Below are 108135 nucleotides of genomic sequence, written 5' to 3' on the forward strand. Positions count from 1 at the left end.
GCTCGGCGTGCAGTCTGCCGTGGCCACCCCACACCCAAGTCGAACTGCGCTTTAAGTTATGAGGGTTTGAGGGAGGAGCGTCCGGAAGGCAGACGCGGCCGGGATTGGGCGAATAATCCTATACCGCCCGGATCCCGGAAGTCCAGCCTCAGCCGCGGTCGCCGAAGCCCTTGGGGTGAGCCGAGTGCCAGGCCCAGGCGGTGCGGACGATGTCGTCCAGCGCGCCGAAATGAGGGTTCCAGCCGGTCTCCTCGCGCAGCCGGGCGGAGGAGGCGACCAGCACCGCCGGGTCGCCAGGCCGGCGCGGGCCGAGGCTGTGGGGCACCGGCTTGCCGCTGATGCGCTCCACGGACTCCATCACCTGCTTCACTGAATAACCGGTGCCGTTGCCGACATTGAAGCGGCAGCTGCCGCGCTCGAGCCGGTCGAGGACGCGGAGATGGGCGTCGGCCAGGTCCGTCACATGGACGTAGTCGCGGATGCAGGTGCCGTCCGGCGTCGGGTAGTCGGTGCCGAACACCGTCAGCGGCGGGCGGGTGCCCATGGCGGCGCCGATGGCGAGCGGGATGAGATGGGTCTCCGGCTCATGATCCTCGCCGATGGCGCCGGAAGGGTCGGCGCCGGCAGCGTTGAAGTAGCGCAGCGCGGCGGAGCGGAGGCCATGCACCTTGTCGGCCCAGTCGAGGCCGCGCTCGACCATCAGCTTGCTCTCGCCATAGGCGGAGACGGGGGCGACCTCGGCCTCCTCGTCGATCGGGATCCGTTTGGGGAAGCCGAAGAGGGCCGCCGTCGAGGACAGGACGAAGCGGAGGCAGCCGGCCTTCACCGCCGCATCGGCGACGATCAGGCTGTTGGAGAGGTTGTCGATGCAGTAGCGCAGCGGGTCGCGCATCGACTCGCCGACCAGGGAGAGGGCGGCGAAGTGGAAGACGGCGTCGAACTTCCAGCCGGCAAAGACCTCCGCGACGCGGCGGCGATCCGACAGGTCGACGGAGACGAGTTCGACCGAGGGCGGCACCGCGGCCCGGTGGCCCTGGCGGAGGTCGTCGATGACGACGACCTCATCCCCGCGGTCCACCAGGGCCTTCACAATGTGGCTGCCGACATAACCGGCGCCACCCGTCACCAGATACCGACCCATCGAGGGGCTACTCCCGGAAATAGCCGCCGTAACGGGGGTGGTACACCTCGGCATCCGCATAGCCGGAGCGGCCATGCACCTTGGCATCCACCTGCGTCAGCGCGGCGCCGATGACCCGGGCATGCGCATCCTCGAGCAGGCCGAGGGAGTTGCGCACGACCGAGCGCGGTGTATCGCGCCATCTTACGCAGAGCAATGTGGCATCGGCGAGGCGGGCGACGACGCGGGCATCGGCCATCGCCAGCGCCGGCGGCGCGTCGAGGATGATGAGGTCGTAGTCGCGCCGCACCCGGTCCAGCAGCCCCGCCATCGCCTCCGACATGAACAGGCCGAGGGAGTGGATCTCGGCCGCGCCGGCGGGGATGTAATCGAGCGAGGATAGATGGTCGCGGCGAATGATCCGCTCCAGCAAGGCCTGGCCGAGCAGCAGGTCGGTCACGCCCGGCGCGCCCTCGCAACGGAAGACCCGGCCGAGGGCGGGCTGGCGCACGTCGCAGTCGATCAACAGCACGCGCTCGCCATTCATCGCCGCCGAGCGGGCCAGGGCCACCGAGGTGGTGGTCTTGCCCTCGCCCGGCCGGGCGGCGGTGATGACGACGACGCGCGGCGGCTCCGAGCCCAGCCAGAGGGCGGCGCGCAGCGTGCGCATGCTCTCCGAGAAGGGGCTCAACGGCTTGCGGACGACATAGTCCTCGACCTTGTGGCGGCCGAGCAGGCCGCGCTTCAGCATCGGCACCAGCGCCAGGCAGGGCAGGCCGAGGGCCGAGCGGACCTCGTCGCCGGAGCGGATGGTGCTGTCCGCCTGCTCGAGGAACCAGATCACCAGCAGGCCGAAGAGGATGCCGAGGATCGTGGCCGCCGCGACGAAGAGCGGGATCTTCGGGAAGCTCGGCCGGCCGGGCACCGTCGCGGGCGACAGCACGCGGGCATCCGGCTTCTCGATCGCCGTCTGGGAGACGGTCTGCTGCGAGCGCTCGAGCACCGCCTTCAGCAGGCTGCGGGAGGCGTCGGCGTCACGCTCGAGGGCGGCGACCTGGATCTCGGCGCCGGAGCTCTGGTTCAGCAGGCTCTCCTGCGTCTTCAGCGCCTCCTCGAGGCTGGAGACGCGGGCGCGGGCGGCACGCGCCTCCGCATCCAGCGCCTGGACCACGCGGCCGGTCTCGCCGCCGACATTGCGCTCGGCCTCGGCGAGGCGGGAGCGGGCGGCGCGCACGTCCGGGTGGTTGACGCCGAGGGTTGCCTGCAGCCGCTCCACCTCGCGCCTCGCGTCGTCGCGGGCGGCGCGGGCGCCGGTGAGGTTGGAGGCGCCAAGCGCGGTGAGGTCGGCGCCGCCGCCGCGCCTGGCGGCGGCGAGCCGGGCCTCGGCGGTGGCGAGCTGGTTGCGGGCGTCGATCAGGTCGGTGTTGATCTTGCTGACCTGCTCGGTGCCGAGGCCGGCGCTCACGCCGCGCGTCAGGCCGGAGCGGCTGCGCAGGTCGGCGATGCGGCTCTCGGTCGTCTGCAGCTCGCGGCGGAGCTGCGCGACGCGGCCGTCGAGCCACTCGCTCGCGCGGCGCACCGCGTTGAACTTCGACTCGAGCTGGTCGGAGATGTAGAGATCGGACGCCATGTTGGCGATGTCGGTCGAGAGCTGCGCATCCTCGGTTGTGACGGCGATCGTCAGCACACGCGAGTTGCGGACGACGGTGACGAGGATCTTGTCGCGCAGCTTCTCGGCCGCGGAGATTTCGGCGCGCTCGGCACTCGGCCTCGGCACCGGCGCCTCGGGGGCGATCAGGTCGGCGAGGTCGGGCGAGAGGGTCGCGATGCGGCGCGCGATGCCGTCCTGGATGCGATAGAGCAGCTCTTCCGGACGCTTCGCCTCGCTGACCCACCAGGCAAACTCCTCACGGTCGGTGAGGTCGAACTGGCGCACGATGCGGCGGGCGACGGAGAGGCTGCGGATGACGTCGACCTGGCTGGCGAGCACGGCATCCGTCGTCGTCTCGTCGCGCAGGATGCTCTGCAGCTCGGAGGCCTGGTAGTCGGTCGGCTCGAACATCACCGTGGAGGTCGCCGTGTAGCGCGGCGTCAGCTCCTTGGCGGCGATGTAGGCGGCGATCGGGAAGAGCAGGGCGCAAAGGACGAGCACGAAGCGCCGGCGCCGCAAGGCTGCGAGCAGTGCGGTGACGGTCAGGCCTTCCGGCTCGATCGGCGTGGCGACGGGCGCCGGCGTGCGGAGCTGCGGCTTCCGCTCATTCGAGGGAGGCCGCGATTCTACCGGTCTGTCGAGCATAGGGGGTGTGTCTTCCCTTCGCGGCAATGGCTGCGGAGGCTTGGGCAATACGCGTTGGCGGAGAGAGGGGTCAATCAACGGGCGAGCGAACAAGGCCGCATCGCGCAAACATCAGCGTGATGAACCATTAACGCAAGGAAACGCGAATGTGCCCTTCGCGCGATGTCTGGCAGAGACTAGTCGCGTGATGCGGATGCTGCCGCATGACGGCCATCTTCACATGCATCCCTGACCCGGTCGATGATGGACCTGGTACACGAAAGGAAAGCCAGACGATGCAATCCCGCCGCGTGTTCTCCCTGATGCTGGCAGGCGCCGTTGCCGCCTGCGCCTCGCAGGGCTCCAATTTGCCGCCGCTGCCGGAGACCACGATCTCCGCCTACCGCATCGGGCCGGAGGACCAGCTGCGCGTCACCGTCTTCAACGATCCGCGCCTCACCGGCGATTTCCGCGTGGGCGACGCGGGGACGATCGCGCTGCCGCTGATCGGCACGGTGCGCGCGGCCGGCCTCACCACCACCGAGATCGAGCGCGCCGTCGAGAAGGAGATGCGCGACAAGAACCTGTTCCGCGATCCGTCGGCCGCGGTGCAGGTCCTGACCTACCGGCCGGTCTTCGTGCTCGGCATGGTGGAGAAGGGCGGGCAGTTCCCGTACCAGCCGGGCATGACGGTGCTGACGGCGGTCGCCGTCGCCGGCGGCTTCAACTACCGCGCCATCCAGGATTACGTTTCTGTCACCCGCATCGGGCCGGATGGCAAGGCGATGGAATACAAGGCGAAGCGCGACAGCGTCGTGCAGCCGGGCGACACGCTCACCGTCTTCGAGCGGCGGTTCTGATCCCCGGCGGCGGCGCTGCGCGTCGCCGCCCGCTTCGGCATACTGCCCGGATCGACCGGGGAGCAGGCGATGCGGGGCTGGGGTTGGGGCATGGTGCTGCTGCTGGCGGGGTTGATGCCGGCGGCGGCACAAGGGATCGACCAGCCGAGGCCTTGGGCGGCGGTGAAGGCGCCGGCGCCGGGGCCCGCCAGGATCATCGGCGGGACAAGCCTCGGCTGCATCGCCGGCGCCGTGGCGCTGCCGGCCGAAGGGCCCGGCTGGCAGGCCGTGCGGGTCTCGCGCAACCGGCATTGGGGGCATCCGGCGCTGGTGCGCTTCGTCGAGCGCTTCACGGCGGAGGCCTCGGCCCAGGGTTTCCCGGCGCTCTGGATCGGCGATATGGGGCAGCCGCGGGGCGGGCCCCTGCCCTATGGGCATGCGAGCCATCAGTCGGGGCTGGATGTCGACATCTGGCTGGAACTCTCGCCGAAGCCCGCGGTGCCGGCCGCGGCGCGGGAGGATGTCGTCGTGCCCTCGCTGGTTCTGCCGGACGAGAGCGGGGTCGACCCGCGCCTCTGGCGGCCGCGGCATGCGGCGCTGATCCGGCTGGCGGCGGAGCAGCCCGGGGTGGACCGGGTGCTGGTCAACCACGCGATCAAGCGGGAGCTCTGCCGGACCGATGCGGGGGCGGCCTGGCTGCACCGCGTCAGGCCATGGCGGGGGCATGACAGCCACATGCATGTCCGGCTGCGCTGCCCGGCCGGGCAGGCCGAATGCCGGGAGCAGGCACCGCCGCCGCCGGGCGATGGGTGCGATGCGAGCCTCGCCTGGTGGCTCACGCCCGAGGCAAGGCGGCCGGCACCACGGCCGCCCGGGCCGGCGCCGCAGATGCCGCAGGCCTGCGCGGGGGTGCTGGGCGCCCCCTGAGCCTCACCAGCGGCGGATCGGGCCGCAATCGAGATGGACGAAGCCGTCGCGGCGGTAGAGGCCGACGCCGCCGAGCTGCATCTCGGCCGCGAGGCGGGCCATGCCAAGGCTCTCGCGGCCGACCAGACGGACATCGGCCGCCATACCCGACATGTGCAGGCTGGCGCGGGAGACGCGGCGGGATTCGCGGGCGCGGGCGGCATTCGTCTCCGGCGCGCGGTAGCCGCTGATGACCTCGTAGCCCTCGGTCGCCTCCATCTGCCGGGCGACGGCGGCGAGGACGTCGAAGAGGCGCGGGTCCATCGGCGTCGCCTCCTCCATGGAGGGGTCGCGGAGGAGCCAGTCGAGCTGCTGCAGCGCCTCGCGGTCGTAGCGGCCGTCGCGCCAGTAGGCGCCCTCGAAGCTCTCGCCGGTCTGGACGCGCTGGATGGCGAGGTTGCGCGGGCCGCCGCCCAGCACCTGGGCCGGGGAGACGGCGATTCCGGTGCAGGCGAGGCCGAGCCCGAGCGCGCCGCGGAGCAGGCCGCGGCGGGAGCAGCAGGGGCAGTCCATCACCGCAGGCTCGTGCTGGCGACCCTGGTGCGCCCGGCATCGAGGGCGCGGGCATAGGCCTCGTCGAGGCCGTAGATGTCGGGGCGGAGGCGGACATCGCCGCCCTCCACCCGCGCCGTCGTGTAGTGCAGGCGGACGGGGATGCTGCGCGACAGCGTGAGGCCGGTGGTCACGCGGCTGGCGAGCACGCGGTCGGCGCGGGCGCGGTCCCAGCCGGGCGTGCCCTGCAGCACCGCCTCCAGCAGCTCCATCGGCTTCTCGAGGCGGATGCAGCCCGAGGAGAAGGCCCGGTCGGGGCGGCGGAAGAGGTGCCGTTCGGGCGTGTCGTGCATGTAGATGTCCTCGGTATTCGGCATGACGAATTTGATGCGGCCGAGGGCGTTGATATCGCCGGCGTCCTGCCGGATGACATAGGGAAAACGTTGCGGATTGATCGCTGCCCAGTTGATGGCGGTCGGGTCGACCTCCACCCGCTGGCCGTCGACGTAGCTGTAGACGCGGAAGCCCTTCTCCATCATCGCGCGCGGGTCGCGGCGGAAGCGGGGCAGCAGGTCCTCCCGCGCGTTGCGCTCGGGCACGCCCCATTGCGGGTTGAACTGCACCGCGGCCAGCCGGACCTGGAGCATGGGCGTGGCGCGGGCGGGCTTGCCGACGATCACCGCCATCTCGAGCAGGGTGCGGCCGGCCTCCGACAGGATGAAGTGCTGGAAGGGGATGTTGACCTCGATATGCCGCTCGGCCGGGGCGGGCGCGGCGGCGCGGCGCATGTCGAGGGCGACGCGGAGCTGGCGGGCCGTGGCCTCGGCCGGGCGGTTGAGGGCGGCGAAGCTGAGGCGGCCGATGCGGCCATCGGCCTCCAGCCCCTCCGCGGCCTGGAAGCGGCGGGCGGCGGCGACCAGCGCCTCGTCATAGGTGTCGCCCGAGCCGGGGGCGGCGGCCAGGACCGGGTCGGTCAGGACGAGGCGGGCGCGGAGGGCGGGGACGCGAAGCGGGTCCACGGCGCCGGGCTCCAGGGCGTCGGCGCCGCTGGCGGGCGGCACCGGGGGGAAGCCGCCGGCGGCGACCCGGGCGCGGGCGGCGGCGAGCGCCCGCTTCAGCGCCGCGGCCTCGGGGGGCAGGAGGGCGGCGCGGTCGATCAGCGCGGCGGGGTCGGGCGAGGCTTGCAGCTCGGCCAGCCAGGGGCCGAGCGGGAGGGCAGCGGTGTCGCGGCGGAGGTCGGGGCGGTTCGGCATGTCCTGGACGCGGCCATGCAGCAGGTCGGTCAGGGCGGCGATGGTGGCGCGGAGCAGGGCGGCCTGCCATGCAGCGGGGTCGCGCCCGGCCTCCGCATCGGCGGGGATGGCATAGGCGCGGGGGTCGAGCCCGTCCTCGTCCAGGCGGCGGAGGCGGTCCGCCAGGCGGAACAGCGCCGGGCTGGGCGCCAGCTGGGCAAGGGCCACGCGCCCGCTGGGGGGGCCTGACGGACGGCTGGCGAGGGCTGGGGCGGCGAGGGTCAGGCTGCCGAGGCAGGCCAGGATGATGGTTGCGCGCACGGTGCCTGGATACACGCGGCCGCGGCAGCCCGCCAAGGCTTCCGCATGCCGCGCGATCGATCGGCCGGAGGCGCCGTTCAACCGTGGCGCGGGGGCCTCACCCGAAGCCGGCGAGCACCGCCTTGCCGATGCTCCGGCCACTTTCGACCAGGGCGTGCAGGGCGCGCAGGCTGGCGGCGTCTATGCGGCCGCCGTGATGGGTCATGGTGCCGCGCAGGGTGCCGGCATCCACCAGGCGGGAGACCTCGGCCAGCAGCCGGTGCTGCTCCGCCATGTCCGGCGTGCCGAAGAGGGAGCGGGTGAACATCAGCTCCCAGTGCAGCGAGACGCTCTTCCGCTTGAAGGGGACGATGTCGAGCGTGGCGGGGTCGTCGATCACGGCGATCCGGCCCTGGGGGGCGATGGCGCGCTCGAGGGCGGGCAGGTGGCGGTCGGTCGCGGTCAGGCTGGCGACGTGGCTGACCATGGGCAGGCCGATCGCCGCCAGCCCCTCGTCCAGCGGCCGGCGGTGGTCGATGACGTGGTGGGCGCCCATCGCCTCGCACCAGGCGGTGCTCTCGGGGCGGGAGGCGGTGGCGATGACGGTGAGGCGGGTGAGGCGCCGGGCGAGCTGGGTCAGGATCGAGCCGACGCCGCCGGCGCCGTTGACGACCACCAGGCTGGCGCCCTCGCCGCCCTCGCGCGGGATGCCGAGCCGGTCGAAGAGCAGCTCCCAGGCGGTGATGGCGGTGAGCGGCAGGGCGGCGGCGGCGGCGAAGTCGAGGCTCCGCGGCTTGGGCCCGACGATGCGCTCGTCCACCAGCTGGTACTCGGCATTGCTGCCGGGGCGGTCGATGGCGCCGGCGTAGAAGACCTCGTCGCCGGGGCGGAAGAGCGTCACCTCGGCGCCGACCGCCTCGACGATGCCGGCGGCGTCGAAGCCGAGGATGCGGGCCTCGCCCGGGGGCGGGGCGGCGCCGCCGCGGCGCTTCACGTCGACCGGGTTCACCGAGACGGCGCGGACGGCGACGCGCAGGTCGCGCGGGCCGGGCTCCGGCTTCGGCAGGTCGAGCTCGACCAGGCAGTCGGGGTCGGTGACGGGCAGCGGGGTGCGGTAGCCGATGGCGAACATCGCGGAACCTCCATGGGGTGGCGGATGGCCGGAGGATGGGGCGTGGTGCCGGGCCGCGCGATACGGCATAATTCAGCACATAATACACCGCAGGATACCACCCCGATGAAGCGGAAGCGCTACGACTGCGCGCCCGGCTGCCCGATGGAGGCGGCGCTCGACCTGATCGACGGCAAGTGGAAGGGGGTGATCCTCTACCACCTGCTCGGCGGCACCTTGCGCTTCAACGCCCTGCGGCGGCGGCTGGGCGGCATCACGCAGCGGATGCTGGTGAAGCAACTGCGGGAGCTGGAGGAGGCGGGGCTGGTGGTGCGGACCGTCTATCCCGAGGTGCCGCCGCGGGTGGAATACGCCCTCTCTGCCGAGGGCCGCAGCCTGGAGCCGGTGCTGCTGGCGCTGCTGCGCTGGGGCGAGGGCTGGATGGCGGCGCGGCAGATGCCGCAGGCGGCCGAGTAGGCCCCGGCCTCACCGCGGCCGCGTCGGCCAGCCGATGCGGATGAGGGTGCCGTCCGGCCCGTTCAGCGCGAATTCGTACATGCCCCAGGGCTTGTCCGCCGGGCCGCCGCCGATCGCCTCCCCGGCGAAGGCGGAAGCGGCGGCATCGACATCCTCGCGGTAGAGGTAGAGGCCGAAGGGGCTGCGCTCCGGCATCATCCAGCTCGGGGCGGCCCGGCTGAGGTGGAGGGCGCCGCCGCGCCCGTCGGCGAGGATGCGGTAGTCGCCGGGCCCCGGGGAGACGCAGGCGAAGCCGAGGCGGGCGAAGAAGGCCTCGGCGGCATCGAGGTCGGTGCAGGGAAGGATGGCCGCGACGTGGTGGTTCATGGTCCCGCTCCTCGATTGACGCCCGGGCAGGGGCGGGCGAGCCTCCCCTGCCCTGCCGGGAGGATGCATCCATGAGCCCGCTCGACCATAGCCCCCTGCGGAACAGCGACCTCGACGCGGCGCTGGCCGAGGCGAAGGCGGCCTATGCCGCGGCACGGCCGCGAAGCGCCGAGATCCATGCGCGGGCGCGGGCGGTGATGCCGGGCGGCAACACGCGGACGGTGCTGTTCTACACCCCCTTCCCCACCGCCATGGTCCGCGGCGAGGGCTGCCGGCTCTGGGATGCGGACGGGCGCGAGTATCTCGACCTGCTGGGCGAGTATTCGGCGGGGCTGTTCGGGCATTCCGAGGGGCGGATCATCGCCGCGGTGAAGGCGGCGCTGGATGGGGGCATCAACCTCGCCTCGGTCGGGGAGGCGGAGGGTCGGCTGGCGGCGCTGCTGGCCGGGCGCTTCCCCTCGGTCGAGATGGTGCGCTTTACCAATAGCGGGACCGAGGCCAACCTGATGGCGCTGGCCGCGGCGCGGGCCTTCACCGGCCGGGTGAAGACGCTGGTAATGCGGGGCGGCTACCATGGCGGCGTTCTCACCTTCCCCGCCTTTGGCGCCAGCGAGCGGAATGCGGTGAACCTGCCGGTGCCGCTCGCCTTCAGCGACTACAACGATCCCGAGGCGGCGATGCGGGACATCCTCGCCGAGGGCGAGGGGCTGGCCGCGGTGCTGGTGGAGCCAATGCTGGGCTCGGGCGGCTGCATCCCGGCCTCGCCGGAATTCCTCGGCGCGCTCCGCGAGGCGACGCGGCGGACGGGGGCGGTGCTGATCTTCGACGAGGTGATGACGAGCCGCCACGCGCGGGGCGGGTTGCAGGAGCGCCTCGGCGTCATCCCGGACATGACAACGCTCGGGAAGTACATTGCGGGCGGGATGAGCTTCGGCGCCTTCGGCGGGCGGGCCGAGATCATGGCGGTGTTCGACGGGCACCGGCCGGGGGCACTGCCGCATGCCGGGACCTTCAACAACAATGTCTGGTCGATGGCGGCCGGTTGCGTCGCCATGGGGGAGATCTTCGACGGGGCGGCGGCGGAGGCGCTCTTCGCGCGGGGCGAGGCGCTGCGGGCGGCGCTGAACGGTGCCTGCGCGCGGGCCGGGGTGCCGATGCAGTTCACCGGGCTCGGCTCCATGCTGAACGTGCATTTCCGCGCCGGGCCGGTCGACCGGCCCTACCCGGCCGGTGCGGCGGAGGAGAAGCTCCGCGAGTTGTTCTTCTTCGACATGCTGGAGGCCGGGATCTACTTGGCGCGGCGGGGGATGGCGGCGCTCAGCCTGCCGGTCGGCGAGGCGGAGTGCGGGCGCTTCGTCGCGGCGGTGGAGGAGTTCGCCGCGCTGCGGCAAGCGCTGCTGGCCGAAGCGGGCCGGGCGGCGTAGCCTGCGCCTCCGGACCCGCAGAGAGAGTACGCCCAATGCCGACGCCAATTCCCGTGGTCCGCCATACGCCCAACCAGGGGCGTCGCGTCCTGCTGCTGACCGGCGCCTCGCGCGGGATCGGCCATGCGACGGTGAAGGTGTTCTCGGCCGCCGGGTGGCGCGTCGTCACCGTCTCGCGCCAGCCCTTCCCCGAGGAATGCCCCTGGGAGATGGGGCCGGAGGACCACATCCAGGCCGACCTCTCGGATGCCAACGACACGGTGCGGGCGATCGGGGAGATCCGCGAGCGGCTGATCCCGGATGGCGGGCGGCTGGATGCGCTGGTCAACAATGCCGGCATCTCACCGAAAGGGCCGGGCGGGGCCAGACTCGGGACGATCAACACGGCGATCGACGACTGGAAATGGGTGCTCCAGGTGAATTTCTTCTCCTCGATCATGCTGGCCCGCGGGCTGCTGGAGGAGTTGCAGAAGACCAAGGGGGCGGTGGTCAACGTCACCTCCATCGCCGGCAGCAAGGTGCATCCCTTCGCCGGCGCGGCCTATGCGACCTCGAAGGCGGCGCTGATGTCGCTGACGCGGGAGATGGCACACGACTTCGGGCCGCTCGGCATCCGGGTGAACGCGATCTCGCCGGGGGAGATCGACACCTCGATCCTCTCGCCGGGGACGGAGAAGATCGTCGAGGAGCAGATCCCGATGCGGCGGCTCGGCAAGCCGGCGGAGGTGGCGAAGGCGATCTACTTCCTCTGCTCGGATGCCTCGTCCTATGTGAACGGGGCGGAGATGCACATCAACGGCGGGCAGCACGTCTGATACTCCCTGCGACGCCGCTGCGCGGCGCCGCAAGAGCCCCGCTGGTCAGGCGTGCTTCACCACCACGCCGTCCTTCATGATCAGCGGCATGTGGCGGCCCTGGCCGGCCAGAAGGGAGAGGTCCCGGAGCGGGTCGCCCTCGACCGCAACGAGGTCGGCCTGGGCGCCGGGGGCGACGCAGCCGATCTCGCCCTCCATGCGGAGCAGCTGCGCGGCGACATGGGTGGCGGAGGCGATGACCGCCTGGGCCGGAAGGACGCGGCCGCGGATGACGAATTCCTCCGACTGGTGGCGCTGCATCGGGCCGAGCAGGTCCGTGCCATAGGCCATGGGCAGGCCGGCCCCGTGCATGATCGAGATGGACTCCATCCCCGAGAGGCGGACGTCGTCGATCTTGCCGATCGACTCGGCGCCGATGCCGAGCGCCGCGCCCTCCTCCGCCAGCTTGTCGTAGGTGACAAGGGTCGGCACGGCGATGGCGCCGCGGGAGGCGGCGAAGCGCGCCGTCTCCGCCGTGATCAGGTTGCAGTGCTCGAGCGAGCGGACGCCGCATTCGACGGCGCGGCGGATCGCCGCATCCGTGTAGAGATGGGCGGAGACGTAGGTGCCGGCATTCTCCGCCTCCTCGACGACGGCGAGGATCTCCTCGCGGGAGAAGCCGAGGAAGTGGATCGGGTCGGTCGGCGAGGCGACGCCGCCATTCGCCATGATCTTGATGAAGCGGGCGCCGGCCTTGATCTCCTCCCGCGCCGCCTGGCGCATGGCGGGGATGCCGTCGCAGAGCCGGCCGAGGGCGCCGAGGCGGCGCTCGTAATCCGTCGGCCGCGCGTCGTAGCGGCCACGGAAGTCGCAATGCCCGCCGGTCTGGCTCAGCGCCTTGCCGGCGATGACGAGGCGGGGCCCCTGCACCGTGCCCTCCTCGATCGCCACGACCTGGCCGTGGTCGGCGCCGCCGACATCGCGGACGGTGGTGAAGCCGCGCCGCAGCATCTCGCCCATCAGCCGGATGGAGCGGGCCATGACCAGGCTGTCCGGCATGGCGGCGCAGCGGGCGAGGCTGGCATCGACGGCGACGACATGGACATGCGCGTCGATCAGCCCCGGCATCAGGACACGGCCGGCGAGGTCGATGGTCTCGGCGCCGGCCGGGGCGCGGGCCGAGGCCGAGACCTCGCGGATGCGGCCGTCCTCGATCACCACGCCCTGGGGGTCGGTCGGCTCGGGCGCGGTGCCGTCGACGATGCGGGCCTGGGCGAGGAAGAGGCTGGGCATGGGCGGTCCTGTCCTGAATGGTGCCGAAGGACAGGGAGACCGCCCGTGGCCGAAGATGCAAGCCCAGGCCGGGGCGGCCGTCCCGGACATGGCATGCTGGCGCCGGTGGGGAGGCTGTGGAAGCATCCCGGCGGGCCGGCCGCCGAGGAGCGGCGAGGCCGAGGCGACGCGGGATCGCCTGGCTGGCGAGGGTCCAGGGGTCAAGCGGAAGGGGGTTCGACATGCCGACCATGGTGCTGGCCACGCTGGTGCACCCGACCGGGTCGCACCCGGCCTCCTGGCTGCATCCCGCGGCGCATCCGGGGGCATCCACCGACATCGGCTACTACCGGCGCCTGGCGCAGCTGGCCGAGCGCGGGATGTTCGACCTTTTCTTCATCGCCGACACGCCGGCGGCCAGGACCAGCAACCTCGAGGCCTATGCACGCTTCCCGCTCTTCATGAACGTGTTCGAGCCGGTGACCCTGCTCTCGGCGCTGGCCGGGGCGACGGAGCATATCGGCCTCGGCGGCACGGCGAGCACGAGCTTCTCCGAGCCCTACAACATCGCCCGGCAATTCGCCTCGCTCGACCATATCAGCGGCGGGCGGGCGGCGTGGAACGTCGTCACCTCGGCGAACGACTTCGCGGCCCGCAATTTCGGGCTCGACCGGCTGCCGCCGCATGGCGACCGCTACGACCGGGCGCGCGAGTTCGTCGACGTGGTCAGAAAGCTTTGGGACTCCTGGGAGGACGGCGCCTTCCCGCGCGACCGGGAGAGCGGGCTGTTCTTCGACCCTGCGAAGCAGCATCCGGTGGCGCATGAGGGGCGGCATTTCCGCGTCCACGGCGCGCTCAACATCGAGCGCGTGCCGCAGGGGCATCCGGTCATCATCCAGGCCGGCGCCTCGGATACGGGGCGGGAGCTGGCGGCGGAGACGGCGGAGCTGGTCTTCGCCTCGGACAGCACGCTGGAGGCGGGGCAGCGCTTCTATGCCGACCTCAAGGGGCGGATGGCGCGCCATGGGCGGCCGCCCGAGGCGTTGAAGGTGCTGGCCGGGCTGCCGGCCATCGTCGCCGACAGCGAGCAGGAGGCGGAGGACATGTACGGGACGCTGCAGGCGCTCATCCACCCGGAGGTCGGGCGCCTGCGGCTCGGGATGGACCTCGAGGCCGACCTCTCCGGCCTGCCGCTCGACGAGCCGATCCCGCCCGAGCGCATCCCCAAATCCGCCAACCTGCACAAGGCCTATTTCGAGCACATCCAGGGGCTGATCCGCGAGGGGCTCACCTTACGGCAGCTCTACCTGCGCTACGAGCGGGGCAACAAGACCATCCGCGGGACGCCGCGGCAGGTGGCGGACCATATGGAGGCGTGGTTCACCGGCGGGGCGGCGGACGGCTTCATGCTGACCTTCAGCCTGCTGCCGGTGGGGATGGAGGATTTCATCGCCAAGGTGGTGCCGGAGCTGCAGCGGCGCGGACTGGTGAAGCGGGACTGGGCGGGGCGGACGCTGCGCGAGAATGCCGGGCTGGCGCGGCCGGAGCATCGGCGCGGCGGGCGGGGCGCACCCGACCCTGCGCTGCGCGGGTGACGGCCGCGCCGGGCCATGGCGGGGAGCCTCGGCGGCCGCTCAGCGCAGATGGAAGCCGTCGCCCTCGGGCAGGCCGGTGAAGTCCTCCACGATGCGGTCGACGCGGGCGGCGGCGGGGCCGCGGCGGCAGGCGGTGAGCAGCGCCTGCACGGCGGGCTCGGGGCCGGCGACGACGGCCTCCACGCTGCCGTCCGGGCGGTTGCGGACCCAGCCGGAGAGGCCGAGGCGCCGGGCCTCGCGGACCATCCAGGCGCGGTAGCCGACGCCCTGGACGCGGCCCTCGATGCGGAGGCGGTGGGCGTTCATGATGGCCTCGCCAGGGCAAGCAGGCGCGCGACGACGGCGATCTCGCCGGCGATGCGGGCGCGGCGCTCGGCCGCCTCGCGGTCGAGGCCCCAGAACTCCTCCTGGAAGGTCTCGTCGAGGATGGCGAGGCGATGCGCCTCCGCCGCCTCCAGCCGGCCCTCGACCACGGCGAGGCCGAGCACCAGGCTGCCGAGGGCGGGGACCAGCACGCCGAGCGCGGCCAGCTCCACCGCATTGCGGGCGGCGATGGCGGCGCGCAGCGCGGCGACGGAGGAGGCCTCCTGCCGGACCGGCATGATGCCGGCGGTGACGCGCAGCGGCGCGTCGTGCTGGAGCGCGGCCCAGTCGAGCAGGGGCTGCCACTCGGCGGCCTGGCGGGCGGCGAGCTGCGGGTCCTCGGCGCGGTAGCAGAGCAGGTCGCTCTCGGCATAGCGGGCGAGGCCCTCCACCATCGCCTCCGGCTCGGGGGCGATGCGCTCCTGCGCGGTGCCGACCAGGCGGGTGAGCGGCATGTCGTGCATGCTCATCTCGCCGCCGCGGGCGCCGCCGCCGGCGGCCGACCACTCCTCGGCGATCGCCTCGGCGAGGGGGGCATGGCCCACCACCAGCGGGGCGCCGCCGGGGAGGCGGACGGGCTTGCCGTCGAGGCTCACGCCGAAGCCGCCGGGCTGGGGGGTGGTGGCGGCGCTGTCCCAGAAACGCTTCATGTCATCGTCCTCGGCCGAAGAGGCCGCGCAGCAGCTCCTGCGCCGGGGCGGGCAACGCCTGGGCGGGAGCGGAGGGTTGTATGGGAGGCGGCGGCGGCGCCGCGGCCGGGGCAGGGCCGGGCTGGCCGCCGCGGGCGATGGCGAGCTGCGCCTCGCAGTCCGGCAGGCCAGCGCCGCCGCCGAGCGCGCCGGCCAGCGCCTGCAGCCCGCGATCCGCCGAGTTCTGCAGCGAGAGGAAGGCGCCGAGCCCGCCGGCGATGGCAGCCTCCGGCGAGACGCCGATGCGGGGCGCCCGCATGGTGCCGGCGACATTGACCGGCGCCCGCAGCTCGATCCCGGCGACGCGGATGTCGGGAAGGAGGCGGAAGGCCAGCGCTTCGGTCTTGAGGTTGACGCCCCCCTCCCCGCCCAGCCGGCCGAGCGCGGTGTCGAGCAGCAGGGCGCGCGACTGGGCCATGCCGTCCTCCGCCTGGAAGCGGAGGGCGAGGCAGCGGAGGGGGATGTCGCGCCCGGCCGCGCCGCCGGGCAGCAGGCGGCGGAGATCGGCGGGGAGCTTCTCCAGTAGGCTGCCGGCGAGGGTGCCGCGCACCACGGAGAGGCCGAGATGGCCATGCGCGCTGCCGGCGACGGCGCGCAGGTCGGCGCCATGGCCGCGGAGGTCGGCATCGAGGCCGAGCGTGCCGGTCGCCAAGGGGGGAGATGGCGGCGGGGCCTGGCCGAAGGCCGCCAGCAGCGGGGCGAGGTCGAGGCCCGGCGATTGCGCGGCGAGCTGCACGGTGGGCGGGGTGGTGGTGAGGTCGGCGGCGGCGCGGAGCGTGACGGGGCCGCCCGGCATCTGCGCGGCGAAGGGGTCGAGCCGGGCCCGGCCGTCCTGGATCAGCAGATGCGCCTGGACCTGCTGCAGGGTGACGCCGTGGGCGTGGAGGCTGCCGATCCGCCAGCGGAGGTTGCCGTCGACGATGCGCAGCGCCTCGAGCGGCAGCTTCACATCGGGAATGACGCGGCGGTCGGGCGGCGGGGGCGGCGCGGCGGGCGTGCCGGCGGCGGGCGCGGCGGGGGGCGGACGGAGCGCGTCGAGATCGAGGCGGGTGGAGGTCAGCGCCCCTTCCACGCCCTGGCGCTGGCCGATGACATAGGTGAGGTCGCCCGCCGCATCGCCGGCCGAGGAGGCGATCCGCAGCCCGCGCAGGAAGGCGCCGCCGGCGAAGCCCGGGGTCCGCTCGGCGAGGTGGGTGTCGAGGGCGAGGTCGCGGACCGGCGGCAGCGGCGCGCCGGCCAGGGGCGCGAGCGGGGCGAGGTCGGGGGCGCGGAGCGAGAGGGCGAGGTCGACGCCGGCGAGGCGGCGGAGATCGGCGATGGCGCCCTGCGCCGTGCCGGTGGCGCTGGCGGCGGCAAGGCGGAGGTCGACCGGGAAGGGCTGTGGCGTGGCGCCGGGGAGCAGCAGGCTCGGGGCGCCCAGCGTGCCGGCGAGGCGGAGGGGGACGCCGTTCAGCGCCGCCTCGGCCTCGAGCGCGAGGGGCTGGTCCTGCCGCGGCAGGGTGGCGGTGAGGCTCGTCAGGCGGAGGCCGGGCAGCACCGTGTCCAGCACCGAGGCGCCGAGGGTGAGGCGAAGGTCGCTCAGCGCGTTCTCGGCGAGGTTCGCGGTGAAGGCGAGGTCGCGGAGCGGCGGCAGCGGGGCGTCGGGCAGCAGCGGGGCAAGCGTCTGCAGCTCCGGCACCTGGGCCTCGACCGCCATCTGCCAGCCGCGGAACTGCCGGGGCTGGGCGATGGCGCCCTGGGCTGCGAGGCGGGCACCGGCGGCCTCAAGCGCGAGGCGGAGGGGCCAGGGGGTGATGGCCGTCGGGTCGGTCAGGCGGTCGAGCGGGCCGGTCTCGCCGGAGAGGGCCACGGGGATGCCGTTGAGGGCGAGCTGCCCGTTCAGCCGCACGGCGCCGGCCATGTCGGCGCGGATCTCGAGCCGGGGAATGGCGAGGCTGCGGGTGGCGCCGGTGCGGCCGTCGCGCCAGGCGACCTGGCCGTCCATCAGCTCCACCCGGTCGACGGCGATGCCGAGGCGCTGCCCGGCCTCGCGGGCGGCGCCCGTGGGGGCGGCCGGGGGGGCCGCCGGGGGGGCATCTGGGCGGGTTTGCGGGGTGAAGGCCCAGTTCGGGCGGCCTTCTGCATCCGTCTCCAGCAGGATGTCGGGGGATTGCAGGACGAGGCGGCGCACCTCCACCCGGCGGGAAAGGAGGGGGAGCAGGGCGAGCTCCACCTCGACCCGGCGGATGGTCGCCATCTGCCGGCGGCTGCCGCCGGGGGCGTTGGCGAGGGCGACGTCCTCGACCGTCAGCGTCGGGGCGAGGGAGAGCTTCACGCCGACCTCGCCGAGGGCGAGGCTGCGGCCCGTCGCCGCCTCCACCGCCGCCTGGATGCGGGGCTTCTGGCTGTTCGGGTCGAAGGTCAGCAGCAGCGCCGCGAGGCCGGCGGCGGGCAGCAGCACCAGCACGGCCAGGGCGATGAGGAGCCAGCGGCGGCGGCGGGTCATGGGCATGCGGTGTTCCGGCTGGGGGTCAGCGCCGGGTGGCGGCGAGGCGACGCGGCTTCGGCGTCTTCTGGGTCTCGAAGCCGAAGAAGGCGAAGGTCTCCTTCATATGGGGCGGCAGGGCGGCGAAAGCTTCCAGCATCCCGCCCTCGGGATGGGGGAGGCGGAGGGCGCGGGCATGGAGATGGAGCTCGCCCGGCAGCCCGTCCAGATGGGCGGCGCCGCCGCCATACTTGCCGTCGCCGAGGATCGGGGCGCCGAGCCCCTCGGCGCAATGGACGCGGAGCTGGTGGGTCCGGCCGGTGAGCGGCTTCAGCTCCAGCCAGGCGGCGCGGTTGCGGACGGCGTCGAGGGTGCGGAAATCGGTGACGGCGCGGGCGCCCTCGGACGGGTCCTCCACCGCCTGCATGCGCTCGCCCCGCGGGCCGCCGAGCTTGGCCAGCGGGATGTCGATGCGGCCATCCTCGATCCCCGGCGGCGGGATGACGACGGCCCAGTAGGTCTTCTCGACGCCGCGGCCGCGGAATTCCTTGGCGAGGAAGGCGGCGGCGGCGGGCGTGCGGGCGAGCAGCAGCAGGCCGGAGGTATCGCGGTCTAGGCGGTGGACCAGGCGCGGGCGCTCCTCGAAGCCGAAGCGCAGCGCATCCAGCATGCCGTCCAGGTGCCGGGTGATGCCCGGGCCGCCCTGCACCGGCAGGCCATGCGGCTTGTCGAGGACGATGAGGCTGGAGTCCATGTGGAGGACGAGGCGCTGCAGCATCGCCGCGTCGTCTTCGGAGACGGGCTGCTGGTCGCGCTCGGGCGGCGGACCGTCCGGCAGGGGCGGGATGCGCACCTCCTGGCCGGGGGCGAGACGGGTATTGGCCTCGGCGCGGCGGCCGTCGATGCGGACCTGGCCGGTGCGCAGCATCTTCTGCAGCGCGCCCTGGGTGAGCTGGGGGAAGTGGCGGCGGAACCAGCGGTCGAGGCGGGTATCCGCCTCCGCCTCGGCCACGATCCGGGTTTCAATGGTCATGCGTTTTCCGTAGCCCAGCGAAGCCTGGGGCGCGAGCCGGGTGGGTTGAACTTTCCCGCCGGTCGGGCGTAACGGAGGGCATGAAACGGATAGCAGCGATGGCCGCAGCCGCGGCCCTCATGGTCCTGGGTGTCGGCACCCCGGATCATGTCCTCTCCGCTCAGGCCGCCGAACAGGCGCGAGCCCCGCAACACAATGCCCCGGCACATCTTCGCCCGCAACGGGGGACGGCGAGCTATTACGCCCAGCGCTTCAACGGCCGGCGGATGGCGAATGGAAGGCGCTTCGATGTCCACTCCAACAACGCGGCGCACCGGACGCTGCCGCTCGGCACCACGGCGCGGGTGACCAATCTCGAGAACGGCCGGAGGGCCGAGGTGAAGGTGGAGGACCGCGGCCCCTATGTGGCGAACCGGGTGATCGACCTGAGCCCGAAGACGGCGCAGGACCTCGGCATGCGGGAGCAGGGCACGGCGCCGGTGGTCGTGCAGCCGGTGCAGGTGCCGGACCGCGACCAGCGGGTGGCGCAGCGCTAGCTCAGCCGTCCTTCCGCCCGGCGCGGAGCGCGGACCAGCGCTCCAGCCGCTCGGCGATGGCGGCCTCGGCGCCGCGGTCGGTCGGGCGGTAGAAGCGCCGGCGGGGCATCCCCTCGGGGAAGTAGTCCTGGCCGGAGAAGGCATCCGCCTCGTCATGGTCATAGGCATAGCCCTGGCCGTAGCCGAGGTTCCGCATCAGCTTCGTCGGCGCGTTGAGGATGTGCGCCGGCGGCACCAGGCTGCCGGTCTCGCGCGCGGCGCGCTGCGCCTCGCCCCAGGCGACATAGGCGGCGTTCGACTTGGGCGCGGTGCTCAGGTGGAGGACGAGCTGGGCGAGCGCCAGCTCCCCCTCCGGCGAGCCGAGGCGCTCATAGGTCTCCCAGGCGGCAATCGCCAGCGGCAGGGCGCGCGGATCGGCGAGGCCGACATCCTCGGCGGCGACGCGCGTGAGGCGACGGGCGATGTAGCGCGGGTCCTCGCCGCCCTGGATCATGCGGGCGAGCCAGTAGAGCGCCGCATCGGGGTCGGAGCCGCGCAGCGACTTATGCAGCGCCGAGATGAGGTTGTAGTGCTCCTCCCGGTCCTTGTCGTAGAGCGCGGCGCGGCGGGCGAGCAGCTCGCCGAGCGCCGCGGCATCGAGCGGCGCCTGGCCGGGCGGCAGGGCGAGGAGCTGCTCGGCGAGGTTCAGCAGGTAGCGCCCGTCGCCATCAGCCATCGCCTTGAGGCTGGTGCGCGCCGCCGGGTCGAGCGGTAGGGCGCGGGCGGCCTCCGCCTCGGCGCGGGCGAGGAGGAGGTCGAGCGCGGCGTCGTCTAGGCGCTTCAGGACGAGGACCTGGCAGCGGGACAGCAGCGCGCCGTTGAGGGCGAAGCTCGGGTTCTCGGTCGTCGCGCCGACCAGCGTCACCGTGCCGTCCTCGACGACGGGCAGGAAGCCGTCCTGCTGGGCGCGGTTGAAGCGGTGGATCTCGTCGACGAAGAGCAGCGTCCCCTGCCCGGCCCGCCTGCGCTGCCGCGCCTCGTCGAAGGCGCGCTTGAGGTCGGCGACGCCGGAGAAGACGGCCGAGAGCTGGCTGAAGACGAGGCCGGCGCGCTCGGCGAGCAGCCGGGCGATGGTCGTCTTGCCGACGCCGGGCGGGCCCCAGAGGATCAGCGAGGCCAGCGCGCCGCGGGCCAGCATGCCGGTCAGCGCGCCGGCGGGGCCGACCAGGTGGTCCTGGCCGACCACCTCCTCCAGTTCCGCGGGGCGAAGGCGGTCGGCGAGCGGGCGGGGGCCGGTGGGCGCCTCCGTGCGGGGCGGCGGCGGGGCGCTGTCGCCGAAGAGGTCGCCAGCGGGTGCGGATGTCGGGTCGTCGGGGGGGCGGCGGGCCATGTGGTCAGGTGCCGCTGAGGGCGGCGCTGACCGCCGCGGGATTAGTCTCGATCAGGCGGAGCAGGGTGCGGCTGGCGGTGTCCGGCCGGCTGCGGCCCTGTTCCCAGTTGCGGAGCGTCGCCAGGTCGAGGCCGAAGCGCAGGGCGAATTCCTCCTGCGAGGCGCCGAGCCGGGCGCGGATGGCGCGGATGTCGATGGCCTCGGGCGGGGCGTGGCGGCGGGCCTCGATTCCGGCCTCGTGCAGCTCGGCCAGGAGGATGATCGGGTTCTCCACCTGCGGGACGGCGACGACCACCTCCCCGGCCTGCAGGAGCTGGGTCAGCGCATGGTGCGCGGCGCGCAGCGGCAGGTGGCGGCGGACCAGGGCGCGGGCGGCGGAGACCGTGTCAGTGGAGGCGCCCGGGCGGGGGCGGAGAAGCAGGCGCTCGGGTGAACCGGAGGCGGTCCGGTCGACGGCCCGGAGCTGCAACTGAGGTCCGAGCCGCGCCTTCAATGATGCATGCATCGCAGTCCAAGGCCTCCATGATCGCCTGCATCAGCCAGCGGATGCGGTGGGCGCCGAGCCCGCCGCGGCCGAGGGTGACGCCATGCGCGTGCAGCCCGGCCGCGACCATCACCCGGCCTTCGATGGTGACCTCGGCCATCACCCGGACCCGGCCCAGCGGGGTAAGGATGTCGGCGGTGACAAACGGGTCGTCGGTCAGGCTGTCATCGAGGATGATGGTGATGTCAGTGGCGGACCACATGCGTGGCGGCTTTCTTATACGCAAATTGCGTAGGAAATGGCAAGGGCGGTCATGAGCCGAGCCCTTCGCGCCCCAAACCCTCCCGCCAGGTGCTCGGCACTAAGTCCTTCACCTGGCGGGCACGCTTCTCCAGCCAGTAGGACTGGGCGGGCGGGACCAGGGCGAAGCGGGGGTCGGCGCCGAGCTTCTGCGCGGCATCCATCGGCCAGTGCGGGTTGTAGAGCAGCTCCCGGGCGAGGGCGATCAGGTCGGCCTCGCCGCGCTGGAGGATGCCCTCCGCCTGGTCGGCATGGACGATGAGACCGACGGCCATGGTGGCGATGCCGGCCTCGCGCCGCAGATGCGCGGCATAGGGCACCTGGTAGCCATAGGTGATCGGGCCGGTGCCGACCACGGGGGCGCCGCGCATGCCGCCCGAGGAGCAGTCCACCACATCGACGCCGAGCGGCCTCGCCAGCACGGCGAGGCGGGCGGATTGCGCCAGGTCCCAGCCCGCATCGTCCTCGACCGAGAGGCGGAGAAAGAGCGGCTTCTCCGCCGGCCAGACGGCGCGGACCGCCTCCACCACCTCGAGGCAGAAGCGCATGCGGCCCCCCTCGCTGCCGCCGTATTCGTCGTTGCGGAGGTTGCTGAAGGGGGAGAGGAATTGGTGGATCAGGTAGCCATGCGCGCCATGGATCTCCAGCACCTCGAAGCCGGCGGCATCGGCGCGGCGGGCGGCATCGGCCCAGCGCTGGACCAGGGCCTGGACCTCGGCGCGGGTGAGCGCCCGGGGCAGCGGGTCGCTCTCCGGGCTGGCGAGGGCGGAGGGGGCGACGAGTTCCCAGTCGTCCTCGGCGGTTTCGGGCGGCAGCGGGCCGCCGCCCTCCCAGGGGCGGAAGCGCCGGGCCTTGCGGCCGGAATGGCCGAGCTGCAGGCCGGGCACGGCATCCTGCGCCTCGATGAAGGCCGTGCAGCGGGCGAGGCCGGGGATCTGGCCGTCCTCCCAGAGGCCGAGGTCGCCATGGGTGCCGCAGCCGCGCCGCTCCACCTTGGTGCTCTCCATGATGACGAGGCCGGCGCCGCCGGCGGCGTAGCGACCGGCATTCATCAGGTGCCAGTCGGTCGCATAGCCCCGGTTGGCGGCATATTGATGCATCGGCGCGACCACGATGCGGTTCTTCAGCGTCACGCCGCGGATGGTCAGCGGCGTGAAGAGCAGCGGTGCGGCCATGGGTGGATCCTCCTGATTCGAGCAGGAGGATAGGGGGCGCGGCAGGAGGATGGCGATGGACGGGACGCGCGTGGCGCTGGTGACGGGCGGGGCCCGGGGGATCGGGCGCGCGGTGGCGGCGAGGCTCGGGCGGGATGGCTGGCGGGTGGTGGTCGCGGATCGCGCTGCGGCGGAGGGGGTGCCGGGGCGGTTCGTCGAGGCGGATGTGGCGGATGAGGCGGCGGTCGGGCGGCTCGTGGAAGGGATCGCCGGGGCAGAAGGGCGGCTCGACGTGCTCGTCTGCAATGCAGGCTTCATGATCCGGAAGCCGCTCGGGGCGCTCAGCCTCGGCGAGTGGAACGCGGTGCTCGGGACCAATCTTACCAGCGCCTTCCTGCTGGCCCGCGCGGCGGAGGGAATGCTGCGCCGGGCGCGCGGGGCGATCGTCACCATCGCCTCCACCCGGGCGCACCAGTCGGAGGCGGATACGGAGAGCTACAGCGCCTCGAAGGGCGGGCTCGTCGCGCTGACCCACGCGCTCGCGGTCAGCCTCGGGCCGGAGGTGCGGGCGAACTGCGTGAGCCCGGGCTGGATCGACACCAAGGGCGAGGCGCTGCGGCCCGAGGACCACGCGCAGCATCCGGCGGGGCGGGTCGGGCGGCCGGAGGATGTGGCGGCGCTGGTCGCCTGGCTGGTCGGGCCGGAGAGCGGCTTCGTCACCGGGGCCGAGTTCCTCACCGATGGGGGGATGACGCGGCGGATGATCTATGAGGAATGATGGCGCTCCACGCTGAGGAGGGCCGTCCATGCTCGACAATCCACCGCTGCTGACCATCCACCGGGGGCACCGGCGCCCCTCCCCTGCCCTGCTGGAGCGGTTCCGCGGGGCGCAGACCTCGCATCTGGTGGATGCGATGGCAGGGCGCGGGGCGATGCATTGGGCGGTGAAGCCGCTCGATGCGGCCAATGCAGCCTTCGTCGGGCCGGCGCTGACGGCCTTCGCCTATCCGGCCGACATCGTCGGCGTCTACGGGGCGCTGGGCGAGGCGCAGCCAGGCGACGTGATCGTCGTCTCCACCGACGGGTATCTGGGCGCGGCGGCGCTCGGCGACCTGGTCGCCGGGATGATGCGGAACAAGGGCGTCGCGGCCTTCGTCACCGAGGGGGCGGCGCGGGACCGGGCGGGGATCGTGGCGACGGGGCTGCCGGTCTTCGCCGCCGGCGTGGTGCCGACCTCGCCGGCGGCGAACGGGCCGGGCGTCATCGGGGCGCCCATCATCTGCGGCGGGCTCGCGGTGCGGAGCGGCGACATCGTCGTCGGCGATGCGGATGGCGTGGTCGTCATCCCCCTCGACCAGGCAGAGGCCGTGGCGGCGGCGCTCGATGCCGTGCGGGCGGCGGAGGCGACGGCGATCGCCGCCGTCGAGGCCGGGGCGGTCGATACCGAGCGGATGCGGCGGATCCTGGCCGAGGCGCGCATCATCGGCTGAGCAGGAAGAGCGCGCCCTCGACCGGCGCGCCGCGCTCCATCCTGAGGGTGGCGGCGCGCTGCGCGACGGGGGCGAGGCCCGCCGCCGCGGCGAGGGCCGCGACATGCGCCGGATCGTGGCGAAAGCGCATGGCCGCGGCGAGGGCGAAGGGTGCGCCCTCGCCCACCTCCACCGAGAAGGCGGCATGGCCGCCGGGCGCCAGCGCCGCGGCGATGGCGGCGAGCGCCGGTCCAAGGTCGCCGAGATAGTTCAGCACATCCGCGGCGGCGATGAGGTCGAAGGCCGCCGGGCGCGTCGGCAGCCAGTCGAGCAGGTCGGCCTCGTGCAGCGCGTCGTAGAGCGGGCGGCGGCGGGCCTCGGCCAGCATGCGGGGGGAGAGATCGAGGCCCTCGAGCCGGCGGGCGAAGGGGGCGAGCGCGACGCCCGAAAGGCCGGTCCCACAGCCGAGGTCGAGCACCCGCAGCGCGCGGCGGGGGGCGATGCCGGACTCCATCAGCAGATCGGCGAGCAGGCCAGGGGTGCGGTAGCCGAGGCGGCCGGTGAGCTCGGCCTCGAAGCGGGGGGCGAACTGGTCGAAGAGCTCGCGCACATAGGCGGCCGGCGCGCGGGCTGGGGCCTCGCCCTCGCCGAGGGCGGCAAGCAGGAAGCGGGCCTGCTCGGCCAGCCCCGGCTGGGAGGCGGCGGCGAGGGCGGCGCTCGCCGCAGCGGCGGCGCCCGGGCCGTCGCCGGCCTCGCGCCGGGCATGGGCCAGGGCGAGCAGCGGCTCCGGCGCGCCGGGCTGCAGCCGGGCGGCGGCCTCGAGCGGGGCGAGGGCGGCCTGCGGGTCGCCGAGGGCGCAGAGGGCCTGGCCGAGATTGCGCAGCGTCACCGGCTCCTCCGGCCGGCGGGCGAGGGCGGCGCGGAGGGCGATGACGGCCTCCGTCAGGCGGCCGGCCTCGGCCAGGGCGGCGCCGCGGTTGGCAAGGAAAACCGGCTCCTCCGGCTGCTGCGCCAGGGCGCGCTCGGTGTGGCGGAGGGCGCCGGCGGCGTCGCCCCGCTGCCGCGCCAGGACGCCGAGCAGGTTATGCGCATTGGCGTCCTGCGGGCGGCGCTTCAGCACCTGCCGGTAGAGTTGCTCGGCGCCGGCCAGGTCGCCCGCGGCATGGCGCGCGGCGCCCGCCTGGAGCAGGCCAATGGGGTCTGAGGGCATGGGCGCAGTCTGCGGGCGGCGGGACGGGCCGGCAATGTCGCTTCGATGTCACGCCCAGCTGCGACACTCGGGTCTTCACATTTCGGTGCTTGCGATAGCGCAATCTCGCTCATAGGTTGGGGGCCTCCCCGGCGGTCCGCCCGGGTCTCAACCGCGGTTTCCCGATGCCGAGCAAGCCACCCCCCGCCCATGGCCCGCAGGTGGAACCATCGGCGGCGAAAGACCTTAGCCCCCAGATGCAGACTGCGATGACGACGGCCCGTCCCCGCCCTGCTCCGGTCTCGCGGATGGACGATGGACAGCTCGACGACCTCCTGCGGCAGGGGCTTGGCCAGGCGCATGACTGGGTGCTGGAGGCGCCGGTGCCGCCGCGGCTGACCGAGGCCTTGCGCGGGAAGCGCACGGGCTAGGGCGGGCTCCGATCACCCGACCGGAGGTGTTTGCTCGACCAGGGAACAGGCCAGAGCGGGTTTGGTGAGCCGGCGCACACAGAAGCCGCGCCGGTCGGCTGTTGGGCGAGCAGGTCGCTCCCGCTCAGGTCGGTTCGCCTGACGGCCGTTTGCCCTAGCCCTCCCCATCCTCCGCGGCGAGGTCGGACGGGGCGCCGCCGATGCCTTCGCGCAAGGCCTCCCTGGCGCGGGACAGGCGGGAGCGCAGCGTGCCGGGCGGTACGTTCAGGATCCGTGCGGCCTCGGCATAGTCGAGCCCCTCCACCACCACCAGCCAGAGCGCCTCGCGGTGGATGGGGGCAAGCCTGCGGAAGGCGGCGGCGACGTCGCGCATCGCCTGCCGCTCCTCCTGCCCGCCGGAGACGGGGGATTCGGGCAGGCTCTCCGCTTCCATGATCGGGCTGCGCGAGGCGCGGCGGAGATTCGCCGCGCGCGCATGGCGCAGGATGGTGAAGAGCCAGGCGCGGAGATTGGTCCCCGGCTCGAACTGCGCGCGGGCGGCGATGGCGCGCACCAGCGTCTCCTGCACCAGGTCGTCCGCCGCGTCGCCGCCGCGCGCGAGCACGCGGGCGAAGCGGCGCAGGCGGGGAATCTCGGCGGCGATCGCAGTCGCGAAAGCCTCCGCCCCGTTCGCGCTATCCTCCTCCTGCATGCGGTCCCGTCATCCCCTGCGCGGCATCAGCCCCATCGATGGGGGCGGACACTAACCGAAGCCTGGACCGGGGTGGGAACGGGATGAGACACCCTTGCGTGTACCCGCGCCCCTTCGTCTGCACGCTTGCGTGGGTTGTCGATCAGAACAGGCCTTCGATGGAACCGTCTGCATTGAGGCCGATGGATTCCGCTGCGGGACGGCGCGGCAGTCCCGGCATCGTCATGATCTCGCCGCAGATCGCGACGACGAATCCGGCGCCGGCGGAGAGGCGCACGTCGCGCACCGGCAGCACATGGCCGCTCGGCGCGCCCATCAGCGACGGGTCGGCGCTGAAGCTGTACTGCGTCTTCGCCACGCAGACCGGGACATGGCCGAAGCCCATCTCCTCGAAGCGACGCAGTTTGGCGGCGACGCTGGCTGGGACTTGAACATCGGCGGCGCGGTAGATCTCCGAGGCGATGCGGCGCAGCTTCGACTCGAGCGGCAATTCAGGCGGGTAGAGCGGGGCGAAGCGCGATGCGCCGGCCTCGATCCGGCGCAGCACGGCGCGGGCGAGGTCGGCGGCGCCGGCCGCGCCATCGGCCCAATGCGTGCAGAGCACGGCCTCCGTGCCGAGTGCTGCCATCGCTTCCTGCACGGCGGCGACCTCGGCACTCGTGTCGGTTGTGAATGCGTTCAAGGCCACAACCACGCCCAGTCCGAATTTCTGCATGTTCTCGACATGGCGCGCGAGGTTGACGACGCCGCGCTTCAGTGCCGCCACATCCTCGCGGCCGAGATCGGCCTTGGCCACGCCGCCATGCATCTTCAGCGCGCGCACCGTGGCGACGATGACGGAGGCGGCGGGCGCGATGCCGGCGGCGGGGCATTTGATGTCGAGGAATTTCTCGGCGCCGAGATCGGCGCCGAAGCCCGCCTCCGTCACCACCACATCGGCGAGCGAGAGCCCAAGCTTCGTGGCCGCCACGCTGTTGCAGCCATGCGCGATGTTGGCGAAGGGCCCGCCATGGACGAGGGCGGGCGAGCCCGCGAGCGTCTGCACCAGGTTGGGGGCGAAGGCGTCGCGCAGCAGCGCGGCCATCGCGCCGTCGGCCTTGAGGTCGCGCGCCGTCACCGGCTGGCCGTCCCGCGTGCTGGCGACGATGATGCGGCCGAGGCGGGCCTGCAGGTCGTCGAGCGAGGTGGCGAGGCAGAAGATCGCCATCACCTCCGAGGCGACGGTGATGTCGAAGGCGTCCTCGCGCGGATAGCCGTTGGCGACGCCGCCGAGCGAGCCGACGATGCTGCGCAGCGCGCGGTCGTTCATGTCCATCGCGCGGCGCCAGGTGATGCGGCGCTCGTCGATGTTGAGCGCGTTGCCCCAGTAGATGTGGTTGTCGATCAGCGCGGCCAGCAGGTTGTTGGCCGAGGTGATGGCGTGGAAGTCGCCGGTGAAGTGGAGGTTGATCTCCTCCATCGGCGCCACCTGGGCATGGCCGCCGCCGGCAGCGCCCCCCTTCACGCCGAAGCAGGGGCCGAGCGAGGGCTCGCGCAGGCAGATCATCGTGCGGGTGCCGAGCGCGTTCAGCGCGTCGCCGAGGCCGATGGTGGTCGTCGTCTTGCCCTCGCCGGCGGGCGTCGGGCTGATGCCGGTGACGAGCACCAGCTTGCCGGGCGGCTTGGCCGCTTGGTCGCGCAGGAAGGGCAGGTCGACCTTCGCCTTGTAACGGCCGAAGGGAACTAGCGCCTCCTCCGGGATGCGGGCGCGGGCGGCGATCTCGGCGATCGGGCGGAGGGTCGCGGCACGCGCGATCTCGAGGTCGGTGGCCATGCGCGCTGTTCCTCCCGGTTGGAGCTTCGCGCTTATCGTCCCGGCCGCGCTCCTGCAAGCGGGATGGTGGGGGGCTATATGGCCGGGATGGCAAGCCCTTGCATCGACATCTGCAAATTCGATGAGGACACCGGCTGGTGCCTCGGCTGCGGCATGAGCCGCAAGGACAAGAAGCACTGGAAGAAGGAGAAGGAGCGGCGGCCGGCGATCCGGGCGGCGCTGCCCGGGCGGCTGGTGGCGCTCGCCGCGGCAGGGCACCGCATCGGGGCCGAGGCGAAGCGCAAGAAGGCCTGAGGCGGCGCCCGATCAGGCGCTGCGCTGGACGGTGCCGAAATCCACGCCGACCGTGTAGTAGTCGCGCCGGGCGACGTTGTAGAGGCGGCGGAAGGCGTTCTCGCAGAAGGGCTCGCTCCGGCCGGGATCGGCATAGGGGCCGAGGCCGATGGTCCGGGCCTCCTCCTCGGCGAGGCCGGAATCCTTGCTGAGGTCCATCTGCCGCGTCGGCGCCCGGGGGCAGTCGGCGGTCAGGAAGTGAAGCGCGTGGATCAGCTCATGCGCCAGGGCGATGAAGGCGGGGCGCCTCATCGTCGTGCCGGGGATGGTGTCGTTGAAGGCCCAGCGGACGATCGCGCTGCACCCGGCCTGGCCGCGCACGGTCAGCGGATAGGCCGGGTCGTTCAGGTTGCCGTTGCCCGGCTGGGTCAGCTGGGCGCGGAAGGCCGGGCTGACATCGAGGGAGGGGATGGCGGCCGCCATCTGGCCGAAGGGGCCGGCGGGCGGGTTCTCGATGACGACGCTCTTGCCGTTGGTGCAGGCGTTGCGGATCTTCTTCAGGAGGTCGAGGCCGAGGGCCGTCGAGCGCAGCACGTTCAGCGAGTAGCGCGCCTGGTTCGGGTAGGGCGAGAAGGCGTCGCCGCCGTCATCGATGTAAACGCCTGGGCCGTTGATGTCGTAGAGCGCCACCGCCATCGCCGTCTCTCCTTGGGGGCCGCGGCAACACGCCAAATGCGTGTGTCGGACCGCCCGATTTCGCGTCACGGGCGAGAGGTGTAACTATGGCGGAAGCTCACCGTCAAGGTTTCGAACAGGGGCTCAGGCCGCCTCGCGCTGGCGGACCCCGAGCTCGTCGAGCGCGCCGCCGATCGCGGCGACGGCGCGGCGCATGTCCTCCGGCGTGATGGCGCCGATGCAGCCGATCCGGAAGGTCGGTACACGGGTGTTGTGGAAATTGCTGATCAGCACGCCGCGGGCCTTCAGCGCATCGACGAAGGGCTGGAGGGCGAAGCGCGGGTCGGGCGGCTGGTGGGTGGTGACGATCACCGGGCCCTGATGCCGCGGCTCCAGATAGGGGGTCAGGCCGAGGGCGCGGATGCCGTCATAGAGGATGCGGCAGTTCTCGCGGTAGCGGGCGAGGCGCGCGGGCTGGCCGCCCTCGGCGTCGTAGAGGTCGAGCGCGGTGCGGAAGGCGGCCAGCGCCTGGACCGGCGGGGTGAAGCGGAAGCTGCCCCAGCCGGCGCGGAGCGCATGGGCATAGACATCCGAGAGGTCGAAGGACCAGGAGCCGGCATTGCCCGCGGCGGCCGTCACGCTGTCGACCCGCGCGACTGCGAAGCCGATGCCGGGCAGGCCCTCGAGGCACTTGCCGGAGGTGAAGAGAAGGGCATCGATCTCCGGATGGGCGGAGAGGTCGACCGGCAGGGCGCCGAAGGCGGAGACGCTGTCGAGGATCAGCCGGCGGCCATGCCGGCGCACCGCGGCGCCGATCGCCTCCGGGTCGTTCACCATGCCGCTGCCGGTCTCGTGGTGGACCACGGCGACATGGGAGATGGCGGGATCGGCGGCCAGCGCCGCATCCAGCTCCTCGGCGGTGACGGAGCGGGTGTCGGGGCCGGGGAGCGCCACGACCTGCCGGCCGCATTCGCTGGCGAGGCGCACGGCGCGGTCGGCATAGGCGCCGTTATGCGGGATCAGGACCTTGCCGCCGGCCGGGATGAAGGTGCGGATCGCCGCTTCCATGATGAAATGACCGCAGCCCTGCAGCGGCAGGGTGGCATGCACCCCCTCCTGGCCGCCGGCGATGGCGCGGACGCGCTCGCGAATCTCGGCATAGATCGGACGGAAGTCGTTGTCCCAGGGGGCGATGTCCTGGGCCATGGCGGCGCGGGTCTCGGGACGGGTCTGCACCGGGCCGGGGATCAGCAGCAACATGAACAAGCACCTTCAAGCTACGGTGAGGTATAGCCTATCCGCACGCGACAACAGAAGGCCGCCGATCTCGCGCCGAAGCTTTTCCCGCATCGCCGCGGCGAAGGCGGCGTAGTCCGGGCAGGCCATGGCGAAGCTTCCCGGCCCGCCGATCACCTCCGCCACGTAGTGCTCCAACAGGTCCGGCTCCTCGTTCAGCACGGCGAGGCCGTTGATGGTGACGCCGGCGGCGACGCCGATGTCGCGCACCGGGCCGGGGGCGCGGCCGCGGTTGTTGCGGCCGTCGCCGGAGACGTCGAGGGCGAGGCGGGTGGCCTCCGCCGGGCAGCGGGCGAGGAGGGCGAGGCCGGCGGCCATGCCCTCGCCGAGCGCGGTGGCGCCGGGGCCGGGGAGGCGGGGGGCGTTCTCCAGGGCATCGGCCAGGGCGGATGCGGCGGCGGGGCCGTCGGTGCGGGTCCAGGGCACGGCCAGGTCGTGGCCGACGGACCAGAAGAGGGCCGAGACGGCGATGGCGCGCCGCGGGCCCCCGGCGCAGGCGGCGGCGATGTCCGGCTCGCGGAAGGCGGCGGCGAGGCCGCCGATCATCAGGCCGAATTCGTCGTAGTCGATGCTGGCCGAGACATCGATGGCGAGGCAGAGGGCGAGGTCCACGGGGTCCATCCGGCAGGCATAGCGCGGGGCGGAACGACATACCTATAGTGTGCGCCGCACCATGACGGGTCTCCTGCCGATGCGACGCCGCGCGCTGCTGTCCCTGCCCCTGCCGGCGACGCCGGCTCAGGCCCAAGCCCCCTGGCCGAACCGGCCGATCCGCGCCGTCATTCCCTACACGCCGGGCGGGGCGACGGATGCGATGTCGCGGCTGGCGGCGCAGAAGCTCTCGGAGCGGCTTGGCGTCCCCGTGGTGCCGGAGAACCGGGCGGGGGCCAGCGGGACGGTGGGCGGGGCCGCCGTCGCGGGGGCGGCGCCGGATGGGCATACGATCCTGCTCACGGCCTCGGTCCATGTCATGGCGCGGCAGGTGCTGAGAGCCGTGCCCTACGACCCCGTCGCGGATTTCACCCCCATCGCCCGCACTGGGCAGGGGCCGCTGCTGCTGGTGACCAATCCCGGACGGCGGGAGGCGGATATCGCGGCGGTGGTGGAGGCGGCGCGGCGGGCGCCGGGCGGGTGGAGCTTCGGCGTCTCGGCGCTCGGGGCGGCGGGGCACCTCGCCTCCATCGAGTTCAACCGGCTGGCGGGGCTCGACATCCCGATGGTGCCCTATCGCGGCTCGGCGCCGGCGCTCGCCGACATCGCGGCGGGCAACGTGCAGCTGATGCTGGACCCGATCCTCGCCGCCCTGCCGCTGGCCCGCGGCGGGCAGGCGCGGGCGCTGGCCATCACCCGCAGGGCGCGGAGCCCGGTCGCGCCGGAGATCCCGACCGCGGCGGAGGCGGGGATGCCGGGGCTGGAATTCTTCTCCTGGTACGGCGTCTGGGGGCCGCGCGGCCTGCCGGCGGAGATCGTCGGGCGGCTGGCCGCGGCGCTGCGCGAGGGCATGGCGGAGCCGGCGGTGGCGCAGCGCCTGGCCGAGCTCGGCTTCGAGCCGGTGCGGGAGAGCCCGGCGGAATTCGCGGCCTATATCGAGGCGGACCTCCAGCGGAACACGGCGCTGCTGCGGGCCGCGAATTTCCAGCCGGAATAGGCATCCGGCGGGGCCCGGCGCCGTTCTGCACGCATGGCCCGGTCCCTCCTGCCCGATCCCGCGAAGCGTGCCCTGGCGCTGGAGGCGCATCGGCTGCTCTGCGCCGAATATGGCTGCCCGGTGAACTACTTCCACGCGCTCGACCCGGTCTCGGAGCTGGTTTCCTCCCTGCTGTCGCACCGGACCAAGAACCGCGACAGCGCGCGGGCTTATGAGAGCCTGCGCCGCGCCTTCCCCGAATGGGAGGGGGTGCGGGATGCGCCGGTCGCCGAGGTCGAGGCCGCCATCGCCGGCGTCACCTGGCCGGAGGCCAAGGCGCCCGCCCTGCAGAAGACCCTGCGCGCCCTGACCGAGCGGTGCGGCGGGCTCGACCTCTCGCATCTCGCCAGCATGAAGGACGAGGAGGCGGCGGCCTGGCTGGCGGCGCTGCCCGGCGTCGGGCCGAAGACGGCGGCGGCGGTGCTCTCCTTCAGCAACCTCCGGCGGCGGGCGCTGCCGGTGGACAGCCACCACCACCGCGTCGCGGCGCGGCTCGGGCTGATCCCGGCCTCGCTGCCGGTCGGGCCGGCGCATGCGGTGCTGGCGGCGCAGCTGCCGGCGGAGTGGGGCGCGCAGCAGTTCTACGACAACCACCAGATGCTGATGCGGCACGGGCAGCGCTGCTGCTTCTTCCGCGGGCCGGCCTGCGGGCGCTGCGTGCTGCTCGACCTCTGCCCGGAGGGGCAGGCGCGGCAGGCGCGGCCGCCCTCCCCTGCCCTGGCCCTTCCGCTGCCGCCGGCCTAGTCTCCCCCAAATCCGGGAGGATGCGCCGATGCCCGAAAGCCCGATCGACCCGACGCTGATGGCCGAGACCCGGCTGCCGCTGGCCGGCATCCGCGTGCTGGACCTGACGCTGGCGCGGGCCGGGCCGACCTGCGTGCGGCACCTGGCCGACTGGGGCGCGGATGTCATCCGCGTCGAGCCGCCGACCACGGCCGATACCCTGGCCGGCGCGCGGGACGGATTCGACAGCGTGAACCTCCACCGCAACAAGCGCGGCATCGCCCTCGACCTGAAGAACCCGGCGGGGCATGCGGCCTTCCTCAAGCTGGCGGCGACGGCCGATGTGGTCGTCGAGAACATGCGGATGCAGGTGAAGCACCGCCTCAGGATCGCCTATGAGGACCTGGCGCCGCTCAACCCGCGGCTGGTCTATGCCTCGATCTCCGGCTTCGGGCAGACCGGGCCCTACAGCACCCGCGGCGGCGTCGACCAGATCGCCCAGGGCATGGGCGGGCTGATGAGCATCACCGGCGAGCCGGGGCGCGGGCCGATGCGCGTCGGCATCCCCATCAACGACCTGACGGCGGGCAACCTGCTGGCCTTCGGCATCATGCTGAAGCTGTTCGACCGGGAGAAGACCGGGCGCGGCGGCTACGTCCATACCTCGCTGCTCGAGGCGCAGGTCTTCATGCTGGACTTCCAGGCCAGCCGCTACCTGATGGATGGCGAGGTGGCCGGCCAGGCGGGCAACGACCATCCCGTCAACATCCCGATGGGCGTCTTCCCGACCGCGGACAAGCCGATCAACATCGCTGCCTCCTCGCCCAAGCTCTGGGCCAATTTCTGCAAGGCGGCGGGGCATGAGGATTGGCTCGCCGAGCCCGAGTGGCAGACGGCGGCGGGGCGCAGCAAGGACCGGGCGCGGGTGAACGCGACCATCGCCGAGGTCACGCGGACGCAGCCGAGCGAGTGGTGGATCGCGCGGCTGGAGGAGGCGGGCATCCCCTGCGGCCCGGTCAACGACATCCGGGAGGTCTTCGCCGACCCGCAGGTGCAGCACTTGGAGATGGCGATGCCGATGCATCACCGCGGCCGGGGCGACATCAGCGTCGTCGCCAATCCGCTGAACATCGAGGGGCTGGAGACGGGCGTCTACCGCGACGTGCCGGCCTTGGGCGAGCATGGGGCGGAGATCCTGGCCGAGGCCGGGCTCTCCGAGGCCGAGATCGAGGAGCTTAGGGCCAAGGGGGCGCTCGGATGAGCCGGATGGAGTTCGCCGCGGGGAAGATCCTCGCCAGCAGCGAGGGGGGCGTCGGCCGGGTGGTGTTCAACCAGCCGGAGAAGCGCAACGCCATGTCGGTCGACATGTGGACCGGCATGGCGGAGGCGCTGGAACGCTTCGCCGGGGACGATGCCGTGCGCTGCGTCGTCCTTCAGGGCGCGGGGGACAAGGCCTTCGTCTCGGGGGCGGATATCAGCCAGTTCGAGAAGAACCGGGCCAATGCCGATGCCCAGGCCGAGTACGAGAAGCTGACCAGCACGGGGCGGGCGAAGCTCGCCGCCTACCGCAAGCCGGTGATCGCGCAGATCAGGGGCTTCTGCATGGGCGGGGGCTTGGGGATCGCCATGTCGACCGACATCCGCATCGCCTCGGAGGACAGCCAGTTCGGCATCCCGGCGGCGAAGCTCGGCATCGCCTATGGCTTCGACATGGTGCGCGCCCTGGTCGACCTGGTAGGTCCCGCCCATGCCCACATGATCCTGATGACCGGCGAGCGCTTCGACGCCCGCGAGGCGGAGCGGATGGGCTTGGTCAACAAGGTGGTGCCGGTGGCGGCGCTGGAGGAGACGGTGGCGAAGCTCGCCGCGACCATGGCGGCCAATGCGCCGCTCTCCCTCGGCACCAACAAGCAGACGGTGAAGGCGGTGCTGGCCGACCGGGCGGAGCGGGACATGGCGGCGCTGGGGGCCGCGATGGCCGCCTGCTTCGACAGCCAGGACTACCGCGAGGGCCGGCGGGCCTTCATGGAGAAGCGGAAGCCGGCCTTCACCGGGACTTAGAGGGGGGACGTAACCGATCCGGAAACGCCACGGTGTCCAGCCCAGCGCGAAAATCCCGGTGCATGATGCAGTTTCTTTCCCTAGGATGCGGCAGCCGCGACACACCCTTGATGAATGGGGTGGCAGGCTGGGCTTCGGATGACGTCTGGGATCGAAGGGACCGCTGACCGCACATGGATGGACACCTCGAGGCGCCGCCGGTCGGCCTGCCGACCAGTGAGAGTTGCGCCCATGGGGCCGGCGCCCCCATCTCCCGCATCGTGGCGGAGGTGGCGGCGCGCTTCCCGGACGAGCGCATCACTCTCGGCGAGATGTCCGAGGCCTTCGGGGACCGGGCCTTCGGCCTGCTGATCCTGCTGCTGCTGTTGCCCTCGCTGCTGCCGGGCATGGCCTCGGTCTTCGGCCTGCCGGTGCTGCTGCTCGGCATCCAGATGGGGCTCGGGCGGCGGACGCCGAAGCTGCCGGCCTTCCTCGCCCGGCAGAGCGTGAAGCGGACGGACCTGCTGCGGCTGGCCGGCGGCGGCTCCACATGGATGAAGCGGATCGAGACCTATGTGCGGCCGCGGCCGGGCTTCTTCACCTCGCCGGTCGGGGACCGCATCTTCGGCTGGCTCACCGCCTATGTGGCGCTGATGCTGATCCTGCCGGGGCCGGGGACCAACGGGCCGCCGGCCTTCGGCAACATCGTCATGGCGCTCGGCCTCGTCGAGCACGACAACCGGGTGATGGCCTGGGGCGTGGGGCTGACCGTCGCCGGCTGCGCCTTCGCCACCGCGGTGCTGGTCGTCGTCTGCTGGCTCGGCGTGCAGGCGCTCGGCTGGATCTTCTGACCCCACTCCCCGCCGGGCGGCAAGCCTGCTAGGGTCCGCGCATGCGCCGGTGGCCCGCAAGGGCTGAAACGGGAATGCGGCAGGCGGGGCGACCCCGCTGGTCCGCGGCTGCCCTCGCAACTGTGGGCGGTGAGGTCTTTCCAGATGCCATTGCATCCCCCGGGATGTGAGAAGGCGGGGAGGCCAAGGGGCTTCGGCTCCCCACCGCAAGCCAGGAGACCGGCCGGCGCAGAGTTGTCTCGCGCGTGCCGGGCGAGGTGCACCGGCGCACCGGAAGCATGGGGTCCCGCGGGGCCTCTCCGATTGCGGGTACGACGTCCGTCGCCCCGACCCGGCTCGCCGGGCCGAGGCCCTGTCGTCACGCGCAATCGGAGGATCCGATGCGACGCCTGTCCCTGTTCCTGGCGAGCGGCCTGGCCGTCCTCGCCACCCACGCCCAAGCCCAGCAAGCCATTCCCGACACCATCGTTACCGGCACCCGCGTGCCGACCCCGGCCGAGCGGGTGCCGGCCGCCGTCACCGTCATCACCCGCCAGGACATCGAGGAACGGGGCTACCAATCGCTCGCCGAGGCGCTGGTCTCGGTCCCTGGCGTCCGGCTGGCGCCGCTCGGCGGACTGGGCGCGCAGACCACGGCCTTCCTCCGCGGCAATTCCGGCCGCGCCGTGCTGGTGCTGCTGGACGGCGTGCCGCTGAACGACCCGGCCGAGGCCAGTGGCGCCTTCAATTTCGGCAACGAGCTGCTCTTCGACATCGAGCGGATCGAGGTGCTGCGGGGGCCGAGCTCGGCGCTCTACGGCTCCTCGGCGATCGGCGGCGTCATCAACTTGGTGACGCGGCGGGCGCCGGCGCACCGCGCGCTCCTGCCCTATGGCGAGCTGGCGGGCGGCACGCAGCGGACGCTGCGCGGCGGGCTCGGCGCCACGGGCACGGTCGGGGCCTTCGACTACCTGTTCTCCGGCCAGTCGATCTCGACCGAGGGGTCGAATGCGACCGCGCCGCGCTTCCAGTCCTCGCTCGGCGAGCGGGACGGGTTCCGCGGCGGCTTCGGCACGGCGCGGCTGGGCTGGACGCCGGCGGAGGGCAGCCGGGTGGAGGCGCTGCTGCGCTGGCGGCAGACCAATTTCGGCCTCGACAACGTGCCGCGCGACGACCCGAACTACTCGGGCGAGGACCGGCGCTATTACGGCCAGCTCCGGGGTGAGACCCGGCTCTTCGACGGCGCCTGGACCACGGGGCTGCGCATCGCGGCGACCGAGGACCGGCGGGTCTATTCCAATCTGCCGGACCAGCTCAGCAGCGCCAGCTCGCGGGACTTCTACCGTGGCACGCGGACCACGCTCGACTGGGGCAATACGGTGCGGCTGCCGGTCCTCGGCTTCCTCGACGAGGGGGTGCTGGGCTTCGGCCTCACCCACACGGGCGAGGAGGCGACGAGCCGCAGCGGGGGGCAAGGCTTCCAGACGCTGGTGGATGCCAGCCAGCACAGCACCGGCGGCTATGCGACGCTGCAGTACCGCGCCTTCGGCCGGCTCGACCTGACGGCGGGGCTGCGGCGGGATGCGACCACCGGCTTCACCGATGCCACCACATGGCGGGTCGGCGCGGTGCTGCAGGTGCCGGAGGTCGCCTCGCGGGTGCGGGTCTCGGCGGGGACGGGCTATGCGGCGCCCTCGCTCTACCAGCGCTTCGGCGTCATCACCGGCTTCTTCCGCGGCAATCCGGACCTCAGGCCGGAGCGGTCGCTGGGCTGGGAGGTCGGGACGGAGACGGACATCCCGGGCTTCGGGCGGCGCGACTTCGCCACGGCGGGCTTCACCTATTTTCAGAGCCGGGTCAGGGACCTCATCAACTTCAATGGCGGCTTCGACACGCTGGAGAATGTCGACCGCGCGCGCATCCATGGGGCGGAGCTTGGGCTGACCCTACGGCCGGTACGCTGGGCGGAGGCGACCGCGGCCTGGACCATCACCGAGGCCTTCGACGCCACCACCGACCAGCGGCTGCCGAGGCGGCCCGAGCACGTCGTCAGCATCACCGCGCGCGTCGCGCCGCTGCCGAAGGTGGTGATCGCGCCGACGGTGCTCTTCACCGGCCGCAGCCCGGAGGCGGCCTTCGCCTCCTACGACAACCAGGGCAACAGCTTCGCCTATGCGCGCAGCAACCCGGCGGGGACGGTGGTGAACCTCACCGCCTCCTGGCAGGCCCTGCCGCAGGCGGCGGTGTTCCTCGAGGCGCGCAACCTCGGCAACAGCCGGTGGGAGCCGGCGAACGGCTTCGTCACGCCGGGGCGCAGCGTGCTGGTGGGCACGCGCTTCGCGCTGTGACCCTTCTCCGCGGTGCTGCGGGGGCCCCGGATTTCGCTCCAGGCCCGAAGCTTCGGTATGAGGGAGGCATGATCGCCCCCCTCGCCTACCCTGCCGCGGCGCTGGCCGAGATCGGCGGCTGCTTCGCCGTCTGGTCCGTGCTGCGGCTCGGCGCCTCGCCCTGGTGGCTGGCGGTTGGGATGGGCTCGCTCGCCCTCTTCGCCTGGCTGCTGACGCTGGTGGAGGCGGCGGCGGCGGGGCGGGCCTTCGCCGCCTATGGCGGGGTCTACATCGCCGCCTCGCTCGGCTGGATGTGGGCGGTGGAGGGCGTGGCGCCGGATGGGCGGGACCTCGCCGGGGCGCTGCTCTGCCTCGCCGGGGCGGGCGTGATCCTGCTGCGGCCGGGCTGAGCCGGGCCGGAGGTTGCAAAGCGGCACAGGGTGCGTCCGCGGCGCTGCGCGAGCCGTAACGCCGGCAGCCAGGGATATTCAGCCCGGGCTGCGGACCGGCGGGCCGATGTCCCCGCCGCAAAGGATCGGAGCGCCGTGACAGCATCCGCTTTCCATCTCGCGGCCGCCTTCTCGGCTTCGCCCTGCTCGCGGCCGTGCCGATGGCATGCAGCCGATGGGCGGGACCATGGCCAGCCCAGCCCGCGTCGAGGTCGGCGGCGCGCCGATGCGCCCGGCGCGGGACGCCGTCGGCAATGCGGTGAACCCGAAGGACCACACCACCCTCGTCAGCGCCGTGCAGGCGGCCGGGCTGGCGGCGACGCTGACGAGCCCCGGCCCCTTTACCGTCCTCGCGCCGACCGGCGGCGCTGGCCGGCATGCTGACCTGCCATGTCGTGCCCGGGCGGCTCGACTACGAGGCGCTGGCCGAGAGGATCCGTGCGGGCGGCGACTGCACGACGCTCACCACCGCCAACGGCCAGGCGCTGACGGCGATGATGAACGGGCTGCGCAACATCGTCCTGCGCGACGTGGCGAGGACTGCGGCGTCAGCGAAGCCCCGGGCTGTCGCCGAGGGAGAGGGCCCCGAGCGCCTGCCGGCCGCTCAGCGGGCGCGGGCGATGCAGAAGGCGACGATGCCGGCCAGCGCGCGGCGGACCGGGCCGTCGGCGAAGGTCCCGAGCGCGGCGAGCGCCGCATCGCCATAGGCCTGGGCGCGGGCGACGGTGTCGCGCAACCCGCCATGGCGCTCGATCAGCGCCTGGGCGCGGCCGAGGTCGTCCGGCCCCTGCTCCTTCTCCTCGAGCGTGCGGCGCCAGAACTCGCGCTCCGCCGCATCGCCGCGCTCGAAGGCGAGCAGCACGGGGAGGGTGATCTTGCCCTCGCGGAAATCGTCGCCAACCGTCTTGCCGAGGCGCTCCTGCTCGGCGGCATAGTCGAGCGCGTCGTCGACCAGCTGGAAGGCGATGCCGAGGTTGCGGCCATAAGCCTCGAGGGCGGCTTCCTCCGCCTCCGGCCGGTCGGCGACGACGGCGCCGATGCGCGTCGCGGCGGCGAAGAGGGCGGCGGTCTTGCCCTCGACCACTTCGAGGTACTGCGCCTCGGTGGTCGTAGTGTCATTCTGGGTGACGAGCTGCAGTACTTCGCCCTCGGCGATGGTGGCGGCGGCCTCGGAGAGGATGGCCAGCACCTTCAGGCTGCCATCCGTCACCATGAGCTGGAAGGCGCGGGCGAAGAGGAAGTCGCCGACGAGGACGCTCGGCTTGTTGCCGAACAGCGCATTGGCGCTGGCCTGGCCGCGGCGGAGCGAGCTCTCGTCCACCACGTCGTCATGCAGCAGGGTCGCGGTGTGGATGAACTCGACGCAGGCGGCGAGCGCCACGTGCCGCTCCCCGTGATAGCCGCAGAGCTGCGCGGCGGCGAGAGTGAGCAGCGGGCGCAGGCGCTTGCCGCCGGCGGCGACGATATGCGCGGCGAGCTGCGGGATCAGCGCGACCGGGCTGTGCATGCGCTGCACGATCAGCCGGTTGCAGGCTTCGAGGTCGGACTGGACCAGCGTGGTGAGCGCAGTCAGCGCATCCTCGCCGCCTTGCGTCGCCGCATCGCTTGCCGGCATCGTCACAGAGGAATTGTCCGGCACAGCACGCGCAACCGCTGCCACTTCGCTTGACCCTGGCTCGGGGCGGGCAAGGCATCTCGGCGGAATCGCCTGGACGGCCCGTTTAGCCCGCCAATACAAAGGCCGTGGCGGGGCCGCCGCGGCGGCCGGCACCATAGCCATGCCGGCAGATGGCGGCAAGCGCAGGGAAAACAAGGATTTGACGGCAGCATGCGGCTGATTGCCCAAGGCGTGGATCCGGTTCGCCTGAGTTTCCTCATGGCCCTGCTGCGCGATGCGGGCATCGGCTGCGTGCTGCTCGACCAGCATATCAGCGCGCTGGAGGGCGGGATCGGCGCCTTCCCGCGGCGGCTCGCCGTCGCCGAGGAGGATTGGGAGCGGGCGCGACGCGTGCTGCAGGAGGCGGGCGAGGAACCGGGGTGAGCGAGGACTGCACGGAGGACCTGCTGCTCGGCGGGCGAGTCAGGCTACGCCAGCCGAGGCGGGGGCTGCGGGCCGGGCTCGATGCCGTGCTGCTCGCGGCCGGCATCCCGGCGCGGCCGGGCCAGGCGGTGCTGGAGGCCGGGTGCGGCAGCGGGGCGGCCTTCCTATGCCTTGCCGCGCGGGTACCGGGGCTCCGGATCGTCGCCCTCGAGCGGGATGCGGGGCTGGCGGCGCTGGCGCGGGAGAATGCGGCGGCGGCGGGACTCGCGGCGGAGGTGATCGAGGGGGATGTCAGGGATCGGGCGCTGGCCCGGCGGCTGCCGCCCTGCGACCACGCCTTCGCCAACCCGCCCTTTTGGCCGGGCGGCACGGCGCCGCCGGAGCCGGGACGCGGGGCGATGACCCATGCGGCGGGAGCGGAGGCGGCGAGCCTCGCCGACTGGGCACGGTTCCTCGCGGCACCGCTCGCACGACGGGGGACGCTCAGCCTGATCCTGCCGGCGGCGCGGCTGGATGCCGGAATGGCGGCGCTGGCAGGGGCGCGCTGCGCGGGGACGCTGCTGGTGCCCTTCTGGCCGCGCATGGGCGTCGCCGCCCGGCGGGTGCTGCTGCAGGCGCGGCGAGAGGGGCGCGGGCCGGCGCGGGTCGCCCCGGGGCTCGTGCTGCACGGGCCGAGCGAGGGTTTCAGCCCAGCGGCGGAGGCGGTGCTGCGGGATGCCGCTGCCCTCGATGTTGTCGAGGGCGCCTGAACGGCGTCTCCGGATGGCAGCCTGCGGTAATCGGCCCTGGGGCGAACCCCGATCGGGTGGCCTCATCCGAACGGCGTAATTCGCTCGGTCGACCAACAGCTTGGAGCGGCCTCCTAGAGCGGTTTCCGTTCGCTTAGGCTCACGGAACCCGCTCTGGCTTATTGTTTGATCGAGCAAATGCCTTCGATCAGGTGATGCCACCTGATCGAAGTTTGCTCTAGAGCCGGGGCGAGCGGGAGTCGCTCCTGTGTCCTGATCTCGAAATCCTGCGGATGTCGCCCCCTGGCCACCAGCCCTTGGTCGTCGGTGGCCTGGTTGTCCGCGAAGCGGTTAAGTGGACCCACGAACGTCCCGATCGGGACATCAGCCGAGGTTCGTGTCCGGGTGGCGCAGGTGCCAGAGCCGCTCATGCGCCGCGACCAGGCTTTCCATGTTGCGGCGGCGGTTGGTGTCGGGCGAGACGGGGCGGCGCGTCAGCATCATCTCGAGGATGCGCAGCAGCTGTTCCGCCACCTCGTAGTCGCCCTGGTCGCAGGCGTGGTGGAAGGCGATCAGGATCTTGTCGGACAGCCGCCGGCTGTGCCGCGGCGCCGCGCCCCGGCCTGCCTCCCTTGCGCTGTCCTGATCCTGATCGTCATCCGCCATCAGTCGTCTCCGTTTGCGGCCGGCGAGCCGGCCGCGAACTTCAGGTTAACAAGTTTTTCAAGGTTCGGGAATCGTGCTGTGGCTCATCCGGTGGGGCGGCTGATCTGCGCGGCGATGGCTGCGGCGATGGCCTCCGGGCTCTGCTCCGGGCGGAACAGGCTGCGGACCTTCGCATCCGGCCCGACCAGATAGATGAAGCTCGAATGGTCCATCAGGTAGTCGGTCATATCCGGCCGCTGGACGCGGGCGAAGTAGACGCGGTAGCGGCGTGCTGCCTCTGCCACCTGCTCCGGCGTGCCGGTCAGGCCCTGCAGGCGGGGGTGGAAGCGGCTGACATAGTCGGCCAGGTGTTCCGGCGTATCGCGCTGCGGGTCGACGGTGATGAGCACCGGCACGACCTTGGCCCCGGCCGGGCCGAGCTGGTCGAGCGCCGCCGCCATGGTGCCGAGCTCGGTCGGGCAGACATCGGGGCAGAAGCTGTAGCCGAAATAGACCAGCATCCAGCCGCCGGCGAAATCGCGCTCGGTGACCGGCTTGCCCTCCTGGTTGGTCAGGCTGAAGGGGCCGCCGAGGGCGAGGCCGGCGGGCAGTTGGACCCCGCCGGAGGAGACCGGGCCGGACTCGCCCCCGCCCGAGGCGCCGCCGAGCAGGGCGATGAAGGCCTCGCCCACGCTCTGCTCCGGCGCGCGGCTGACCCAGGCATAGGCCCAGGCGCCGCCGAGCAGCAGGACCAGGCCGAGGACGATGAGGCGGATGGCGCGCAGCATGCCGCCTCCATAGCCCTCGCCCGGCCGCCCCGCCAGGGGGCTGGTTGGCCCGCGGGGGCCCAGGGCGGGAACAGCCGGGCCTAGGCAGGACCGGAGCAAGCCCCGATCAGCTGGGCTCACCGGATAAGAGGTTATCCGCTCGACCGAATGCCAGGCCGGACCGGGTTCCGTCGGCCAGGTCGAACGAAATCCGACCTGCTGTCCTGCCCCCGCCGTCCGTGGGCTTTGTTTACGGACGGAAGGAACAAGCAAGCCACTGAAGACAAGGGCCGGTGAGCCAAGGGCGACGTCCGAAGGACGTCGAGATCAGGACACTAGTGCGTGGCGATCTCGCCCGTCGGCTGCGGCGAGCCGAAGGTGCTGTCGCTGAAGGCCTCCTCCCAGGTGCCAGAGGTGCTGGCCTTGGAATACTCGGTCGCGCGGTTCTCGAAGAAATTGGTGTGCTCCACCGCGTTCAGCATCTCGTCGAGCCAGGGCAGCGGGTTCTTCTCGATGTGGTAGAGCGGCTGCAGGCCGAGCTGCTGCAGGCGGCGGTCGGCGATGAAGCGGATATAGGTCTTGGTGTCCGCCGCATTCAGCCCCTCGACGCCGCCGAGCTCGAAGGCGAGGTCGATGAAGGCGTCCTCATGGTCCACGATGGTGGCGCAGATGAGGTAGAGGTCGCGCCGGAACTCCTCGGTCCAGATCTCCGGGTTCTCCTGCACGAAGGTGCGGAAGAGGCGGATGACGGAGAGGCAGTGCAGCGTCTCGTCCCGCACCGACCAGGAGACGATCTGGCCCATGCCCTTCATCTTCCCGAAGCGCGGGAAGTTCATCAGGATGGCGAAGGAGGCGAAGAGCTGCAGCCCTTCGGTGAAGGCGCCGAAGGCGGCCAGCGTCTTGGCGATCTCGGTCTTGTTGTCGACCGTAAAGCCCTGCATGTAGTCGAACTTGTCCTTCATCTCCTTGTACTTGAGGAAGGCGCTGTACTCGAGCTCCGGCATGCCGACCGTGTCCAGCAGGTGGCTGTAGGCGGCAATGTGGATGGTCTCGATGTTCGAGAAGGCGGAGAGCATCATCAGCACTTCGGTCGGCTTGAAGACCTGGCTGTAGTGCTTCATGTAACAGTTGTTCACCTCGACATCCGCCTGGGTGAAGAAGCGGAAGATCTGGGTGAGCAGGTTGCGCTCGCCGGTGGTGAGGTTGCGCTGCCAGTCCTTCACGTCGTCGGCGAGCGGCACCTCTTCCGGCAGCCAGTGGACGCGCTGCTGCGTCAGCCAGGCGTCATAGGCCCAGGGGTAGCGGAAGGGCTTGTAGACCGGGTTGGAGGTCAGCAGGTCGAAGCGCACGGGGTGCTCGTCGGGGGAGAAATTGCCGTCGGCCATGGTCACCGCCATTCAGGACTGTGGTGGGGTGGATGTGGTGCCGGCCTGCCCTATTGGCAGGCCAGGCACTCCTCGTAATCCGTCGTCGAGCTCTGCGCCCCGCGGGCGACTAGCGGCAGCGCGGCATCGGCCGCGGTCGGCACATGGGCTGCCATGATGTCCCCCTGGCCGACGATCTTCTCGCTGATCGTGTCGGCCCGCTGGATGGAGAGGCTGCGGCAGTAATACAGCGACTTCACCCCGCGCTTCCAGGCCATCATGTGGATCTGGTGCAGGTCCCGCTTGTGGATGTTGGCAGGCAGGAACAGGTTCACCGACTGGCTCTGGCAGATGAAGGGCGAGCGGTCGGCGGCATGCTCCACCACCCAGCGCTGGTCGAGCTCGAAGGCGGTCTTGAAGGTGGCGCGCTCCTGCTCGGTCAGGAAGTCGAGATGCTGCACGCTGCCCTTGCGGACGGTGATGCTGGTCCAGGTCTCGTCGTCGTCGCGGCCATGCTTCGCCAGCACCTTCTTCAAGTAGGGGTTGCGGACGATGTAGCTGCCCGAGAGCGTCTTGTGGTTGTAGACATTGGCCGCTACCGGCTCGATGCCCGGGGAGGCACCGCCGCAGATAATGGAGATCGAGGCCGTGGGCGCGATCGCCATCTTGTTCGAGAAGCGCTCCATGAAGCCGTACTCGGCGGCATCCGGGCAGGGCCCGCGCTCCTCGGCGAGCTGGCGGCTGGCGGCATCGGCCCCCTCGCGGATGTGCTTGAACATCCGCTTGTTCCACACCTTCGCCACCACGCTCTCGAAGGGCACGTTCTGCGCCTGGAGGAAGCTGTGGAAGCCCATCACGCCGAGGCCGACGGAGCGCTCGCGCATCGCGCTGTACTTGGCCTTCGCCATGCTGTCCGGCGCGGTGTCGATGAAATTCTGCAGCACGTTGTCAAGGAAGCGCATCACATCCGGGATGAAGCGCGGGTCGTCCTTCCACTCGAACCAGGTCTCGAGGTTGAGGGAGGAGAGGCAGCAGACGGCGGTGCGATCCTTGCCATGCTGGTCGCGGCCCGTGGGCAGGGTGATCTCGGAGCAGAGGTTGGAGGTCTTGACCTCGAGCCCGGCCAGCTTGTGGTGCGCCGGCATCGCCTTGTTCACATGGTCGGAGAAGACGAGGTAGGGCTCGCCGGTCTCGATCCGGGCCGTGAGGATGCGGATCCAGAGGGCGCGGGCGGAGATCTTCCGCATGATCGCGCCGTCCTTCGGGCTGGTCAGCGGCCACTCCTCGTCATTCTCGACGGCGCGCATGAAGGCGTCGGAGATGAGCAGGCCGTGGTGGAGGTTGAGCGCCTTGCGGTTCGGGTCGCCGCCGGTAGGCCGGCGGATCTCGATGAACTCCTCCACCTCCGGGTGGCTGACGGGGAGGTAGACGGCGGCCGAGCCGCGGCGGAGCGAGCCCTGGGAGATGGCGAGCGTCAAGCTATCCATGACGCGGATGAAGGGGACGACGCCCGAGGTCTTGCCGTTGCGCCCGACCTTCTCGCCGATGCCGCGCAGGTTGCCCCAGTAGCTGCCGATGCCGCCGCCCTTGGCGGCCAGCCAGACATTCTCGTTCCAGAGGCCGACGATGCCGTCCAGGCTGTCATCCGCCTCGTTCAGGAAGCAGGAGATGGGCAGGCCGCGCGTCGTGCCGCCATTGGACAGCACCGGGGTCGCCGGCATGAACCAGAGCTTCGAGATGTAGTCGTAGATGCGCTGGGCATGCGCCGCGTCGTCGCCATAGGCCGACGCGACCCGGGCAAACAGGTCCTGGTAGCTCTCGCCCGGCAGCAGGTAGCGGTCATCCAGCGTTGCCTTGCCGAAATCCGTCAGCCGCGCGTCGCGGCTGCGGTCGATCTGAACCTGGTGATGACCTTCGAGCTGAACCGTATCGAACACCGCCCTAATCCCCTTCCGATCCCCCGGTGGGGGAGAATGCATCCAGCAGCGACGCGACACAAGATATTGTCGTCTGGCTGCCACCATAACACCAGATGGGGTGTCCGGTTCCAGCCTTGGCCAATCAAGGCCAGACGCCATTGTTCATACTCCGTTCACGGATAAGCGGTCATTCCGGGTGAGTCGGTCAAGCCTCATCCGGCTTCCATCCCCGTGATCCCCGCTATCCACAGGCTTGCCGCGGCGAGTCTCCCTCCCGCGGGTTGCCGCGGGCGATCCGGCTGCGCATCCTTCCGCGGGCATCGAGGGAGGATGGCATGCGGAGAAGACGGGGGCTGGCGGCCCTGGCGCTGCTGGCGGCGGCGCCGGGCCTTGCCCTGGCCCAGGGGGCCGGAGTCAGCCTGTTCAAGGTGATCGGGCCGCGGGACGAGGTGACGATCGGGCTGACCGAGGCGGAGCTGGCGCGGCTCGGCAGCGGACCCGCGGTGGAGCGAATCGCCCGGGCGCTGGTCGCCGAGGGGCAGATCACCGCTTGGCGCTATGCGGTCGGGCGGGCGCCGGATGGAGGGACGCGATTCGCGGCGACCGGGCAGGTGGCGATCCTCCGCAGCGAGAGCCTCAGGATCGAGCCCTATGCGGCCTCGCTGCCGGTGGCGCCGCCGCCGAGTTAGGCGGTTGCCGTTCGCCCTGGCTCACGGAAGCCGCTCCAGCCTGGCGTTCGAACCGGCAACCTTCTATCAGGCGGGGCACCGACGCGAGTTTGCCCCAGTGCAATCCCCGGCCGGATGGGGCCACCCGACCAGGGTGGCCGCTCGCCCGGACAACAGGCTGCGGCGCGGTCCGCGAGCCGGGCGAACGGGAGGCGCCATATGGCCCGATCCTGGGGTCGTCCGGATCGTCGCCTGCTTGTGCGCGGAGCCTGCAGGTTAGCCAACGAGCCTCCCGGGCGGGACGCCCGGCTCAGCACGGATCTGGGTGGGGTGGCGGCCGGCGGGGCTGGCCGAGCCTGCCTTCTCGCAGGGCCGCAGGCCGGATCAGCCGGCGTCCTTCGCGGTGACGGCGCTGAACCAGCCGGCATAGGGCGTGTTCGCCACCATGCGCCTGTTGTAGTCCGGGGCGCCGTCCTCCCACCAGGGCGGCCCGCGCTCGCCGAGCGCCCGCTTCGCCGCATCGACGCTCGCCCGCGCGGCACGGAGCGCATCGGCATCGCCCTTCGCGTCGCGGACGGCCCGGCGCGCGGTCATCAGCTCATGCACGAGCCGCTCGCGCTCGCCTGGGTGGAGCGCCGGGTTGCTCAGCCGCCACAGCCGTCCGCGCATGACGAAGTAGCGCCCGTCTGGCGTGCGGAGGATGCCGGGGCCTGCTGCATCATGCGTCATCGCGGCAGGGCCCGATCGCGCGAAGGGGACTGCGGAGGTCGCGCATGCCATGGTTCTCCCCGGGCGCCCGCATCGCCCGCGGCATGGGGCGGGATGCGGCGGGCCGGGCCCGCTTCGCGCCGGCGGACCGTCGCCTCGGTTCCCACCATAGCCGCCATCCGCGCCCAGGCGCATCGCCCAGGGGGCGCTTCCCGGGCCTTGGCCGTTGCCTCGGCCTCGGCGCCCGACCTAGCATCGGCCATGCTCGACGTCCCGCTCCTCGCCGCGTTCTGGGCGGCATTTCTCCTCGCCCTCGTCAGCCCCGGCCCGAATTTCGCGCTGATCGCCGGGACGGCGCTGCGCGAAGGCAGGCGGCGCGCCCTCGGCACCGCCTTCGGGCTTGCCGCGGGCGAGGTGGCCTGGGCCGTCGCCGCGGTCCTCGGGGTGTCGGCGCTGGCTGCCCAGCATCCGATCTTCGCCGCCGCGCTGCGGCTCGGCGGGGGGGCGTTCCTGCTCTATCTCGGCGTCATGTCCCTGCGCGCCGCGCTGCGCGGCACGGCGGCCGGGCAGCCGCCGCCGGAGGCCGCGCCGGCCCGCACGGGCACCGGCTTCTGGCGGGGCGCGGGGCTCATGCTCCTCAACCCGAAGGCCGGCGTCTTCTGGGTGTCGCTGTCAGGCCTGTTCCTCGGCGCCGGGACGGCGCCCGGCACCGCGGCGGTTGCGGTCGCGGGCGCCGTGCTGCTCTCGATCCTCTGGCACGGCGCCCTGGCCTGGATGCTCTCGGCCGCCGCCATCGCCGCCGTGTTCCGGCGCACCCGCCGCCTGCTCGACGGCCTCTTCGGCGTGGTGCTGACGGCGCTCGGCCTCCGGATGATGGCGTCGAACTGAGCAATCCCGCGGCGGGGCCGGATCACGCCGGGCCGGCTCCTCCAGTCGGGGGGGATGGTCACGGCGGCGGCTCGGCGCCCACCTGGTCGACGATGCGGCGGTAATGCTCCGGCCGCCTATGGGCGGCGAAGTTGAACATCTTCTCCTTGCCCTGGCAGCAGAGGTCGAGGTCGCAATCGGCGACCAGCAGCTCGTCGCCCAGCGTCTTCGCCTGCGCCCGCAGCACCCCGTTCGGGTCGATGATGCAGGACCCGCCGATGAGGCCGGAGCCGTCCTCGTTGCCCGCCTTGGCCACGGAGACCGCCCAGGTCGCGTTCATATAGGCATTGGCCTGCACGGCGAGGGTGGAGTGGAAGGTGCGGATCTCCTCGTTCTCGGTCCGGCCGCCATTCGGGTCGTAGGCGGCGGAGTTGTAGCCCATCACCATCAGCTCCACGCCCTGCAGGCCGTAGACGCGCCAGGCCTCCGGCCAGCGGCGGTCGTTGCAGACCAGCATGCCCATCGCCGGCGCGCCCCAGCCGGCCGGGCCGCGGAAGGCGGGGAAGCCGAGGTCGCCATACTCGAAATAGCGCTTCTCGAGCTGCTGGAACCGGTCGCCCGCGCGCGGCTCCACCGAGCCCGGCAGGTGCACCTTGCGGTACTTGGCCAGCACCGCCCCGTCCGGCCCGGTGGTGACGGCGCTGTTGAAGCGCCGCCCCTCCGGCGTCAGCTCGGCATAGCCGAGATACATCCCCGTGCCGAGCGCCCGCGCCCGGTCGAAGAGCGGCTGCACCTGCGGGTTCGGCATGGCGCGCTCGAAATAGCCGTCGAGCTCCGCCCCCTCCAGCAGCCAGCGCGGGAAGAAGGTGGTGAAGGCGAGCTCGGGGAAGACGACGAGCTGCGCGCCCTCCCGCGCGGCGCCCTCCAGCAGCGCGATCATGCGGGCGAGGATGGCCTCGCGGCTGTCGGCCCGCTGGTTGGGGCCCATCTGCGCGGCGGCGAGGCGAAGGATGCGGGACATGGCTCAATCCACCCTGGCGCCGGTGGCGCGCACGATCGGCACCCACCGGTCGATTTCGGAGGCGATGAAGGCACGGGTCCGCTCCGGCGTCATCCCCTCCGGGATGGTGTTGCCGAGGCCGGTGAGGCGGTCCCGCACCGCGGGCTCGCGCAGCGCCTCGGCGATCTGCTCGTAGAGGAACTGGCGGATCGGGCCGGGGGTGCCGAGCGTCGCCGACCAGGGCGTCCAGGTCGTCGCCTGGTAGGCGGGCAGGCCGGCCTCGGCGCTGGTCGGCAGATCCGGCGCGAGCGGGGAGCGCCCGGGCGTGGCGATGACGAGGCCGCGCACCGTCGCCGCCTTGAGCGGCTCGGCGAGGAAGGAGATGGTGTCGGCCTGGAAGGCGGTGCGCCCGGCGGCGAGGTCGGCGAAGGCGGCCGCCGAGCCGCGATAGGGCACGTGCTGCGCCTCGACGCCGAGCAGCTGCACCAGCATGGCGCCGGCGATGTGCCCGGTGGTGCCGTTGCCGGAGGAGCCGTAGTCGTAGCGCCCGGGATTGGCCCGCAGCAGCGCGGCGAATTCCGCCAGCGTCCGCACCGGCAGCGAGGGATGTACGGCGACGGCGATGGCCGAATGGCTTGAGATGGTGATGTGGTCGGCGCCGGTCAGCGGATGGACCCGCAGGCGCTCGCCATAGAGGCCGATGTTCAGCGCATGCGAGCCGAGCGCGCCGACCAGCAGCGTGTAGCCGTCGGGCGGCGCGGCCGCGAGCGTCTCAAAGGCCACGGTGCCGCCGCCGGAGGGACGGTTCTCCACCAGGAATTGCTGGCCGAGCTGCGCGCCGAGCTGCCCGGCGACGAGGCGGGCGTTGATGTCCGCATTGCCGCCCGGGGCGAGCGCCACGATCACCCGCACGGGGCGGGACGGATAGTCGCTGCCGGGCGCCCTGGGCTGCGCCTGCGCCGTGCCGGTGGCGAGGGCCGCCAGCGCCGCCGCGATCCATCGCCGCATCATCCGATCCCGTGCTCCAGCACGCCGACGCGCTCCACCTCCAGCCGCATCCGGTCGCCGGGGCGGAGGTAGCGCGGCGGCCGGCGGAAATGGCCGGAGCCGGAGGGCGTGCCGGTGGCGATCACGTCGCCCGGCTCCAGCGTCATGTAGCGCGAGACATGGGCGATCAGCCCAGCGACGCTGGCGATCAGGTCGCGGGTATTGCCCTCCTGCACCAGCTCCCCGTTCAGCCAGCAGCGCAGGCCGAGCTGCCAGGGCTCGCCCACCTCCTCGGCGGTGACGAGCCAGGGGCCGAGCGGGCAGAAGCCGTCCAGCCCCTTGGCGAAGCTGGTCATCGGCAGCGGCTGGTCGAATTGGAGCTCGCGCGCCGAGATGTCGTTCAGCACGGTGTAGCCGGCGACATGGTCGAGCGCGGTGCCCTCGCTCACCTGCCAGGCGGCACGGCCGATGACAACGCCGAGCTCCACCTCCCAGTCCGGCTTGGCGACGGCGGGCGGGATGCGGACCACGTCGCCCGGGCCGCAGACGGAGGAACCCGGCTTCAGGAAGAGCCGCGGCGCCGCGAGGGCGGGCCCGCCGACCTCCCTCGCATGCTCAGCATAGTTGCGGCCGACGCCGATGATCTTGCCCGGCCGCAGCGGCGCGCGCAGCCTCACCGCGCTCAAGGGGCGGCGCAGCGCCGCCTGCTCCGGCCGCGCCGCGAAGGCGAGGGCGCGGGCGGCGGCGACCAGAGCGGCCTCGCCGGCGGCGAGCAGGCCGGCCATGCCGTCCGGCAGGCGCTCCGGCGGCTGGCCGGCGGCGGCGCGGGCGGCGTCGAGCGCGGGCTGCAGCGGCACCACGGCCTCGCCCAGCACGGCGCCCACCCGCGTCCCGCCCCCGTCCTCGAAGCTGGCGAGCTTCATCTCAGGCGGCCAGCGCGGCGTAGTCGAGCGTCGCCATCACCTGCACCCGCAGGATGAAGCGCGGCTCGTCGGCGGCATAGTCGGCGACGGCGTTGTGGGTGGTGCCGATATTGTCCCACATCAGCAGGTCGCCCGGCGTCCAGGCATGGCTGTGGAGGTATTTCGGCTGCGCCTGGTGGCGGAAAAGGTATTCCAGCAGCGCGTCGCTCTCGCCCGGCTCCAGCCCTTCGATCCGCACCGCGTAGCCCGGGTTGCAGTAGAGCACGCGGCGCCCGGTGATGGGGTGGATGCGGAAGACGGGCTGCGCCACCGGCGGCTTCCTCGCCCGCTGCGCCGGGGTCAGCGGGCCGCGAATGCTGCCGGGGCGCTGGCGCATCATGTCCCAGAACTTCTCGAAGTCGTGGATGGCGGCGCGGCCCTCCAGCCGCTCCACCACCTCGGCGGGCAGGTCGTCATAGGCGGCGTGCATGTTGCGGAACTGGGTGCCGCCGAGCGGCCTTCCGTCGCGCTGCGGCACCTCCTTCGCATGCAGCACATTGGCCAGGGCGATCTCGGTCGAATAGGACATGTCGGTGTGCCAGCCCTGGCCGGCATCGTTCAGCCCGACCGGCCTGCCCTCGGCATCCCGGCGGTTCGAGAGGATCATCACCTCCGGATGGCCTGGGGCATGGAACAGGTTGGCGACGTTCACCTCGAGCGTGCCGAAGCGGCTGCCGAAGGCGGCGAGCTGCGGCGCATCGAGGTCCTGGCCGGGGAAGCAGAGCACCCCGTGCCGGCCGAGCGCGCGCAGCAGCGTGCGGCGCGCCTCGGCCGGCAATGGCTGCGCCAGGTCGACATCCTCCACCCGGGCGCCGAGTGCGGCGTCGTTCGGTGTGATCCGCATGGTCACGCCCTCCCTCGCCGCACAGCGTCGGGCGGCCGGGCGCCGCCGTCAACCGCCCCGTCAGCGGTAGGGGATGGCGTACATCAGCCCGCCGCCGTTCCACAGCCCGTTCAGGCCGCGCTGCAGCCTGAGCGGGCTGCCGGCGCCGACATTGCGCTCGAAGATCTCGCCGTAATTGCCGACCGCCTTGATGGCGTTCAGCATCCAGCGGTTGTCGAGCCCGAGGCGGGAGCCGAATTCGCCGCTGGTGCCGAGCAGCCGCTGCGCCACCGGGTTCGCCCCGCGGGCCTGCTCCTCGGCATTGGCCGCCGTCACGCCCTGCTCTTCGGCCTCGACCAGGCCGTAATGCACCCAGGCGACGATGTTGGACCACTGGTCGTCGCCGTTGCGGGTATAGGGGCCGAGCGGCTCCTTCGAGATGGTCTCGGCCAGCATCATGTAGTCGGCCGGGTTGGGCGCGACGCTGACGGCGGCGGCGAGCGCCGAGGCATCCTGCGTCATCGCGTCGCACCGGCCGGCGAAGAAGGCGGTGTACATCGTGTCCGGCCGCTCGAAGACCACCGGCTGGAAGCGGATGTTCCACGCCCGCGCCGTGTCGCCGAGCGTCACCTCATGCGTCGTGCCCTGGGCGACGCAGACCGTCGCGCCGTTGAGGTCGGCGACCTTGGCGACGCCCGCGTCGCGCCGCACGGCGAAGCCCTGGCCGTCGTAGAAATTCACCGGCCCGATATGCAGGCCGATCGAGGCGTCGCGCAGGAAGGTCTGGGTGGAGTTGCGCAGCAGCACGTCGATCTCGCCGGATTGCAGCGCAGTGAAGCGGTTCTGCGCGGTGAGCGGCACGAAGCGCACCTTGGCCGCGTCGCCTAGCACGGCGGCGGCGATGGCGCGGCAGTAGTCGACATCGAGGCCGCGGTAGCTGCCCTGGCTGTCCGGCGCGGAGAAGCCGGTGAAGCCGGTCGAGACGCCGCAGGCAAGGATGCCGCGCTGCTTCACCGTGTCGAGCGTGGCGGCCCCGGCGGCCGGGGCGAGGCCGTGCGCGCCGGCCAGGATGGCGGCGGCCAGCAGGAAAGGCTTCATGGTCGGGTCGTCCTCCAACTCCGCGGCCGGTGCGGCGCCGCCCCATGATCGGGTCGGTTGCCGCCGGGCATGCGCCCCCGGCCGCCATGGGAAGCAACACGGGCTTCATCTGCGGTCAACCGGCCGCCCTGCCTCGCGGCGCGCCCCGGCGTCAGCCCGCGAGCGGAACCCAGGCCGCATCGCGCCGGCTGGACTCCACCGCCGCCGCGATGAAGCGCATGCCGCGCACCCCCTCCGCCAGGCCCGGCACGAGCAGCGCGGCAGGGTCCGGCGCGCGATGCTCCAGCCGGGCGGTGACCTGCTCGGCGAGGTCGCGGTAGAGCTGGGCGAAGGCCTCGAGATAGCCTTCGGGATGGCCGCCCGGGATGCGGCTGGCATTCCCCGCCGCCGGCGATGCCGCCGGCCCGCCGCGCCGCAGCAGCCGCGGCGCCTCGCCGAGCGGGGCATGGACCAGCCCTTCCGGCTCCTCCTGCGCCCAGGCGAGGCTGCCGCGCTCGCCATAGAGCCTGAGCCGCAGCCCGTTCTCATGGCCGAGCGCGACCTGGGAGGACCACAGCATCCCCCGCGCGCCGCCCGCGAACCGCAGCAGCATCCGCGCATCGTCGTCCAGCCGCCTTCCGGGGACGAAGCTGGTCAGCTCCGCCGCCAGGCTCTCGCAGGCGAGGCCGGAGACGAATTCCGCCAGGTTGAAGGCATGGGTGCCGATGTCGCCGATGCTGCCGCCGGCGCCGGAGCGCGCCGGGTCGGTGCGCCAGGCGGCCTGCTTCTGCCCCGTCTCCTCGAGCGGCGTGGCGAGCCAGCCCTGCGGATACTCCGCCTGCACCACGCGGATGGCGCCGATCTCGCCGGCCGCCACCATCTCCCGCGCCTGCCGGACCATCGGGTAGCCGGTGTAGTTGTGCGTCAGGCCGAGGACGATGCCGGACTGCCGCACCACCTGCTCCAGCACCAGCGCATCCTCGAGGCTGTGGGTCAGCGGCTTGTCGCAGATCACATGGATGCCGCGTTCGGCGAAGGCGCGGACGGGCGCGGCATGCATGTGGTTCGGCGTGACGATGGCGACGACGTCGATGCCGTCCTCGCGCGCCGCTTCGCGCTCCGCCATTGCCGCGAAATCGGCATAGGCGCGGTCGGGCGCGATGTGCAGCGCCGCCGCGCTTTCCCGCGCCCGGTCCGCATCGGCGGAGAGTGCGCCCGCCACCAGTTCGTAACGGTCGTCGAGCCGTGCGGCGATGCGGTGCACCGCGCCGATGAAGGCGCCCTGCCCGCCGCCCACCATGCCGAGGCGCAGTCGCCGCGCCATCTCAGCCGAGCCCGAGCAGGCGGCGGTTGGTCGCCGCATCGGCGCCGCTCGCCGCGAAATCGTCGAAGGCCCGCGCCGCCACCTGGATGATGTGCCGGGCGATGAAGGGCGCCCCTTCCGCCGCGCCCTGCTCGCTGTCCTTGATGCAGCACTCCCATTCCAGCACCGCCCAGCCGTCGAAGCCGTATTGCGAGAGCTTCGAGAAGACGGCGCCGAAATCCACCTGCCCGTCGCCGAGCGAGCGGAACCGCCCGGCCCGCTGCGCCCAGGGCTGGAAGCCGCCATAGACGCCCCCCCGCCCGTTCGGCCGGAACTCCGCGTCCTTCGCGTGGAACATGCGGATGCGCGGGTGGTAGATGTCGAGATAGGCGAGGTAGTCGAGCTGCTGAAGAACGAAGTGGCTCGGGTCGTAGAGGATGTTGCAGCGCGGATGCCCGCCGAGCCGTTCGAGGAACATCTCGAAGGTCACGCCGTCATGCAGGTCCTCGCCGGGATGGATCTCGTAGCAGAGGTCGACGCCCGCCTCCTCGAAGGCGTCGAGGATCGGCCGCCAGCGCCGCGCCAGCTCGTCGAAGGCCTCCTCCACCAGCCCGGCCGGCCGCTGCGGCCAGGGATAGACGAAGGGCCAGGCCAGCGCGCCGGAGAAGGTGCCATGGGCCGCAAGGCCGAGGTTGCGCGAAGCCTTCGCCGCCAGCCGCAGCTGCCGCACCGCCCAGTCCTGCCGCGCCTGCGGCTTGCCCCGCAGCTCCGGCGGAGCGAAGCCGTCGAAGGCGAGGTCGTAGGCGGGGTGCACGGCGACGAGCTGGCCCTGCAGGTGGCTCGTCAGCTCGGTGAGCTCCACCCCGGCCTCGCTGAGCGTGCCGCGGAGCTCGTCGCAGTAGTCGCGGCTCTCCGCGGCCTTCTCGAGGTCGATCAGCCGCGCATCCCAGCTCGGGACCTGCACGCCCTTGTAGCCATGCCCCGCCGCCCAGCGCGCGAGGCTGGGCAGGCTGTCATAGGGCGCCGCATCGCCGGCAAACTGGGCGAGGAAGACCGCCGGACCCCTGACCGTGCGCATCATCAGAAGGGCGAGTCCGGGACGTAGAAGTCCTTCGCATTCTCCCGCGTGATCAGTACCGAGGGGATGATCGTGGTCGGCGGCAGCCGCTCGCCCTTCAGCCGCGCCTCGGCGGTGAGCCTGATGGCGTCGTACATGAATTTCGGCGAGTAGGAGACATTGGCCTGGATGCGCGGGTCGCTGCCGTCCATCAGCGTCTTGATCATCCCCTTCGCCCCAGCCCCGCCGAAGACCAGCCTGATGTCCGTCCGCTTCGCCTGGTCGATGGCGCGCAGCACGCCGACCGCCATGTCGTCATCCGCCGCCCAGACGGCGTCGATCTGGCGGAAGCGCGTCAGGTAGTCCTGCATCACGCGGAAGGCGTCGTCGCGGTTCCAATTGGCGTAGCGGGCATCGAGCAGCTTGATGTCCGGATGGCCCTTGAGGACGGCGTTGAAGGCGTCTATCCGCTCGTTGTCGAGCGTCGTGGCTATGCCACGGAGCGCCACGACATTGCCACGCCCGTCGAGCGCCTTGGCGATGTACTCCGCCGGCACGCGGCCGAAGGCGGTGTTGTCGCCGGCGACATAGGCATCCTGCGCCGCCGTGTCGGTCAGGCCGCGGTCCACCACCGTGACGTAGACGCCGCGCCCCTTCACCTGCGCCACCGGCCGCGTCAGCGCGCCCGACTCAAAGGGGAAGATCACCAGCGTGTTGATCCGGTTGGCGGTGACCAGGTCCTGCAGCTGGTTCGCCTGCTCGCCTGCATTGGCGGCGGTCTTGACGGTGACCTTGAGGTCGCGGTGCGCTGCCTCGAGATCCGCCTTCGCCTTGTTCGCCCACCACACGATGGCGGCGGTGAAGCTGTGCGTCGCGGTCGGGATGGCGACGCCGAGATTGACCGTCCCCTGCGCCCGCGCGAGGCCCGGCGCGGCGAGCACTGCTGCGGCGCCGGCGAGCAGGCGCCGGCCGATGAGCATGGACATGGGGCCGTTTTTCTCCCGTCTCTGGTTGGCGCCAGTTGAGCATCGCCCGCGGCGCCGCATCAAGGCCCGCGTCAGCGCCGGCGCTGCAGGAAGGCGACCGCGATGATGACAAGTCCTTGCACCGCCGCATTGAGATAGACGGAGATGATGCTGGTGAGGTTCAGGATGTTGCCGATCACCGAGAGCAGCACCGCCCCCACCACCGTGCCGAGCACGCTGCCCGAGCCGCCCTTCAGCGCCGTGCCGCCGACGATCACCGCCGCGATCGCCTCCAGCTCCCAGAGCAGGCCGGTGGTCGGCGAGGCGGAGCCGAGGCGCGGCACGTAGAGGAGGGTTGCGATGCCGACGCAGGCGCCGAGCAGCCCGTAGGTGATCAGCTTCACCCGGTCGACATCGACTGCCGCATAGCGCGCCACCTGCTCGTTGGAGCCGATGGCCTGCACGTAGCGCCCATAGGCCGTGCGGTTCAGCACCAGCCCGCCGAGCAGCGCCACCACGGCGAAGACCCAGATCGGCACCGGGATGCCGAGCAGCGCGGCGTAGTAGACCGGGCTGTAGGCATCGGCCAGGTCGTTGTCGAGCATGATGGCGCCGCCATCCGACAGCCAGGTCAGCACGGCGCGGAAGATGCCGAGCGTCCCCAGCGTTACGATGAAGGGCTCGATCGAGCCCCGCGTGATCAGCATCCCGTGGATGAGGCCGAAGGCCGCGCCCAGCACCACCGCGAAGCCCATGCCGGTGGCGACCGCCACGACCGGCCCGAAGCCCTGCGCGCCGAGCGCGTTCATCACCAGGATGACGGCGCCCGCGATCAGCGCCGCCATCGACCCGACCGAGAGGTCGATCCCGCCCGAGATGATGACGAAGCCCATCCCCACCGCGATGATGCCGATGAAGGCGGTGCGCGTCAGCACGTTCATCGCATTGCCGAGCGAGAGGAAGTCCGGGTTCAGCAGCGCGCCGGCGATGCAGAGCAGCACCAGCCCGAGGATCGGGCCGAGTCCGGCGAGCCGCAGCCTAATGGCGTGTTCCCGTTGCATGGGCGATGAGTTCCTCCTCGGTCAGCCGGCCGAGGCCGATATCCGCAACGGCCCGCCCGCCGCGCATCACGACGACGCGATGGCACAGCCCGACTAGCTCGATCAGCTCCGAGGAGATGACGATCACCCCCCGCCCCTCGCGCGCCAACCGCTGGATGAGCAGGTAGATGTCCCGCTTGGCGCCGATGTCGACGCCCCGCGTCGGCTCGTCCAGCACGACGACCCTGGGCGCCGGGTGCAGCACCTTGGCGAGCGCCAGCTTCTGCTGGTTGCCGCCCGAGAGCGAGGCCGCGCGCACCGCCGTCGAGCCGGTGCGGATGCCGAAATCGGCGACGGCGGCCTCCAGCGCCCGCCCCTCCGCCGCGCGGTCGAGCCAGGGCGCGGCGTAGCGCCGCAGCGCCATCAGGGTGAGGTTCTCGCGAAGGCCGAGCGCGACATGCAGCCCCTTCCCCTTGCGGTCCTCGCTCAGATAGGTGAGGCCCTGGTCCGCCGCCTCGCGCGGGCTGCGGATGCGCAAGGGCCGCCCCTCGAGCGTCACCGCCTCGGCGCTCCCCGGCCGCAGGCCGAGCAGCCCCTCGAACAGCTCCGTCCGCCCCGCGCCCACCAGCCCGGCGAAGCCGAGGATCTCGCCCGCTCGCAGCTCGAAGGAGACATCCTCGGCCCAGCCCGGCACCGTCAGCCCGCGCACCGCGAGCAGCGCCGCGCCCCCCGGCGCCGGATCGCGCGGCGGGAAGAGGTCGCACATCTCCCGCCCGACCATCAGGCTCGCCATCTCCTGCCGCGTCACCGCCTGCGTCGGGCGGCGGGCGACGAAGCGGCCGTCGCGCATCACCACCACCTCGTCGGTGACGCGCTCCACCTCATCGAGCTTGTGCGAGATATAGAGCAGCGTCACGCCCTCCGCCTTCAGCCGCGCCATCAGCGTGAACAGCGCCTCGGTCTCGCCCGGCGTCAGCGTTGCGGTCGGCTCGTCCATCACCAGCAGGCGCGCCTGCCGCGCCAGGGCGCGCGCGATCTCGACGAGCTGCTTCTCGGCGACGATCAGGCGGCGCACCGGCGTATCCGGGTCGCGCCGCAGCCCAACCAGGCCGAGCACGCGCCCCGCCTCGGCCCGCATCGCCCGCTCGTCCAGCCACCAGCCGCGCCGCAGCTCATGGCCGAGGAAGATGTTCTGCGCGATGGTGAGATCCTCGGCCAGGTTGAACTCCTGGTGGATCAGCACGATGCCGGCATCCTCCGCCTCGCGCGAGCTGCGGAAGCGCCGCGGCACGCCGTCCAGCAGGATTCCGCCGCCGGTCGGCTGCTCGTAGCCGCCAAGGATCTTCATCAGCGTCGACTTGCCGGCGCCGTTCTCGCCGAGGAGCCCGTAGACCCGCCCCGGCGCCAGCTCGAAGCTGACGCCGTGCAGCACGCGGACCGGGCCGAATTCCTTCACCACCTCGTCGAACCGGACCGCGACGCTCATCCCACTCCCCAGCCCCTGCCGGCGGAGGCTGCCACAGGGCCGGGCCGCTTCGGAAGTCCCCCTGCCCCGTCCACCTAGGCCGCACGCTGCCCTCCTCCGGGTTCGGGCGCAGCGGATGGGGTTCATTACACGGCGTGGGCTCGCCCTACCGCGTCAGGACCGGGCGGTGACGAGCGCCGCCATGTTGCGCATCCGCATCGCGCCGTCGCCGACGGGGGAGCCACCGGCCGGTCCACATGAGCGGCCTGCGCCGCGCCGGCGGCCAGACGTCATCGACCTGCAACCTTTCTCCGCTATCTTCCACCCGGACAGCGGAGCGAGACGGATGCCGGACCGGGAAGCGGCTGCGCGGCCCTGGCTGCAGGCGGAGCTCGAGGATGATTTCGACGAGGAGCTGGAGCAGGAGATCGACGACCGGCGCCTGCCGGAGGAGGTCCGCCGCCTGCTGCAGGCCCGCCATGTCCGCACCATCGACCGCGGCCTCTATTTCCGCGAGCTGCTGCGCCTGCAGGGCGAGCCGGTGAAGCTGCAGGACTGGGTCGCGCACCGGGGGCTGAAGGTCGTCGTGCTCTTCGAGGGGCGCGACTGCGCCGGCAAGGGCGGCGTCATCAAGCGCATTACCCAGCGCACCACCCCGGCATCTGCCGCGTCGTCGCCCTCCCCGCGCCGTCGGACCGCGAGCGGACGCAATGGTACATCCAGCGCTACCTCGCGCACCTGCCGGCCGCCGGCGAGATCGTGCTGTTCGACCGCAGCTGCTACGACCGCGCCGGCGTCGAGTGCGTCATGGGCTTCGCCAGCGAGGCGCAGGTGGAGGATTTCTTCCGCGACGTCCCGGAATTCGAGCGGATGCTGGTCCGCTCCGGCATCGTCCTGGTAAAGTACTGGTTCTCCATCTCCGACCAGGAGCAGCAGCTTCGCTTCCTCATGCGCATCCACGACCCCGTCAAGCAGTGGAAGCTCTCGCCGATGGACCTGCAGTCCCGCATCCGCCGGGAGCAGTACACCAAGGCGAAGGAGGAGATGTTCGAGCACACCACCATCCCGGAGGCGCCCTGGATCATCGTCGAAGGCAACGACAAGAAGCGGGCCCGGCTGAACTGCATCGTCGGCCTCCTCTCCCGCATCCCCTACGAGGAGGTGCCGACCCAGCCGGTGACCTTGCCCGAGCGCGTCTTCGACGCGCATTACGGGCGACGCACGCTGCCGCCGGAGCTCTACGTCCCCGACCGCTACTGACCTTGCGGCACGCCTGGCTCGCCGCCATTGTCGCGCTGCCGCCGCTTGTCGCCGCCATGCCGGCCGCGGCGCAGCGCGGCGTCGCCGGCCCGATCCAGAACCGCAACATCGATGCGCTGATCGAGGGCGCCGAGGAGGCGCTCGCCCGGCTCGAGGCGCTGGGCTGGCTCCTGCGCGGCCAGATGACCAACACCATCCAGGCGCATCCCCGCTTCCGCTCGCCCTACCGCGGCGAGAACAGCCTCTCCCCCAAACCCGACAGCACGGCGATGCAGACGATCGACATCGTGCTCGGCCGCCGGCTCTGGCCAGGGGCGGAGGTCATTGCCGTGCCCTCGCCGACGCGCGGCTTCGGCTTCTCCGACAACCACGGCCTCGGCGGGCTGAGCAACACCGAGAGCTTCCACGGCGGCACACGCAACTGGGACTGGAACATCACCCGCCTCTTCCTGCGCCAGACCATCGACCTCTCCTTCGACACCTTCGGCGCGGACGACGACCCGATGCGCTTCGCAGGCCCCCTCGCGCGCGAGCGCATCACCGTCACCGCCGGCAAGCTCGCGGTCTGGGACTTCTTCGACAACAACCGCTATGCGCATGAGCCGCGCACCCAATTCCTCAACTACGCGCTGGTCGGCGCCGGCGCCGTCGACTATGCGAGCGACCCGGCCGGCTATACCCATGGCGCCGTGCTGGAATGGGAGAACGGCCGCTGGGCCACGCGGCTCGGCGGCTTCCAGGTAACCCGCAGCCAGGGCGGCGACCAGCTCGACGAGCGCATCGGCCGCGGCTGGCAGCTGCTCGCCGAGGTCGACCGCTTCTGGGTCATCGGCCGCTTTCCCGGCGCGCTGCGGCTGCTGGCCGGCATCTCGCGCAGCCGCTCGGCCCGCTACGGCGACCTGACGCGCGCGCTCCGCGCCGGCGAGGAGAACACCGACCGCCTGCGCGCCTACCGCACAAAGGCGATGCTGGCGCTGAACTGGGAGCAGCAATTCACCGAGACGCTCGGCGCCTTCGCCCGCCTGGGCTGGAATGACGGACGCTCGCAGAACATCATGTTCACCGAGATGGACTGGTCGGTCTCCGGCGGTATCGCGCTCAACGGCTGGCGCTGGGAGCGCGCCGGGGACACCATCGGCCTCGCCATGAATGTCGGCGGTCTGCACGCGCCGCAGCGCCGCTTCCTCGCCGCCGGCGGTATCGGCTTCATCCTGGGCGACGGCCGCCTGAACTATGCCCCCGAGATCGTGGCCGAGACCTATTACGACGCGAGCCTTGGCCCCGGCCTCAATGCCGCGCTCGACCTCCAGCTCATCATGAACCCGGGCTTCAACGCCGATCGCGGTCCGGTCCCGATCGCCACCCTTCGCCTGCGCGCCGCCTTTTGAAGCGGCGTCCGTGCGGACGGGGATTGCGTCAGAAGAGACCGGCGCTGGACGGCTGGGTTCGAAGGCATGACTCCGCCTCGAAGACAAAGGCCGCGAGCATGTCCGCACATGTCCTAGAGCAGCATGCCAAGGCCGGAGGCGATGAGCAGCAGGTTCACGCAGGCCGCGAATTGCAGGTCGCTCAGCCGCCGGAAGACGGCGAGGCCGCAAAGGGTGCCGAGCAGCGCCGCCGGCACGTAGGACAGTATCGCGGGATCGAGCCCGGCGCCGCCCTCGGCCGCCACGAGCTGCAAGGCCAGCAGGGTCACCACCTGCATCACCAGGATGAAGGGCTGGTACAGCCCGCGTTGCCGCCGCTTGTCCCAGCCGAGCCGGGCGCACCACATGGTAACCAGGGCGCCGGGGAATCCGGCCAGCCCGCCGGTGACGCCTCCGAGCATGCCGATGACGGTGTCGCCCGCGAGGCTCTCCGCCTGCGGCTTCGCCAGGCCTGGCCGCAGCAGCATCCACAGGCCGTAGGCGAGCAGCAGCCCGCCGATCGTCCGCATATAGACGGCACGATCCAGATGCGTCAGCAGGCCGAGCCCGATCGGCAGCCCGACGAAGCCGCCGAGCAGGAAGCACGGCAGCCGCCCCCAGGCGATGTCCCGCCTCAGGGTCCAGACGGTCACCGCCTGGATGGCGATGCTGCACGTCACCATGACCTGCACGACCCGCACAGGATCCTCGATCATGTTGAAGAGGAAGGCGCCGCAGATGGCCGAGAAGGCGAAGCCGACGATGCTCGAAAGCGCCGCGGCCGTCAGCACCACGAGCAGCCCCGGCGCTTCCGCATGCGGCAGCTGCAGGAGGCCGAGCAGCGCGCCATAGGCGGGCAGCACCGCGGCGCTTCCGCCCAGCAGCATGGCGGGATAGCCCGCCTGCCGCCAAAAGGCGGCCGTGGCCGGGACGGGCTCGAGGACGCGGGTCAGCGCCGCCATCACCGCAGGCTCGCGGCGAAGAAGCCAGCCATCTGCACTGCGGAGATCGCCGCGAGCGCCGGCTCGGCCGCGCGTCCGGGCCAGGGCAGCGGCGAGCGCACCTCCAGCCCCTGCCGCGGTCGGTCCCAGGCACGGGCGGCGCCGCGGACGGCGATGCGACGGACGCTTGCTCCCGGAATCACCAGCCGCGCCTGCAGTCCCGGCGCAAAGACGGCTTCGACCACCGGCACCGCCTGCGCCGGGCCGGCCGGCCTAGCCCATCCGACGGTGCATACCGCCCGCACCGAGCGTCCCAACCGGCCGCGCATGCCGATCTCCCTTGCCATCCGCCGAACAAGCTGCAGTGGCCGGACCGGAAAATGCGCATGAAAAGGCCGACAAGCACGTCGCCAACCCGTGATGCGCATACCAGCATGCGGTACGGCGCTCGGATGGCTCGACTCGGGATTGCATGGGCAGGTCCGCCGGCCGGCGGAACATCCGCTGGCCGGCGGCGTTGCCTCCGATCGAGACAGCAAGGGGAAGGCCCATGGCCATCGTCGCCGACAGCAGCCAATGGACCGGCGAGTACGACCACACGCCCCAGTCCGGTCCGGTCGTCTGGGGTGAGTTCGAGGACCGTTCCGCGCTCGACAGCGCCGCGGCGAAGCTTCAGGCGGAGGAGTGGTTCCGCGCTCTCCAGTCCCGCTGCGCGCCGCAGGCGGAGCGCCCGGCCGACAACGACCAAGTCATCACGCCGGACGAGAACCCGAAGGGCACCGATGCCCGCAACCTGCGGCAGAATTTCGTCGGCACCGCCACCGCATCGACCTCGATGCTGGCGGCTGGCATCGTCATCGCCACCGGTGGCGCGGCGCTCCCTGCCGTTGCGGCCGCGGCAGCGGCCGGGGCCGCGACGCTTGCAGTGGGCGAGACGGCCGGCGCCGCGGCGAGCCCGTCGGATTCGGGCCGGCGACCGGATGAGGTGGTGAAGGCGGAAGGCCCCTCCCTCGGCATCCGGGCCGGAACCGAGGAGGAGAAGGCCGAAGCCCAGCGCTTCCTGCAAAGCCAGGGCGCCCGCCGCGTCTGGGTGCAGGACCAGCAGGCGGCGTGACAGCGGCGAAGGCGAGGCCCGTCCGGGCCTCGCCGGGATGCGCTACAGCGGCTTGAGGTTCGCCGCCGCGGCCTTGCCGCGCTCCATCACCACCTCGTAGCTGATCTTCTGGTTCTCATTGAGCCCCTGGAGACCAGCCTTCTGCACAGCGGTGATGTGGACGAAAACGTCCTTGCCGCCATCCTGCGGAACGATGAAGCCGAAGCCCTTGGTGGCGTTGAACCATTTCACGGTGCCGATCGCCATGCGACGCGCCCTCCCCTTGCATGAGGCACGGGTGACGATCACCCGTGCGAAACCGCCAGGCTTGATCGCTTGAGGGCAGCCGGAGGGCTCCGGGACGGCACGGCAAGGCGGGCCAAGGACAGCTGGCACGTCAAGTGGACACGGATCGACAGGTTGAAGTCAACGATCACGCACACGCGTTGTCGTGAGGGATTCGCAGCGGGAAAGGCCGTCTAGCGAGACGAAAAAAGGGGCGGGCCCTGCGGCCCGCCCCCTCTCTCCGATCAGGCTTGCGGCCTGGATCAGAAGTCCATGTCGCCCATGCCGCCCATGCCGCCGCCCGGGGGGCCGCCGGCCGGCGCCTTGCGCTCCGGACGCTCGGCCACCATCGCTTCGGTGGTGATCAGCAGCGAAGCGACCGAGGCCGCATCCTGCAGCGCCGTGCGCACGACCTTGGTCGGGTCGATGATGCCGGCGGCGACGAGGTCCTTGTACTCGTCCTTCTGGGCGTCGTAGCCGTAGGCGTAGGTGTCGGTGCGCAGCACCTCGCCCGCCACGACCGCGCCGTCCTTGCCGGCATTCTCGGCGATCTGCTTCGCCGGCGCCTGGATGGCGCGACGGACGATCTCGATGCCGACCTGCTCGTCGTTGTTCAGGCCCTTCAGGTGGCCGAGGTTGGTCGAGGCGCGCAGCAGCGCCACGCCGCCACCCGGCACGATGCCTTCCTGAACCGCGGCGCGGGTCGCATGCAGCGCGTCGTCGACGCGGTCCTTGCGCTCCTTCACCTCGACCTCGGTCGAGCCGCCGACGCGGATGACGGCGACGCCGCCGGCCAGCTTCGCCAGGCGCTCCTGCAGCTTCTCGCGGTCGTAGTCCGAGGTGGTCTCCTCGATCTGCGCCTTGATCTGCTCCACGCGGCCGGTGATCGCGGACTTCTCGCCAGCGCCGTCGACGATCGTGGTGTTCTCCTTCTCGATGCGGACCATCTTGGCCTTGCCGAGCTGGGCCAGCGTCACGCTCTCGAGCTTGATGCCGAGATCTTCGGAGATCACCTCACCGCCGGTCAGGATGGCGATGTCCTCGAGCATCGCCTTGCGGCGATCGCCGAAGCCCGGCGCCTTCACGGCCGCGACCTTCAGGCCGCCGCGCAGCTTGTTGACGACCAGGGTGGCGAGCGCCTCGCCCTCGACATCCTCGGCGACGATGATGAGCGGACGGCCGGACTGAACAACCGCCTCGAGCAGCGGCAGCATCGGCTGCAACTGGCTGAGCTTCTTCTCGAAGATCAGCAGGTAGGGGTTCTCCATCTCGACGATCATCTTCTCCGCATTCGTGATGAAATACGGGGAGACGTAGCCGCGGTCGAACTGCATGCCCTCGACGACGTCGAGCTCGGTCTGGATGCCCTTGGCCTCCTCGACCGTGATGACACCCTCGTTGCCGACCTTCTCCATGGCCTGGGCGATCATCTCGCCGATCTCGGTCTCGCCGTTGGCGGAGATCGAGCCGACCTGCGCCACCTCGGCCGAGGTCGAGATCTTCTTGGTCTTGGCCTCGAGCTCGCCGACGACGGAGGCGACGGCCTTGTCGATACCGCGCTTCAGGTCCATCGGGTTCATGCCGGCGGCGACGGCCTTGGCGCCCTCGCGGATGATGGACTGGGCCAGCACGGTCGCGGTGGTGGTGCCGTCACCGGCGATGTCGTTGGTCTTCGAGGCCACTTCGCGCACCATCTGCGCGCCCATGTTCTCGAACTTGTCGGCCAGCTCGATCTCCTTGGCGACGGTCACGCCGTCCTTGGTGATCCGCGGGGCGCCGAAGCTCTTGTCGAGCACGACGTTGCGGCCCTTGGGGCCGAGCGTCACCTTCACGGCGTCGGCCAGGATGTCCACGCCGCGCAGCATGCGGTCGCGCGCATTGGCGCCGAACTTAACGTCCTTCGCAGCCATGTATGTACCTCATTGGTTCGGCGTCCGATCGCTGCCAGGGCGGTCTGCCCCGGCGCGGTCCCGTCCGCCATTGTTGACGACGAGTGAGAGGCGCGTGAGCGGGTGGCTCAGGCGGCCTTGGCGACGGCAGGGTTGTCGAGGATGCCCATGATGTCGGACTCCTTCATGATGAGGAGCTCCTCGCCATCGAGCTTCACCTCGGTGCCCGACCACTTGCCGAACAGGATGCGGTCGCCCGCCTTCACGTCGAGGGCGCGCAGCTCGCCCTTGTCGTTCAGCGTGCCAGAGCCGACGGCGATCACCTCGCCTTCCTGCGGCTTCTCCTTGGCGGTGTCGGGGATGATGATGCCGCCGCGGGTCTTCTCCTCGGCCGTCACGCGACGGACGAGAACGCGGTCATGCAGGGGACGGAAGCTCATATGCGGTCCTCTCCTGGCCTATTCTCAAGGAATGGGTCCCCCCGCCGGGAGGCGCCAGCGGGACCGCTAGCACTCGCCCCGGAGGAGTGCCAGCCATCTAGGGCAGGCTTGCGTGGCCGTCAAGAGATTTGCAGCACTCTCGGAATGCGAGTGCCAACCCACTGAAATCCAACAATTTTGTTGCAACCCACCCGGAAAGACGTGGCAAGCTTCGCGTTGCATGAGTGGAGGAAAACGCCGGCCGCAACGGCTGGCACCGACCAGAAGGAACGCTTTGCGTGCTGCACAGCCTCGAACGCTTCGTCCGCATCCCCGACTGGCGGCTCACCACCGCCGAGATCCTCTACCACATGCCGGACCACCCCAGCGTGCTGCAGACCTTCGTCTGGCAGAAGGTCGACTGCGCCCCCGCCTTCCCCGAGCTCTCCCGCTTCCTCGACTTCTGGCGGCGCGAGATTGAGGGGCCGCTCTACTCGGTCCGCGTCGCCTCCGCCGCGCTGACCCGCCCGGCCGAGCTCCGCTTCGCCAACGGGCAATTCGTCCTGCACTGAGCCCAGGCGGGCGGCGCTACTCCTCCAGCGCCCGCCCCGCCCGGTGCCGCCTGAGCAGGGCGAAGCCGATCGCCACCGACCCCACCAGCAGCACGGCCGAGAGCCCGAGCTGCCAGGCCCCGTCCACCCGCACGCCCTTACCGAGCAGGGCGAAGACCACCGTCTGCGGCAGGTAGCCGATCGCCGAGGCGGCGAGGAAGGGAAGCAGCGCGATCCCCGCCATCCCCGCCAGCAGGTTCAGCGCCAGGTTGTTGCCGAGCGGCAGCAGCCGGAGCGCCAGAGTGGCATCGAAGGGGCTTGCCGCCAGCAGGTCCCGCAGCGGCCGGAGCCGCCGGCCGAATCGCCCGGCCAGCCTGCGCTCCGCCCAGCCGCGCCCGACCAGCCGCGCCCAGAGGAAGGAGAGCGCGCAGCCCAGCAGCTGCGCCAGCAGCGCCAGCCCCGTGCCCATCACCGCGCCGAAGGCATAGCCGCCGAGGAAGGCGACGCCCTGCCGCGGGATGCCCACCGCCGTCGCCGCCATCCCGACCAGGAGGAATATCCCCTCCCCCCAAAGCCCCTGCCCACGGATGGTGCGGTCCACCCATTCCGTCCCGAGCAGCCCGCCGAACGCCCGGAGCAGCAGCCCCGCCGCCGCCAGCCCCGCCGCCAGCACCAGCAGCTTGGCAACGGCCCTCGCCCGCTCGCTCACTCCTCCACCACGGGACGGGAGCCGCGCCGCTGCAGCCAGGCGACGCCCAGTAGGTCGAAGATGGACACCGCCAGCCGGTCCAGCGTCCCGTAATTCGACTGCCCCCTGACCCGTGGCCGGTGGTTCACCGGCTCGCTCACCACCCGCCCGCCCTGGCGCAGCACCAGGGCCGGCAGGAAGCGGTGCATGTGGTCGAAATGCGGCAGCTCGAGGAAGAGCGCGCGCGGAAACACCTTCAGCCCGCACCCCGTATCCGGCGTCGCATCGCCCAGTAACTGGGCGCGGATGCGGTTGGCGATGCGGCTGGAGCGCCGCTTCACCCAGCTGTCCCGCCGCGTCACCCGATGCCCGGCGACCATCACCGGCCCTGGCTCGGCCTGCATCTCCCCTTGGGCCCGCGCCAGCAGCCGGGGGATGTCCGCCGGGTCGTTCTGCCCGTCGCCGTCGAGGGTGGCGATCCAACCGCCCCGCGCCGCCTTCACCCCGGTGATCACGGCCGCCGACTGCCCGCAGCTCGCCCGGTGCCGGAGATGCCGGAGCGGCGCCCCCCGCGCCGCCTCGCGCAGCGCCGCCGCCGTCGCATCGGTCGAGCCGTCGTCGACATAGACGATCTCATGCGCCATCCCGGCTAGCGCCGCCTCGATCTCGGCGACCAGTGGGGCGATGTTGGGCGCCTCGTTCCGCACCGGGATCACGACCGAGATCAGGGGGGGCTTGGCCGAGGCCGCCAGAGAGGAACCGGCGGGGGCACCGGCCGCATCGGGAGCGGTCTGCATCGCGCCGCTGCGGTAGCAGCCGCGCGGGCGCGCCGCAAGCCGCACCGATTGTTCCGCCGGGGCGGCGTTCCATTGGTGTCCTTGGCGACCTGCCGCACTATACTAAGAGGATGCCTTTCGATGCACCCTCCGCGCGCCCGGTCCGCAGCCGGACGTCCCCCCGCGCCGTCGGCCTCTGGCTGCTCGGCGTGGCCGCCATGGTCTGGGTCATGGTCGCCCTCGGCGGCGCCACCCGCCTCACCGGCTCAGGCCTCTCCATCATGGAATGGGCGCCGCTCTCCGGCACCCTGCCGCCGCTCTCCGACGCCGAGTGGCAGCGCCTCTACGACCTCTACCGCACCATCCCGCAATACCAGCTCGTCAACCAGGGTTTCGGGATCGAGGGCTTCAAGCAGATCTTCTGGCTGGAATGGGCGCACCGGCTCTGGGGCCGGCTGATCGGCCTCGCCTATGCCCTGCCGCTCGCCTGGTTCTGGCTGCGCGGCCGCATCCCGGCCGGCTACAAGGGGCGCCTGCTGCTGCTGCTGGTGCTCGGCGGCCTGCAGGGCGCGGTCGGCTGGTTCATGGTCGCCTCCGGCTTCGAGGCGGACCGCACCGCGGTCTCTCCCTACCGGCTGGTGGTGCATCTGAGCTTAGCGCTGGGCCTCTTCGCGGCGCTGACCTGGACCGGGCTCGGCCTGCTGCGCCCCCGCCCCGCCGAGGCGCTGCCGGCCGCCGGCAGCATCCGCCGCCAGGCCAAGGCGGCGGCCTGGCTGCTGGCCGCGGCGATGCTCGCCGGCGGCTTCGTCGCCGGCAACCGCGCCGGGCTCGACTACAACACCTTCCCGCTGATGGAGGGCCGGCTGGTGCCTCCGGGCTACTGGCGGCTCGATGGCGTCTGGGCGAACCTGACGCTGAATGTTGCGGCGGTGCAGTTCAACCACCGCCTGCTGGCGAGCCTGGCGGCGCTGGCCGCCCTCGGTGCCGCCTTCGCCGGCTGGCGCCGCCTGCCGCCCGGCTTCGCCCGCCGCGCCTGCCTCGGCCTCGGCGGGGCGGTGCTGCTGCAATATGCGCTCGGGGTCGCCACCCTGCTGCATGCCGTGCCGGTCTGGCTCGGCACGCTGCACCAAGCGACGGCCGTCCTGGTGCTGACCACGGCGCTGCTCGCGCTGCACGGCCTCCGGGGCCCGGGGAGACGGCCATGATCGAAGGGGATGCCGCCGTCGCGCCGGGGCTCGACCACTGCGCCATGCTGCAGCTGATGCTCGACAGCATGCGCCACGGCATCGCCCTGTTCGACGCGGAGCACCGGCTGGTGGCGGCGAACCACCTGGCCCGCCACCTCGGCGCCATCCCCGGCGACAGCATCCCGCTCGGCATGTCCTTCCTGGCGATCGTCGAGACGCAGGCCGCCGCCGGCGAGTTCGGCGATGCCGAGGCGACGGCGCGGCAGGTCGCCGCCGCCCGCTGCCTCGACCGGACCGTCCCGAGCCGCTATGTCCGCATCCGCCCCGACGGCACCGTGCTGGAAGTCGCCTCCGACCCGACGCCGGATGGCGGCTACATCGTCACCTACAGCGACATCACCGCCCGCACCCAGGCCGAGCAATCGGCCAGCGACCGCGCCGCCATGCTGACCGCAGCGCTCGATTCCATGCAGCATGGCTGCCTGATTTACGGGCCGGACGACACCCTGCTCGCCGTCAACGCCCTTGCCGCGACCTGCGCCGGCCTGCCGCCGGAGGAGCTGGTCCCCGGCCGCTCCCGCGCCGAGCTCATCCGCCTGCAGCACGCCCGCGGCGCCTTCGGCAGCGGAGAGGCCGCCGCGGCGGAGCGCGACCGCCTGATCCACCGCCCGCAGGGGCGCTACAGCGAGTTCGTCCGCACCGCCCCGGACGGCCGCGTCATCAAGGTCGCCTCCAACCCGATCGGCCCGAACGGCGCCGGTGGCCATGTGGTCACCTATACCGACGTCACCCCCCTCGCCCAGGCCGAGGCCGCCTCGCGCGCCCGCGCCGAGCTCCTGCAGACCATGCAGGAGACTATGCGGCACGGCATCGTCCTGTTCGGCCCCGACCGGCGGCTGATCGCCGCCAACGACATGGCCGCCGAGCTCGCAGGCCTGTGCCCAGCGGACATGCGCCCCGGCACGGCCATCGGCGAGATCGCCACCCTGCCGCTCGCCCACGGCCTGTTCGGCGCGGGGCCGGAGGCTGCGCCCTCTGGCGCGCAGGACCCCCGCGAGCCGCATCTCGTCCGCCGCCGCCTGGCCGATGGCCGCATCGTCGATGCGCGCTCCGACCCGACGCCGGATGGCGGCTTCGTCATGACCCTGACCGACGTCACCCCGCTGATCGAGGCGGAGCGCGCGGCCGAGGCCCGCGCCGCCACGCTGCAGGCGATGCTCGACAACATGCGCCACGCGATCACCCTGTTCGATGCGTCGGGCCGGGTCGTCGCCACCAACCCGCTCATGCACCAGCTCGCCGGCCTCCCCGCCGGGATGCTGGCGCCCGGCCGGCACATCGACGAGCTCGTCCGCGCCCAGCGCGAGGCCGATCCCGTGGGCGATGCGACGCTCGACGCGCCGCACGCCGCCGACCGCTCGCAGCCGCTGCGCCACGTCCGGACCTCGCATGACGGCCGCGTGCTCGACGTCGCCTCGGACCCGATGCCCGATGGCGGCTTCGTCGTCACCATCACCGACGTCACCGCCCTCGCCCGCGCCGAGGCCGAGCTGCGCCAGCGCGCCGAGCTGCAGGCGGCGATGCTGCAGGCGATCCGCCACGGCATCGCCCTCTACGACGCCGAGCACCGGCTGATCGCGGTGAACCGCATCTTCAGCGGGCCGGGCAGCCGCCCCTTTCCCGAAGGAAGCGCGCCGTTGCCGCCGGGGACGTCGATGGTCGACATCCTCCGCCGCCAGGCCCGGCTCGGTGGCCTCGGCCCCGACCCCGAGCGGGAGATCGAGCGGCTGCTCGCGCTCGACCGCCGGCAGCCGCACCGCTACATGCGCCGCACCAGCGACGGGCGGCTGCTCGAGATTCATTCGGACCCGATGCCCGACGGCGGCTTCGCCGTCACCTTCTCCGACGTTACCGCCCTTGCCGCGGCCGAGGCGGAGGCCGAATCCCGGGCCGCCATGTTCCGCGCCGCGCTCGAGAACATGCGGCACGGCTTCATGCTCTTCGGTCCGGACCGGCGGCTCCGTGCCTCCAACCGCCTCGCCATCGAGATCGGCGGCGCCACCGCGGAGGAGGTGGTGACCGGCATCCTGCTCGACGACCAGGTCCGCATGCAGCATGCGCGCGGCATGTTCGGCGCGCCGCCGGAGGCCGACGACGTCCTTGCCATGCTGATCGCGGTTGACCGCAGCAAGCCCTCGCGCCGGACCCGCAGGATGGCCGACGGCAGGGTGGTCGAGGCCTTCAGCGACCCGACGCCGGATGGCGGCTTCGTCGTCACCTTCACCGACATCACCGCCCGCGCCGCGGCCGAGGCGGAGGCCAGCCGCCGCGCCGATGCCCTGCAGGTGACGCTCGACAGCATGCGCCACGGGATCGCCCTCTACGGGCCGGACCGCCGCCTGGTGCTGGCCAACCGCCTGGCCGGCCCGAACCACGGGCTGCCGGGCCTGCCGGAGCGCACCGGCCAGCTCTTCGACGACATCCTGCGCGAGCAGCACGCCTTCGGCTTCTTCGGCGCCGAGCCGGAAGCCAGTCGCCTGCTGGCCGAGGCGCTGGCCAAGGACCGCTCCCGCCCCGGCCGCCTGCAGCGCCGCCTCCCCGACGGGCGGGTGCTCGACATCGCCAGCAACCCGACGCCCGATGGCGGCTTCGTCGTCACCCATTCCGACGTGACCGCGCTGGAGGCAGCCAAGGCCGAGGCCTCGGAGCGCGCCGCCACGCTGCAGCTCATGCTCGACAACATCCGGCACGGCATCTCCTATTTCGGCCCGGACCGCCGGCTGATCGCCTTCAACCGCCTGGCCGAGGACCTGGCCAGCGAGGAGGGGCGCGTGCCGCTGCGGCCCGGTGCCTCGCTCGAGGAGCTGGTCGCGCTCATCGCCGGGACGGGCACCTACGGCGATGCCGGGCAGGCCGTGGCCGCGGCGCGCCTCGGCCTCGACCGCAGCAAGCCGCACCGCTACCTGCGCCGTAGCGGCGATCGGCTGATCGAGGTGTCCTCCAACCCGGCGCCCGATGGCGGCTTCGTCGTCACCCATTCCGACGTGACCGACCTGCTGGAGGCCCAGGCGGCCGCGGCCGACCGCACCGCCCAGCTCCAGGTGATGATGGACAGCATGCGGCACGGCATCGCCCTCTTCGACCGGGAGCACCGGCTGGTGACGGCCAATCTGCTGGCCGCCACGCTCAACGGCTTCGACCCGGCGGTGTTCGAGCCGGGGCGGAGCTTCGCCGAGGTGATCGCCGCCGTCGCCGCCGCCGGCCTGCTCGGGCCGAGGACGGTGGAGGAGGTGGTCGCCGACGACTACGGCGAGCCGCGGCGCTTCGTCCGCCGGGGGCCGGACGACCGGGTGCTCGAGGTCACCACCAACCCGACGCCGGCGGGCGGCTTCGTCACCACCTATACCGACATCACCGCCCTGACCCGCGCCGAGGCCGCGGCGCGCGAGCGGGCCGGGGTGCTGCAGGTGATGCTCGAGAACACCCGCCACGGCATCTGCTACTTCGGCCCGGATCGCCGGGTGATCGCCGCCAATGCGCTTGCCGTCGAGTTCGGCGGCTACTCGCCCGGCGCCCTCCGCCCCGGCCGCAGCCTCGAGGAGCTGATCGCAGACCAGCTCGCCCGCGAGATGGGCGGCGAGACCGCCATGCTGGCGGCGCGGGTCGCCCTCGAGATGGACCGCAGCCGGCCCTCCCGCTACACCCGCCCGTCCGGGGACGGCCGGATCATCGAGGTCACCTCCGACCCGACGCCGGGGGACGGCTTCGTCGTCACCACCGCTGACATCACCCCACTGGTGCGTGCGGAGGAGGAGGCGCGCAACCGCGCCGCCATCCTCCAGGCCATGCTCGACAACAGCCGCCAGGGCATCGTCCTATTCGACATGGAGGGCCGAGTCGTCGCCGCCAACGGCATCGCTGCCTCGCTCAACGGCCTGCCGCCCGAGGCCATCTGTCCCGGCCAGCCGATCCGGACGCTGATCCGGATGCAGGCGGAGAACGGGTACCTCGACGCCACGTCCTTCGCCGCCTCGCTGGAGATGGTGCCCGAGGACAGGCCCTGGCCGGTACCGTCCATCTTCCGCCGGACGCTCGGCGGGCGGATGGTCGAGATCACGACGGACAGCGTCGGCGGGGTCGGCTACATCCGCAGCTACCGCGACATCACCGACGAGCTCCGCTCCCGCGCCGAGCTGGAGCGCGCCCGCGACGCGGCCGAGGCGGCGAACCGCGCCAAGTCCCGCTTCCTCGCCACCATGAGCCATGAGCTGCGCACGCCGCTCAACGCCGTCATCGGCTTCTCCGAGGCCTATCTGGTCGACAGCGACCCGGCCCGCCGCCTCGACTACGTGCAGTCGATCCACGAGGCCGGGCGGCACCTGCTCTCGCTGATCGACGACATCCTCGACGTCACCCGCTCGGAGACCACGGGCTTCCAGATCACCGAGGGCCAGGTGGCGGTGCTGCCGCTGGCCGAGGGTGCGGTGCAGATGATGCAGGCTACCGCGGCGACGGCCGGCGTCACCCTCGGCGCCGCCCTGCCCTCGCGGCTGCCCTTGCTCCGCGCCGACGAGCTCCGCCTGCGCCAGGTCCTGCTCAACCTGCTTGCCAATGCGGTGAAATTCACCCCCTCGGGCGGCTCCGTCACCCTCGGCGCCGAGATCGTGCCGGAGGGCGACCTGGTGCTGCGGGTCGCCGATACCGGCATCGGCATCGCCCCGGGCGACATCTCGCGCGCCTTCGAGCCCTTCACCCAGCTCGATTCGTCCCTGTCGAGGCGCTTCCCCGGCTCCGGCCTCGGCCTATATCTGTCGCGGGCGCTGGCCGAGGCGCAGGGGGCGACCCTCACCTTGGACAGCACGCCCGGCCAGGGCACCACCGCCCTGCTGCGCTTCCCGAAAGACCGCCTCCTGGCCGAACTGGCCGCCTGAACGGAGCCCCCATATGCCGCTCGACACGCCGCTTTCGGTCACCGATCGCCTGTTCTTCGCCGAGGAAGGCCTCGACCGCGCCGCCGCCGAGCGCCTGGTCCGCGAGGCGCTGGCCGGCGCCGACGATGGCGAGCTCTTCCTCGAATACCGCGAGAGCGAGGGCATCTCGCTCGATGATGGCCGCATCCGCTCGGCGAGCTTCGACGCGACCCGCGGCTTCGGCCTGCGCGCCGTCGCCGGCGAGGCGGCGGGCTATGCCCATTCCGGCGAGATGTTGGAAGCCGCGCTGAAGCGCGCCGCGGAGACGGTCGGCGCCGTCCGCCACGGCCATTCCGGCACGCTCGACCTCGCCCCGCGTGCGACTAATGCCCGGCTCTATGCCGACGGCAACCCGCTGGCGCTGATGGATTTCGGCGCCAAGACCGCGCTCCTCGGCGAGATCGACGCCTTCGCCCGCGGGCGGGACCCCCGCGTCGCGCAGGTGATGGCCTCCATCTCCGGCGAGTGGCAGGCGGTGCAAATCATCCGCGCCGACGGCACCCGCGTCGCCGATATCCGCCCGCTCGTCCGCCTGAACGTCGCGGTCGTGGTCGAGCAGGACGGGCGGCGGGAGACCGGCAGCCACGGGCTCGGCGGCCGCTTCGACTACGCTCGCATCCTGGCCGCCCCGGTCTGGCAGGCCGCCGTCGACGAGGCGCTGCGCCAGGCCCTCGTCAACCTCGACAGCATCCCGGCCCCGGCCGGCGAGATGGAGGTGGTGCTCGGCCCCGGCTGGCCGGGGATCCTGCTGCACGAGGCGATCGGGCATGGGCTCGAGGGCGACTTCAACCGCAAGAAGACCTCGGCCTTCGCCGGGCTGCTCGGCCAGCGCATCGCGGCCCCGGGCGTCACGGTCATCGATGACGGCACCATGCCGGACCGGCGCGGCAGCCTCACCGTCGACGACGAGGGCACGCCCTCCAACCGTACCGTGCTGATCGAGGACGGCATCCTCACGGGCTTCCTGCAGGACCGGCAGAATGCCCGGCTGATGGGCGTCGCCTCCACCGGCAACGGCCGCCGGCAGAGCTATGCCCATATCCCGATGCCGCGCATGACCAACACGGTGATGCTGGGCGGCGAGCACCCGCCGGAGGAGATCCTCCGCAGCGTCAAGCGGGGCCTCTATGCGGTGAATTTCGGCGGCGGCCAAGTCGACATCACCAGCGGGAAATTCGTCTTCAGCGCCTCCGAGGCCTATCTGGTCGAGGACGGCAAGATCGGCGCCCCGGTGAAGGGCGCGACGCTGATCGGCAACGGGCCGGACAGCCTCACCAAGGTGGCGATGGTCGGCAACGACATGGCGCTCGACCCGGGCATCGGCACCTGCGGCAAGCAGGGCCAGGGCGTCCCGGTCGGCGTCGGCCAGCCGACGCTGAAGCTCTCGGGCCTCACCGTCGGCGGCACCGCGGTATGACCATCCGCCAGGCCCGGCCCGAGGAGGCGCCGGTCCTGGCGGCCATCGTCGAACGGGCCTATGGCCCCTGGGTCGCCGTCATCGGCCGCCGCCCCATGCCGATGGAGGACGACTACGCGGCCCGCATCGCCGCCGGCGAGGCCTGGGTGCTGGAGGAGGTGGGCGCATCCGTCGCGCTCGTCGTCATCGAGCACCATCCGGACCACCTGATGCTCGACAACATCGCCGTCGACCCTGGCCGCCAGGGCCGAGGTGACGGGCGGGCGCTGCTCGATTTCGTCGAGGCCGAGGCGGCGCGGCGCGGCCTGCCGGAGGTGCGGCTCTACACCCATGTCCTGATGGAGCGGAACATCGCCCTCTACGCCCGGCGCGGCTATGCCGAGACCGGGCGCGAGGTGCAGAAGGGCTTCAGCCGCGTCTTCATGGCGAAGAAGGTCAGCGATTCCGCCGCCACAGCTCCTCGCTGAGCAGCGCCGCGAAGCCGATCCAGGCAGCATAGGGCACCGCCATCCAGGCCGCAGGGGGGTCGACCTTGCGCGCCGCATCGACATAGGCAACGGCATTGGCGACCGTCGCCCCCGCCTCCAGCGTCGCCGCGCCGAGCTGCCGGCGCCCGAAGCCGAGCCAGAGCCAGACGGCATCGAGCACCTGGATCCCGAACCAATGCGCCAGCGCCCGCTCCCGCGCCGGGCCGCGCGGCGCCGTCCAGATGCGGAGGCCCGACAGGGTCAACAGCGCATAGAGTGGTCCCCAAATGGCGAAGGCCGGGTCGGGCGGGTTGAAGGGCGGCTTCTCCAGCCGCTCATAGTCGCGCCGGATGCGCCCATGCACCGGCGAGGGCGAATACCTCGCCGAGACCAGCGCCGAGGCCAACACCGCCCCGCCCGTCACCAGCAGGCCGAGGCCGATATCCCGCTCGCGCCCGCCCCGCGGCACCGCCGCCTGCCGTATCAGCGACCCGTCCATCGCCCGTGCCTCCATCCTGTCGGAGGGGAAACCGGGGGATGCGCCGCCGGTTCCGCAGGATCAGGGGCCCCGGCGCGCCAGCCAGGCCTCGGCCCGCGCGACGCAATCGAGCAGCAGGGCCGCGGGGGCATAGGCCTCGTTCAGCCGCCCGGCCTGCCGGGCGGGTTCGTCGGGACAGCGACGCGTCAGGCGGCTGCGCACCACCTCGCGGAAGGCCGACTGCAGCCGGACGGCGGGAAGGGCCTCAGAGCTCGGCATGCAGCAGCGCCCGCGCTGCGTCGCTGTCCCAGGCGCGATCGTAGAGATGCAGCAGCCGGTCCGCCTGGGTCAGGCCGCTGTCCACGATCTCCTCGAGCGGGCCGAGATAGACCTCCTCGCCGAGCCCCCGCGCGCGCAGCCCGTCGCGGGCGATGGCGAGCACGTCGCGCGCCACATCCTGCACGCGCCGGCCGCGGATGCCGGTCGAAAGCGCCTCGCGCGGCACCGCCGCCCGCAGCGCGCGGATCTCCTCGAGCGACCAGTCGCGGATCAGCGCCGCGGCTGCCTTCAGCGCCGCATCGTCGTAGAGCAGCCCGACCCAGAACGCGGGCTGCGCCACGATCATCGCCGGGCTGCCGACATCGGAGCCGCGCATCTCGAGGAAGCGCTTCAGCCGCACATCGGTGAAGGCGGTCGTGACGTGGTCGGCGAAGTCGCCGATCGTCGCCCGCTCGCCGGGCAGGATGCCGAGCCGCCCGTCGAGGAAGTCGCGGAAGCTGGCGCCGGCCGCATCCAGCCAGCGCCCCTCGCGCATGACGAAATACATCGGCACGTCGAGCAGCCAGTCGGCGAAGCGCTCGAAGCCGAAGCCCTGCTCGAAGACGACGCCGGGGATGCCGGTGCGCGCACCGTCCGTATCCGTCCAGACCTGCGCGCGCATGCTGCGGAAGCCGTTCGGCCGCCCCTCGGTGAAGGGCGAGTTGGCGAAGAGCGCCGTCGCCACCGGCTGCAGCGCCAGCGAGACGCGCAGCTTCTCGACCATGTCGGCCTCGTCGCCATAGTCGAGATTGGCCTGCACCGTGCAGGTGCGCTGCATCATGTCGAGGCCGAGGCTGCCCACCGTCGGCATGTAGCGCCGCATGATGGCGTAGCGGCCCTTGGGCATCCAGGGCTGCTGGTCCCGGCTGTGGGTCGGGTGGAAGCCGAGGGCGGCGAAGCCGACCTCCATCGGCCCGGCGACCTGGTGCACCTCCCGGAGATGCGCCTCGAGCTCCAGATGCGTCGCATGCAGGTCGGCCTGCAGGCCGCCCGACAGCTCCAGCTGCCCGGCCGGCTCCAGGCTGATCGAGGCGCCGCCGCGCTTCAGCCCGATCGGCTTGCCGTCGTCGAGGATCGGCGTCCAGCCGAGCGCCGCCAGCCCCTCGAGGATCGCGCGGATCCCGGCCTCACCCTCATAGGCGGGGGTGGCGTAGCCGTTGCGGTGGAAGCCGAATTTCTCGTGCTCCGTCCCCACCGTCCACGCACTGCGCGGCTTGCTGCCGGCGGCGAACCATTCGGCCAGCTGGCGCCGGTCGGTGATGGGCGTCAGATCCGCTTCGCCAGGATTGGACATCCTCGCCTTCCGTCATGTCCCGGCCCGGGCGGAGTTGCCCAATGCCCTGTCGCCAATGGTGATCGGCTGGTCGTCCCAATCGCCTGCCAACGCCTGGAGAAGCGCGAGCCCCGCGACCGCCGCCGTCTCCGCCCGCAGGATGCGAGGGCCGAGGCTGGCCGTCGAAACAAAGGCGCGCCGGGCCAGATCGTCAAGCTCCACCCGTTCGAACCCACCCTCCGGCCCGACGAGCCACGCCCAGGGGGCGTGCAACCCATGGGCGACACGACCGAGCGACGGGCTTTCCCGCCGCTCCGCCCCGACCAGCAGGGGGATTCCATCCCATGCCTCGAGCACGACCGGCAAGGGCCGTGCCGCTTCGATCCGAGGCAGGCTCAACCGCTCGCATTGCTCCGCCGCCTCCTGGGCGATGGCGGCTAACCGGCTTGTGTTCACCCGGTCCGTCACGCTCCGCCGGGTGAGCACCGGCTGGATCAGGCCGATGCCGAGCTCGGTCGCCTTCTCCACTACCCATTCCATGGCGTTGCGCTTGAGGGCAGCGACGAGCAGGCGGGTATCGGCCACCGGCGCCTGCGGCCGGAGCTGCCGCTCGGGGGCGAGGCTGCAGCGGTCCTTCCGGATGGCGGCGATCCGCCCCTCCCACTCCCCGTCCCGGCCGTTGAAAAGCAGCACGGCATCGCCGGGGGCCCGCCGCATGACGCTGCCGAGGTAATGCGCCTGGCCCGGGGTGGCGGGCACCTCGCGCCCGGCCTCGAGCGGTTGGTCGAGATAAAGCCGCGGGATGGACATGGCGCCGTTTCGCTGGAACAGAGGGCGCATGCAAGGCTTCACCGACATCGCGGCAGGAGGCTGGGTCGCGCGCCTGCCGCAGGGCTGGCGGCCCTATGCGCTGCTCGCCCGGTTCGACCGGCCGATCGGCTCCTGGCTGCTGCTCCTGCCGGGCTTCTGGGCCTTCGCGCTCGCCGCGCCGGGCTGGGCGGAGGGACTGCGCCTCGCCCTGCTCTTCGGCATCGGCGCGGTCGCCATGCGCGGCGCCGGCTGCGTGGTGAACGACCTCTGGGACCGCGACATCGACCGGAAGGTCGAGCGCACGCGCGGCCGGCCGCTCGCCGCCGGGACGGTGACGCCCTTCCAGGCGCTGCTCTTCCTGGCCGCGCTCTGCTGCATCGGCCTCGCGGTGCTGCTGCAGCTGAACGGCACGGCGATCCTGCTCGGGGTCTGCTCGCTGCTGCCGATCTTGCTCTATCCGCTCGCCAAGCGGGTGACGAACTGGCCGCAGGCGATGCTCGGCCTCACCTTCTCCTGGGCGGCACCGGAGGGCATCGCCGCCGCGACCGGCCAGGTGGATGCGGTGGCGCTGATCCTCTGGGCCGCGGCCTTCTGCTGGATTCTCGGCTACGACACGATCTACGCCCATCAGGACCGCGAGGACGACGCGATGGTCGGCATCGGCAGCACCGCGCTGCGCTGGGGCGAGCGGACGCGGCCCTTCCTCGCCGCCTGCTACGGCGCGATGCTCGCCCTGCTGGCGCTGGCCGGCTGGGCCGGCGGGCTCGGCTGGCTCTACCTCCCCGCGCTGCTGCTGCCGGCGGCGCTGCTGGCGCGGCAGGTGGTACGGCTCGACATCCATGACCCGGCGCTCTGCCTCCGCCTCTTCCAGTCGAACCGGGAGGCCGGGCTGGCCGTGGCGCTCGCCTTCCTGATCGGCCGGCTGTGAGCGGCGCCGAGGCCTTCCTCCGCGCCCATACCGCCATCGCCGCCCCGGCCCTGGTGCCGGAGATCCGCCTCCACCTCGCCACCGAGATCACGCCGATCTGGCAGGCGACGGAGGCCTGGCTGGCCCGTGAGGGGATCGAGCCGCCCTTCTGGGCCTTCGCCTGGCCGGGCAGCCAGGCCATGGCGCGGCTGATCCTCGACGCGCCGGGCCATGCCGCCGGCCGCCGCGTGCTGGACTTCGCCGCCGGCTGCGGCCTCGCCGCCATCGCCGCGGCTCGGGCAGGCGCCACCTTGGTCGAGGCGGCGGAGATCGACCCGCTCGCCACCGCCTCCATCCGCCTGAACGCGGCATTGAACGGCGCCGCAGTCACGCCGCTCGAGGGCGACGTGGTCGGCGCGCATTGCCGCTGGGACCTCATCCTCGCCGGCGACGTCTGCTACGAGGCGCCGATGACGGCGCATATCCTCCCCTGGCTCCGCGCCATGGCGGCGGCGGGGGCGGAAGTCTGGCTGGCCGATCCGGGCCGCGCCTATGTGCCGCGCGAAGGGCTAGCCGAGCTCGCCCGCTTCGCCGTGCCGGTGACGCGGGAGCTAGAGGACCGCGACAGGCGAGAGGTGACGGTCTCCCGCCTGCTGCCCTGATCCCGCCATGGACCAGGCGCAGCCTGCATCGATGACACGCCTCCTTGTCGTCCTCCTGTTCCTCGCCACCGGCGCCGCCGCGCAGACCGAGCGCTTCTACGACGCGCAGGGCCGGAGCACGGGCCGGGCCGAGACCAGCGGCGGCACCACCCGCTTCTACGATTCGCAGGGACGCAGCACCGGGCGCGCCGAGACGCGGGACGGCACCACCCGCTTCTACGACGCGACGGGACGCAGCGCGGGCCGGACCGAGAACGGCCGCAGCTACGATGCCATGGGCCGCTCCTCCGGCCGGGCCGAGGCCAGCGGCAGCACCACCCGCTTCTACGATGCGCAGGGGCGCAGCGCCGGCCGGATCGAGGATCGCGGCGGCAGCGCCCGGGCCTATGACGCGCAGGGCCGCTCTACCGGCCGGGTCGAGCGGCGGTAGCCGCCTCGAGGAACCGGATCAGCGCCGCCCGTTCCGCCGGGTCGCCCAGCCGCTGCACCGGCATCGTCGTCCCCGGCGTCACCACATCCGGCCCGCGGGCGAAGAGGTCCGCCACCGTCTCCGGCGTCCAGGTGATGTCGCCCCGCGCCAGCCGTGGCGAATAGGGATAGCCCGGCAGGCTGCCCATCCGCCGGCCGAAGATGCCGTGCAGGCTCGGCCCCGCCATCGGCGCTGCCTCGGCCGAGAGCGCATGGCAGGCGCGGCAGGCACCGAAGACCCGCGCACCCTCCGGATCGGCCCCCACCGGCAGCCTCTCTTCGGCGACCGGCGCCAGCGGGCCGAGAGGGGCGCCGCTCACCGCATCCCAACGCCGCACGACCCGGTCCTGCCCGCCGGTCCAGAGCGTCCGCCCGTCCGGGGCGAAGGCGACCGACCAGACCGGCAATCCAGGCCCCTCCAGCGTGGCGAGGAGCCGACCCTCGGCCAACGACCAGAGCGTGACGCTGCCGCCGAGCGAGGCCGCGGCCAGCCGCCCATCGCCGGCCGCCAGCGCCACCACCGGGCGGCTGCCGGCGCCGAGTTCCCGCATCGCCCCATCGGCGCCGATCAGCCGGACGACGCCATCCGCCCCACCCGCCGCCAGCCCATCGCCGGGCAGGGCGAGGAGCGCATGTTGCGGCAGGCCGAATTCGGCGAGCACCTGCCCACCTTGCCCGTTCCAGACCCGCACCGTCCCGTCATAGCCGGCGCTGGCCCATCGCCTGCCTGTCCACACGATCGCGTTGACCGGGCCCTGATGCCCTTCCAGCACCCGCGCCGTCCCATCCGCGGACCAGAGCCGCACCGTCCCGTCCCAGCCCGCGCTGCCGAGCATCCCGTCCGGCCCCGGCGCCAGCCCGGCAACAGGCGCCGCATGCCCCTCCAGCACCCGCACCGGCTCCGCCGCGCCGCCCGGCGGCCAGAGGGCGATCCGCCCATCCTCCCCCGCGCTGGCGAGGCCGCCATCCGGCAGAACAGCGAGGGCATTCACCGCCCCACCATGCCAGCGCATCACCCGCCACGCTCGGCCCCGCTCCGCATCCCAGAGGATCACCGCCTGGTCGAAACCGGCCGAGGCCAGCCCGTCCGGCAGCACGGCCAGCGCCCGCACCGGCCCGCCATGCCCGCGCAGCTCCTGCGCCCCGGCGCCGAAGCCGAGCGCCAGCAGCAACGCCGCCGCCAGCCAGAGCCTCACAGCAGGTCGGCCACCGCCGCCTGGTAGCGCCGCATGGCCGTCAGGTGATCGGCGGCGCCCCGCCCGGCGATGCGCGTGTGGTGCCGCCGCCCGAAGCTGGTGGTGAGGGTGAGGTGCGTCGCCCCCTGCGCCTTCCAATAGGCCGCCTCCTGCCGCCACTCGGCCTCGCCTCCGGCGCCGACCGAGACCCAGACCTCGAGGCCGACCGCCCCCGGGTCCCGCCCCGCCGCCTCGGTCAGGCGGCGCAGCTTGGCGAGCTCGCCCTCGACCTCCGCCCCGGGCGGATGGGCGTTCATGATCCAGCCGTCGCCGAGGCGGGCGATCCGCTCCAGCGTCTGCTCCACATGCCCACCGAACCAGACGGGGATGCGGCGATGCACCGGCAGCGGGTTGATCCCTGCATCCTCGATCCGGTGCCAGCGCCCCTCGAAGGTGACATGCGGCTCCGCCCAGAGGCGCTGCATCACCTCCACCTGCTCGGCGCTGCGCCGGCCCCGGTTGGCGAAATTCTCGTTGAGCCCGGTGAACTCCACCGGGTTCCACCCGACGCCCACGCCGAGCCGGAACCGCCCGCCGCAGAGCAGGTCGAGGCTCGCCGCCTGCTTCGCCACCAGCACCGCCTGGCGCTGGGCCAGGATCAGCACCTGGGTGGAAAATTCCGTCGTCGGCCGGCACAGCGCGGCGAGGAAGCCGAAGCAGACGAAGGGGTCGTGGAACAGGTCGGCCGAGGTGTTGCGGTTGCCCCAGCCTGGCCGGCTCGCCGCATTGACGCCGAGCACATGGTCGGCGAGGCCGAGATTGGTGTAGCCCATCGCCTCGACCTCGAGGGCGAAGTCCCGCACCACCCCCGGTTCGCCGCCGATATCGGCGAGCGGCAGCATCGCGCCCAGTCGCATCGCTCTCTCCCCACTGACATTGGGGGGATTAACGGCCAATCGGCCCGGATGGTCGAGTGGCCTTACCGGGCCGCCGCGATCGCCTTCCGCACCTCCTCGCGGATCTCGCCCATCAGCCGCGCCTTGAGCGCGCCGAATTCGGGCGTCGTCTTCATCGTCCAGTCGCGCGGATAGGGCAGCGGCACCGGCACCTCCGCCTTGATCCGCCCGGGCCGAGCCGACATCACCAGCACGCGGTTCGAGAGGAAGATCGCCTCGTCGATGTCATGGGTGACGAAGAGCACGGTCTTGCGGTCCGCCTCCCAGATCTCCAGCAGCAGCTCCTGCATCAGCTCCCGCGTCTGGTGGTCGAGGGCGCCGAAAGGCTCGTCGAGCAGCAGGATCTCCGGGTCGTTGGCCAGTGCGCGCGCCAAGGCAGTCCGCTGCTGCATTCCGCCCGAGAGCTGCCGCGGCCAGTGGTTCTCGAAGCCGCGGAGGCTGGTGCGGGCGATGAAGCGCGCCGCGACCTCCGCCTGCTGCGCCTCCGGCAGGCCGCGCTCCCGCAACCCGTAGCGGATGTTCCCCTCGACGGTGAGCCAGGGAAAGAGCGTGTAGGACTGGAAGACCATCCCCCGGTCCGGCCCGGGCGCCGTGACCGGCGCGCCATCGAGCAGCACCTGCCCGCCCGTCGGCCGGTCGAGCCCGGCGACGATGCGCAGCAAGGTCGATTTCCCGCAGCCCGAGGGCCCGAGGATGGCGACGAACTCGCCCGGTGCGACGGAAAGGTCTGTCGGCTGCAAGGCGAGCGTCGGCGCGCCCCGCCGCTGGCCAGGGAAGGTGCGCGTCACCCCCGCGATGCGCAGCGTCTTGGCCGACATCTACAGCACTGCCCAGGGAAACAGCCGCCGGTTCGCCGCCTTGAACAGCAGGTCCGTCACCAGCCCGATGATGCCGATGACGGCGATGCCGAAGATCATCTGCCCGGTATCCAGCAGCCGCTGGCTGTCCATGATCATGTGCCCGATGCCGCTGGTCGCGCCGATCAGCTCGGCGACGATCACATAGGTCCAGGCCCAGCCGAGCACGAGGCGCAGCGTCTCCGCGATCTGCGGCGCCGCCGCCGGGATGACGACGCGCCGGAGGATCGCCATCCGCCCTGAGCCGAGCGTCCGCGCCGCCTCCACCAGGTCCGGCCGTGTCGCCCCCGCCACGCCCGCCACCATGATGACGAGCTGGAAGACGCTGCCGATGACGATGACGGAGAGCTTCTGCGCCTCGCCCACCCCCGCCCAGAGGATCAGCAGCGGGATGAAGGCGGAGGCCGGCAGGTAGCGGGCGAAGGAGAGGAAGGGCTCGAAGAAGGCCTCGATCGGCTTGAAGGCCCCCATCAGCAGGCCGAGCGGCACGGCGGCGGCGGCGGCGATGAGGAAGCCCCCCACCACCCGCCAGATGGTCACCGCGATGTCGCCGAGGAAGCCGAATTCCGTCAGCAGCGACCAGCCGGCCGCCAGCGTCCTGCCGGGCGAGGCGAGGAAGAGCGGCGGCACCCAGCCGCCATAGGTCGCCACGCCCCAGGCCGCGATGAAGACGGCGAAGAAGCCGGCCCCCAGCGCGACCCGGGCGCCGGGCGAGACCGGCTTCAGCGGTTCCATCAGCCGAGGAACTGCGTGTCCAGCAGCTTCGAGAGATCGACATTGCCGCGCACGACGCCGGTCTCCTTCTGCACCTCGAGCGCCTTGCGCTGGAACTCCGGCAGGCCGGCGGCGACATAGGCCTTGTTCATCGCCTGGTCCTGCCACTCGATGTATTGCGCGCTGGCCTTGAAGGCCTCGCCGGCCTGGTTCACGCGGCGGCCCATGATCTCATAGCTGCGGTCCGGCTCCGACTTGATCATCGCCAGCGCGTCGTACCAGCTCTTCACCACCCGCCGCACCGCCTCCGGGTTCGCCTGGATGAAGGCGGGCTGAAAGGCGAGGGTGTCGACCACGCAGGGGTGCTGCACCGTCGTCGCCAGGATGCGGCCCTTGTCCTCGCCCATGGCGCGCACCTGGGAGAGATAGGGCTCATAAGTCGAGCAGGCGTCGAACTGCCCGGCGACGAAGGCCTGCGCCGCCGGCTGCGGCGCCAGCGTCGCGGTGGTGACGTCTTTGATCGAGACGCCGTTCTCCCGCATCATGTAGGCGAGGACGAAATAGGGCGTCGTCCCCGCGCCGTCGACCGCGACGGTCTTGCCCTTCAGCGCCGGCCAGCCGCCGATGCCCGGCCGCACCGCAACGCCGTCGCCGCCCTTCGAGCGGTCGAGGACCAGAACCTGCACCAGCGGCGCCGCGCTCGCCCAGAGGATCATGGTGTCGACCGTCGTCACCACGCAGTTCAGCGCACCCGACACCAGCGCCAGGTTGCGCTCCCGCTGGGGGACGAATTTGGTCTCGACCTCAAGGCCGTTCGCCTTGAACAGCCCCGCCTGCTCGGCCAGCGTCAGCGGCGCAAAGCCGGTCCAGCCGGACATGCCGATGGTGATCTTCGGGAAGCTCTGCGCGCGCAGCAGGGCGGGCGTCGCAAGCGTGGCGGCGGAGGCGGCGAGCAGGCTGCGGCGAAGCATGGGCGGGACTCTCTCCTCGGGTCGGCACGAAGCTATCGAACCGCCCCGCCGGCGCAAGGCTTTCTTGCGGCGCAGCAATCAAGCGGTGATCCCCCCATCCACATGGATCACCTGCCCCGTCACATAGCCCGCGGCCGGCGAGGCGAGGAAGGCGATGGCCGCCGCCACATCCGCCGGCTCGCCCAGGCGCCGCAGCGGGATGCGGGCGATGCGCTCCTCGAAGGCCTTGGGGTCGAGCGCGGCATGCGCCCCCGAATCTTTCTTGGTGAAGCCCGGCGCCACCGCATTCACCGTCACCCCGGGCGCCCATTCGATGGCGAGCGCCCGCACCAGCGCCTCGAGCGCCGCCTTGGCCGCGGCGGAGGCGGGGAAGAGCGGCTGCTCCAGCCGGAAGACATGGGCGACGAAGGAGGAGACGGCGATCAGCCGCGGCTCGCGCCCGCGCGCCAGATGCGGCCCCGCCGCCCGCGCCAGCCGGAGAAAGGCGAAGGCGATCGCGTCATGGCTGGCCGCGAAGGCGGCATCCGTGAGCGCCCCGGCCGACGTCCGGTCGGCGAAGCCGGCATTGGAGACGAGCACGTCGAGCCCGCCCATCCGCGCAGCCGCATCCTCCACCAGCGTCTCCGGCGCCCCGGCCTCGGCGAGGTCGGCCAGCAGCACATGCGCCTCCGCCCCGGCCGCCCGCACCGCCTCGGCGACGCGCTCCGCCCCCTCGCGGTTCCGCCGCGTATGGACGGCGATGGCCGCCCCCGGCGCCGCCAGCGCCCGGCAGGTCGCCGCGCCGATGCCGCTCGCCGCACCGGTGACCAGGTAGTGCCGCTCGGCCATGCTCCGCCTCCTCCTGCGCCCGAGCATGATGCGGCCGCCGGGGCGCTGGCGGAAGCGCCGCCGCTCCGGCGTGGTGCCGGCGGGGAGGCCATGCCAGCATCCGGCCGGCGACGAAGAACGCCTTCAACGAATCGATCACGGAGGAACATCATGAAGACCTTGTCGCGCCGGGGCATATTCGGCGCCCTGGGATGCCTCTGCGGCACCCATCTCGGGCTGCAGGCCACGCCGGTCCAGGCCCAGACCGGCTGGCTGCCCCCCGCCCCCGCCGACCGCTGCCCCAGCCGCTGGGGCCCGAACGACCGGCGCGGCGCCATGAACCTGATGACGCCGGACCGTGCCAAGCGCGCCGCCGGGCTGATCCGCACCGGCGAGATCGTGGAGCTCGGGCAGACCCTGTCGCAGCAGATGCCATTCTTCGGCACCCGCCGCTTCGACCAGCACCTGAAGCAGATGTTCATGAACCCCGAGGCCAACCGCCGCGGTTCGAACGAGGAGCTGGTGGTGGCTGAGATCGGCCAGGTCGGCACCCAGCTCGACATGTTCCCGCACCAGACCATCGGCGACGAGACCTATAACTGCGTCAAGGTGCCGGGCATCTCCTCCCGCGGCGGCTTCACCGAGATGGGCGTCGACACCGTCGGCACGATCTTCACCCGCGGCATCCTGCTGGACATCGCCGCGCTCAAGGGCGTGCCGGTGCTGGGCGACACCTACGAGATCACCGTCGCCGACATCGAGCAGGCGCAGCAGCGGCAGAACATCCGCATCGAGGAGGGCGATGCGGTCCTCTTCCACACCGGCTGGGGCACGCTCTGGGCGCGCGACAATGCGCGCTACGTGCGGTCCTGCCCGGGCATCGGCATCGCCGCGGCGCAATACGTGATCCAGCGCAACCCGATCCTGATGGGCGCCGACAACTGGCCGGTGGAGGTCGCGCCGAACCCGGACCGCAACGTCAGCCTGCCGGTGCACCAGATCGCCCTGGTCGTGAACGGCGTGCACCTCCTCGAGAACATGAAGCTCGACGTCCTCGCCCAGCGGGGACAGGGCGAATTTGCCCTGATGGTGCAGCCGCTGAAGATCAAGGGCGGCACTGGCAGCACCGTCGCCCCCAGCGCGCTGTTCTGAGCGCGGGGCCGGGGGCGGGTTGCCGGCCTGCCCCCGGCCCGGCATCCTTCGCGGCCCGATCGCTGAAGGAGAGAACGGCGTGGTGCTGACGGTGCTCGAGCCCGAGGGCCTCTATCCGGATACCATCCCCGAGCAGGAGATCCTCGGCCCCGGCGTCCGCATCATCCGCGGCCATGCCAGGTCCAGCCTCGCCGAGCTGCCCGACGCCATGCTCGCCGAGGTGGACGGGCTGATGACGCTCAGGATGTGGGTGCCGGCCGAGCAGATCGCCCGCTTCCCGAAGCTGAAGGTCATCGTCCGCATGGGCGTCGGCTATGACCGGGTGGATCGCGCCGCCGCCGCCGCGCGCGGCATCACCGTCTGCAACCTGCCCGACTACGGCACGCAGGAGGTCGCCGAATTCGCCGTCCTCCTCGCCCTCTCGCTCCGCCGCGGCCTCATCCTCTACCACGACACCCAGCGCGGGCCGGACCCGGCGCCCTGGGCGGTGATGCAGTCGCCGCTGCACCGGCGGCAGGAGGTGCAGACCTTCGGCATCCTCGGCCTCGGCCGCATCGGCTCCGCGGCGGCGCTGCGGGCCAAGGCCTTCGGCTACCGCGTCGTCTTCTACGATCCGAACCAGCCCAATGGCTGGGACCGGGCGCTCGGCATCCACCGTGTCCGCAGCATGGACGAGCTGCTCGGCCAGTCCGACGTGCTCTCCATCCACTGCCCGCTGACGCGCTCGACCCGCGGCCTGATCGGCGAGCGGGAGCTGCGCCTGCTGCCGCGGAACGCCGTGGTGGTGAACACCGCCCGCGGCCCCATCCTCGACATCGATGCGGTGGAGCGATGCCTGCGCGACGGCCAACTCGCCGGCGCCGGCCTCGACGTCATTCCGGAGGAGCCGCCGGTGGAGCCGGTTCCCTCCCTGCTCCGCGCCTACCGCGCCGGGGAGGCATGGCTGCGCGGCCGCCTCGTCATCACCCCGCATATCGCCTTCCATACGCCGGAGGCCTGGCACGACATCCGCATCAAGAGCATTGAGACGATGCGCGACGTGCTGGTCGAGGGCCGCCGCACCAACGTCATCCCGCCCGAGTCGGATTAGGCCCTGCCAGCCGCCGTCGTGCTTGAACGGCGCCGGGTCCGGCGTGCATCCTTGGAGAACCGCCCAGGGTTCCAGGGCGGACAAGGCGGAGGTGGATGCGCCATGCCGAAGCTCGATCGCCGGTCGCTTCTCGCCCTCGGGATGGCGGCATCGGCCGCTGCGCTCCTACCGTGCCGCACCCTCGCCCAGGCCCCTGCCTCCGGCTCCGCCGAGCAGCGGCTGCGGGAGCGCGGGATCGAGCTGCCGAGGTCGAACGCCCCGGTGGCCAACTACGTCCCGGCGGTGCGCACCGGGAACCTGGTCTATCTCGCCGGCACGGGCCCGTTCGGGCCCGACGGCACCTTCGCCACCGGAAAGGTCGGCAAGGACGTCTCGGTGGACGAGGCGTACCAGCATGCGCGGCTCACCGGCCTGGTGCTGCTGTCGGCGCTGCGCGGCGCGGTGGGCAGCCTCGATACCGTGGCGCGGGTGGTGAAGGTGTTCGCGATGGTGAATGCGGTGCCGGAGTTCACCGACCATCCGAAGGTGATCAACGGCTGCTCGGACCTGTTCGTGGAGGTCTTCGGCGACCGCGGGCGGCATGCGCGCTCGGCCGTCGGCATGGGCTCCCTGCCCTTCGGCATCAGCGTCGAGATCGAGGCCATCTTCGAGGTCGCCTGAGCCCGAGGCCGGCCGGCCCCGGCCCTCAGTTGCAGACCGGTATCGGGTTGCGGCCGTAGTGGACGCAGTTGGTCCCGACCGGGCTCGGCTGGGCGTATTGGCAGCCGGCCAGCAGGCCGAGCAGGAGAAGGGCAAGGCAGCGGCGCATCGGTCGGATCCCTGTAGGGACGCCATTCATGCGCCCGCGAAGGCCTCGCCGTCGCGTGAAGCTTCGGACAGCCGCCGCCAGCGCAGCAGCAGCAGCGCGGCCACAAGCCCGACCCCCGCCGCCAGCCCGAGCCAGATCCCGACCGGCCCCACCCTCGCCCAGACCGCGAGGCCGAGCCCGACCGGCATCCCAACGCCCCAGAAGCCGGCCGCCGCCATCACCATCGGCACCTGCGTGTCCTTCAGCCCCCGCAGCGCGCCGGCGGCCACCACCTGCACGCCGTCGGCGATTTGGTAGAGCCCGGCGATGGTCAGCAGGGTGACGGCGAGCGCCGCGACCTCCGCCGCCTCCGCATCCGTGGTGCCGAGGAAGGCCCAGGCGATCGACCGCGCGCCGAGCACCAGCAGCGCCGCCATCGCCAGCATGAAGCCGGCCCCGAGCCCGATCGCCACCCAGCCCGCACGGGAGGCGCCCGCGAGGTCGCCGCGCCCGACCATGACGCCGACCCGCGCCGTCGCCGCCTGGCCGATCCCCATCGGCACCATGAAGGTCAGCGCCGAGACCTGCAGCGCGATCGCATGCGCCGCGACCGCGACGGCGCCGAACCAGCCCATGGCCAGCGCCGCCGCGCTGAACACGCCGATCTCCATCAGCATCTGCCCGCTGATCGGCAGGCCGATGCGGAAGACCTCGCGCAGCCGCGGCGGGTCGATCCGCCAGAACCGCCCAAGCAGGCGGAAGCGCCGCAGCCGCCGGTCGCGGGCGATCAGCCCCAGCAGCGCCAGCAGCATCAGGAGGTCGGCCAGCGTGCTGGCGAGCCCGGCCCCGGCCACGCCCATCCCCTCCCAGCCGAAGGCGCCGAAGACCAGCAGCCAGCAGAGCGGCCCATTGGCGATGACCGCCGCCCCCGTCACCCAGAGCGCCGGCCCCGGCCTGTCCATGGCGGCGAGGAAGCCGCGCAGCACGATGAAGCCGGAGAAGGGGACCAGCCCCCACATCATGCCGCGCAGGAAGGCCCCGCCGGCGGCGGCCAGCCCCGGTTCCTGCCCGAGCACCAGCAGCACCGCCTCGCCGTACCAGAGCAGAACGAGGGAGGGGATCAGCAGGATCACCGTCGCCACCAGCGCGCTCCGCGCCCCGCGCCGCATCTCCCGCACCCAGCCGCGCGCGGCCCCGCCGCGGCGCTGGCCCATGCCGCGCGCCTGCGCCATCACCGGCGCCGCGGCGAAGCCCGTGCCGAGCGCCGGCGCCATCATCAGCCAGTAGAGGTTGGCCCCGAGCGTCCCCGCCGCCAGCGCCTCGGTCGAGAGCCAGCCGAGGATCAGCGCATTCGTTGCCGCCATGGCGTGCTGGCTCAGATTGGTCAGCGCCAGCGGCCAGGCGAGTCCGATCGTCGCCCTGGCCTCGCCCCACCAGAGGAGGCCGCGTGTTCCCGTCCCGATCATGGCCGGGGATGTAGCGGCTGCCGGCCCGCTTGGCACATGACGATACGCGGGAGGGTAGTGGAATAAGGCCGCTTCCGCGCTAGGCTGCCGCCAAAGCCATCCCTGCGAGGAAGACCCATGCACCGCCGCGCGTTGCTCGCCGCCCCCCCTGCTGCCCTCGCCGCCGCCTCTCTCCTGCCCGCCGCCGCCGAGGCCCAGGGCGCCGCGGTGCAGACCGAGGAGTTCATGGTCCCCTCCAAGGATGCGGGGATCGAGCTCTTCCTCCGCAACAAGCACCAGGAGGGCCTGCAGCCGCGGCCGGACCGGACGCTGCTCTTCGTCCACGGCGCCACCTACCCGGCCAGCACCGCCTTCGACCTGCCGCTCGGCGGCCTGTCCTGGATGGACTACATCGCCGGCCGCGGCTTCGATGTCTGGTGCCTCGACCTGCGCGGCTATGGCCGCAGCACCCGCCCCCCGGAGATGGCCCAGCCGCCCGAGGCCAACCAGCCCCTCGTCCGCGGCGAGACGGCGGTGGCCGACATCGCCGCGGCCGCCGCCTTCATCCGCCAGCGCCGCGGCCTGCCGAAGATCGTCCATATGGGCTGGTCCTGGGGCACCAGCCTGATGGCCCGCTTCACCGCCGACAACCCGGCGGTCGTCGAGCGCCTGGTGCTCTACGCCCCGCAATGGCTGCGGGACGGGCCGAGCCCCGCCGCCGCTGGCACCTCCGGCGAGCTTGGCGCCTATCGCTACGTGACCCAGGCCCAGGCCCGCGAGCGCTGGCTGGGCGGCGTCCCCGAGGCGAAGCGCGCCGCCCTCATCCCGCCCGGCTGGTTCGAACACTGGGCCGGCGTCACCTTCGCCTCCGACCCGGAAGGCCAGCGCCGCAACCCGCCCGCGCTCCGCGCCCCGAACGGCGTGCTGCTCGACAGCCGCGAGTTCTGGCAGTCCGGCAAGCCCCTCTACGATCCCTCGAAGATCACCGTCCCGACCCTGCTCGTCGTCGCCGAATGGGACCGCGACACGCCGCCTACCATGGCCAACACGCTCTTCCCGCTGCTGACCGCGAGCCCGGGCAAGCGCCTGGTCCAGCTCGCCGAGGGGACCCATAGCATCGTCATGGAGCGCAACCGCGGCGCGCTCTTCCAGGCGGTGCAGGTCTTCCTCGAAGAGGCCATCGCGTAACGGAGCCGCCGCCATGCGCCCCGCCCTCGCCGCGCTCGCCTGCCTTCTTGCCGTGCCGGCGATGGCGCAGGAGGCCTCGGTCCGCATCACCAACCGCGGCGCCCGCGCCATCAACGAGATCTACGTCGCCTCCTCCGGCGTGAATGCCTGGGGCGACGACCGCCTCGGCAGCAGGACGCTCGGCAACGGCGCCAGCCACCTGGTGCCCCTGCCGGCCGGGCAGTGCGTGAACGACATCCGCATCGTCTTCGATGGCGGCGAGGCGAAGGAACTGCGGCGGATCAACACCTGCAGCCAGGGCGACCTCGTCTTTCCGTAACGGCACGCATCGTTGACAGGGAAGGTCCGCGGCACGACGTTCACGGCAGCGGGAGTAATCGCCATGGCCAGTTCCGACCAGACCAAGAAGTCCTTCAAGTTGCGCAGCCAGCGCTGGTTCGACGACCCGGAGGACCCGGGCATGACCGCGCTCTATGTCGAGCGCTTCCTCAATTTCGGCCTGACCCGCGGCGAGCTGCAATCCGGCAAGCCGATCATCGGCATCGCCCAGACCGGCAGCGACATCGCCCCCTGCAACCGCCACCACTTGGCGCTCGCCGAGCGCATCAAGGCCGGCATCCGCGATGCCGGCGGCATCCCGCTCGAATTCCCGATCCACCCGATCCAGGAGACCGGCAAGCGCCCGACCGCGGCGCTCGACCGCAACCTCGCCTATCTCTCGCTGGTCGAGATCCTGCACGGCTACCCGATGGACGGCGTCGTGCTCACCGCCGGCTGCGACAAGACGACACCCGCGGTGCTGATGGGCGCGGCGACGGTCAACATCCCCGCCATCGTCTTCTCCGGCGGGCCGATGCTGGACGGCCACTGGAAGGGGCGGCTGACCGGCAGCGGCACCATCGTCTGGGAAGGCCGCAAGCTTCTCGCCGAGGGCAAGATCGACTATGACGGCTTCATGGAGCTGGTCGCCAGCAGCTCCACCAGCGTCGGCCATTGCAACACCATGGGCACGGCGCTGTCGATGAACTCGCTGGCCGAGGCGCTCGGGATGTCGCTGCCCGGCTGCGCCGCCATCCCCGGCCCCTACCGCGAGCGTGGCCAGATGGCGCATGCGACGGGCCGCCGCATCGTCGAGATGGTGCACGAGAACCTGCGCCCCTCCGACATCATGACGCGCGAGGCCTTCGAGAATTCGATCGTCGCCGCCTCCGCCCTCGGCGCCTCCACCAACTGCCCGCCGCACATCATCGCCATCGCGCGGCACATGGGCGTCGAGCTGAAGATCGAGGACTGGGACCGCATCGGCCACGACATCCCGCTGCTGGTCGACTGCCAGCCGGCCGGGCGCTTCCTCGGCGAGGCCTTCCACCGCGCCGGCGGCGTGCCCGCGGTGATGAAGGAGCTGCTCGATGCCGGCAAGCTGCATGGCGGGGTGATGACCGTCACCGGCCGCAGCCTCGCCTCCAATGTCGAGATGCTGGAGGAGCCGGACCGCGAGGTGATCCGCCATTACAGCGTCCCGCTGAAGGAGCGCGCCGGCTTCGCCATCCTGTCGGGCAACATCTTCGACAGCGCGGTGATGAAGATCTCGGTGATCGACAAGGCCTTCCGCAACCGCTTCCTGTCGAACCCGACGAATGTCTTCGAGGGCAAGGTCGTCGTCTTCGAGGGGCCGGAGGACTACCACGACCGGCTCGACGACCCCGCCCTCGGCATCGACGAGCACACCGTCCTCGTCATCCGCAACTGCGGCCCGGTCGGCTACCCGGGCAGCGCCGAGGTGGTGAACATGCAGCCGCCGGCTGCGCTGCTGAAGGCCGGCATCGACAGCCTGCCGACCATGGGCGACGGGCGGCAGAGCGGCACCTCGGCCAGCCCCTCCATCCTCAACGTCTCGCCCGAGGCGGCGGTGGGCGGCGGCCTCGCCCTGCTGAAGTCGGGCGACCCGATCCGCATCGACCTCAACACCCGCAAGGTCGACCTGCTGATCCCCGAGGCCGAACTCGCCGCCCGCCGCGCCGCTTGGCAGCCGCCCAAGCTGGTCAACAAGACCCCGTGGGAGGAGATCCAGCGCAGCATGGTCGGGCAGCTCGGCACCGGCGGTTGCCTGGAGCCGGCGACGCTCTATCTCGACGTGCTCAACACCCGGGGCGAGAGCCGCCACAACCACTGAGCCGGATGCGCTCCATCCGTTTCATGAATGGGGCGCATCCATGCTTTAGGATTTGCGCTGCGCCGCAGCAGCCCTATCTCTCTCCGCAACGGCCGGCCAGCGGATCGGCCACCGAGGAGAGATACCCATGCGCAACCCGATCATGCCGTTGGCCGCCGTGCTGCTGTTCGGCCTGGCTGCGCCTGCCCTCGCCCAGCAGGATCGCAGCTCCGAGGAGAGCCGGACCATGGCGCAGAATGCCCGCGTCTCCGTCTATGCGCCCGCGACCGCCGAGGCGTCCCGCGTGCCGGATGCCGCGCCGTCCATGCCCTTCGCCTACCCGCGCAACCCGCCGGCCCGGCGCATCGCCATCGCCAGCAGCCAGCCTCGCTGAGCCGCCCCCCGGGTTGACGCCGGCCGCCCGGCCGTGATCATGACCCCCCGCAGGACGGGGGCACATCATGGCGGGCAGGCTGGCAGGCAAGCGATGCTTCGTGACGGCAGCCGGCCAGGGCATCGGCCGGGCCTCTGCCCTCGCCTATGCGGCGGAAGGCGCCAGCGTCGTCGCCACCGATCTCAGTGCCGAGAAGCTCGCCGGGCTCGAGGCCGCGGGCATCGAGACGATGGCGCTCAACGTGCTCGACGATGCCGCCGTCGCCGCCGCCATCCAGCAGGCCGGCCCGCTCGACGTCCTGTTCAACTGCGCCGGCTTCGTCCACCAGAACACCGTCGAGACCTGCACCGATGAGGAGTGGGATTTCGGCTTCGCGCTGAATGTCCGCGCCATGTGGCAGACGATCCGCGCCGCGCTGCCGGGCATGCTCGGCCAGGGCGGCGGCGTGATCGTCAACATGTCCTCCGCCTGCTCCTCGGTGAAGGGGGCGCCGAACCGCTTCCTCTACGGCACCACCAAGGCGGCGGTGATCGGGCTGACGAAATCCGTCGCCACCGAGTACGTGACGCGCGGCATCCGCTGCAACTGCCTCTGCCCGGGCACGGTCGACACGCCGAGCCTCGGCGACCGCATCGCCGCCAATGCGGCGGCCGCCGGCAGCGAGGAGGCGGCGCGGGCTGCCTTCGTCTCGCGCCAGGCCATGGGCCGCCTCGCCACGGCGGAGGAGATGGCGGCGCTCGTCGTCTACCTCTCCGCCCCCGAGAGCACCTTCGTCACCGGCCAGGCCGTCGTCATCGACGGCGGCTGGACTCTTTAGTTTGCGCGCCGGCGCAAAGCCGCCACACCAACCCTTTGCGCCAGCGCGAAGGGTCGCAAGGAGACATCCATGAAGCTGCTGCGCTACGGCCCCGAGGGCCAGGAAAAACCGGGCATGCTCGATGCCTCGGGCACCATCCGCGACCTCTCGGGCATCATCCCCGACCTGGCCGGCGAGGCGCTCTCCGCCGCCGGGCTCTCGAAGCTCGCCGGCATCGACCCGTCGACGCTGCCCGTCGTGCCCGGCAGCCCGCGCCTCGGCCCGCCCGTCGCGGGCATGAAGAACCTCATCTGCATCGGCCTCAACTACGCCGACCATGCGGCCGAGACCGGCGCCCCGGTGCCGAAGGAGCCGATCGTCTTCCTCAAGTCGCTCGGTGCGTTGTGCGGCCCGAATGACGACGTGATCATCCCGAGGAACTCGCAGAAATCCGACTGGGAGGTGGAGCTCTGCATCGTCATCGGCACGAAGGCCAAGTGCGTGAGCGAGGACCAGGCCCTCGACCACGTCGCCGGCTATGCGGTCGGCAACGACGTCTCCGAGCGCGAGTGGCAGATCGAGCGCGGCGGCGCCTGGGACAAGGGCAAGGGCTGCGACACCTTCGGCCCGGTCGGCCCCTGGCTCGTCACCAAGGACGAGGTGCCGGACCCGCAGAACCTCAGCATGTTCTGCGAGGTGGACGGCCAGCGCATGCAGGACGGCAGCACGCGCACCATGATCTTCGGCGTGAAGACCATCGTCTCCTACGTCTCGGGCATGATCACCCTGCATCCGGGCGACGTGATCTTCACCGGCACGCCGCCGGGCGTCGGCCTCGGCCAGAAGCCCTCGCCGATCTTCCTCAAGGCGGGGCAGACGATGAGGCTCGGCATTGAGGGCCTCGGCGAGCAGACCCAGCGGACCGTCGCCTATCAGGGCTAGCCCGCGAGTTCGGGGATGACCCAGAGAGGGGCATCCCCGCGCGCCACGCGCTGGCAGTTGTCGAAGGCGTTGCGGAAGCGGGCCTGCTGGTTGTCCCAGGTCGGGCCCGCGAAATGGGGCGTCAGCACCACGTTCTTCAGGCGGAAGAGCGGGTTGTCCGCCGCCGGCGGCTCCTGGTCGAAGACGTCGAGGCCGGCGCCGGCGATGGTGCCGGCCTCCAGCGCTGCCGCCAGCGCCGGCTCGTCCACCACCGGGCCGCGGCAGGTATTGATCAGGTAGGCCGAGGGCTTCATCCGCGCGAGCTCGGCCGCGCCGATCATGTGCCGGCTCGCCGGCGTCAGCGGCACGTGCAGCGAGACGATGTCGCTGCCCCGCAGGATCTCGCCGAGCAGCTTGAAGCGGACGCCGAGCGCATCCTCCTCCGCCTCGGAGACGCGGCGGATGTCGTAGTAGTGGACCGTCATCCCGAAGGCATTGGCCAGCCGCGCCACCTTCCGGCCGATGGCCCCCAGCCCCACGATGCCGAGCACCTTGTCGCGCAGTTCGTAGAGCCTCACCCCGCCGGGATCGTTGCCGCGCCAGCGGCCGGCGACGACGCTCTCGTGCTGCCAGACCAGGCGGCGGCAGGCGGCGAGCATCAGCATCAGCGCATGCTCGGCAACCGCCGTGGAATTGGCGCCGCCATTGTTGCAGACAGGGATGCCGGCCGCCCGCGCCGCCTCGATGTCGACGGTGTCGTAGCCGGCGGATAGGAGCTGGAAAAGCTTCAGCCGCGGCGCCGTCCGGTAGAAGCCGGCATTGATCGCCCGGTTGCCGAAGCCGACCAGGTACTCCGCCCCGCCGATCGCCGCCTTGAAGGCCTCGCTGCCGAAGGGGGCGACGACCAGCTCCATCTCCGGCGGCGCGAGCTCCCGGGCGATCCCGGCCGCGCTGAGCGCGCTGTCCATCATGACGATGCGTGGCGGCACGCCCTTCCCCCTCCCGGCTGCGAGGAGAGTGTCGCGGCGAGGCGCCCGCGCCTAGGCCTCAGGCGAGCCTCTCATCGGCGGCCTGCAGGCGGCGCGCCGCGGTGACGCGGGCAAGCTCGGCGAGGAGGGCGGCGCGCTCGATCGGCTTCGCCAGGTGGCCGTCCATGCCGGCGGCGTGGCAGGCCGCCACCTCCTCGGCCTCGATGCTGCCGGTGAGGGCGATGATGGGGATGCGGGCAGCCTCGCCCTCGAGGGCGCGGATCATCCGCGTGGCGGCGAGGCCGTCGACCGGCTCCATGTGCACGTCCATCAGCACCGCATCGGGCAAGGGGGCGGATTGCAGGGCGGCGAGCGCGGCCAAGCCGTCGGCGGCCTCCTCGACGCTGTGACCGGCGGGCTCCAGCAGGGCGCGGGCGACCTTGCGGTTGACCGTCACGTCATCGACCACAAGGAGGCGAAGCGGGCGCTCCGGCTCGCGCGGCAGGTCGGGCGCGGGCAGGGTCAGGGTGAAGCGGGCGCCGGTGCCGCCGGGGCCGGGGGCATGGTGGAGGGTGCCGCCCATCGCCTGGGCCAGCGCCGCGCAGATGGCGAGGCCGAGGCCCGGTCCCTCGCCGCCGGGCCCCTGCCCCTTTTCTGGGCCTTTCCCTGGGCCTCCACTTTGGATGACGTCGCCGAAGAGGTTCGCCAGCACCTCGGGGGGCAGGCCGGGGCCGGTATCGGTGACGTCGAGGCGGAGTTCGCCGGTCTCCCAGGCGGCCGAGAGGACGATGCGGCCGCCGGGCGGGGTGAACTTGGTGGCGTTGCCGAGCAGGTGCATGGCGATCTGCCGCAGCCGCAGCGGGTCCGCGACGACCATGGCGGGGAGCGGCTCCCTGGCCTCGAAGCGGAGGTTCTGCTGCTTCGCCGCCGCCGCGGCCGCGACCAGGGCGAGGGTGGCGCGCAGCGTCTCCGGCAGGGGGATGGGCTCCGGCGCCAAGTCGAGGCGGCCGGCCTCGACGCGGGCGAGGTCGAGGGCGTCGTTCACGATGGCCAGGAGGTGGCTGCCGGCCTCGACCAGGAGGCGGGCCTGCTCGCGCTGCGCGGCGCCGAGGCTCGGGTCCGCGGCGAGGACCTGGGCCATGCCGTAGACCGCGTTCAGCGGGGTGCGCAGTTCGTGGCTCATCCGCGCGAGGAAGCGCGTCTTGTTGCGGCTGGCGGCATCGGCCCGGTCCCGGGCGGCGGTGAGGCGCAGGGTGGAGAGGCGTTCCGCCCGCTCGTGGCTGAGGGCCACCAGCATCACCGCGATGCCGGAGAAGCAGGCCAGGACGATGACGGCGATGACGTCGTTCCAGAGGGCGATCGGCAGGCCGTTGGGGCCGGTGCCCTCGAAGCCGAGCCAGCGGGTGAAGGGGATGCGGGCCAGCGAGATCAGGCCGAAGGCGGCGAAGAGGGCGGCGAGCGGGCCGTGGGAGGGCAGCCGGTCCTGCCGCAGGCCGCGGGCGAATTCCCAGGCGGTGAGCAGGGCATAGACGCCGACGAGGCCGGTGATGATGGGGACGCGGAGGTCCAGCCGGTCCATCACCCAGGGCAGCGGGGCGAGCCAGAGCAGCGTGCCGCCGAAGCGGAGGGCGGCCGGGGTCCGGCGGCCGTGGAAGATGCGGGCGCCGGCCCAGAAGCCGGCAAAGGCGAGGATGATCACCGTGTTGCTGGCGGCGATGCGCGTCCAGTCCGAGAGCAGGGCGGGCCCCGCGCGCAGCGACACGCCGATGGTGATGAGGATGAAGGCGAGGCTCCACTCGCGCAACGCCGCCTGGCGCCGCTCGCGGCGCCAGAGCATGCCGAGCAGGCAGGCGAAGACGAGGGCCAGCATGAAGGCCATGGCCAGCCTGGCATTGGGCGGAAAGCTCATCGATGGGGCCCTGGAGGCGGCGCGGCGGATCGGGACGGGCGGTGCGGCAAGGCGGACGGTGAACGAGGCGGTGCCCCGGAGCAGTTAGCCGGAGGCGCTTCGCCCGATCAATCCGAAAGCGCAAGATCGCGGCGGCCGGGACGGCTCCATCCACCGCGGGATTGGGTTGGGCTTCCTGCGGTGAGCCTGCGAAGGCAACAGGACCGTTCGCCCGACGCGGGAGAGACCCGCCTATCCCGGGGTTCCGGAAGGCCCTTCGGCCTTCGGCGGGATGGCCTTCTCCAGCGGGCGTCAGCGCCGCGGCGCGTCGGGCCAGAAGCGGGCGCCCGCCCGGGCGAGGCCGCCGCCCATGCCCATCGCCGTGCCATCGGCGCGCCAGCAGGCGGCGCCCTCCAGCAGGCCGTCCGGGTGAAAGCGGATCGCCGCCATGCCGCCGCCGATATGGGGCAGCGGCGTCACGTCATGGCCCATGGCCGCGAGCGCCGCGCGGGTCGCCTCTGGGATGGCGGGCTCGACCTCCAGCGCCTGGCCCTGGGTCCAGAGGCGGGGGGCCTCCACCGCCTCCTGCAGGCTCATGCCATGGTCGATGAGCGCGATGAGCGCCTGCATGGCGCTGCCGAAGATGCGCAGGCCGCCCGGGAGGCCAAGCGCGACCAGGGGCCTGCCGTCGCGGAGCGCGATGAGCGGGGCCTGGCTGGTGGTGATCCGCTTCCCCGGCGCGATGGAGAGGGCATGCCCCGGGCGCGGGTCGAAGAGGGCCATGTAGTTGTTGGGAATCAGCCCCGTCCCCGGGACCAGCAGGCGGGCGCCGAAGAGGCTGTTGATGGTGTGGGTCGCGCAGAGGACGTGGCCCTCAGCATCGGCGACGGTCAGGTGGGTGGTGTTGGGCGATTCGCCGGCCGCGACGCCGGCGGTCCAGGCGCGGGCGCGGGCCGGGTCGATCAGGGCGCGGCGCTCCGCGGCATAGTCCTTGGAGAGCAGGCGCTCGACGGGGACGGCGACGAAGTCGGGGTCGGCGGTCGCAGCGGCGCGGTCGGCGAAGGCGATCTTCAGCGCCTCGGCCAGGAGGTGGCAGGTCCCGGGCGTGCCGAAGCCCGCGGCGCGAAGGTCGAAGCCCTCCAGGATGTTCAGCATCTGGATGACATGGACGCCGCCGGAGGAGGGCGGCGGCGGCCCGACCACCTCGACGCCGCGATAGGTGCCGCGGACGGGCGCGCGCTCGACGAGGCGGGCGGCGCGGAGGTCGGCCTCGGTGAGGAGGCCGCCGAGGCGCTGGACATGGGCGGCGACCGCGGCGCCGACCGGGCCGCCATGCAGGGCGGCAGGACCCTCGGCCGCGACCTGGCGAAGGGTGGCGGCGGCCTCGGCCTGGACGAGGCGGGCACCGGCCGCCAGCGGCCGGCCGCCGGGGAGGAAGAGGGCGGCGATCGGCGGGTCGAGGGCGAGGTCGGCGGCGACCTCGCCGATGCATTCGGCCAGGTAGGGCGTGACGCGGAAGCCCTCGGCGGCGAGGCGGATGGCAGGCTGCATCACCTCGGCGAGGGGCAGGCGGCCGTGGCGGCGCAGCGCCTCGCACCAGGCGAGGAGGTTGCCGGGGGTGGCGATGGCGAGCGGGCCCAGGGCATTGGCGCGGCCCTCGGTCTCGAGCGCGGCGGGCCAGTCCGGCGAGAGCGGGCGGTACATGTCCGGCCGGCCGGCGGCGGGGACGGCGGAGAGGCCGTCGAGAACGGTGTGGCTGCCATCGGGGAGGCGGAGATGCATCATGCCGCCGCCGAGCAGGCCGACCATCATCGGCTCCACCACCGTGAGCGCGAAGAGGGCGGCGACGCCGGCATCGATGGCGTTGCCGCCGGCCGCCAGCATCTCCGCCCCGGCGGCGGAGGCGAGCGGATGGTTGGTCACGACCATGCCGCGCGGGGCGAGGGCCGGGTGCTTCTCGGTCGGCATGGCCTCAGCGCCCCTTGAAGACCGGCCGGCGCTTCTCGTTGAAGCTGCGGATGCCCTCGATTCGGTCCTCCGTGCCGACGAGCTGGTTGTAGGCCTCGATCTCGAAGCGAAGGGCGGTGCGGATGTCCATCTGCAGGCCGAAATGGATCGACTTCTTGGCCTGGCGGACGGAGAGCGGGGCGTTGCCGGCGATGGCGGTCGCCGTCTCCATCACCGCGGGCCAGAGCTCGTCCCTCGCGCAGACGCGGTTGAGGATGCCCCAGTCCGCGGCCTGCTGCGCGGTGAAGGGCTTGCCCGTCAGGATGATCTCCTTGGCGCGGCGCTCGCCGACGACGCGCGGCAGGGTCTGGGTGCCGCCGGCGCCGGGCATGATGCCGATCGTGACCTCGGTGAGGGCGAAGCGCGCCGTATCGACGCCGTAGGCGAAGTCGGAGGCGAGGACCATCTCGAGCCCGCCCGCAAAGGCATGGCCGGAAACGGCGGCGATGATCGGGATGGGGCAGTCGATCTGGGCCCAGAAGGCGCGCTCGAAGATCTCGTGCTGGCGGCGCCAGGCCTCGTCCGTCATGCCGTTGCGCTCCTTCAGGTCGCCGCCGCCGCAGAAGGCGCGCTCGCCGGCCGCGGCGAAGACGACGCAGCGGATGTCGCCCGGGTCCTGGAAGAGGCCGGACCAGACCGCGTGGAGGTCGAGGCCCATCTGGGTGTTCAGCGCGTTCGAGACCTCGGGGCGGTTGAGGCGCACCACCAGCACATGCGGGGCCGGGGTTTCGAGGCTGAGCGTGTCGAGCGGGGCGAGATTCACGGCGCGGATCCTCCTCGGGCGAGAGTGGACGGGGGCGGGCGGCTTGTCAGCCCGTCCGCAGCGGGAACGGGGGCGCCCCGCGGGCGATCCTGCGCCAGGGAGAGGGCACCCGCGCCCGGAAGGGCTGCCCGTGCTCGCCCGGCTCCGGCACCTGATGCTGCGGGCGGCGGCCTATGGGGCAGCGGGCCGCTTTCGCTGGGCCTCGGCCCAGATCGCGCCCAGGGCGAAATCCTCCTTGATGGAGCCGAGGGGGACGGCGGAGCCGCCGGAATAGTGCGTGATCTCGCCGAAGCGGGGCTGGCCGGCGATCAGGTAGAAGTCGACGCGGACGGCGTCGAACCCGGCGCCGAGGCGGATGGCGAGGTCGTACAGCGCCCGCGCCTCCGGCGGAGGCCCCGGAAAGTCCGGGCAGTCGGCGGGGCGGAAGCGGCCGAAGGGCAGCGGGGCCAGGGTCAGCGGGTCGTAGAAGAGGTCGCATTTCCGCTCGGTGAAGCGGTTGAGATGGACCTGGAGCAGGTGCGGCCGGCCGCCGAAGAGGTAGAGCTTGTAGTCCTCGGGCGGGCCGTCGCCGGGGCCGGGCAGGTACTCCTCGACCATCAGCCGCGGCCGGATGCTGCGGTAGCCCCATTCGCCGGTGCGCTCGCCGTAATTCTCGGCGAGCCAGGCCTCGGCGGTGGCGAGGATGCGGGGGCGGCAGGCCGTGTCCTTGTCGGGAACGAGGATGTTGTAGCCGGAGCCGTGATTGGCCTTGAGCACGAAGCGGCATGGGAGCGAGTCCCAGGGAATCTCGCCGGGGCGGTCCCAGACGCCGATCAGCGGGGTGATGGCGTGCCAGCCGATGCGCTCGGCGGCCCAGGGGCGGACGGCCAGCTTGTCCAGGGTCAGCGGGATCAGCGGGTTGCGGTCGTGCAGGATTTTCCAGGCGATGCGCTCGTTGAAGCTCTGCGGGCGGCGCAGGTTCGGCGTGTAGCCGAGGGCGTCGCGCATCATGCGGCGGAGGTGGCGGCGCAGCCGGAGGCGGTCGAGCCAGCCGATGCGGTCGGCGGCGACATGGAAGGCGTCGCGCAGAGGGTTGCGGCCGGGCGGCCGAGGGCGGCCTAGGGAAAGCGTTGCGGTTTCCGTCATGGTCGCCTCTGAGGTAAGGCCGGTTTGCGCCGGCGCTACGGCCACTGGCCATGCGACGGATGCGCAATTGCCTGCACCATTCCGTGTAGTGCAGCGCAACGGAGAAAGGCGGCGGATGATGCTCTCCCCGGAGGAATGGGGTGCGGTGCGGCTGAGCCTCGCCGTGGCGGGGCGGTCGGTGCTGGTCTCGCTGGTGCCGGCGGTGCTGGTGGCCTGGGCGCTGGCGCGCGGACGCTTCCCCGGGCGGATGCTGCTCGATGCGCTGGTGCACTTGCCGCTGGTGGTGCCGCCCGTCGTGGTCGGCTGGGGGCTGCTGATGCTCTTCGGCCTGCGCGGGCCGATCGGTGGGCCGCTGAACGACTGGTTCGGCCTCCGCCTGGTCTTCACCACCGAGGGGGCGGCGCTGGCCACCGCCGTGATGTCCTTCCCGCTGATCGTGCGCAGCGTGCGGCTGGGGCTGGAGGGGCTCGACCCCGGGCTGGAGGCGGCGGCGCGGACGCTGGGCGCGGGGCCGGCCGACCGCTTCCTCAGCGTGACGCTGCCCCTGATGTCGCCGGGCATCCTGGCCGGGGCGGTGACGGCCTTCGCGGCGGGGCTCGGGGAATTCGGCGCGGTGATCACCTTCGCCTCCAACATCCCGGGCGAGACGCAGACCCTGCCGCTCGCCATCTACAGCGCGACGCAGAGCCCGGGGGGCGAGGCGGTGGCAGGGCGGCTGGCGCTCGTCTCCTTCACGCTCGCCCTCCTGGGGCTGCTGCTGGCGGAGCTGCTGGGGCGACGGCTCGGGCGCTGGCTGGGTCGGGGCTGATGCTGGAGGTCGCGCTGCGGCACCGCTTTCCCGGGTTCGCGCTGGATGTCGCCTTCGACTCGCCGGAGGCTGGGGTGACGGCGCTGTTCGGACCCTCGGGCTGCGGGAAGTCGACCGTCCTCGCGGCGGTGGCGGGGCTGCTCAGGCCGGAGGCGGGGCGGGTCGCGCTCGACGGGGCGGTGCTGCTCGATACGGCGCGGAGGGTGGCCGTCGCGCCGGAGCGGCGGCGCTGCGGGGTGGTGTTCCAGGATTCGCGGCTGTTCCCGCATCTGAGCGTCGAGGGCAACCTGCGCTACGGCCTGCGGCGGGCGCCGCGGGGGGCGCAGGGCCCCGGCTTCGACGAGGTGGTCGGGCTGCTGGGGATCGGGGGGTTGCTGGGGCGGCGGCCGCTGGGGCTCTCGGGTGGGGAGCGGCAGCGGGTGGCGCTCGGGCGGGCGCTGCTCGCCCGGCCGAGGCTGCTGCTGATGGACGAGCCGCTGGCCGCGCTCGACGCGGCACGGCGGGCGGAGGTGCTGCCCTTCCTCGCCCGGCTCCGCGATGCGGCGGGGCTGCCGATCCTCTACGTCACCCATGCGCTGGATGAGGTGGATGCGCTGGCCGACCGGCTGGTGCTGCTGGAGGCGGGGCGCGTCCTGGCCGCGGGGCCCGTGGAGGCGCTGGCGGCGCGGGCCGACCTCCCTGCCCTCGCCCGGCGGCGGGATGCGGGAGCGCTGATCCCCTGCACCGTGGTCGGGCAGGATGCGGCGCGGGGGCTGACCCGACTCGGCTTCGCGGGCGGGGAGCTGGTGGCGGCGCAGCGGCCGGGGCTGGCGGTCGGGGCGCGGCTCCGCCTGCGGCTCCGGGCGCGGGACGTGGCGGTGGCGCTCGAGGCGCCGAGGGGGATCTCGATGCACAACATCCTGGCCGCGCAGCTCGAGGCGGTCGTCCCGGCGGGGGAGGCGGAGGCGATGCTGCGGCTGCGCGTCGGGTCGACGGTGCTGCTGGCGCGGGTGACGCGGGACAGCGTCGGCCAGCTCGGGCTGGCGCCGGGGATGGCGGTCTTCGCGCTGGTCAAGTCGATCGCCTTTGACCATGCGGGGCCGGGGTGAGCGGGGCGCTGCGGCTGGCGCCGGTGGCGGAGGCGCGGGCGCTGCTGCCGGGCGCGGCGGTCGAGCCCCAGGTCATGCCGCTGGCGCGGGCGATCGGGCATGTGCTGGCGGCGCCGGTCAGGGCGCAGGGGCCGGTGCCGCCGGCGGCGGTGGCGCTGCGGGAGGGCTGGGCCGTCGCGGCGGCAGCGACCGAGGGGGCCGGGCCCTACGCGCCGGTGCCCCTTCCGGGGCTCGCCCGGGTCGCGCCGGGGGAGGCGCTGCCGGCGGGGACGGATGCGGTGCTGCCCGACTTCGCGCGGGATGGCGCGCTGGTGCTGGAGGCGGTGGCGCCCGGCGAGGGCGTGCGGCCGCCGGGCGAGGATGCGGCGGCAGGGGCGGTGCTGCGGGAGGCGGGGCAGCTGCTCGCGCCGCTCGACCTCGTGCTGGAGGCTGCGGGCGTGACCGAGGTCGCGGTGCGGGTGCCGCGGGTGGCCCTGCGCGGGGTGCCCGGGCTCGAGGCGCTGGTGCGGGCGGAGGGGGCGGTGCCGGTCGAGGCGGGGGCCGGCCTGGTGCTGGCCGCGCTGGGCGAGGCGGAGCGGGTGCTGTGCCCGGCCATCGCCATGCGGCCGGGCGAGGCGGTGGCGGTCGGGCTGGTCGGCGGCGTGCCGGCGCTGCTGCTGCCGCCGGATCCGGCCGGGATGCTGGCGGGATGGTGGCTGCTCGGGCGGCCCGCGGTCCGGGCGATGGCGGGGCGGGTGGCGCCGGCCGGCCAGCGGGTGGCGCTGGCGCGGAAGGTGGCCTCGGCGATCGGCTTCACCGAGGCGGTGATGCTGGGGCCGGATGGGGTGCCGGTCGGAGCGCTGGGGGCGGCGGCGGGGGTGCTCGTCGTGCCGCCGGAGCGCGAGGGATATGAGGCAGGGGCGGTGGTGGCGGTGGAGGGCGTCTGATCACCCGGCGGCGGGGCGCCGCGGCGCCTTCGCCGCCTCGACGATCCACATCGGGGAGAGCGCCTGGCCGGCCTGCGAGCGGCAGGAGGCGATGACGAGGTCCGCATCCCAGAGCGTCGCCGCATAGCGCCCGGTCGGCAGCCATTCGCCGATCAGCGCGCGGCCGCCGGGCCTGAGGACGCGGGCGACCTCGCGCAGCGCCGCCGCCTGCGCTGGCTCGCCGTCGATGTTGTGGATGCAGAACAGCGAGAACACCACGTCGAAGCTCTCGTCGGGGAAGGGCAGGTGCCGGGCATCGGCGGTCCGCACCGTGACCCGGTCCTCCACCCCCTCCCCGGCGATATTCCGGCGCAGGGCCTCGGGACCGTTGTCCGACAGGTCCTCGGTGCGCCAGATGTCGATGCCGGTGGCATGGCCGCCTCGGGACAGCCGCTTCGCCGCCGCGATCAGCAGCAGGCCGCGGCCGGTGCCGATGTCGAGCACCTGCTCGTCGCCGCGCCAGGCGATGCGGCCGATCATCAGGTCGCGGATGCGGCGCTTGCCGGCCAGCCCATAAGCGAGCATGGCGCAGCCGAGGCCGAGCGGCCCGAGCGCGGCCAGGCCCGCGAAACCCGCCACGCCGCGTAGCCACCCGTCGAGCGCCAGCGCCGCCGCCACCGCCAGGCCGAGGCCGAGCGCCCCGGCACCCAGCAGTATCCGCATGACGCCGGGCGCGTCGAAGCCATAATGCACCCCAGGTTCCGCCCGCATCGCCCCGCCCGCTTCATCCGGCTTAATAATGAACAACGATGTACAGAAATTCAAGGCCACGGCGCCGCCGGGGCGGCCACGCGACGAGGGCAAGCGGGCCGCGATCCTCGATGCCGGCTGGCGGGCCTTCCTCGCCGAGGGGGTGCAGGCGGCCTCGCTCGACCGCATCGCCCGCCGCGCCGGCGTCTCCCGGGTGACGCTCTACAGCCACTTCCCGGACAAGCATGCGCTGTTCGAGGCGACGATCCGGCGCGAGATGGACCGGCTGGCGGAGACCCAGGCGCCGCCCGCGCCGGGCATGTCGCTGCGCGAGGGGCTGCTCGCCTTCGGGATGGGGCTGATGCGCTACCTGGCGGGCCCGGAGGTGGTCAGCTTCTGGTCGGTGCTGGCCGGCGACCTGCGGCGCCATCCGGTCCTGGCGCGGCGCTTCTACGAGCTCGGGCCGGCGGTGACGCTGCGCAACCTCGCGGCCGTCCTCGCGGCGGCGGCGGCGCAGGGGGAGATCCGCATCCGCTCCGCCGAGGCGGCGGCCGAGCAGCTGGTGGGGCTGTGGCAGGGCATGTCGCACTACCGGCTGGCCCTCGGGCTCGAGGACGGGGCGGGCGCGGAGGGGCTCGAGGCGCGCGTCGCCGCGGCGGTCGACACCTTCCTCGCGGCCCATCGGCCGGAGGGCTGACAATCGCCATGCGGCGCCCGGGCGGACAGCGGGGCCGCGGGCCGCTATACCGCTCGCCCACCCCGCAGGAAGGCCTGCCCCGCCCGTGACCGACCGCCTCCTCGACCGCATCCGCCGCGCCGCGCGGCAGGAGCAATTCCTCGAAGTCCTGCCGGCCGAGGCCGCGATGGCGCGCTTCCAGGCGGCGCTCGACCTCTCGCCGTTGCCGGCGGAGGAGGTGCCGCTGGCGGCGGCGCTCGGGCGGGTGACGGCGGGGCCGGTGCGGGCGGCGGCCGATGCGCCGCCCTTCGACCGCGCCTCGATGGACGGGTTCGCGGTGCGGGCGGCGGACACGCTCGGCGCGAGCGAGGCGGCGCCGCGCAGGCTTCGGCTCAATGCGGAGCTGCTGGCCTGCGGGGTGGCGCCGGGGATCGAGGTCGGGCCGGGGACGGCGACGGCCATCGCCACCGGGGGCGTCGTGCCGCGCGGGGCGGATGCGGTCGTCATGGTAGAGCAGACCGAGGCGGAGGAGGAGGCGGAGGGGCCGGTGGTG

The 108135-nt window shown here is 72.4% G+C and carries 109 protein-coding genes, 1 pseudogene and 1 riboswitch (1 of these 111 only partly in view); of the genes and pseudogenes, 48 read left to right on the forward strand and 62 right to left on the reverse strand.

Annotation, left to right across the window (positions count from 1 at the left end):
• Positions 1–148: 148 nt before the first annotated feature.
• Entirely contained in the window at positions 149–1141 is a 993-nt protein-coding gene (galE, locus tag AC5JJ1_RS02385) for a UDP-glucose 4-epimerase GalE (RefSeq protein WP_495783515.1), read from the reverse strand.
• A 7-nt stretch (positions 1142–1148) separates the two neighbouring features.
• A complete protein-coding gene (locus tag AC5JJ1_RS02390; RefSeq protein WP_495783516.1) occupies positions 1149–3416 on the reverse strand; it encodes a GumC family protein in 2268 nt (755 codons plus the stop codon).
• 275 nt (positions 3417–3691) lie between these two features.
• Here AC5JJ1_RS02390 and AC5JJ1_RS02395 point away from each other — a divergent pair, with 275 nt between their 5' ends.
• Positions 3692–4255, forward strand: a complete 564-nt coding sequence (locus AC5JJ1_RS02395) for a polysaccharide biosynthesis/export family protein (protein ID WP_495783517.1) — start codon at positions 3692–3694, stop codon at positions 4253–4255.
• Between the two features lie 69 nt (positions 4256–4324).
• Positions 4325–5161, forward strand: coding sequence for a penicillin-insensitive murein endopeptidase (mepA, locus tag AC5JJ1_RS02400; protein WP_495783518.1), 837 nt, complete (start codon positions 4325–4327; stop codon positions 5159–5161).
• 3 nt (positions 5162–5164) lie between these two features.
• On the opposite strand, the gene AC5JJ1_RS02405 is transcribed toward mepA, so the two are convergent.
• The 3 genes from AC5JJ1_RS02405 to AC5JJ1_RS02415 all read right to left on the reverse strand — a co-directional run bounded on the left by AC5JJ1_RS02405 (position 5165) and on the right by AC5JJ1_RS02415 (position 8356).
• Entirely contained in the window at positions 5165–5713 is a 549-nt protein-coding gene (locus AC5JJ1_RS02405) for a peptidoglycan L,D-endopeptidase MepK (protein WP_495783519.1), read from the reverse strand.
• A complete protein-coding gene (locus AC5JJ1_RS02410) occupies positions 5713–7245 on the reverse strand; it encodes a L,D-transpeptidase family protein (RefSeq protein WP_495783520.1) in 1533 nt (510 codons plus the stop codon). The genes AC5JJ1_RS02405 and AC5JJ1_RS02410 overlap by 1 nt, the downstream gene beginning before the upstream one ends.
• Positions 7246–7342: 97 nt before the next feature.
• A complete protein-coding gene (locus tag AC5JJ1_RS02415) occupies positions 7343–8356 on the reverse strand; it encodes a zinc-binding alcohol dehydrogenase family protein (RefSeq protein ID WP_495783521.1) in 1014 nt (337 codons plus the stop codon).
• A gap of 105 nt (positions 8357–8461) precedes the next feature.
• On the opposite strand from AC5JJ1_RS02415, the gene AC5JJ1_RS02420 reads away from it, so the two are divergent.
• Positions 8462–8812 (forward strand): winged helix-turn-helix transcriptional regulator, encoded by a 351-nt coding sequence (locus AC5JJ1_RS02420; RefSeq protein WP_495783522.1) that lies wholly within the window; start codon positions 8462–8464, stop codon positions 8810–8812.
• Positions 8813–8821: 9 nt separating this feature from the next.
• On the opposite strand, the gene AC5JJ1_RS02425 is transcribed toward AC5JJ1_RS02420, so the two are convergent.
• Positions 8822–9178, reverse strand: coding sequence for a VOC family protein (locus tag AC5JJ1_RS02425; RefSeq protein ID WP_495783523.1), 357 nt, complete (start codon positions 9176–9178; stop codon positions 8822–8824).
• A gap of 71 nt (positions 9179–9249) precedes the next feature.
• Between AC5JJ1_RS02425 and AC5JJ1_RS02430 the strand changes: the two genes are divergently transcribed.
• Positions 9250–10602 (forward strand): aspartate aminotransferase family protein, encoded by a 1353-nt coding sequence (locus AC5JJ1_RS02430; protein ID WP_495783524.1) that lies wholly within the window; start codon positions 9250–9252, stop codon positions 10600–10602.
• Positions 10603–10637: 35 nt separating this feature from the next.
• Positions 10638–11417 carry an SDR family NAD(P)-dependent oxidoreductase gene (locus AC5JJ1_RS02435; RefSeq protein ID WP_495783525.1) on the forward strand — a complete coding sequence of 260 codons (780 nt, stop codon included), beginning with the start codon at positions 10638–10640 and terminating at the stop codon, positions 11415–11417.
• A gap of 45 nt (positions 11418–11462) precedes the next feature.
• On the opposite strand, the gene AC5JJ1_RS02440 is transcribed toward AC5JJ1_RS02435, so the two are convergent.
• Complete coding sequence (locus AC5JJ1_RS02440) at positions 11463–12689, reverse strand: metal-dependent hydrolase family protein (protein ID WP_495783526.1); 1227 nt, start codon at positions 12687–12689, stop codon at positions 11463–11465.
• Positions 12690–12910: 221 nt separating this feature from the next.
• On the opposite strand from AC5JJ1_RS02440, the gene AC5JJ1_RS02445 reads away from it, so the two are divergent.
• Entirely contained in the window at positions 12911–14263 is a 1353-nt protein-coding gene (locus AC5JJ1_RS02445; protein ID WP_495783527.1) for an LLM class flavin-dependent oxidoreductase, read from the forward strand.
• Between the two features lie 39 nt (positions 14264–14302).
• Here the strand turns inward: AC5JJ1_RS02445 and AC5JJ1_RS02450 are convergent, their stop codons facing one another.
• The 4 genes from AC5JJ1_RS02450 to AC5JJ1_RS02465 are packed head-to-tail and all read right to left on the reverse strand — an operon-like array spanning position 14303 to position 18812.
• Complete coding sequence (locus tag AC5JJ1_RS02450; RefSeq protein WP_495783528.1) at positions 14303–14569, reverse strand: acylphosphatase; 267 nt, start codon at positions 14567–14569, stop codon at positions 14303–14305.
• Complete coding sequence (locus AC5JJ1_RS02455) at positions 14566–15276, reverse strand: ATP12 family chaperone protein (protein WP_495783529.1); 711 nt, start codon at positions 15274–15276, stop codon at positions 14566–14568. Before AC5JJ1_RS02455 ends, AC5JJ1_RS02450 begins: the two co-directional genes overlap by 4 nt.
• 1 nt (position 15277) lies before the next feature.
• On the reverse strand, positions 15278–17806 hold the full coding sequence (locus tag AC5JJ1_RS02460; RefSeq protein ID WP_495783530.1) for an AsmA family protein: 2529 nt from the start codon (positions 17804–17806) through the stop codon (positions 15278–15280).
• Positions 17807–17825: 19 nt separating this feature from the next.
• Complete coding sequence (locus AC5JJ1_RS02465) at positions 17826–18812, reverse strand: RluA family pseudouridine synthase (RefSeq protein WP_495783531.1); 987 nt, start codon at positions 18810–18812, stop codon at positions 17826–17828.
• 98 nt (positions 18813–18910) lie between these two features.
• Here AC5JJ1_RS02465 and AC5JJ1_RS02470 point away from each other — a divergent pair, with 98 nt between their 5' ends.
• Positions 18911–19348, forward strand: coding sequence for a septal ring lytic transglycosylase RlpA family protein (locus AC5JJ1_RS02470; RefSeq protein WP_495783532.1), 438 nt, complete (start codon positions 18911–18913; stop codon positions 19346–19348).
• Position 19349: 1 nt separating this feature from the next.
• Here AC5JJ1_RS02470 and AC5JJ1_RS02475 read toward each other — a convergent pair whose 3' ends face one another.
• The 4 genes from AC5JJ1_RS02475 to AC5JJ1_RS02490 are packed head-to-tail and all read right to left on the reverse strand — an operon-like array spanning position 19350 to position 22676.
• Positions 19350–20717, reverse strand: coding sequence for a replication-associated recombination protein A (locus tag AC5JJ1_RS02475; RefSeq protein WP_495783533.1), 1368 nt, complete (start codon positions 20715–20717; stop codon positions 19350–19352).
• 4 nt (positions 20718–20721) lie between these two features.
• On the reverse strand, positions 20722–21186 hold the full coding sequence (locus AC5JJ1_RS02480; protein ID WP_495783534.1) for a helix-turn-helix domain-containing protein: 465 nt from the start codon (positions 21184–21186) through the stop codon (positions 20722–20724).
• Positions 21104–21463 carry a hypothetical protein gene (locus AC5JJ1_RS02485; protein WP_495783535.1) on the reverse strand — a complete coding sequence of 120 codons (360 nt, stop codon included), beginning with the start codon at positions 21461–21463 and terminating at the stop codon, positions 21104–21106. The genes AC5JJ1_RS02480 and AC5JJ1_RS02485 overlap by 83 nt, the downstream gene beginning before the upstream one ends.
• A 49-nt stretch (positions 21464–21512) precedes the next feature.
• The gene (locus AC5JJ1_RS02490; RefSeq protein ID WP_495783536.1) at positions 21513–22676 is read right to left on the reverse strand and encodes an NADH:flavin oxidoreductase/NADH oxidase; all 1164 of its coding nucleotides are present in this window, start codon (positions 22674–22676) and stop codon (positions 21513–21515) included.
• A 55-nt stretch (positions 22677–22731) separates the two neighbouring features.
• Here AC5JJ1_RS02490 and AC5JJ1_RS02495 point away from each other — a divergent pair, with 55 nt between their 5' ends.
• A complete protein-coding gene (locus AC5JJ1_RS02495) occupies positions 22732–23433 on the forward strand; it encodes an SDR family oxidoreductase (protein WP_495783537.1) in 702 nt (233 codons plus the stop codon).
• A 28-nt stretch (positions 23434–23461) separates the two neighbouring features.
• Positions 23462–24145 (forward strand): RraA family protein, encoded by a 684-nt coding sequence (locus AC5JJ1_RS02500; RefSeq protein WP_495783538.1) that lies wholly within the window; start codon positions 23462–23464, stop codon positions 24143–24145.
• Here AC5JJ1_RS02500 and AC5JJ1_RS02505 read toward each other — a convergent pair.
• Positions 24135–25334, reverse strand: a complete 1200-nt coding sequence (locus AC5JJ1_RS02505) for a class I SAM-dependent DNA methyltransferase (RefSeq protein ID WP_495783539.1) — start codon at positions 25332–25334, stop codon at positions 24135–24137. The genes AC5JJ1_RS02500 and AC5JJ1_RS02505 overlap by 11 nt on opposite strands.
• Before the next feature lie 287 nt (positions 25335–25621).
• Here AC5JJ1_RS02505 and AC5JJ1_RS02510 point away from each other — a divergent pair, with 287 nt between their 5' ends.
• Positions 25622–25744, forward strand: a complete 123-nt coding sequence (locus AC5JJ1_RS02510; RefSeq protein ID WP_495783540.1) for a hypothetical protein — start codon at positions 25622–25624, stop codon at positions 25742–25744.
• Positions 25745–25898: 154 nt separating this feature from the next.
• Here AC5JJ1_RS02510 and AC5JJ1_RS02515 read toward each other — a convergent pair whose 3' ends face one another.
• Both AC5JJ1_RS02515 and AC5JJ1_RS02520 read right to left on the reverse strand, forming a co-directional pair.
• Positions 25899–26435, reverse strand: coding sequence for an RNA polymerase sigma factor (locus AC5JJ1_RS02515; protein WP_495783541.1), 537 nt, complete (start codon positions 26433–26435; stop codon positions 25899–25901).
• Between the two features lie 142 nt (positions 26436–26577).
• On the reverse strand, positions 26578–28248 hold the full coding sequence (locus AC5JJ1_RS02520; RefSeq protein WP_495783542.1) for a formate--tetrahydrofolate ligase: 1671 nt from the start codon (positions 28246–28248) through the stop codon (positions 26578–26580).
• An 87-nt stretch (positions 28249–28335) separates the two neighbouring features.
• Here AC5JJ1_RS02520 and AC5JJ1_RS02525 point away from each other — a divergent pair, with 87 nt between their 5' ends.
• Entirely contained in the window at positions 28336–28542 is a 207-nt protein-coding gene (locus AC5JJ1_RS02525) for a DUF1289 domain-containing protein (protein WP_495783543.1), read from the forward strand.
• Between the two features lie 12 nt (positions 28543–28554).
• On the opposite strand, the gene AC5JJ1_RS02530 is transcribed toward AC5JJ1_RS02525, so the two are convergent.
• The 3 genes from AC5JJ1_RS02530 to AC5JJ1_RS02540 all read right to left on the reverse strand — a co-directional run bounded on the left by AC5JJ1_RS02530 (position 28555) and on the right by AC5JJ1_RS02540 (position 31113).
• Complete coding sequence (locus AC5JJ1_RS02530) at positions 28555–29217, reverse strand: M91 family zinc metallopeptidase (protein WP_495783544.1); 663 nt, start codon at positions 29215–29217, stop codon at positions 28555–28557.
• Positions 29218–29340: 123 nt separating this feature from the next.
• On the reverse strand, positions 29341–30456 hold the full coding sequence (locus tag AC5JJ1_RS02535; protein WP_495783545.1) for a 2-aminoethylphosphonate--pyruvate transaminase: 1116 nt from the start codon (positions 30454–30456) through the stop codon (positions 29341–29343).
• Between the two features lie 12 nt (positions 30457–30468).
• A complete protein-coding gene (locus AC5JJ1_RS02540) occupies positions 30469–31113 on the reverse strand; it encodes a DUF1194 domain-containing protein (protein ID WP_495783546.1) in 645 nt (214 codons plus the stop codon).
• Between the two features lie 52 nt (positions 31114–31165).
• On the opposite strand from AC5JJ1_RS02540, the gene AC5JJ1_RS02545 reads away from it, so the two are divergent.
• The 8 genes from AC5JJ1_RS02545 to AC5JJ1_RS02580 all read left to right on the forward strand — a co-directional run bounded on the left by AC5JJ1_RS02545 (position 31166) and on the right by AC5JJ1_RS02580 (position 39255).
• Entirely contained in the window at positions 31166–32140 is a 975-nt protein-coding gene (locus tag AC5JJ1_RS02545; RefSeq protein ID WP_495783547.1) for a Bug family tripartite tricarboxylate transporter substrate binding protein, read from the forward strand.
• Between the two features lie 33 nt (positions 32141–32173).
• Entirely contained in the window at positions 32174–32923 is a 750-nt protein-coding gene (locus tag AC5JJ1_RS02550; protein ID WP_495783548.1) for an endonuclease III domain-containing protein, read from the forward strand.
• Positions 32924–32951: 28 nt separating this feature from the next.
• Positions 32952–34163, forward strand: coding sequence for a CaiB/BaiF CoA transferase family protein (locus AC5JJ1_RS02555; RefSeq protein ID WP_495783549.1), 1212 nt, complete (start codon positions 32952–32954; stop codon positions 34161–34163).
• Positions 34160–34963 (forward strand): enoyl-CoA hydratase, encoded by an 804-nt coding sequence (locus AC5JJ1_RS02560; RefSeq protein WP_495783550.1) that lies wholly within the window; start codon positions 34160–34162, stop codon positions 34961–34963. Before AC5JJ1_RS02555 ends, AC5JJ1_RS02560 begins: the two co-directional genes overlap by 4 nt.
• 173 nt (positions 34964–35136) lie before the next feature.
• Positions 35137–35793 (forward strand): exopolysaccharide biosynthesis protein, encoded by a 657-nt coding sequence (locus AC5JJ1_RS02565; protein WP_495783551.1) that lies wholly within the window; start codon positions 35137–35139, stop codon positions 35791–35793.
• A gap of 30 nt (positions 35794–35823) precedes the next feature.
• A riboswitch (cobalamin riboswitch) is annotated at positions 35824–36034 on the forward strand.
• Positions 36035–36173: 139 nt separating this feature from the next.
• Entirely contained in the window at positions 36174–38120 is a 1947-nt protein-coding gene (locus tag AC5JJ1_RS02570; RefSeq protein ID WP_495783552.1) for a TonB-dependent receptor plug domain-containing protein, read from the forward strand.
• 68 nt (positions 38121–38188) lie between these two features.
• Positions 38189–38509: a YnfA family protein gene (locus AC5JJ1_RS02575; RefSeq protein WP_495783553.1), complete on the forward strand. Its 321-nt coding sequence runs from the start codon at positions 38189–38191 to the stop codon at positions 38507–38509.
• Positions 38510–38925: 416 nt separating this feature from the next.
• Positions 38926–39255, forward strand: coding sequence for a hypothetical protein (locus AC5JJ1_RS02580; protein ID WP_495783554.1), 330 nt, complete (start codon positions 38926–38928; stop codon positions 39253–39255).
• On the opposite strand, the gene AC5JJ1_RS02585 is transcribed toward AC5JJ1_RS02580, so the two are convergent.
• Complete coding sequence (locus AC5JJ1_RS02585) at positions 39153–40163, reverse strand: polyprenyl synthetase family protein (RefSeq protein WP_495783555.1); 1011 nt, start codon at positions 40161–40163, stop codon at positions 39153–39155. The two genes, AC5JJ1_RS02580 and AC5JJ1_RS02585, sit on opposite strands and share 103 nt — an antisense overlap.
• Positions 40164–40376: 213 nt before the next feature.
• Between AC5JJ1_RS02585 and AC5JJ1_RS02590 the strand changes: the two genes are divergently transcribed.
• Together AC5JJ1_RS02590 and AC5JJ1_RS02595 are read left to right on the forward strand one after the other, a co-directional pair.
• Positions 40377–40589: a putative signal transducing protein gene (locus AC5JJ1_RS02590; protein ID WP_495783556.1), complete on the forward strand. Its 213-nt coding sequence runs from the start codon at positions 40377–40379 to the stop codon at positions 40587–40589.
• The gene (locus AC5JJ1_RS02595; protein ID WP_495783557.1) at positions 40586–41338 is read left to right on the forward strand and encodes a tRNA1(Val) (adenine(37)-N6)-methyltransferase; all 753 of its coding nucleotides are present in this window, start codon (positions 40586–40588) and stop codon (positions 41336–41338) included. The genes AC5JJ1_RS02590 and AC5JJ1_RS02595 overlap by 4 nt, the downstream gene beginning before the upstream one ends.
• A gap of 363 nt (positions 41339–41701) precedes the next feature.
• On the opposite strand, the gene AC5JJ1_RS02600 is transcribed toward AC5JJ1_RS02595, so the two are convergent.
• The 4 genes from AC5JJ1_RS02600 to AC5JJ1_RS02615 form a co-directional block, all read right to left on the reverse strand.
• On the reverse strand, positions 41702–41983 hold the full coding sequence (locus AC5JJ1_RS02600) for a hypothetical protein (protein WP_495783558.1): 282 nt from the start codon (positions 41981–41983) through the stop codon (positions 41702–41704).
• An 83-nt stretch (positions 41984–42066) separates the two neighbouring features.
• Positions 42067–42750, reverse strand: a complete 684-nt coding sequence (locus AC5JJ1_RS02605) for an SCO family protein (protein WP_495783559.1) — start codon at positions 42748–42750, stop codon at positions 42067–42069.
• A gap of 314 nt (positions 42751–43064) precedes the next feature.
• Complete coding sequence (locus tag AC5JJ1_RS02610) at positions 43065–44126, reverse strand: ribonucleotide-diphosphate reductase subunit beta (RefSeq protein ID WP_495783560.1); 1062 nt, start codon at positions 44124–44126, stop codon at positions 43065–43067.
• A 38-nt stretch (positions 44127–44164) separates the two neighbouring features.
• On the reverse strand, positions 44165–46072 hold the full coding sequence (locus AC5JJ1_RS02615; RefSeq protein WP_495783561.1) for a ribonucleoside-diphosphate reductase subunit alpha: 1908 nt from the start codon (positions 46070–46072) through the stop codon (positions 44165–44167).
• 275 nt (positions 46073–46347) lie between these two features.
• Between AC5JJ1_RS02615 and AC5JJ1_RS02620 the strand changes: the two genes are divergently transcribed.
• Positions 46348–46701 (forward strand): hypothetical protein, encoded by a 354-nt coding sequence (locus tag AC5JJ1_RS02620; protein ID WP_495783562.1) that lies wholly within the window; start codon positions 46348–46350, stop codon positions 46699–46701.
• A 363-nt stretch (positions 46702–47064) separates the two neighbouring features.
• Here AC5JJ1_RS02620 and AC5JJ1_RS02625 read toward each other — a convergent pair whose 3' ends face one another.
• Positions 47065–47409 carry a hypothetical protein gene (locus AC5JJ1_RS02625; protein ID WP_495783563.1) on the reverse strand — a complete coding sequence of 115 codons (345 nt, stop codon included), beginning with the start codon at positions 47407–47409 and terminating at the stop codon, positions 47065–47067.
• A gap of 240 nt (positions 47410–47649) precedes the next feature.
• Between AC5JJ1_RS02625 and AC5JJ1_RS02630 the strand changes: the two genes are divergently transcribed.
• Positions 47650–48276: a LysE family translocator gene (locus AC5JJ1_RS02630; protein WP_495783564.1), complete on the forward strand. Its 627-nt coding sequence runs from the start codon at positions 47650–47652 to the stop codon at positions 48274–48276.
• A gap of 58 nt (positions 48277–48334) precedes the next feature.
• On the opposite strand, the gene AC5JJ1_RS02635 is transcribed toward AC5JJ1_RS02630, so the two are convergent.
• The 10 genes from AC5JJ1_RS02635 to AC5JJ1_RS02680 form a co-directional block, all read right to left on the reverse strand.
• Positions 48335–49276, reverse strand: coding sequence for an N-carbamoyl-D-amino-acid hydrolase (locus AC5JJ1_RS02635; RefSeq protein ID WP_495783565.1), 942 nt, complete (start codon positions 49274–49276; stop codon positions 48335–48337).
• A 3-nt stretch (positions 49277–49279) separates the two neighbouring features.
• Complete coding sequence (locus AC5JJ1_RS02640) at positions 49280–50266, reverse strand: Bug family tripartite tricarboxylate transporter substrate binding protein (RefSeq protein ID WP_495783566.1); 987 nt, start codon at positions 50264–50266, stop codon at positions 49280–49282.
• Positions 50263–51165, reverse strand: coding sequence for a fumarylacetoacetate hydrolase family protein (locus AC5JJ1_RS02645; protein ID WP_495783567.1), 903 nt, complete (start codon positions 51163–51165; stop codon positions 50263–50265). Before AC5JJ1_RS02645 ends, AC5JJ1_RS02640 begins: the two co-directional genes overlap by 4 nt.
• Before the next feature lies 1 nt (position 51166).
• On the reverse strand, positions 51167–52048 hold the full coding sequence (locus AC5JJ1_RS02650; RefSeq protein ID WP_495783568.1) for a TauD/TfdA dioxygenase family protein: 882 nt from the start codon (positions 52046–52048) through the stop codon (positions 51167–51169).
• Between the two features lie 60 nt (positions 52049–52108).
• Positions 52109–53125, reverse strand: a complete 1017-nt coding sequence (locus tag AC5JJ1_RS02655; RefSeq protein ID WP_495783569.1) for an amino acid ABC transporter substrate-binding protein — start codon at positions 53123–53125, stop codon at positions 52109–52111.
• A gap of 151 nt (positions 53126–53276) precedes the next feature.
• Positions 53277–54467, reverse strand: a complete 1191-nt coding sequence (locus AC5JJ1_RS02660) for a Gfo/Idh/MocA family protein (RefSeq protein ID WP_495783570.1) — start codon at positions 54465–54467, stop codon at positions 53277–53279.
• Positions 54430–55488, reverse strand: a complete 1059-nt coding sequence (locus AC5JJ1_RS02665) for a sugar phosphate isomerase/epimerase family protein (protein ID WP_495783571.1) — start codon at positions 55486–55488, stop codon at positions 54430–54432. The genes AC5JJ1_RS02660 and AC5JJ1_RS02665 overlap by 38 nt, the downstream gene beginning before the upstream one ends.
• The gene (locus AC5JJ1_RS02670) at positions 55488–56450 is read right to left on the reverse strand and encodes a substrate-binding domain-containing protein (RefSeq protein ID WP_495783572.1); all 963 of its coding nucleotides are present in this window, start codon (positions 56448–56450) and stop codon (positions 55488–55490) included. Before AC5JJ1_RS02670 ends, AC5JJ1_RS02665 begins: the two co-directional genes overlap by 1 nt.
• Positions 56451–56521: 71 nt before the next feature.
• Entirely contained in the window at positions 56522–57490 is a 969-nt protein-coding gene (locus tag AC5JJ1_RS02675; protein WP_495783573.1) for an ABC transporter permease, read from the reverse strand.
• The gene (locus AC5JJ1_RS02680; RefSeq protein ID WP_495783574.1) at positions 57468–58955 is read right to left on the reverse strand and encodes a sugar ABC transporter ATP-binding protein; all 1488 of its coding nucleotides are present in this window, start codon (positions 58953–58955) and stop codon (positions 57468–57470) included. Before AC5JJ1_RS02680 ends, AC5JJ1_RS02675 begins: the two co-directional genes overlap by 23 nt.
• A 325-nt stretch (positions 58956–59280) precedes the next feature.
• Here AC5JJ1_RS02680 and ppk2 point away from each other — a divergent pair.
• Both ppk2 and AC5JJ1_RS02690 read left to right on the forward strand, forming a co-directional pair.
• Positions 59281–60194 (forward strand): annotated as a pseudogene (gene ppk2, locus AC5JJ1_RS02685) (polyphosphate kinase 2).
• Between the two features lie 2 nt (positions 60195–60196).
• Positions 60197–61582 (forward strand): carbohydrate porin, encoded by a 1386-nt coding sequence (locus AC5JJ1_RS02690; RefSeq protein ID WP_495783575.1) that lies wholly within the window; start codon positions 60197–60199, stop codon positions 61580–61582.
• A gap of 113 nt (positions 61583–61695) precedes the next feature.
• Here AC5JJ1_RS02690 and AC5JJ1_RS02695 read toward each other — a convergent pair whose 3' ends face one another.
• The gene (locus tag AC5JJ1_RS02695) at positions 61696–62562 is read right to left on the reverse strand and encodes a TSUP family transporter (protein WP_495783576.1); all 867 of its coding nucleotides are present in this window, start codon (positions 62560–62562) and stop codon (positions 61696–61698) included.
• Positions 62562–62870: a hypothetical protein gene (locus AC5JJ1_RS02700; protein ID WP_495783577.1), complete on the reverse strand. Its 309-nt coding sequence runs from the start codon at positions 62868–62870 to the stop codon at positions 62562–62564. Before AC5JJ1_RS02700 ends, AC5JJ1_RS02695 begins: the two co-directional genes overlap by 1 nt.
• A gap of 221 nt (positions 62871–63091) precedes the next feature.
• Here AC5JJ1_RS02700 and AC5JJ1_RS02705 point away from each other — a divergent pair, with 221 nt between their 5' ends.
• Entirely contained in the window at positions 63092–63655 is a 564-nt protein-coding gene (locus AC5JJ1_RS02705; RefSeq protein ID WP_495783578.1) for a hypothetical protein, read from the forward strand.
• Positions 63656–63697: 42 nt separating this feature from the next.
• Here AC5JJ1_RS02705 and AC5JJ1_RS02710 read toward each other — a convergent pair whose 3' ends face one another.
• The 3 genes from AC5JJ1_RS02710 to groES form a co-directional block, all read right to left on the reverse strand.
• A complete protein-coding gene (locus tag AC5JJ1_RS02710; RefSeq protein WP_043337601.1) occupies positions 63698–63901 on the reverse strand; it encodes a cold-shock protein in 204 nt (67 codons plus the stop codon).
• A gap of 281 nt (positions 63902–64182) precedes the next feature.
• Positions 64183–65829, reverse strand: a complete 1647-nt coding sequence (gene groL / locus AC5JJ1_RS02715; RefSeq protein WP_495783579.1) for a chaperonin GroEL — start codon at positions 65827–65829, stop codon at positions 64183–64185.
• Between the two features lie 107 nt (positions 65830–65936).
• Entirely contained in the window at positions 65937–66248 is a 312-nt protein-coding gene (groES, locus tag AC5JJ1_RS02720; RefSeq protein ID WP_495783580.1) for a co-chaperone GroES, read from the reverse strand.
• A 278-nt stretch (positions 66249–66526) separates the two neighbouring features.
• On the opposite strand from groES, the gene AC5JJ1_RS02725 reads away from it, so the two are divergent.
• The gene (locus tag AC5JJ1_RS02725; protein ID WP_495783581.1) at positions 66527–66799 is read left to right on the forward strand and encodes an usg protein; all 273 of its coding nucleotides are present in this window, start codon (positions 66527–66529) and stop codon (positions 66797–66799) included.
• 16 nt (positions 66800–66815) lie between these two features.
• Here AC5JJ1_RS02725 and AC5JJ1_RS02730 read toward each other — a convergent pair whose 3' ends face one another.
• Together AC5JJ1_RS02730 and AC5JJ1_RS02735 are read right to left on the reverse strand one after the other, a co-directional pair.
• Positions 66816–67487, reverse strand: a complete 672-nt coding sequence (locus tag AC5JJ1_RS02730; protein WP_495783582.1) for a TVP38/TMEM64 family protein — start codon at positions 67485–67487, stop codon at positions 66816–66818.
• Positions 67484–68263: a glycosyltransferase gene (locus AC5JJ1_RS02735; RefSeq protein ID WP_495783692.1), complete on the reverse strand. Its 780-nt coding sequence runs from the start codon at positions 68261–68263 to the stop codon at positions 67484–67486. The genes AC5JJ1_RS02730 and AC5JJ1_RS02735 overlap by 4 nt, the downstream gene beginning before the upstream one ends.
• Positions 68264–68373: 110 nt before the next feature.
• Between AC5JJ1_RS02735 and AC5JJ1_RS02740 the strand changes: the two genes are divergently transcribed.
• Genes AC5JJ1_RS02740 through AC5JJ1_RS02755 form a run of 4 tightly spaced genes read left to right on the forward strand, consistent with a single transcriptional unit; the run spans position 68374 to position 76283 of the window.
• Positions 68374–69447: a COX15/CtaA family protein gene (locus AC5JJ1_RS02740; RefSeq protein WP_495783583.1), complete on the forward strand. Its 1074-nt coding sequence runs from the start codon at positions 68374–68376 to the stop codon at positions 69445–69447.
• On the forward strand, positions 69444–74360 hold the full coding sequence (locus tag AC5JJ1_RS02745; protein WP_495783584.1) for a PAS-domain containing protein: 4917 nt from the start codon (positions 69444–69446) through the stop codon (positions 74358–74360). The genes AC5JJ1_RS02740 and AC5JJ1_RS02745 overlap by 4 nt, the downstream gene beginning before the upstream one ends.
• Before the next feature lie 13 nt (positions 74361–74373).
• Positions 74374–75816, forward strand: a complete 1443-nt coding sequence (gene tldD / locus AC5JJ1_RS02750; protein ID WP_495783585.1) for a metalloprotease TldD — start codon at positions 74374–74376, stop codon at positions 75814–75816.
• Entirely contained in the window at positions 75813–76283 is a 471-nt protein-coding gene (locus AC5JJ1_RS02755) for a GNAT family N-acetyltransferase (protein WP_495783586.1), read from the forward strand. The genes tldD and AC5JJ1_RS02755 overlap by 4 nt, the downstream gene beginning before the upstream one ends.
• Here AC5JJ1_RS02755 and AC5JJ1_RS02760 read toward each other — a convergent pair.
• Genes AC5JJ1_RS02760 through AC5JJ1_RS02775 form a run of 4 tightly spaced genes read right to left on the reverse strand, consistent with a single transcriptional unit; the run spans position 76252 to position 79192 of the window.
• The gene (locus AC5JJ1_RS02760; RefSeq protein WP_495783587.1) at positions 76252–76782 is read right to left on the reverse strand and encodes a TspO/MBR family protein; all 531 of its coding nucleotides are present in this window, start codon (positions 76780–76782) and stop codon (positions 76252–76254) included. The two genes, AC5JJ1_RS02755 and AC5JJ1_RS02760, sit on opposite strands and share 32 nt — an antisense overlap.
• Before the next feature lie 60 nt (positions 76783–76842).
• The gene (locus AC5JJ1_RS02765) at positions 76843–77040 is read right to left on the reverse strand and encodes a hypothetical protein (RefSeq protein WP_495783588.1); all 198 of its coding nucleotides are present in this window, start codon (positions 77038–77040) and stop codon (positions 76843–76845) included.
• Positions 77027–78373: a glutamate--cysteine ligase gene (locus tag AC5JJ1_RS02770; protein WP_495783589.1), complete on the reverse strand. Its 1347-nt coding sequence runs from the start codon at positions 78371–78373 to the stop codon at positions 77027–77029. The genes AC5JJ1_RS02765 and AC5JJ1_RS02770 overlap by 14 nt, the downstream gene beginning before the upstream one ends.
• A gap of 12 nt (positions 78374–78385) precedes the next feature.
• Positions 78386–79192 (reverse strand): 16S rRNA (uracil(1498)-N(3))-methyltransferase, encoded by an 807-nt coding sequence (locus AC5JJ1_RS02775; RefSeq protein ID WP_495783590.1) that lies wholly within the window; start codon positions 79190–79192, stop codon positions 78386–78388.
• Between AC5JJ1_RS02775 and ubiA the strand changes: the two genes are divergently transcribed.
• Genes ubiA through AC5JJ1_RS02790 form a run of 3 tightly spaced genes read left to right on the forward strand, consistent with a single transcriptional unit; the run spans position 79191 to position 81161 of the window.
• A complete protein-coding gene (ubiA, locus tag AC5JJ1_RS02780) occupies positions 79191–80090 on the forward strand; it encodes a 4-hydroxybenzoate octaprenyltransferase (RefSeq protein ID WP_495783591.1) in 900 nt (299 codons plus the stop codon). The two genes, AC5JJ1_RS02775 and ubiA, sit on opposite strands and share 2 nt — an antisense overlap.
• On the forward strand, positions 80087–80731 hold the full coding sequence (locus AC5JJ1_RS02785; RefSeq protein ID WP_495783592.1) for a class I SAM-dependent methyltransferase: 645 nt from the start codon (positions 80087–80089) through the stop codon (positions 80729–80731). The genes ubiA and AC5JJ1_RS02785 overlap by 4 nt, the downstream gene beginning before the upstream one ends.
• Before the next feature lie 31 nt (positions 80732–80762).
• Positions 80763–81161, forward strand: coding sequence for a type IV secretion protein Rhs (locus tag AC5JJ1_RS02790; RefSeq protein ID WP_495783593.1), 399 nt, complete (start codon positions 80763–80765; stop codon positions 81159–81161).
• Here AC5JJ1_RS02790 and AC5JJ1_RS02795 read toward each other — a convergent pair.
• From AC5JJ1_RS02795 to AC5JJ1_RS02820, 6 genes are all read right to left on the reverse strand, one after another.
• Positions 81136–82395 (reverse strand): hypothetical protein, encoded by a 1260-nt coding sequence (locus AC5JJ1_RS02795; RefSeq protein WP_495783594.1) that lies wholly within the window; start codon positions 82393–82395, stop codon positions 81136–81138. The genes AC5JJ1_RS02790 and AC5JJ1_RS02795 overlap by 26 nt on opposite strands.
• Positions 82392–83291 carry an LLM class F420-dependent oxidoreductase gene (locus AC5JJ1_RS02800; protein WP_495783595.1) on the reverse strand — a complete coding sequence of 300 codons (900 nt, stop codon included), beginning with the start codon at positions 83289–83291 and terminating at the stop codon, positions 82392–82394. The genes AC5JJ1_RS02795 and AC5JJ1_RS02800 overlap by 4 nt, the downstream gene beginning before the upstream one ends.
• Positions 83292–83353: 62 nt before the next feature.
• The gene (locus AC5JJ1_RS02805; protein ID WP_495783596.1) at positions 83354–84148 is read right to left on the reverse strand and encodes an ABC transporter ATP-binding protein; all 795 of its coding nucleotides are present in this window, start codon (positions 84146–84148) and stop codon (positions 83354–83356) included.
• Positions 84149–84922, reverse strand: coding sequence for an ABC transporter permease (locus AC5JJ1_RS02810; RefSeq protein ID WP_495783597.1), 774 nt, complete (start codon positions 84920–84922; stop codon positions 84149–84151).
• Positions 84922–85872, reverse strand: a complete 951-nt coding sequence (locus tag AC5JJ1_RS02815) for an ABC transporter substrate-binding protein (RefSeq protein ID WP_495783598.1) — start codon at positions 85870–85872, stop codon at positions 84922–84924. The genes AC5JJ1_RS02810 and AC5JJ1_RS02815 overlap by 1 nt, the downstream gene beginning before the upstream one ends.
• A 78-nt stretch (positions 85873–85950) precedes the next feature.
• The gene (locus AC5JJ1_RS02820; protein WP_495783599.1) at positions 85951–86700 is read right to left on the reverse strand and encodes an SDR family NAD(P)-dependent oxidoreductase; all 750 of its coding nucleotides are present in this window, start codon (positions 86698–86700) and stop codon (positions 85951–85953) included.
• Between the two features lie 150 nt (positions 86701–86850).
• On the opposite strand from AC5JJ1_RS02820, the gene AC5JJ1_RS02825 reads away from it, so the two are divergent.
• The 3 genes from AC5JJ1_RS02825 to AC5JJ1_RS02835 all read left to right on the forward strand — a co-directional run bounded on the left by AC5JJ1_RS02825 (position 86851) and on the right by AC5JJ1_RS02835 (position 89581).
• Entirely contained in the window at positions 86851–87831 is a 981-nt protein-coding gene (locus AC5JJ1_RS02825; RefSeq protein WP_495783600.1) for a cyclase family protein, read from the forward strand.
• Positions 87832–87910: 79 nt separating this feature from the next.
• Positions 87911–88921 carry a C-terminal binding protein gene (locus tag AC5JJ1_RS02830; protein ID WP_495783601.1) on the forward strand — a complete coding sequence of 337 codons (1011 nt, stop codon included), beginning with the start codon at positions 87911–87913 and terminating at the stop codon, positions 88919–88921.
• 102 nt (positions 88922–89023) lie between these two features.
• Entirely contained in the window at positions 89024–89581 is a 558-nt protein-coding gene (locus AC5JJ1_RS02835; RefSeq protein WP_495783602.1) for a RidA family protein, read from the forward strand.
• 25 nt (positions 89582–89606) lie between these two features.
• Here the strand turns inward: AC5JJ1_RS02835 and AC5JJ1_RS02840 are convergent, their stop codons facing one another.
• Both AC5JJ1_RS02840 and AC5JJ1_RS02845 read right to left on the reverse strand, forming a co-directional pair.
• Entirely contained in the window at positions 89607–89729 is a 123-nt protein-coding gene (locus AC5JJ1_RS02840; RefSeq protein WP_495783603.1) for a hypothetical protein, read from the reverse strand.
• A gap of 26 nt (positions 89730–89755) precedes the next feature.
• Entirely contained in the window at positions 89756–91174 is a 1419-nt protein-coding gene (locus AC5JJ1_RS02845) for an MATE family efflux transporter (protein WP_495783604.1), read from the reverse strand.
• Between the two features lie 117 nt (positions 91175–91291).
• On the opposite strand from AC5JJ1_RS02845, the gene AC5JJ1_RS02850 reads away from it, so the two are divergent.
• From AC5JJ1_RS02850 to AC5JJ1_RS02875, 6 genes are all read left to right on the forward strand, one after another.
• Positions 91292–92341, forward strand: coding sequence for an alpha/beta hydrolase (locus AC5JJ1_RS02850; RefSeq protein ID WP_495783605.1), 1050 nt, complete (start codon positions 91292–91294; stop codon positions 92339–92341).
• A 13-nt stretch (positions 92342–92354) separates the two neighbouring features.
• The gene (locus AC5JJ1_RS02855; protein WP_495783606.1) at positions 92355–92660 is read left to right on the forward strand and encodes a hypothetical protein; all 306 of its coding nucleotides are present in this window, start codon (positions 92355–92357) and stop codon (positions 92658–92660) included.
• Positions 92661–92723: 63 nt separating this feature from the next.
• A complete protein-coding gene (locus tag AC5JJ1_RS02860; RefSeq protein WP_495783607.1) occupies positions 92724–94514 on the forward strand; it encodes an IlvD/Edd family dehydratase in 1791 nt (596 codons plus the stop codon).
• Positions 94515–94641: 127 nt separating this feature from the next.
• A complete protein-coding gene (locus tag AC5JJ1_RS02865) occupies positions 94642–94887 on the forward strand; it encodes a hypothetical protein (protein ID WP_495783608.1) in 246 nt (81 codons plus the stop codon).
• 67 nt (positions 94888–94954) lie between these two features.
• Positions 94955–95704, forward strand: coding sequence for an SDR family oxidoreductase (locus AC5JJ1_RS02870; RefSeq protein WP_495783609.1), 750 nt, complete (start codon positions 94955–94957; stop codon positions 95702–95704).
• 69 nt (positions 95705–95773) lie between these two features.
• Entirely contained in the window at positions 95774–96625 is an 852-nt protein-coding gene (locus AC5JJ1_RS02875; RefSeq protein WP_495783610.1) for a fumarylacetoacetate hydrolase family protein, read from the forward strand.
• Here the strand turns inward: AC5JJ1_RS02875 and AC5JJ1_RS02880 are convergent.
• The 5 genes from AC5JJ1_RS02880 to AC5JJ1_RS02900 all read right to left on the reverse strand — a co-directional run bounded on the left by AC5JJ1_RS02880 (position 96622) and on the right by AC5JJ1_RS02900 (position 103355).
• Positions 96622–97593 carry a 2-hydroxyacid dehydrogenase gene (locus tag AC5JJ1_RS02880; protein WP_495783611.1) on the reverse strand — a complete coding sequence of 324 codons (972 nt, stop codon included), beginning with the start codon at positions 97591–97593 and terminating at the stop codon, positions 96622–96624. The two genes, AC5JJ1_RS02875 and AC5JJ1_RS02880, sit on opposite strands and share 4 nt — an antisense overlap.
• 58 nt (positions 97594–97651) lie before the next feature.
• Positions 97652–99481: an ATP-binding protein gene (locus AC5JJ1_RS02885; RefSeq protein ID WP_495783612.1), complete on the reverse strand. Its 1830-nt coding sequence runs from the start codon at positions 99479–99481 to the stop codon at positions 97652–97654.
• Positions 99482–99772: 291 nt separating this feature from the next.
• On the reverse strand, positions 99773–101428 hold the full coding sequence (gene ggt, locus AC5JJ1_RS02890) for a gamma-glutamyltransferase (RefSeq protein ID WP_495783613.1): 1656 nt from the start codon (positions 101426–101428) through the stop codon (positions 99773–99775).
• Positions 101429–101432: 4 nt separating this feature from the next.
• Positions 101433–102230: an enoyl-CoA hydratase/isomerase family protein gene (locus tag AC5JJ1_RS02895; RefSeq protein WP_495783614.1), complete on the reverse strand. Its 798-nt coding sequence runs from the start codon at positions 102228–102230 to the stop codon at positions 101433–101435.
• 171 nt (positions 102231–102401) lie between these two features.
• Positions 102402–103355: an ATP-grasp fold amidoligase family protein gene (locus tag AC5JJ1_RS02900; RefSeq protein ID WP_495783615.1), complete on the reverse strand. Its 954-nt coding sequence runs from the start codon at positions 103353–103355 to the stop codon at positions 102402–102404.
• A 115-nt stretch (positions 103356–103470) separates the two neighbouring features.
• On the opposite strand from AC5JJ1_RS02900, the gene modB reads away from it, so the two are divergent.
• Genes modB through AC5JJ1_RS02915 form a run of 3 tightly spaced genes read left to right on the forward strand, consistent with a single transcriptional unit; the run spans position 103471 to position 106177 of the window.
• Positions 103471–104163: a molybdate ABC transporter permease subunit gene (modB, locus tag AC5JJ1_RS02905; RefSeq protein WP_495783616.1), complete on the forward strand. Its 693-nt coding sequence runs from the start codon at positions 103471–103473 to the stop codon at positions 104161–104163.
• Positions 104163–105251 carry a molybdenum ABC transporter ATP-binding protein gene (modC, locus tag AC5JJ1_RS02910; RefSeq protein WP_495783617.1) on the forward strand — a complete coding sequence of 363 codons (1089 nt, stop codon included), beginning with the start codon at positions 104163–104165 and terminating at the stop codon, positions 105249–105251. The genes modB and modC overlap by 1 nt, the downstream gene beginning before the upstream one ends.
• Positions 105248–106177: a MoeA family protein gene (locus AC5JJ1_RS02915; RefSeq protein ID WP_495783618.1), complete on the forward strand. Its 930-nt coding sequence runs from the start codon at positions 105248–105250 to the stop codon at positions 106175–106177. Before modC ends, AC5JJ1_RS02915 begins: the two co-directional genes overlap by 4 nt.
• On the opposite strand, the gene AC5JJ1_RS02920 is transcribed toward AC5JJ1_RS02915, so the two are convergent.
• On the reverse strand, positions 106178–106927 hold the full coding sequence (locus AC5JJ1_RS02920; protein WP_495783619.1) for a class I SAM-dependent methyltransferase: 750 nt from the start codon (positions 106925–106927) through the stop codon (positions 106178–106180).
• 28 nt (positions 106928–106955) lie between these two features.
• Here AC5JJ1_RS02920 and AC5JJ1_RS02925 point away from each other — a divergent pair, with 28 nt between their 5' ends.
• Together AC5JJ1_RS02925 and AC5JJ1_RS02930 are read left to right on the forward strand one after the other, a co-directional pair.
• Positions 106956–107603, forward strand: a complete 648-nt coding sequence (locus tag AC5JJ1_RS02925) for a TetR/AcrR family transcriptional regulator (RefSeq protein ID WP_495783620.1) — start codon at positions 106956–106958, stop codon at positions 107601–107603.
• An 85-nt stretch (positions 107604–107688) separates the two neighbouring features.
• Positions 107689–108135, forward strand: the 5' portion of a protein-coding gene (locus AC5JJ1_RS02930) for a molybdopterin biosynthesis protein (protein ID WP_495783621.1). The gene runs 1515 nt beyond the window's last position; 447 of the gene's 1962 nt are visible here — the first part of the coding sequence; the start codon lies at positions 107689–107691; the stop codon falls past the right edge of the window.

This window comes from Belnapia sp., assembly GCF_059504005.1.

Bases quoted from the DNA above. Each gene is read 5' to 3' on its own strand.
- AC5JJ1_RS02470 (WP_495783532.1), top strand. From the start codon at position 18,911: ATGGCCGCAGCCGCGGCCCTCATGGTCCTGGGTGTCGGCACCCCGGAT.
- AC5JJ1_RS02500 (WP_495783538.1), top strand. From the start codon at position 23,462: ATGCTCGACAATCCACCGCTGCTGACCATCCACCGGGGGCACCGGCGC.
- AC5JJ1_RS02770 (WP_495783589.1), bottom strand. From the start codon at position 78,373: ATGTCCAATCCTGGCGAAGCGGATCTGACGCCCATCACCGACCGGCGC.
- AC5JJ1_RS02665 (WP_495783571.1), bottom strand. From the start codon at position 55,488: ATGATGCGCACGGTCAGGGGTCCGGCGGTCTTCCTCGCCCAGTTTGCC.
- AC5JJ1_RS02570 (WP_495783552.1), top strand. From the start codon at position 36,174: ATGCGACGCCTGTCCCTGTTCCTGGCGAGCGGCCTGGCCGTCCTCGCC.
- AC5JJ1_RS02395 (WP_495783517.1), top strand. From the start codon at position 3,692: ATGCAATCCCGCCGCGTGTTCTCCCTGATGCTGGCAGGCGCCGTTGCC.
- AC5JJ1_RS02460 (WP_495783530.1), bottom strand. From the start codon at position 17,806: ATGCCCATGACCCGCCGCCGCCGCTGGCTCCTCATCGCCCTGGCCGTG.
- AC5JJ1_RS02680 (WP_495783574.1), bottom strand. From the start codon at position 58,955: ATGAGCGTCGCGGTCCGGTTCGACGAGGTGGTGAAGGAATTCGGCCCG.
- AC5JJ1_RS02855 (WP_495783606.1), top strand. From the start codon at position 92,355: ATGCGCCCCGCCCTCGCCGCGCTCGCCTGCCTTCTTGCCGTGCCGGCG.
- AC5JJ1_RS02660 (WP_495783570.1), bottom strand. From the start codon at position 54,467: ATGCGGCGACCAACCGCCGCCTGCTCGGGCTCGGCTGAGATGGCGCGG.
- AC5JJ1_RS02455 (WP_495783529.1), bottom strand. From the start codon at position 15,276: ATGAAGCGTTTCTGGGACAGCGCCGCCACCACCCCCCAGCCCGGCGGC.
- AC5JJ1_RS02745 (WP_495783584.1), top strand. From the start codon at position 69,444: ATGATCGAAGGGGATGCCGCCGTCGCGCCGGGGCTCGACCACTGCGCC.
- AC5JJ1_RS02615 (WP_495783561.1), bottom strand. From the start codon at position 46,072: ATGCATTCTCCCCCACCGGGGGATCGGAAGGGGATTAGGGCGGTGTTC.
- AC5JJ1_RS02865 (WP_495783608.1), top strand. From the start codon at position 94,642: ATGCGCAACCCGATCATGCCGTTGGCCGCCGTGCTGCTGTTCGGCCTG.
- AC5JJ1_RS02475 (WP_495783533.1), bottom strand. From the start codon at position 20,717: ATGGCCCGCCGCCCCCCCGACGACCCGACATCCGCACCCGCTGGCGAC.
- AC5JJ1_RS02550 (WP_495783548.1), top strand. From the start codon at position 32,174: ATGGCCCGGTCCCTCCTGCCCGATCCCGCGAAGCGTGCCCTGGCGCTG.
- AC5JJ1_RS02695 (WP_495783576.1), bottom strand. From the start codon at position 62,562: ATGGCGGCGCTGACCCGCGTCCTCGAGCCCGTCCCGGCCACGGCCGCC.
- AC5JJ1_RS02415 (WP_495783521.1), bottom strand. From the start codon at position 8,356: ATGTTCGCCATCGGCTACCGCACCCCGCTGCCCGTCACCGACCCCGAC.
- AC5JJ1_RS02815 (WP_495783598.1), bottom strand. From the start codon at position 85,872: ATGCTTCGCCGCAGCCTGCTCGCCGCCTCCGCCGCCACGCTTGCGACG.
- AC5JJ1_RS02820 (WP_495783599.1), bottom strand. From the start codon at position 86,700: ATGGCCGAGCGGCACTACCTGGTCACCGGTGCGGCGAGCGGCATCGGC.
- AC5JJ1_RS02700 (WP_495783577.1), bottom strand. From the start codon at position 62,870: ATGCGCGGCCGGTTGGGACGCTCGGTGCGGGCGGTATGCACCGTCGGA.
- AC5JJ1_RS02840 (WP_495783603.1), bottom strand. From the start codon at position 89,729: ATGCGCCGCTGCCTTGCCCTTCTCCTGCTCGGCCTGCTGGCCGGCTGC.
- modC (WP_495783617.1), top strand. From the start codon at position 104,163: ATGCTGGAGGTCGCGCTGCGGCACCGCTTTCCCGGGTTCGCGCTGGAT.
- AC5JJ1_RS02580 (WP_495783554.1), top strand. From the start codon at position 38,926: ATGCTGACCTGCCATGTCGTGCCCGGGCGGCTCGACTACGAGGCGCTG.
- AC5JJ1_RS02560 (WP_495783550.1), top strand. From the start codon at position 34,160: ATGAGCCGGATGGAGTTCGCCGCGGGGAAGATCCTCGCCAGCAGCGAG.
- AC5JJ1_RS02800 (WP_495783595.1), bottom strand. From the start codon at position 83,291: ATGCGACTGGGCGCGATGCTGCCGCTCGCCGATATCGGCGGCGAACCG.
- AC5JJ1_RS02525 (WP_495783543.1), top strand. From the start codon at position 28,336: ATGGCAAGCCCTTGCATCGACATCTGCAAATTCGATGAGGACACCGGC.
- AC5JJ1_RS02760 (WP_495783587.1), bottom strand. From the start codon at position 76,782: ATGGACGGGTCGCTGATACGGCAGGCGGCGGTGCCGCGGGGCGGGCGC.
- AC5JJ1_RS02790 (WP_495783593.1), top strand. From the start codon at position 80,763: ATGACACGCCTCCTTGTCGTCCTCCTGTTCCTCGCCACCGGCGCCGCC.
- AC5JJ1_RS02445 (WP_495783527.1), top strand. From the start codon at position 12,911: ATGCCGACCATGGTGCTGGCCACGCTGGTGCACCCGACCGGGTCGCAC.
- AC5JJ1_RS02530 (WP_495783544.1), bottom strand. From the start codon at position 29,217: ATGGCGGTGGCGCTCTACGACATCAACGGCCCAGGCGTTTACATCGAT.
- AC5JJ1_RS02805 (WP_495783596.1), bottom strand. From the start codon at position 84,148: ATGTCGGCCAAGACGCTGCGCATCGCGGGGGTGACGCGCACCTTCCCT.
- AC5JJ1_RS02585 (WP_495783555.1), bottom strand. From the start codon at position 40,163: ATGCCGGCAAGCGATGCGGCGACGCAAGGCGGCGAGGATGCGCTGACT.
- AC5JJ1_RS02635 (WP_495783565.1), bottom strand. From the start codon at position 49,276: ATGTCCCGCATCCTTCGCCTCGCCGCCGCGCAGATGGGCCCCAACCAG.
- AC5JJ1_RS02765 (WP_495783588.1), bottom strand. From the start codon at position 77,040: ATGCCGAGCTCTGAGGCCCTTCCCGCCGTCCGGCTGCAGTCGGCCTTC.
- AC5JJ1_RS02740 (WP_495783583.1), top strand. From the start codon at position 68,374: ATGCCTTTCGATGCACCCTCCGCGCGCCCGGTCCGCAGCCGGACGTCC.
- AC5JJ1_RS02505 (WP_495783539.1), bottom strand. From the start codon at position 25,334: ATGCCCTCAGACCCCATTGGCCTGCTCCAGGCGGGCGCCGCGCGCCAT.
- AC5JJ1_RS02545 (WP_495783547.1), top strand. From the start codon at position 31,166: ATGACGGGTCTCCTGCCGATGCGACGCCGCGCGCTGCTGTCCCTGCCC.
- AC5JJ1_RS02450 (WP_495783528.1), bottom strand. From the start codon at position 14,569: ATGAACGCCCACCGCCTCCGCATCGAGGGCCGCGTCCAGGGCGTCGGC.
- AC5JJ1_RS02710 (WP_043337601.1), bottom strand. From the start codon at position 63,901: ATGGCGATCGGCACCGTGAAATGGTTCAACGCCACCAAGGGCTTCGGC.
- AC5JJ1_RS02420 (WP_495783522.1), top strand. From the start codon at position 8,462: ATGAAGCGGAAGCGCTACGACTGCGCGCCCGGCTGCCCGATGGAGGCG.
- AC5JJ1_RS02520 (WP_495783542.1), bottom strand. From the start codon at position 28,248: ATGGCCACCGACCTCGAGATCGCGCGTGCCGCGACCCTCCGCCCGATC.
- AC5JJ1_RS02670 (WP_495783572.1), bottom strand. From the start codon at position 56,450: ATGTCCATGCTCATCGGCCGGCGCCTGCTCGCCGGCGCCGCAGCAGTG.
- AC5JJ1_RS02485 (WP_495783535.1), bottom strand. From the start codon at position 21,463: ATGTGGTCCGCCACTGACATCACCATCATCCTCGATGACAGCCTGACC.
- groES (WP_495783580.1), bottom strand. From the start codon at position 66,248: ATGAGCTTCCGTCCCCTGCATGACCGCGTTCTCGTCCGTCGCGTGACG.
- AC5JJ1_RS02850 (WP_495783605.1), top strand. From the start codon at position 91,292: ATGCACCGCCGCGCGTTGCTCGCCGCCCCCCCTGCTGCCCTCGCCGCC.
- AC5JJ1_RS02675 (WP_495783573.1), bottom strand. From the start codon at position 57,490: ATGCAACGGGAACACGCCATTAGGCTGCGGCTCGCCGGACTCGGCCCG.
- AC5JJ1_RS02605 (WP_495783559.1), bottom strand. From the start codon at position 42,750: ATGCTGCGCGCCATCCGCCTCATCGTCCTCGGCCTGGTCCTGCTGCTC.
- AC5JJ1_RS02610 (WP_495783560.1), bottom strand. From the start codon at position 44,126: ATGGCGGTGACCATGGCCGACGGCAATTTCTCCCCCGACGAGCACCCC.
- AC5JJ1_RS02590 (WP_495783556.1), top strand. From the start codon at position 40,377: ATGCGGCTGATTGCCCAAGGCGTGGATCCGGTTCGCCTGAGTTTCCTC.
- AC5JJ1_RS02515 (WP_495783541.1), bottom strand. From the start codon at position 26,435: ATGCAGGAGGAGGATAGCGCGAACGGGGCGGAGGCTTTCGCGACTGCG.
- AC5JJ1_RS02925 (WP_495783620.1), top strand. From the start codon at position 106,956: ATGAACAACGATGTACAGAAATTCAAGGCCACGGCGCCGCCGGGGCGG.
- AC5JJ1_RS02640 (WP_495783566.1), bottom strand. From the start codon at position 50,266: ATGATGCGGCGATGGATCGCGGCGGCGCTGGCGGCCCTCGCCACCGGC.
- AC5JJ1_RS02735 (WP_495783692.1), bottom strand. From the start codon at position 68,263: ATGCAGACCGCTCCCGATGCGGCCGGTGCCCCCGCCGGTTCCTCTCTG.
- AC5JJ1_RS02705 (WP_495783578.1), top strand. From the start codon at position 63,092: ATGGCCATCGTCGCCGACAGCAGCCAATGGACCGGCGAGTACGACCAC.
- AC5JJ1_RS02490 (WP_495783536.1), bottom strand. From the start codon at position 22,676: ATGGCCGCACCGCTGCTCTTCACGCCGCTGACCATCCGCGGCGTGACG.
- AC5JJ1_RS02920 (WP_495783619.1), bottom strand. From the start codon at position 106,927: ATGCGGGCGGAACCTGGGGTGCATTATGGCTTCGACGCGCCCGGCGTC.
- AC5JJ1_RS02900 (WP_495783615.1), bottom strand. From the start codon at position 103,355: ATGACGGAAACCGCAACGCTTTCCCTAGGCCGCCCTCGGCCGCCCGGC.
- modB (WP_495783616.1), top strand. From the start codon at position 103,471: ATGATGCTCTCCCCGGAGGAATGGGGTGCGGTGCGGCTGAGCCTCGCC.
- AC5JJ1_RS02430 (WP_495783524.1), top strand. From the start codon at position 9,250: ATGAGCCCGCTCGACCATAGCCCCCTGCGGAACAGCGACCTCGACGCG.
- mepA (WP_495783518.1), top strand. From the start codon at position 4,325: ATGCGGGGCTGGGGTTGGGGCATGGTGCTGCTGCTGGCGGGGTTGATG.
- AC5JJ1_RS02885 (WP_495783612.1), bottom strand. From the start codon at position 99,481: ATGAGCTTTCCGCCCAATGCCAGGCTGGCCATGGCCTTCATGCTGGCC.
- tldD (WP_495783585.1), top strand. From the start codon at position 74,374: ATGCCGCTCGACACGCCGCTTTCGGTCACCGATCGCCTGTTCTTCGCC.
- AC5JJ1_RS02810 (WP_495783597.1), bottom strand. From the start codon at position 84,922: ATGGAACCGCTGAAGCCGGTCTCGCCCGGCGCCCGGGTCGCGCTGGGG.
- galE (WP_495783515.1), bottom strand. From the start codon at position 1,141: ATGGGTCGGTATCTGGTGACGGGTGGCGCCGGTTATGTCGGCAGCCAC.
- AC5JJ1_RS02510 (WP_495783540.1), top strand. From the start codon at position 25,622: ATGGACGATGGACAGCTCGACGACCTCCTGCGGCAGGGGCTTGGCCAG.
- groL (WP_495783579.1), bottom strand. From the start codon at position 65,829: ATGGCTGCGAAGGACGTTAAGTTCGGCGCCAATGCGCGCGACCGCATG.
- AC5JJ1_RS02535 (WP_495783545.1), bottom strand. From the start codon at position 30,456: ATGTTGCTGCTGATCCCCGGCCCGGTGCAGACCCGTCCCGAGACCCGC.
- AC5JJ1_RS02575 (WP_495783553.1), top strand. From the start codon at position 38,189: ATGATCGCCCCCCTCGCCTACCCTGCCGCGGCGCTGGCCGAGATCGGC.
- AC5JJ1_RS02630 (WP_495783564.1), top strand. From the start codon at position 47,650: ATGCTCGACGTCCCGCTCCTCGCCGCGTTCTGGGCGGCATTTCTCCTC.
- AC5JJ1_RS02390 (WP_495783516.1), bottom strand. From the start codon at position 3,416: ATGCTCGACAGACCGGTAGAATCGCGGCCTCCCTCGAATGAGCGGAAG.
- AC5JJ1_RS02655 (WP_495783569.1), bottom strand. From the start codon at position 53,125: ATGAAGCCTTTCCTGCTGGCCGCCGCCATCCTGGCCGGCGCGCACGGC.
- AC5JJ1_RS02465 (WP_495783531.1), bottom strand. From the start codon at position 18,812: ATGACCATTGAAACCCGGATCGTGGCCGAGGCGGAGGCGGATACCCGC.
- AC5JJ1_RS02775 (WP_495783590.1), bottom strand. From the start codon at position 79,192: ATGCGCCCTCTGTTCCAGCGAAACGGCGCCATGTCCATCCCGCGGCTT.
- AC5JJ1_RS02625 (WP_495783563.1), bottom strand. From the start codon at position 47,409: ATGACGCATGATGCAGCAGGCCCCGGCATCCTCCGCACGCCAGACGGG.
- AC5JJ1_RS02540 (WP_495783546.1), bottom strand. From the start codon at position 31,113: ATGGACCCCGTGGACCTCGCCCTCTGCCTCGCCATCGATGTCTCGGCC.
- AC5JJ1_RS02440 (WP_495783526.1), bottom strand. From the start codon at position 12,689: ATGCCCAGCCTCTTCCTCGCCCAGGCCCGCATCGTCGACGGCACCGCG.
- AC5JJ1_RS02875 (WP_495783610.1), top strand. From the start codon at position 95,774: ATGAAGCTGCTGCGCTACGGCCCCGAGGGCCAGGAAAAACCGGGCATG.
- AC5JJ1_RS02645 (WP_495783567.1), bottom strand. From the start codon at position 51,165: ATGAAGCTCGCCAGCTTCGAGGACGGGGGCGGGACGCGGGTGGGCGCC.
- ggt (WP_495783613.1), bottom strand. From the start codon at position 101,428: ATGCCGACCGAGAAGCACCCGGCCCTCGCCCCGCGCGGCATGGTCGTG.
- AC5JJ1_RS02495 (WP_495783537.1), top strand. From the start codon at position 22,732: ATGGACGGGACGCGCGTGGCGCTGGTGACGGGCGGGGCCCGGGGGATC.
- ubiA (WP_495783591.1), top strand. From the start codon at position 79,191: ATGCAAGGCTTCACCGACATCGCGGCAGGAGGCTGGGTCGCGCGCCTG.
- AC5JJ1_RS02565 (WP_495783551.1), top strand. From the start codon at position 35,137: ATGGATGGACACCTCGAGGCGCCGCCGGTCGGCCTGCCGACCAGTGAG.
- AC5JJ1_RS02845 (WP_495783604.1), bottom strand. From the start codon at position 91,174: ATGATCGGGACGGGAACACGCGGCCTCCTCTGGTGGGGCGAGGCCAGG.
- AC5JJ1_RS02600 (WP_495783558.1), bottom strand. From the start codon at position 41,983: ATGGCGGATGACGATCAGGATCAGGACAGCGCAAGGGAGGCAGGCCGG.
- AC5JJ1_RS02835 (WP_495783602.1), top strand. From the start codon at position 89,024: ATGCCGAAGCTCGATCGCCGGTCGCTTCTCGCCCTCGGGATGGCGGCA.
- AC5JJ1_RS02620 (WP_495783562.1), top strand. From the start codon at position 46,348: ATGCGGAGAAGACGGGGGCTGGCGGCCCTGGCGCTGCTGGCGGCGGCG.
- AC5JJ1_RS02870 (WP_495783609.1), top strand. From the start codon at position 94,955: ATGGCGGGCAGGCTGGCAGGCAAGCGATGCTTCGTGACGGCAGCCGGC.
- AC5JJ1_RS02650 (WP_495783568.1), bottom strand. From the start codon at position 52,048: ATGCGGATCACACCGAACGACGCCGCACTCGGCGCCCGGGTGGAGGAT.
- AC5JJ1_RS02825 (WP_495783600.1), top strand. From the start codon at position 86,851: ATGAAGACCTTGTCGCGCCGGGGCATATTCGGCGCCCTGGGATGCCTC.
- AC5JJ1_RS02755 (WP_495783586.1), top strand. From the start codon at position 75,813: ATGACCATCCGCCAGGCCCGGCCCGAGGAGGCGCCGGTCCTGGCGGCC.
- AC5JJ1_RS02425 (WP_495783523.1), bottom strand. From the start codon at position 9,178: ATGAACCACCACGTCGCGGCCATCCTTCCCTGCACCGACCTCGATGCC.
- AC5JJ1_RS02435 (WP_495783525.1), top strand. From the start codon at position 10,638: ATGCCGACGCCAATTCCCGTGGTCCGCCATACGCCCAACCAGGGGCGT.
- AC5JJ1_RS02860 (WP_495783607.1), top strand. From the start codon at position 92,724: ATGGCCAGTTCCGACCAGACCAAGAAGTCCTTCAAGTTGCGCAGCCAG.
- AC5JJ1_RS02555 (WP_495783549.1), top strand. From the start codon at position 32,952: ATGCCCGAAAGCCCGATCGACCCGACGCTGATGGCCGAGACCCGGCTG.
- AC5JJ1_RS02405 (WP_495783519.1), bottom strand. From the start codon at position 5,713: ATGGACTGCCCCTGCTGCTCCCGCCGCGGCCTGCTCCGCGGCGCGCTC.